General features: G+C 54.4%; 116 protein-coding genes, 5 tRNA genes and 2 pseudogenes (2 of these 123 only partly in view). 30 read left to right on the top strand and 93 right to left on the bottom strand.

Features of this window, described 5'->3' with window-relative positions:
* From lptC to hpf, 5 genes are all read left to right on the top strand, one after another.
* On the top strand, nucleotides 1-3 hold the 3' portion of the coding sequence (gene lptC / locus AC3CHX_RS25420) for an LPS export ABC transporter periplasmic protein LptC (RefSeq protein ID WP_488630743.1). The gene continues 597 nt to the left of window position 1, outside the view; only the last 3 of its 600 coding nucleotides appear in the window; its start codon lies beyond the left edge, outside the window; it ends in the stop codon at nucleotides 1-3.
* Between the two features lie 60 nt (nucleotides 4-63).
* A complete protein-coding gene (gene lptA, locus AC3CHX_RS25425; protein ID WP_488630744.1) occupies nucleotides 64-603 on the top strand; it encodes a lipopolysaccharide transport periplasmic protein LptA in 540 nt (179 codons plus the stop codon).
* 1 nt (nucleotide 604) lies between these two features.
* Nucleotides 605-1357, top strand: coding sequence for an LPS export ABC transporter ATP-binding protein (lptB, locus tag AC3CHX_RS25430; RefSeq protein WP_488630745.1), 753 nt, complete (start codon nucleotides 605-607; stop codon nucleotides 1355-1357).
* 17 nt (nucleotides 1358-1374) lie between these two features.
* Nucleotides 1375-2868: an RNA polymerase factor sigma-54 gene (locus AC3CHX_RS25435; RefSeq protein WP_488630746.1), complete on the top strand. Its 1494-nt coding sequence runs from the start codon at nucleotides 1375-1377 to the stop codon at nucleotides 2866-2868.
* A 107-nt stretch (nucleotides 2869-2975) separates the two neighbouring features.
* Nucleotides 2976-3329 (top strand): ribosome hibernation-promoting factor, HPF/YfiA family, encoded by a 354-nt coding sequence (gene hpf, locus AC3CHX_RS25440; protein ID WP_488630747.1) that lies wholly within the window; start codon nucleotides 2976-2978, stop codon nucleotides 3327-3329.
* A gap of 182 nt (nucleotides 3330-3511) precedes the next feature.
* On the opposite strand, the gene AC3CHX_RS25445 is transcribed toward hpf, so the two are convergent.
* From AC3CHX_RS25445 to AC3CHX_RS25480, 8 genes are all read right to left on the bottom strand, one after another.
* Nucleotides 3512-4210: a DUF4197 domain-containing protein gene (locus tag AC3CHX_RS25445; RefSeq protein WP_488630748.1), complete on the bottom strand. Its 699-nt coding sequence runs from the start codon at nucleotides 4208-4210 to the stop codon at nucleotides 3512-3514.
* Nucleotides 4211-4363: 153 nt separating this feature from the next.
* Complete coding sequence (locus tag AC3CHX_RS25450; protein ID WP_488630749.1) at nucleotides 4364-5527, bottom strand: deoxyguanosinetriphosphate triphosphohydrolase; 1164 nt, start codon at nucleotides 5525-5527, stop codon at nucleotides 4364-4366.
* Nucleotides 5524-7293 (bottom strand): bifunctional shikimate kinase/3-dehydroquinate synthase AroKB, encoded by a 1770-nt coding sequence (gene aroKB / locus AC3CHX_RS25455; protein ID WP_488630750.1) that lies wholly within the window; start codon nucleotides 7291-7293, stop codon nucleotides 5524-5526. Before aroKB ends, AC3CHX_RS25450 begins: the two co-directional genes overlap by 4 nt.
* Nucleotides 7294-7368: 75 nt before the next feature.
* Nucleotides 7369-9585 (bottom strand): type IV pilus secretin PilQ, encoded by a 2217-nt coding sequence (locus AC3CHX_RS25460; RefSeq protein ID WP_488630751.1) that lies wholly within the window; start codon nucleotides 9583-9585, stop codon nucleotides 7369-7371.
* Entirely contained in the window at nucleotides 9582-10130 is a 549-nt protein-coding gene (locus tag AC3CHX_RS25465; protein ID WP_488630752.1) for a pilus assembly protein PilP, read from the bottom strand. Before AC3CHX_RS25465 ends, AC3CHX_RS25460 begins: the two co-directional genes overlap by 4 nt.
* Nucleotides 10127-10786, bottom strand: a complete 660-nt coding sequence (locus tag AC3CHX_RS25470) for a type IV pilus inner membrane component PilO (protein WP_488630753.1) — start codon at nucleotides 10784-10786, stop codon at nucleotides 10127-10129. The genes AC3CHX_RS25465 and AC3CHX_RS25470 overlap by 4 nt, the downstream gene beginning before the upstream one ends.
* 31 nt (nucleotides 10787-10817) lie before the next feature.
* Nucleotides 10818-11462 carry a PilN domain-containing protein gene (locus AC3CHX_RS25475; RefSeq protein ID WP_488630754.1) on the bottom strand — a complete coding sequence of 215 codons (645 nt, stop codon included), beginning with the start codon at nucleotides 11460-11462 and terminating at the stop codon, nucleotides 10818-10820.
* A complete protein-coding gene (locus AC3CHX_RS25480) occupies nucleotides 11462-12541 on the bottom strand; it encodes a pilus assembly protein PilM (protein ID WP_488630755.1) in 1080 nt (359 codons plus the stop codon). Before AC3CHX_RS25480 ends, AC3CHX_RS25475 begins: the two co-directional genes overlap by 1 nt.
* 464 nt (nucleotides 12542-13005) lie before the next feature.
* Between AC3CHX_RS25480 and AC3CHX_RS25485 the strand changes: the two genes are divergently transcribed.
* On the top strand, nucleotides 13006-15321 hold the full coding sequence (locus tag AC3CHX_RS25485; protein ID WP_488630756.1) for a penicillin-binding protein 1A: 2316 nt from the start codon (nucleotides 13006-13008) through the stop codon (nucleotides 15319-15321).
* A gap of 73 nt (nucleotides 15322-15394) precedes the next feature.
* On the opposite strand, the gene cyaY is transcribed toward AC3CHX_RS25485, so the two are convergent.
* The gene (gene cyaY, locus AC3CHX_RS25490) at nucleotides 15395-15730 is read right to left on the bottom strand and encodes an iron donor protein CyaY (protein WP_488630757.1); all 336 of its coding nucleotides are present in this window, start codon (nucleotides 15728-15730) and stop codon (nucleotides 15395-15397) included.
* Between the two features lie 52 nt (nucleotides 15731-15782).
* On the opposite strand from cyaY, the pseudogene AC3CHX_RS25495 reads away from it, so the two are divergent.
* A pseudogene (locus AC3CHX_RS25495) lies at nucleotides 15783-15863 on the top strand (hypothetical protein); the annotation flags it as partial.
* Between the two features lie 14 nt (nucleotides 15864-15877).
* On the opposite strand, the gene AC3CHX_RS25500 reads toward AC3CHX_RS25495, so the two are convergent.
* A complete protein-coding gene (locus tag AC3CHX_RS25500) occupies nucleotides 15878-16018 on the bottom strand; it encodes a hypothetical protein (protein WP_488644975.1) in 141 nt (46 codons plus the stop codon).
* Nucleotides 16019-16033: 15 nt separating this feature from the next.
* On the opposite strand from AC3CHX_RS25500, the gene lysA reads away from it, so the two are divergent.
* A complete protein-coding gene (gene lysA, locus AC3CHX_RS25505) occupies nucleotides 16034-17323 on the top strand; it encodes a diaminopimelate decarboxylase (protein ID WP_488630758.1) in 1290 nt (429 codons plus the stop codon).
* Nucleotides 17324-17393: 70 nt separating this feature from the next.
* Here lysA and msrQ read toward each other — a convergent pair whose 3' ends face one another.
* From msrQ to AC3CHX_RS25535, 6 genes are all read right to left on the bottom strand, one after another.
* Nucleotides 17394-18056 (bottom strand): protein-methionine-sulfoxide reductase heme-binding subunit MsrQ, encoded by a 663-nt coding sequence (gene msrQ / locus AC3CHX_RS25510; RefSeq protein ID WP_488630759.1) that lies wholly within the window; start codon nucleotides 18054-18056, stop codon nucleotides 17394-17396.
* Nucleotides 18056-19036, bottom strand: coding sequence for a protein-methionine-sulfoxide reductase catalytic subunit MsrP (gene msrP, locus AC3CHX_RS25515; protein WP_488630760.1), 981 nt, complete (start codon nucleotides 19034-19036; stop codon nucleotides 18056-18058). The genes msrQ and msrP overlap by 1 nt, the downstream gene beginning before the upstream one ends.
* Before the next feature lie 214 nt (nucleotides 19037-19250).
* Nucleotides 19251-19940, bottom strand: coding sequence for an HAD family hydrolase (locus tag AC3CHX_RS25520; protein WP_488630761.1), 690 nt, complete (start codon nucleotides 19938-19940; stop codon nucleotides 19251-19253).
* Nucleotides 19941-19944: 4 nt separating this feature from the next.
* On the bottom strand, nucleotides 19945-21090 hold the full coding sequence (gene ccsB, locus AC3CHX_RS25525; protein WP_488644932.1) for a c-type cytochrome biogenesis protein CcsB: 1146 nt from the start codon (nucleotides 21088-21090) through the stop codon (nucleotides 19945-19947).
* Between the two features lie 116 nt (nucleotides 21091-21206).
* Nucleotides 21207-23360 carry a cytochrome c biogenesis protein ResB gene (locus tag AC3CHX_RS25530; RefSeq protein WP_488630762.1) on the bottom strand — a complete coding sequence of 718 codons (2154 nt, stop codon included), beginning with the start codon at nucleotides 23358-23360 and terminating at the stop codon, nucleotides 21207-21209.
* A gap of 76 nt (nucleotides 23361-23436) precedes the next feature.
* Nucleotides 23437-24102, bottom strand: a complete 666-nt coding sequence (locus tag AC3CHX_RS25535; RefSeq protein WP_488630763.1) for a c-type cytochrome — start codon at nucleotides 24100-24102, stop codon at nucleotides 23437-23439.
* A gap of 236 nt (nucleotides 24103-24338) precedes the next feature.
* On the opposite strand from AC3CHX_RS25535, the gene yihA reads away from it, so the two are divergent.
* The 3 genes from yihA to AC3CHX_RS25550 all read left to right on the top strand — a co-directional run bounded on the left by yihA (nucleotide 24339) and on the right by AC3CHX_RS25550 (nucleotide 27722).
* Nucleotides 24339-25064, top strand: coding sequence for a ribosome biogenesis GTP-binding protein YihA/YsxC (gene yihA / locus AC3CHX_RS25540; RefSeq protein WP_488630764.1), 726 nt, complete (start codon nucleotides 24339-24341; stop codon nucleotides 25062-25064).
* A gap of 272 nt (nucleotides 25065-25336) precedes the next feature.
* Nucleotides 25337-26362: a porphobilinogen synthase gene (gene hemB / locus AC3CHX_RS25545; protein WP_488630765.1), complete on the top strand. Its 1026-nt coding sequence runs from the start codon at nucleotides 25337-25339 to the stop codon at nucleotides 26360-26362.
* Nucleotides 26363-26576: 214 nt separating this feature from the next.
* Nucleotides 26577-27722, top strand: a complete 1146-nt coding sequence (locus tag AC3CHX_RS25550; protein WP_488630766.1) for a magnesium transporter CorA family protein — start codon at nucleotides 26577-26579, stop codon at nucleotides 27720-27722.
* 215 nt (nucleotides 27723-27937) lie between these two features.
* Here AC3CHX_RS25550 and dsbD read toward each other — a convergent pair whose 3' ends face one another.
* The 37 genes from dsbD to rpsL form a co-directional block, all read right to left on the bottom strand.
* The gene (dsbD, locus tag AC3CHX_RS25555) at nucleotides 27938-29785 is read right to left on the bottom strand and encodes a protein-disulfide reductase DsbD (protein ID WP_488630767.1); all 1848 of its coding nucleotides are present in this window, start codon (nucleotides 29783-29785) and stop codon (nucleotides 27938-27940) included.
* A complete protein-coding gene (gene cutA / locus AC3CHX_RS25560) occupies nucleotides 29778-30110 on the bottom strand; it encodes a divalent-cation tolerance protein CutA (protein ID WP_488630768.1) in 333 nt (110 codons plus the stop codon). The genes dsbD and cutA overlap by 8 nt, the downstream gene beginning before the upstream one ends.
* Before the next feature lie 22 nt (nucleotides 30111-30132).
* Complete coding sequence (locus AC3CHX_RS25565; protein WP_488630769.1) at nucleotides 30133-30909, bottom strand: ABC transporter permease; 777 nt, start codon at nucleotides 30907-30909, stop codon at nucleotides 30133-30135.
* Between the two features lies 1 nt (nucleotide 30910).
* Entirely contained in the window at nucleotides 30911-31843 is a 933-nt protein-coding gene (locus AC3CHX_RS25570) for an ATP-binding cassette domain-containing protein (RefSeq protein WP_488630770.1), read from the bottom strand.
* A gap of 206 nt (nucleotides 31844-32049) precedes the next feature.
* A complete protein-coding gene (gene rplQ / locus AC3CHX_RS25575) occupies nucleotides 32050-32445 on the bottom strand; it encodes a 50S ribosomal protein L17 (protein WP_488630771.1) in 396 nt (131 codons plus the stop codon).
* Between the two features lie 166 nt (nucleotides 32446-32611).
* Complete coding sequence (locus tag AC3CHX_RS25580; protein WP_488630772.1) at nucleotides 32612-33589, bottom strand: DNA-directed RNA polymerase subunit alpha; 978 nt, start codon at nucleotides 33587-33589, stop codon at nucleotides 32612-32614.
* A gap of 99 nt (nucleotides 33590-33688) precedes the next feature.
* Nucleotides 33689-34312 (bottom strand): 30S ribosomal protein S4, encoded by a 624-nt coding sequence (gene rpsD / locus AC3CHX_RS25585; protein WP_488630773.1) that lies wholly within the window; start codon nucleotides 34310-34312, stop codon nucleotides 33689-33691.
* A 172-nt stretch (nucleotides 34313-34484) separates the two neighbouring features.
* On the bottom strand, nucleotides 34485-34889 hold the full coding sequence (gene rpsK / locus AC3CHX_RS25590; RefSeq protein ID WP_322126053.1) for a 30S ribosomal protein S11: 405 nt from the start codon (nucleotides 34887-34889) through the stop codon (nucleotides 34485-34487).
* A gap of 42 nt (nucleotides 34890-34931) precedes the next feature.
* Nucleotides 34932-35297: a 30S ribosomal protein S13 gene (rpsM, locus tag AC3CHX_RS25595; RefSeq protein WP_488630774.1), complete on the bottom strand. Its 366-nt coding sequence runs from the start codon at nucleotides 35295-35297 to the stop codon at nucleotides 34932-34934.
* A 27-nt stretch (nucleotides 35298-35324) separates the two neighbouring features.
* The gene (gene rpmJ, locus AC3CHX_RS25600) at nucleotides 35325-35438 is read right to left on the bottom strand and encodes a 50S ribosomal protein L36 (protein ID WP_108441472.1); all 114 of its coding nucleotides are present in this window, start codon (nucleotides 35436-35438) and stop codon (nucleotides 35325-35327) included.
* A gap of 40 nt (nucleotides 35439-35478) precedes the next feature.
* Complete coding sequence (gene infA / locus AC3CHX_RS25605; RefSeq protein WP_014004414.1) at nucleotides 35479-35697, bottom strand: translation initiation factor IF-1; 219 nt, start codon at nucleotides 35695-35697, stop codon at nucleotides 35479-35481.
* Between the two features lie 35 nt (nucleotides 35698-35732).
* On the bottom strand, nucleotides 35733-37064 hold the full coding sequence (gene secY / locus AC3CHX_RS25610) for a preprotein translocase subunit SecY (RefSeq protein ID WP_488630775.1): 1332 nt from the start codon (nucleotides 37062-37064) through the stop codon (nucleotides 35733-35735).
* A 26-nt stretch (nucleotides 37065-37090) separates the two neighbouring features.
* A complete protein-coding gene (rplO, locus tag AC3CHX_RS25615; RefSeq protein WP_488630776.1) occupies nucleotides 37091-37522 on the bottom strand; it encodes a 50S ribosomal protein L15 in 432 nt (143 codons plus the stop codon).
* A 26-nt stretch (nucleotides 37523-37548) separates the two neighbouring features.
* On the bottom strand, nucleotides 37549-37728 hold the full coding sequence (gene rpmD, locus AC3CHX_RS25620; RefSeq protein WP_041742931.1) for a 50S ribosomal protein L30: 180 nt from the start codon (nucleotides 37726-37728) through the stop codon (nucleotides 37549-37551).
* A gap of 10 nt (nucleotides 37729-37738) precedes the next feature.
* Complete coding sequence (gene rpsE, locus AC3CHX_RS25625; RefSeq protein WP_488630777.1) at nucleotides 37739-38257, bottom strand: 30S ribosomal protein S5; 519 nt, start codon at nucleotides 38255-38257, stop codon at nucleotides 37739-37741.
* A 12-nt stretch (nucleotides 38258-38269) separates the two neighbouring features.
* Complete coding sequence (gene rplR / locus AC3CHX_RS25630) at nucleotides 38270-38632, bottom strand: 50S ribosomal protein L18 (RefSeq protein WP_488630778.1); 363 nt, start codon at nucleotides 38630-38632, stop codon at nucleotides 38270-38272.
* A gap of 12 nt (nucleotides 38633-38644) precedes the next feature.
* On the bottom strand, nucleotides 38645-39178 hold the full coding sequence (gene rplF, locus AC3CHX_RS25635; RefSeq protein WP_488630779.1) for a 50S ribosomal protein L6: 534 nt from the start codon (nucleotides 39176-39178) through the stop codon (nucleotides 38645-38647).
* Nucleotides 39179-39188: 10 nt separating this feature from the next.
* A complete protein-coding gene (gene rpsH / locus AC3CHX_RS25640; RefSeq protein WP_488630780.1) occupies nucleotides 39189-39584 on the bottom strand; it encodes a 30S ribosomal protein S8 in 396 nt (131 codons plus the stop codon).
* Between the two features lie 14 nt (nucleotides 39585-39598).
* Nucleotides 39599-39904 carry a 30S ribosomal protein S14 gene (gene rpsN / locus AC3CHX_RS25645; RefSeq protein WP_488630781.1) on the bottom strand — a complete coding sequence of 102 codons (306 nt, stop codon included), beginning with the start codon at nucleotides 39902-39904 and terminating at the stop codon, nucleotides 39599-39601.
* A 7-nt stretch (nucleotides 39905-39911) separates the two neighbouring features.
* Nucleotides 39912-40451, bottom strand: a complete 540-nt coding sequence (rplE, locus tag AC3CHX_RS25650; protein WP_488630782.1) for a 50S ribosomal protein L5 — start codon at nucleotides 40449-40451, stop codon at nucleotides 39912-39914.
* Between the two features lie 6 nt (nucleotides 40452-40457).
* Entirely contained in the window at nucleotides 40458-40772 is a 315-nt protein-coding gene (gene rplX, locus AC3CHX_RS25655; protein WP_488630783.1) for a 50S ribosomal protein L24, read from the bottom strand.
* A gap of 9 nt (nucleotides 40773-40781) precedes the next feature.
* Nucleotides 40782-41150: a 50S ribosomal protein L14 gene (gene rplN / locus AC3CHX_RS25660; RefSeq protein ID WP_108441483.1), complete on the bottom strand. Its 369-nt coding sequence runs from the start codon at nucleotides 41148-41150 to the stop codon at nucleotides 40782-40784.
* A gap of 226 nt (nucleotides 41151-41376) precedes the next feature.
* Nucleotides 41377-41649, bottom strand: coding sequence for a 30S ribosomal protein S17 (rpsQ, locus tag AC3CHX_RS25665; RefSeq protein ID WP_108441484.1), 273 nt, complete (start codon nucleotides 41647-41649; stop codon nucleotides 41377-41379).
* Nucleotides 41649-41840, bottom strand: a complete 192-nt coding sequence (gene rpmC, locus AC3CHX_RS25670) for a 50S ribosomal protein L29 (protein WP_488630784.1) — start codon at nucleotides 41838-41840, stop codon at nucleotides 41649-41651. Before rpmC ends, rpsQ begins: the two co-directional genes overlap by 1 nt.
* A 12-nt stretch (nucleotides 41841-41852) precedes the next feature.
* Nucleotides 41853-42272 carry a 50S ribosomal protein L16 gene (gene rplP, locus AC3CHX_RS25675; RefSeq protein ID WP_488630785.1) on the bottom strand — a complete coding sequence of 140 codons (420 nt, stop codon included), beginning with the start codon at nucleotides 42270-42272 and terminating at the stop codon, nucleotides 41853-41855.
* A 2-nt stretch (nucleotides 42273-42274) separates the two neighbouring features.
* On the bottom strand, nucleotides 42275-43111 hold the full coding sequence (gene rpsC, locus AC3CHX_RS25680; protein WP_488630786.1) for a 30S ribosomal protein S3: 837 nt from the start codon (nucleotides 43109-43111) through the stop codon (nucleotides 42275-42277).
* Between the two features lie 9 nt (nucleotides 43112-43120).
* Nucleotides 43121-43453 carry a 50S ribosomal protein L22 gene (gene rplV, locus AC3CHX_RS25685; protein WP_488630787.1) on the bottom strand — a complete coding sequence of 111 codons (333 nt, stop codon included), beginning with the start codon at nucleotides 43451-43453 and terminating at the stop codon, nucleotides 43121-43123.
* 6 nt (nucleotides 43454-43459) lie between these two features.
* A complete protein-coding gene (gene rpsS, locus AC3CHX_RS25690) occupies nucleotides 43460-43735 on the bottom strand; it encodes a 30S ribosomal protein S19 (protein WP_153236347.1) in 276 nt (91 codons plus the stop codon).
* Nucleotides 43736-43745: 10 nt separating this feature from the next.
* The gene (gene rplB / locus AC3CHX_RS25695; protein WP_488630788.1) at nucleotides 43746-44573 is read right to left on the bottom strand and encodes a 50S ribosomal protein L2; all 828 of its coding nucleotides are present in this window, start codon (nucleotides 44571-44573) and stop codon (nucleotides 43746-43748) included.
* Nucleotides 44573-44890 (bottom strand): 50S ribosomal protein L23, encoded by a 318-nt coding sequence (gene rplW, locus AC3CHX_RS25700; RefSeq protein ID WP_108441490.1) that lies wholly within the window; start codon nucleotides 44888-44890, stop codon nucleotides 44573-44575. Before rplW ends, rplB begins: the two co-directional genes overlap by 1 nt.
* On the bottom strand, nucleotides 44887-45507 hold the full coding sequence (rplD, locus tag AC3CHX_RS25705) for a 50S ribosomal protein L4 (RefSeq protein WP_488630789.1): 621 nt from the start codon (nucleotides 45505-45507) through the stop codon (nucleotides 44887-44889). The genes rplW and rplD overlap by 4 nt, the downstream gene beginning before the upstream one ends.
* A gap of 3 nt (nucleotides 45508-45510) precedes the next feature.
* Nucleotides 45511-46179 (bottom strand): 50S ribosomal protein L3, encoded by a 669-nt coding sequence (rplC, locus tag AC3CHX_RS25710; RefSeq protein ID WP_488630790.1) that lies wholly within the window; start codon nucleotides 46177-46179, stop codon nucleotides 45511-45513.
* A gap of 182 nt (nucleotides 46180-46361) precedes the next feature.
* The gene (rpsJ, locus tag AC3CHX_RS25715; protein WP_108441493.1) at nucleotides 46362-46679 is read right to left on the bottom strand and encodes a 30S ribosomal protein S10; all 318 of its coding nucleotides are present in this window, start codon (nucleotides 46677-46679) and stop codon (nucleotides 46362-46364) included.
* A 92-nt stretch (nucleotides 46680-46771) separates the two neighbouring features.
* Complete coding sequence (gene tuf / locus AC3CHX_RS25720; RefSeq protein WP_488630791.1) at nucleotides 46772-47968, bottom strand: elongation factor Tu; 1197 nt, start codon at nucleotides 47966-47968, stop codon at nucleotides 46772-46774.
* 93 nt (nucleotides 47969-48061) lie between these two features.
* Nucleotides 48062-50167 (bottom strand): elongation factor G, encoded by a 2106-nt coding sequence (gene fusA / locus AC3CHX_RS25725; RefSeq protein WP_488630792.1) that lies wholly within the window; start codon nucleotides 50165-50167, stop codon nucleotides 48062-48064.
* Nucleotides 50168-50293: 126 nt separating this feature from the next.
* The gene (gene rpsG / locus AC3CHX_RS25730; protein ID WP_488630793.1) at nucleotides 50294-50764 is read right to left on the bottom strand and encodes a 30S ribosomal protein S7; all 471 of its coding nucleotides are present in this window, start codon (nucleotides 50762-50764) and stop codon (nucleotides 50294-50296) included.
* Between the two features lie 137 nt (nucleotides 50765-50901).
* Nucleotides 50902-51285, bottom strand: coding sequence for a 30S ribosomal protein S12 (gene rpsL, locus AC3CHX_RS25735; protein ID WP_108441497.1), 384 nt, complete (start codon nucleotides 51283-51285; stop codon nucleotides 50902-50904).
* Between the two features lie 499 nt (nucleotides 51286-51784).
* Here rpsL and AC3CHX_RS25740 point away from each other — a divergent pair, with 499 nt between their 5' ends.
* Complete coding sequence (locus tag AC3CHX_RS25740; protein WP_488630794.1) at nucleotides 51785-53692, top strand: phosphoethanolamine transferase; 1908 nt, start codon at nucleotides 51785-51787, stop codon at nucleotides 53690-53692.
* Between the two features lie 149 nt (nucleotides 53693-53841).
* On the opposite strand, the gene rpoC is transcribed toward AC3CHX_RS25740, so the two are convergent.
* The 14 genes from rpoC to AC3CHX_RS25810 all read right to left on the bottom strand — a co-directional run bounded on the left by rpoC (nucleotide 53842) and on the right by AC3CHX_RS25810 (nucleotide 69541).
* Nucleotides 53842-58083: a DNA-directed RNA polymerase subunit beta' gene (rpoC, locus tag AC3CHX_RS25745; protein WP_488630795.1), complete on the bottom strand. Its 4242-nt coding sequence runs from the start codon at nucleotides 58081-58083 to the stop codon at nucleotides 53842-53844.
* A 197-nt stretch (nucleotides 58084-58280) separates the two neighbouring features.
* Nucleotides 58281-62387, bottom strand: a complete 4107-nt coding sequence (rpoB, locus tag AC3CHX_RS25750; protein WP_488630796.1) for a DNA-directed RNA polymerase subunit beta — start codon at nucleotides 62385-62387, stop codon at nucleotides 58281-58283.
* A 328-nt stretch (nucleotides 62388-62715) separates the two neighbouring features.
* Entirely contained in the window at nucleotides 62716-63090 is a 375-nt protein-coding gene (gene rplL, locus AC3CHX_RS25755; RefSeq protein WP_488630797.1) for a 50S ribosomal protein L7/L12, read from the bottom strand.
* 88 nt (nucleotides 63091-63178) lie between these two features.
* On the bottom strand, nucleotides 63179-63685 hold the full coding sequence (gene rplJ, locus AC3CHX_RS25760) for a 50S ribosomal protein L10 (RefSeq protein ID WP_488630798.1): 507 nt from the start codon (nucleotides 63683-63685) through the stop codon (nucleotides 63179-63181).
* A 361-nt stretch (nucleotides 63686-64046) separates the two neighbouring features.
* Nucleotides 64047-64742 carry a 50S ribosomal protein L1 gene (gene rplA, locus AC3CHX_RS25765; RefSeq protein ID WP_488630799.1) on the bottom strand — a complete coding sequence of 232 codons (696 nt, stop codon included), beginning with the start codon at nucleotides 64740-64742 and terminating at the stop codon, nucleotides 64047-64049.
* Nucleotides 64742-65173 carry a 50S ribosomal protein L11 gene (gene rplK / locus AC3CHX_RS25770; protein ID WP_488630800.1) on the bottom strand — a complete coding sequence of 144 codons (432 nt, stop codon included), beginning with the start codon at nucleotides 65171-65173 and terminating at the stop codon, nucleotides 64742-64744. The genes rplA and rplK overlap by 1 nt, the downstream gene beginning before the upstream one ends.
* Nucleotides 65174-65348: 175 nt before the next feature.
* Nucleotides 65349-65885, bottom strand: coding sequence for a transcription termination/antitermination protein NusG (nusG, locus tag AC3CHX_RS25775; protein ID WP_370446503.1), 537 nt, complete (start codon nucleotides 65883-65885; stop codon nucleotides 65349-65351).
* Between the two features lie 71 nt (nucleotides 65886-65956).
* Nucleotides 65957-66337 (bottom strand): preprotein translocase subunit SecE, encoded by a 381-nt coding sequence (gene secE / locus AC3CHX_RS25780; protein WP_488630801.1) that lies wholly within the window; start codon nucleotides 66335-66337, stop codon nucleotides 65957-65959.
* 37 nt (nucleotides 66338-66374) lie between these two features.
* Nucleotides 66375-66450 (bottom strand) — tRNA-Trp (locus tag AC3CHX_RS25785).
* 137 nt (nucleotides 66451-66587) lie between these two features.
* Entirely contained in the window at nucleotides 66588-67784 is a 1197-nt protein-coding gene (tuf, locus tag AC3CHX_RS25790) for an elongation factor Tu (protein WP_488630791.1), read from the bottom strand.
* A gap of 138 nt (nucleotides 67785-67922) precedes the next feature.
* A tRNA-Thr gene (locus AC3CHX_RS25795) sits at nucleotides 67923-67997 on the bottom strand.
* A 92-nt stretch (nucleotides 67998-68089) separates the two neighbouring features.
* Nucleotides 68090-68163, bottom strand: a tRNA-Gly gene (locus AC3CHX_RS25800).
* 51 nt (nucleotides 68164-68214) lie between these two features.
* Nucleotides 68215-68300: transfer RNA gene (locus tag AC3CHX_RS25805), tRNA-Tyr, on the bottom strand.
* Nucleotides 68301-68491: 191 nt separating this feature from the next.
* Nucleotides 68492-69541, bottom strand: a complete 1050-nt coding sequence (locus AC3CHX_RS25810; protein ID WP_488630802.1) for a gamma-glutamyl-gamma-aminobutyrate hydrolase family protein — start codon at nucleotides 69539-69541, stop codon at nucleotides 68492-68494.
* Between the two features lie 215 nt (nucleotides 69542-69756).
* Between AC3CHX_RS25810 and kefC the strand changes: the two genes are divergently transcribed.
* Nucleotides 69757-71565, top strand: a complete 1809-nt coding sequence (gene kefC, locus AC3CHX_RS25815; RefSeq protein ID WP_488630803.1) for a glutathione-regulated potassium-efflux system protein KefC — start codon at nucleotides 69757-69759, stop codon at nucleotides 71563-71565.
* Nucleotides 71566-71635: 70 nt separating this feature from the next.
* Here the strand turns inward: kefC and AC3CHX_RS25820 are convergent, their stop codons facing one another.
* Together AC3CHX_RS25820 and AC3CHX_RS25825 are read right to left on the bottom strand one after the other, a co-directional pair.
* Nucleotides 71636-71830, bottom strand: coding sequence for a DUF2905 domain-containing protein (locus AC3CHX_RS25820; RefSeq protein WP_488630804.1), 195 nt, complete (start codon nucleotides 71828-71830; stop codon nucleotides 71636-71638).
* A gap of 67 nt (nucleotides 71831-71897) precedes the next feature.
* Nucleotides 71898-73076: a class I SAM-dependent methyltransferase gene (locus AC3CHX_RS25825; RefSeq protein ID WP_488644933.1), complete on the bottom strand. Its 1179-nt coding sequence runs from the start codon at nucleotides 73074-73076 to the stop codon at nucleotides 71898-71900.
* Nucleotides 73077-73238: 162 nt separating this feature from the next.
* On the opposite strand from AC3CHX_RS25825, the gene AC3CHX_RS25830 reads away from it, so the two are divergent.
* The 5 genes from AC3CHX_RS25830 (at nucleotide 73239) to glmU (ending at nucleotide 77563) form a co-directional block, all read left to right on the top strand.
* The gene (locus AC3CHX_RS25830; RefSeq protein WP_488644934.1) at nucleotides 73239-74018 is read left to right on the top strand and encodes an SDR family NAD(P)-dependent oxidoreductase; all 780 of its coding nucleotides are present in this window, start codon (nucleotides 73239-73241) and stop codon (nucleotides 74016-74018) included.
* A 25-nt stretch (nucleotides 74019-74043) separates the two neighbouring features.
* Nucleotides 74044-74442, top strand: coding sequence for a dihydroneopterin aldolase (locus AC3CHX_RS25835; protein WP_488630805.1), 399 nt, complete (start codon nucleotides 74044-74046; stop codon nucleotides 74440-74442).
* A 17-nt stretch (nucleotides 74443-74459) separates the two neighbouring features.
* A complete protein-coding gene (gene ttcA / locus AC3CHX_RS25840) occupies nucleotides 74460-75458 on the top strand; it encodes a tRNA 2-thiocytidine(32) synthetase TtcA (protein ID WP_488630806.1) in 999 nt (332 codons plus the stop codon).
* A gap of 276 nt (nucleotides 75459-75734) precedes the next feature.
* On the top strand, nucleotides 75735-76067 hold the full coding sequence (locus tag AC3CHX_RS25845) for a YegP family protein (RefSeq protein WP_488630807.1): 333 nt from the start codon (nucleotides 75735-75737) through the stop codon (nucleotides 76065-76067).
* Nucleotides 76068-76204: 137 nt separating this feature from the next.
* Complete coding sequence (glmU, locus tag AC3CHX_RS25850; protein ID WP_488630808.1) at nucleotides 76205-77563, top strand: bifunctional UDP-N-acetylglucosamine diphosphorylase/glucosamine-1-phosphate N-acetyltransferase GlmU; 1359 nt, start codon at nucleotides 76205-76207, stop codon at nucleotides 77561-77563.
* Between the two features lie 36 nt (nucleotides 77564-77599).
* Here the strand turns inward: glmU and AC3CHX_RS25855 are convergent, their stop codons facing one another.
* Entirely contained in the window at nucleotides 77600-78064 is a 465-nt protein-coding gene (locus AC3CHX_RS25855; protein WP_488630809.1) for an Lrp/AsnC family transcriptional regulator, read from the bottom strand.
* A 163-nt stretch (nucleotides 78065-78227) separates the two neighbouring features.
* Here AC3CHX_RS25855 and glmS point away from each other — a divergent pair, with 163 nt between their 5' ends.
* Both glmS and AC3CHX_RS25865 read left to right on the top strand, forming a co-directional pair.
* Nucleotides 78228-80045 (top strand): glutamine--fructose-6-phosphate transaminase (isomerizing), encoded by a 1818-nt coding sequence (gene glmS / locus AC3CHX_RS25860; protein ID WP_488630810.1) that lies wholly within the window; start codon nucleotides 78228-78230, stop codon nucleotides 80043-80045.
* A 195-nt stretch (nucleotides 80046-80240) separates the two neighbouring features.
* Nucleotides 80241-80304 (top strand) — tRNA-Leu (locus tag AC3CHX_RS25865).
* A gap of 48 nt (nucleotides 80305-80352) precedes the next feature.
* Here AC3CHX_RS25865 and AC3CHX_RS25870 read toward each other — a convergent pair.
* The 7 genes from AC3CHX_RS25870 to AC3CHX_RS25900 all read right to left on the bottom strand — a co-directional run bounded on the left by AC3CHX_RS25870 (nucleotide 80353) and on the right by AC3CHX_RS25900 (nucleotide 87301).
* Nucleotides 80353-81147 (bottom strand): transporter substrate-binding domain-containing protein, encoded by a 795-nt coding sequence (locus tag AC3CHX_RS25870; protein WP_488630811.1) that lies wholly within the window; start codon nucleotides 81145-81147, stop codon nucleotides 80353-80355.
* 262 nt (nucleotides 81148-81409) lie between these two features.
* Nucleotides 81410-82645 (bottom strand): RtcB family protein, encoded by a 1236-nt coding sequence (locus AC3CHX_RS25875; protein ID WP_488644935.1) that lies wholly within the window; start codon nucleotides 82643-82645, stop codon nucleotides 81410-81412.
* A gap of 171 nt (nucleotides 82646-82816) precedes the next feature.
* Nucleotides 82817-84010: a M20 aminoacylase family protein gene (locus AC3CHX_RS25880; RefSeq protein WP_488630812.1), complete on the bottom strand. Its 1194-nt coding sequence runs from the start codon at nucleotides 84008-84010 to the stop codon at nucleotides 82817-82819.
* Nucleotides 84011-84125: 115 nt separating this feature from the next.
* On the bottom strand, nucleotides 84126-84890 hold the full coding sequence (locus AC3CHX_RS25885; protein ID WP_488630813.1) for an ABC transporter ATP-binding protein: 765 nt from the start codon (nucleotides 84888-84890) through the stop codon (nucleotides 84126-84128).
* A gap of 122 nt (nucleotides 84891-85012) precedes the next feature.
* Nucleotides 85013-85711: an ABC transporter permease gene (locus AC3CHX_RS25890; protein ID WP_488630814.1), complete on the bottom strand. Its 699-nt coding sequence runs from the start codon at nucleotides 85709-85711 to the stop codon at nucleotides 85013-85015.
* Complete coding sequence (locus AC3CHX_RS25895; RefSeq protein WP_488630815.1) at nucleotides 85708-86400, bottom strand: ABC transporter permease; 693 nt, start codon at nucleotides 86398-86400, stop codon at nucleotides 85708-85710. Before AC3CHX_RS25895 ends, AC3CHX_RS25890 begins: the two co-directional genes overlap by 4 nt.
* 94 nt (nucleotides 86401-86494) lie before the next feature.
* The gene (locus AC3CHX_RS25900; RefSeq protein ID WP_488630816.1) at nucleotides 86495-87301 is read right to left on the bottom strand and encodes an ABC transporter substrate-binding protein; all 807 of its coding nucleotides are present in this window, start codon (nucleotides 87299-87301) and stop codon (nucleotides 86495-86497) included.
* Nucleotides 87302-87477: 176 nt separating this feature from the next.
* Here AC3CHX_RS25900 and AC3CHX_RS25905 point away from each other — a divergent pair, with 176 nt between their 5' ends.
* Nucleotides 87478-88431: a LysR substrate-binding domain-containing protein gene (locus AC3CHX_RS25905; RefSeq protein WP_488630817.1), complete on the top strand. Its 954-nt coding sequence runs from the start codon at nucleotides 87478-87480 to the stop codon at nucleotides 88429-88431.
* A gap of 38 nt (nucleotides 88432-88469) precedes the next feature.
* On the opposite strand, the gene AC3CHX_RS25910 is transcribed toward AC3CHX_RS25905, so the two are convergent.
* Both AC3CHX_RS25910 and AC3CHX_RS25915 read right to left on the bottom strand, forming a co-directional pair.
* A complete protein-coding gene (locus tag AC3CHX_RS25910) occupies nucleotides 88470-89744 on the bottom strand; it encodes an aspartate aminotransferase type Ic (RefSeq protein ID WP_488630818.1) in 1275 nt (424 codons plus the stop codon).
* 68 nt (nucleotides 89745-89812) lie between these two features.
* On the bottom strand, nucleotides 89813-90445 hold the full coding sequence (locus AC3CHX_RS25915) for a LysE family translocator (protein WP_488630819.1): 633 nt from the start codon (nucleotides 90443-90445) through the stop codon (nucleotides 89813-89815).
* 100 nt (nucleotides 90446-90545) lie between these two features.
* Between AC3CHX_RS25915 and AC3CHX_RS25920 the strand changes: the two genes are divergently transcribed.
* The 3 genes and pseudogenes from AC3CHX_RS25920 (at nucleotide 90546) to AC3CHX_RS25930 (ending at nucleotide 92134) form a co-directional block, all read left to right on the top strand.
* The gene (locus AC3CHX_RS25920) at nucleotides 90546-91397 is read left to right on the top strand and encodes a LysR family transcriptional regulator (protein WP_488630820.1); all 852 of its coding nucleotides are present in this window, start codon (nucleotides 90546-90548) and stop codon (nucleotides 91395-91397) included.
* Between the two features lie 19 nt (nucleotides 91398-91416).
* Nucleotides 91417-91872, top strand: a pseudogene (locus AC3CHX_RS25925) (BrnT family toxin); the annotation flags it as partial.
* On the top strand, nucleotides 91841-92134 hold the full coding sequence (locus AC3CHX_RS25930; protein WP_488630821.1) for a BrnA antitoxin family protein: 294 nt from the start codon (nucleotides 91841-91843) through the stop codon (nucleotides 92132-92134). The pseudogene AC3CHX_RS25925 and the gene AC3CHX_RS25930, both read left to right, overlap by 32 nt.
* Before the next feature lie 59 nt (nucleotides 92135-92193).
* On the opposite strand, the gene AC3CHX_RS25935 is transcribed toward AC3CHX_RS25930, so the two are convergent.
* From AC3CHX_RS25935 to AC3CHX_RS25950, 4 genes are read right to left on the bottom strand one after another with little or no spacing between them, the layout of a single operon-like run.
* Nucleotides 92194-93288 carry a GlxA family transcriptional regulator gene (locus tag AC3CHX_RS25935; protein ID WP_488630822.1) on the bottom strand — a complete coding sequence of 365 codons (1095 nt, stop codon included), beginning with the start codon at nucleotides 93286-93288 and terminating at the stop codon, nucleotides 92194-92196.
* Between the two features lie 35 nt (nucleotides 93289-93323).
* Nucleotides 93324-94286 carry a PDR/VanB family oxidoreductase gene (locus AC3CHX_RS25940; protein WP_488630823.1) on the bottom strand — a complete coding sequence of 321 codons (963 nt, stop codon included), beginning with the start codon at nucleotides 94284-94286 and terminating at the stop codon, nucleotides 93324-93326.
* Between the two features lie 34 nt (nucleotides 94287-94320).
* A complete protein-coding gene (locus AC3CHX_RS25945; RefSeq protein WP_488630824.1) occupies nucleotides 94321-95994 on the bottom strand; it encodes a choline dehydrogenase in 1674 nt (557 codons plus the stop codon).
* 44 nt (nucleotides 95995-96038) lie between these two features.
* A complete protein-coding gene (locus AC3CHX_RS25950) occupies nucleotides 96039-97205 on the bottom strand; it encodes an aromatic ring-hydroxylating oxygenase subunit alpha (RefSeq protein ID WP_488630825.1) in 1167 nt (388 codons plus the stop codon).
* Between the two features lie 294 nt (nucleotides 97206-97499).
* On the opposite strand from AC3CHX_RS25950, the gene AC3CHX_RS25955 reads away from it, so the two are divergent.
* Nucleotides 97500-98249 (top strand): class II aldolase and adducin N-terminal domain-containing protein, encoded by a 750-nt coding sequence (locus AC3CHX_RS25955; protein ID WP_488630826.1) that lies wholly within the window; start codon nucleotides 97500-97502, stop codon nucleotides 98247-98249.
* Nucleotides 98250-98498: 249 nt separating this feature from the next.
* Here the strand turns inward: AC3CHX_RS25955 and AC3CHX_RS25960 are convergent, their stop codons facing one another.
* Nucleotides 98499-99638 (bottom strand): porin, encoded by a 1140-nt coding sequence (locus AC3CHX_RS25960; RefSeq protein ID WP_488630827.1) that lies wholly within the window; start codon nucleotides 99636-99638, stop codon nucleotides 98499-98501.
* 408 nt (nucleotides 99639-100046) lie between these two features.
* On the opposite strand from AC3CHX_RS25960, the gene AC3CHX_RS25965 reads away from it, so the two are divergent.
* The 5 genes from AC3CHX_RS25965 to AC3CHX_RS25985 all read left to right on the top strand — a co-directional run bounded on the left by AC3CHX_RS25965 (nucleotide 100047) and on the right by AC3CHX_RS25985 (nucleotide 105133).
* Nucleotides 100047-101072: an ABC transporter substrate-binding protein gene (locus AC3CHX_RS25965; protein WP_488630828.1), complete on the top strand. Its 1026-nt coding sequence runs from the start codon at nucleotides 100047-100049 to the stop codon at nucleotides 101070-101072.
* A 112-nt stretch (nucleotides 101073-101184) separates the two neighbouring features.
* A complete protein-coding gene (locus AC3CHX_RS25970; RefSeq protein ID WP_488644759.1) occupies nucleotides 101185-101943 on the top strand; it encodes an ABC transporter ATP-binding protein in 759 nt (252 codons plus the stop codon).
* A 69-nt stretch (nucleotides 101944-102012) separates the two neighbouring features.
* Entirely contained in the window at nucleotides 102013-102867 is an 855-nt protein-coding gene (locus AC3CHX_RS25975; RefSeq protein ID WP_488630829.1) for an ABC transporter permease, read from the top strand.
* A gap of 80 nt (nucleotides 102868-102947) precedes the next feature.
* The gene (locus tag AC3CHX_RS25980) at nucleotides 102948-103985 is read left to right on the top strand and encodes an isocitrate/isopropylmalate dehydrogenase family protein (protein ID WP_488630830.1); all 1038 of its coding nucleotides are present in this window, start codon (nucleotides 102948-102950) and stop codon (nucleotides 103983-103985) included.
* 32 nt (nucleotides 103986-104017) lie between these two features.
* A complete protein-coding gene (locus AC3CHX_RS25985) occupies nucleotides 104018-105133 on the top strand; it encodes an ABC transporter substrate-binding protein (RefSeq protein ID WP_488630831.1) in 1116 nt (371 codons plus the stop codon).
* 18 nt (nucleotides 105134-105151) lie between these two features.
* Here the strand turns inward: AC3CHX_RS25985 and AC3CHX_RS25990 are convergent, their stop codons facing one another.
* The 9 genes from AC3CHX_RS25990 to AC3CHX_RS26030 form a co-directional block, all read right to left on the bottom strand.
* Complete coding sequence (locus AC3CHX_RS25990) at nucleotides 105152-106381, bottom strand: ammonium transporter (RefSeq protein WP_488630832.1); 1230 nt, start codon at nucleotides 106379-106381, stop codon at nucleotides 105152-105154.
* Between the two features lie 40 nt (nucleotides 106382-106421).
* Nucleotides 106422-107132 (bottom strand): ABC transporter ATP-binding protein, encoded by a 711-nt coding sequence (locus AC3CHX_RS25995; RefSeq protein ID WP_488630833.1) that lies wholly within the window; start codon nucleotides 107130-107132, stop codon nucleotides 106422-106424.
* A 2-nt stretch (nucleotides 107133-107134) separates the two neighbouring features.
* Nucleotides 107135-107914, bottom strand: a complete 780-nt coding sequence (locus tag AC3CHX_RS26000) for an ABC transporter ATP-binding protein (RefSeq protein WP_488630834.1) — start codon at nucleotides 107912-107914, stop codon at nucleotides 107135-107137.
* Nucleotides 107911-108948 carry a branched-chain amino acid ABC transporter permease gene (locus tag AC3CHX_RS26005; RefSeq protein WP_488630835.1) on the bottom strand — a complete coding sequence of 346 codons (1038 nt, stop codon included), beginning with the start codon at nucleotides 108946-108948 and terminating at the stop codon, nucleotides 107911-107913. Before AC3CHX_RS26005 ends, AC3CHX_RS26000 begins: the two co-directional genes overlap by 4 nt.
* Before the next feature lie 29 nt (nucleotides 108949-108977).
* On the bottom strand, nucleotides 108978-109835 hold the full coding sequence (locus AC3CHX_RS26010; RefSeq protein ID WP_488630836.1) for a branched-chain amino acid ABC transporter permease: 858 nt from the start codon (nucleotides 109833-109835) through the stop codon (nucleotides 108978-108980).
* Nucleotides 109836-109990: 155 nt separating this feature from the next.
* Entirely contained in the window at nucleotides 109991-111193 is a 1203-nt protein-coding gene (locus AC3CHX_RS26015; protein ID WP_488630837.1) for an ABC transporter substrate-binding protein, read from the bottom strand.
* A 149-nt stretch (nucleotides 111194-111342) separates the two neighbouring features.
* Entirely contained in the window at nucleotides 111343-112422 is a 1080-nt protein-coding gene (locus AC3CHX_RS26020) for a porin (protein WP_488630838.1), read from the bottom strand.
* Between the two features lie 97 nt (nucleotides 112423-112519).
* A complete protein-coding gene (locus AC3CHX_RS26025; protein WP_488630839.1) occupies nucleotides 112520-114151 on the bottom strand; it encodes an HAL/PAL/TAL family ammonia-lyase in 1632 nt (543 codons plus the stop codon).
* Between the two features lie 47 nt (nucleotides 114152-114198).
* Nucleotides 114199-114416, bottom strand: partial view of an allantoate amidohydrolase gene (locus tag AC3CHX_RS26030; protein WP_488630840.1) — the final stretch only. 1036 nt of this gene lie beyond the right edge of the window; the window shows 218 of its 1254 coding nt (coding positions 1037-1254); its start codon lies off the right edge, out of view; the stop codon is at nucleotides 114199-114201.

Raw genomic sequence — 114416 nt, forward strand, 5'->3', positions numbered from 1 at the left:
TAAGCAAGCCGCTCGCATACCCAGATAATGCCTTGTGACGTTATCCTTTTTTCAGGACTTTTTATGAAACGTGTTCTTTTTTTATCGCTACTTGCATTGCAACTGATGTTGATGTCGGGTGCGCGCGCCGAGAAAGCCGATGCCGATAAACCGTCGAATGTAGAAGCGAATCAGTTCACCCTGGATGACGTCAAGCAGATCAAGATCTTTACCGGCAATGTCGTCTTGACGCGCGGCACACTGGTAATGAAAGCCAACAAGGTGGTCGTCACCACCGATCCATCCGGCTACCAGTTCGCCACCCTGTATGCGGCGCCAGGCGGTCTTGCCACCTTCCGCCAGAAGCGCGACGGCGGTCCTGACCTGTGGATCGACGGCGAAGCTGAACGTATCGAATACGATGACAAAACCGAAATCGTCAAATTATTTTCAAAGGCCCAGATGCGACGCCTGCAAGGCAGCAAGCCTACCGATGTCGTCAACGGCGAATTCATCTCGTACGATAGCCGGGCCGAGTTCTACTCGGTCAACAACGATGTTTCCGGCACCAGCCAGCCAGGATCCGGGCGCATCAAAGCCGTCATCCAACCGAAGGGGAAATGAGATGACCGCCGCTAGCTCCAGCACGCTGATCGTCACAGGGTTGCAAAAAAGTTATGGTGCGCGCCAGGTCGTGCATGACGTGTCGTTGAAGGTAAAAAATGGCGAAGTGGTCGGCCTGCTCGGCCCCAACGGCGCCGGCAAAACGACCTCGTTCTACATGATCGTCGGCCTGGTGCCATCGGATGGCGGAGCGATTGACCTGGATGGCATCGACATCTCGCGCTTGCCGATTCATCAACGCGCCGTGCTTGGTCTGTCCTACTTGCCGCAAGAGGCATCGGTATTCCGTAAACTGACGGTGGAAGATAATATCCGTGCGGTACTTGAACTGCAGCGCCCGAATGGCAGCGGCCTCACCAAAAAACAAATCTCGGACAAGCTGGAATCCCTGCTGCAGGAATTGCAAATTGATAAGCTGCGCGAAAGTCAGGCATTGTCGTTGTCCGGCGGTGAACGGCGGCGCGTCGAAATCGCCCGGGCGCTGGCGACTAATCCACGTTTCGTGCTGCTGGACGAACCATTCGCCGGGATCGATCCGATTGCCGTGATCGAAATTCAACGCATCGTCCGCTTCCTGAAAGAGCGCGGCATCGGCGTCCTGATCACCGACCATAACGTGCGCGAAACGCTCGGCATTTGCGATCGCGCCTACATCATCAACCAGGGCAGCGTGCTGGCCAGCGGCAGTCCGGACGACATCATCGCCAATGAATCAGTGCGACGGGTCTATCTGGGTGAACACTTCCGCATGTAACCGAGTCCCAGGCACCGATGAAACAGTCTCTCCAACTCCGCACCTCGCAACACCTGGCGCTGACCCCGCAACTGCAACAATCCATACGGTTGCTGCAGTTATCGACGCTGGAGCTGCACCAGGAACTGGAACAGATCCTCTCTGATAATCCGCTACTGGAACGCCTCGACGATCCGCTCGACAACTCGGTCCGGTTATTGGCCGACGGTGCCATCAGCGGCACCGCATCAACCATGGATGCGCCGACTGGCGACAGCGAAGTCAGCAGCTCGCCAACCGAACCGGAAGCTGGCGGCGAAGTTCAGGAAGCCGGCGAAAACAGTCAGGAAAACGTTGACGGCGGCGGTGATAGCGAATGGAGTTTTGACGACGTCGCCCGTAGCGCCAAGGCACCGGACGACGAGGATGCAAGGCCCCAACTGGAAGCACACGAATCGACTCTACGCGAGCATTTACTGGAGCAGATGCGTGAAGCGGTGGACCAGCAACGCGACCGTGCGCTCATTGAATTGATCATTGATGCACTTGACGAGAATGGCTATCTGGAGGAAACGCTGGAGGATATTTACGCGCGTCTGCCCGAGCAGTTGGAGATCGAAGTCGAAGAACTATTGACGGCATTGAAGATGGTCCAAAGCTTCGATCCGACCGGAGTCGGCGCCCGCGACGCCTCTGAATGTCTGGCACTGCAAATTAAGGCTTTTCCCAAGATCCCTTTTGTCACCCGCCGTCTGGCGCTGACAATTGTGCAAGATTATCTGACCTTATTTGCCCAGCGCGATTTCAATAAAATCAAGAAAGCGCTGGATTGCGATGACGAAGATTTGCGCGAAGCGCAGGTGGTGATCAAGCAATGCAATCCGCATCCAGGCGCTACCTTCGCCGGCAACACCTCGGACTACGTGGTGCCAGACGTGATTGTCAGACGGGCCAAGAATGGCTGGCAGGTGATGCTCAACAATGACGTTATGCCAAGACTGCGCGTCAACGCACTTTACGCCAACATCCTCAAACAAAGTAAGGGCGAAGGATCGCTCAATTCGCAATTGCAGGAGGCCAAATGGCTGATCAAGAACATGCGGCAGCGCTTCGATACAATTTTGCGTGTCGCCCAGGCAATTGTAGAACGCCAACGCAACTTTTTTTCGCATGGCGCAGTCGCCATGCGGCCTCTTGTGTTGCGCGAAATAGCTGATACACTAGGTTTACACGAGAGCACCATTTCTCGCGTAACCACTCAGAAATACATGCTCACCCCCCATGGGATGTTCGAATTAAAGTATTTCTTCGGTAGCCATGTTGCTACGGAGGCAGGTGGAGAGGCTTCCTCAACGGCGATACGGGCGTTAATCAAACAACTCATAGGAGCGGAAGATTCTAAAAGTCCTTTCTCTGACAGCAAGATTGCCGATATGCTCGCGGAACAAGGTATGGTTGTAGCTCGCCGTACTGTCGCAAAATATCGCGAAGCATTAAGAATTCCGCCGGTTAATTTGCGCAAATCTCTGTAGCTGTTTGCTTGTTTGCACAACCGTCGTTGTGTTCTGACTGATCGATTCAGCGTGAGTTGATCACCCGGAGTCCGAACCGCCAACGACACATTTGATAGGAGCGCTGTATGAACTTCACAATTAGTGGGCATCACCTCGACGTAACTCCCGCCATTCGCGAACACGTGCAAAACAAACTGGAGCGTATCAAACGCCACTTCGATCAGGTCATCGATATCAGTGTGATCCTGACAATCGACAAAATCACCGAGAAAGAAAAACGCCAAAAAGCTGAAATTAATCTGCGCGTTAAAGGCAAAGACCTGCATGCCGAGAGCATTGCGCATGACCTTTACGCTGCCATTGATTTACTGATCGACAAGCTCGATCGTCAAGTGATCAAATATAAGGACAAAATGCAAAACCACCAACACGACGCGATTAAGCATCTGCCCGAGGAATTACCGGTCGCAGCGACGTGATGGTAGCGGTTCTCTGAACCCGTCAACGCAAGAATCCGCTCAATAAACTGATTGAGAAAATTCTATACTGACAAATGAGCAAGGGCGCAGTCAATGCGCCCTTTGTTATTGGTGGAAGTCATTTGCGGGCGTAATGTTTGATGGTCCGATCAGCCCGACAAATATGGCCCCGATTCAGTCCATCATTGCTTCATCGCACCGAATACCTTGCCGATAATCGCACTGCCGGTACCAATCGGATCGCGACGAATCGCCTTTTCTTCCTCGCCTATCATGTAAAACAAGCCATCCAGCGCACGTTGCGTGACATAACCTTCAACCGTCGCAGCTTGTCCTGGCACCAGACCTGTTTTGCCAACCAATCCCATGGTCGCGTTGTATTGCGCCGAGACACCGTTACGATCGGTAATTTGCTTCACCATAGGCAGGAATTTCACACTCAATGGCGCAGCAGTTTTCTCTCTGAAAAAATCAGTGACCGACGTATCGCCGCCACTCAGAATATTTTTCGCATCCGTGACCGACATGGATTTCACCGCATTCAGCAATAATGGCTTGGCCAACGGCACAGCAGACTCTGCCGCGTGATTCATCGATACCACCAGATCGTCCAATTGCTGCCCCTTGCCCGTCATTCTCAAGAGTGGGCGAGCCTGCTCCAGCAGGCCTGGCAATTCAATTTTTACTTTGTCGTTATTCAGAAATCCATTTTCAACGCCGAGTTTGGAGACCGCGACGGTCGCGCCTTTCTCAAGCGCTGCTTTCAGTCCGGCACTGGCGTCCCGATTGCTCAAATCGGCCAGCGAAAAAGCCAACGCCGTGGACGCGGTCAATGAGATCGTCAGTCCCAGGCTCAGTGTAGGTTGAGAGAAAAATTTCATGACTGATCCTTTATAGAAAAAGTAGAGCGGATGAGCGTAGCGTCATCCACCATGTGACGTACGAAAATACGGGGCGGTATCAAATACCCACAGGCTTGCTTGGCCGCTGTATCTGAAGCGCCTGGCGCAAGCGGGTGCGGCGTTTCGAAGCAATTACAGATGACCTTCATCGACCAAAAACAGCCGTCGATGTTCGCGTATCGCATAGCGGTCTGTCATGCCGGCAATATAATCGGCGACCTGACGCGCTTGTAATTGCGCATGGGCCGCCTGCGCCGTACTGTCCTGCTGCGCCAATTGATAATCCGGTGGCAGCAGGCTCGGCTCGCCGACAAAACAGTCAAACAACTCGACTATAATGCGGCGCGCCTTGCTGGTCATCCGATTGACCAGATAGTGGCGATACAGATTCTCACGCAGAAAGCGCTTCAGCTCGGCCGCCTCGCGCGTCATCAGCTCCGAGAAAGCAATGAGTGGCGCGGCATCCCGCACGTCTTCGACGGTTTTCGGCTGCGCAGCCAGGATGCGTTGGCGCGACGTTTCGATCAGATCGTTGATCAATGCATTGATCATGCGCCGCACCGTTTCATTGATCGCACGACGACCACTCAGACCGGGAAAGATTGTTTCGACCTCACGGTTGTGACGTGCAAAGAAATCAATTTGCATCATCTGCTCCAGCGACAGCAGACCGGAACGCAAGCCATCGTCGATATCGTGATTGTTGTAGGCAATTTCATCGGCCAGATTGGCGACCTGCGCTTCCAGCGTCGGCTGCTTGCGCTGGATAAAACGCTGGCCGATATCACCGAGTCTTTTGGCGTTGGCCACAGAACAATGCTTGAGTATGCCCTCACGTGTTTCGAACATCAGATTCAAGCCGTCGAACGCGCCGTAGCGCTGCTCCAGCTTGTCGACCAGCCGCAGGCTTTGCAGATTATGTTCGAAACCACCGAAATGCATCATGCAGGCGTTCAAAGCATCCTGGCCGGCATGGCCGAACGGCGTGTGACCGAGATCGTGGGCTAGCGCAATCGCCTCCACCAGATCTTCATTCAATTGCAGATTGCGCGCGATCGAACGCGCGATTTGAGCGACTTCTATGCTGTGTGTAAGACGCGTGCGGAACAAATCGCCTTCGTGATTCACGAACACCTGGGTCTTGTATTCAAGTCGACGAAATGCGGTGCAATGCACGATGCGATCGCGGTCGCGCTGGAACTCTGTGCGCGTATTGGGTGCCGTCTCGCCGAACAAACGTCCTCGCGATGTCGCTGAGTGGGCAGCATACGGGGCGAGAGACGTTTCTGCATTCATCGTGGGGCAGGACCAGTAGCCAGGTGTTGTATCGTTGCCAGCACTGCTTCCTGGGGCGCCGTGGTGACCAGGGATGCTCCTAGCGGGTTCATCAAAATGAATTTGATTTGACCGTCTTCGTTTTTCTTGTCGATCTGCATCAACTCCAGCCAACGCGCAGCACCAAGATCCGGTGCGACAACCGGCAAGCCGGCGGCTTGTACCAGCGCGCTGACGCGTTCAAGCGCGACGGCATCAATGTAACCCAAACGATGCGACAGGTCAGCCGCCATGATCATGCCGCAACCAACCGCTTCGCCGTGCAGCCATACGCCATAGCCGAGGCCGGATTCGATTGCATGGCCGAACGTGTGACCAAAATTCAGAATGGCGCGCAAGCCGCCTTCGCGTTCATCCTGTCGCACCACATCCGCTTTGATTTCACATGAACGCTGAATCGCATATGCCAGCGCGGCGCTGTCACGCGCCATCAATTTGCCGATATTCGCTTCCAGCCAGTCGAAGAATGACGCGTCGATGACAGCGCCATATTTAATCACTTCTGCCAGGCCGGCAGACAATTCGCGCTCAGGTAGCGTTTGCAAAGTCATGGTATCGGCGATCACCGCCTGTGGCTGGTAGAACGCGCCGATCATGTTTTTGCCAAGCGGATGATTAATGCCGGTTTTACCCCCGACGGAAGAATCAACCTGCGCCAGCAAAGTCGTCGGAATTTGTACGAACGGCACGCCGCGCATATACGCTGACGCCGCATAACCGGTCAGATCGCCAATGACGCCGCCGCCGAGTGCGACCAAGGTGGTTTTGCGGTCGCATTTTTCTGCCAGCAAGCGGTCAAAAATCACCATCAGGCTGGCCCAGTTTTTTTCTTCCTCGCCATCCGGCAGAATGATTTCAGTCACCTTCTTGCCTGCTGCCAGCAGCGCTGCCCGCAAACCCGCAAGATACAGCGGCGCCACTACGGTATTCGTCACGATAGCGACTTGCTTGCCTTTGATCAGTCGCGCAATCCGATCGCCATCCGCCAGCAGCGCTTGCCCGATCTCGATCGGATAGCTGCGCTCACCCAGTTCGACCCGCAAGCTGATTGAGGGTGTGGAGGCGGCCGTGCCAGCTGACGAATTGAACGATTTTTGCTGAGTCATAGGAAATTCGATTGGAATGGTATTGCTGCTATCGGCAGAAGTAGCGCTGAGGTTGGCGGCGGTTTTTGCAAGATCCATTGCCGCATCAAGCGGCACATCGGCGTTGATACGCGTCATATCAAGCTGAGACAAAATGCTTTGCACCAGAAATTGTACGTTAGGCCGTCCTGTATCGATAATGATATCGGCAATTTCACGATACAGGGGATCGCGCTGACGCGACAGTTCTTCAAGCCGCCGGCGCGGGTCTGCCGTTTGCAACAAGGGGCGATTTTTATCGCGGCCGGTACGCTGCAGAATATGATGAACGCTGGTACGCAAGTAAATAACGGTGCCGCGGCTTTTCAGAAAAGCCCGGTTGTCCGGATCCAGGATGGCGCCGCCGCCTGTTGCCAGCACAATATTCTGACGTGCGGTGAGATCCCGGATCACTTCAGCTTCACGCTGGCGGAAACTCGCCTCCCCTTCAATTTCGAAAATCAACGGAATCGAAGCGCCGGTACGCGCCTCGATCTCATGGTCCGAATCGATGAACAGTTTATTGAGTTTCTTCGCCAGAGCACGGCCAACCGTGGTCTTGCCCGCGCCCATCAGGCCGACCAGAAAAATATTCCCTTTCATGTACACCGTACCATTTCACCACTTAACCTTTTGCGCAAATGCAGACACCGGCGTATAACCGGTGCCCCTGTGCAATTAATGCCCAGCGATCCGGTCAATGACGACTTTCGGTGTCAAGAAAATCAATAATTCAGTTCTTTTACTAACAACTGCCGTTTGTTTGAAAAGATAACCCAGAACCGGAATATCTCCAAGCAGTGGCACTTTATTAACATCATTTGAACTTGTCTGAGTATAAATACCGCCGATGACCACCGTTCCGCCATTTTCAACCTGAACCTGGGTTTGGACATGCTTGGTATTGATCGAAACACCGCCGGGAACGACCGCGCCAACGCTGTCATTCGTCACGTCGACCGTCAAGATAACGTTTCCGTCCGGTGTGATTTGCGGCGTTACCTCCAGCTTCAGATTTGCTTTCTTGAACTCAACCGAAGTCGCGCCGCTGCTAGTAGCGTTTTGATAAGGGATTTCCGTCCCCTGTTCAATCAAGGCTTTCTGTTGATCCGCCGTTACCACCCGCGGACTCGAGATAATCTTGCCTTGCCCATCCGCTTCCAGCGCCGACAATTCAAGACTGATGAATTTGGATGCTGCGGCATTGAACAGGGTCAACGCCACGGAACCTGCGGTACCAGTGCTAGGAGCCGCAGGCAAATTCACGGCACTCTGTCCGAGAGCGGGAATGGTTGCTGCTGTTCCTCCTGTCGATGTTGTCGTGGATGCCGCTTGCTGACCGCCAGCTGCGACATTCGCGCTACTAAAGCCAAACCCAAGCTTGGCGCCGAGGTTACGGCTGAAGCCGTCATTCGCCTCGACCATGCGTGCCTCGATCAAAACCTGGCGTGAAGCAATATCGATCTTCGTGACCAGACCACGAATATTTTCCAATACAGTCGGCGTATCGGTAATGAACAATTGGTTGGTCCGTGGATCGATTACGGCGCTGCCACGCTTGGACAAAATGCTGTTCTTTTTGTCGCCACCGCTACCGCCATCGTCACTGATGCCGAAAACTTTTTTGAACGCATCTGCCTTTTGATAGTTCAGTTGGAACGACTCGGTGCGCAGTGGCTCCAGATCGGCAATCTGGGCGCGTTGCTCGAGTTCCAGTTTCTCCTTGGTCAGCAACTCATCTCTCGGCGCGATCCAGATTACCGAGCCGTTCTTGCGCATGTCCAGTCCTTTGGATTGCATGACGATATCCAGCGCCTGATCCCATGGCACGTCTTTCAGGCGCAGTGTCAGATTGCCACTGACGGTATCGCTGGTAATGATGTTCAAACCGGTAAAATCAGCGATCACCTGTAATACCGCACGCAGTTCGACGTTCTGGAAATTCAGTGAAAGTTTGTCGCCACGATAATTCCGTACGCCCTGCCCTAATTTATTCGGTTGTTCCTTAATCGGTTTGACCTCAATCACCAGTTGGGAGTCACTTTGATAGGCGCTGTGTTCCCACAGGCCTTTCGGCTCGATTACCATGCGCACATTTTCACCCTGCGCCATGGTCGTGATAGTGCGTACCGGCGTGCCGAAATCACCGACATCCAGTTTGCGGCGCAATGCCGCGGGCAAACTTGTCTTGATGAAATCGACCACAATCGATTGACCTTGTTGTCGCACGTCAACCACCACTTGCTTGCTCGGCAGGTCGACCACAATGCGTCCTTCGCCAGTGCTGCCACGGCGGAAATCGATATCGCGCAACGCCGGTTTACCGTCTTGCATGGCGGCTGAAGGATATGCCACTGGCGTCGCTTTTGCCGGCGTTGAAGTCGACGCTAACACGGCGGCAGGGGCGATGGGCACACCGACCGAATTCACTGCCGTTGCGACCCCACCCGAGCCATCAATCGTCACGACGACTGCGCTCCCCTCCATTGCCAAGGCATAATTTAACGGCCGCTTGAGATTAAAGACCAGGCGCGCACGATCGTCACTCTGCGCAACAATCACATTGCGCACATCGCCCAAACTCACGTCCTGCACTGTCTTGCCGGTCGCATTCCCAACACCGGGGAAATCCAGCGCAATCCGGGCCGGACTGACAATCGCAAACCCCGTCGGTAGCGCGCTCAGCGGCTTTTTGAGATGAATCGTCACTATGGTGTTAGCACCTTGATGATTGGCGCTAATCGACGTAATCACGTTGTCGTCCGCCATCGCAGGACGTCCAAAAGCGACTAGCAAAACCAGTGCTGCCGCCATTAACGCTTTGTGACGAATCACATTCAGGCATGCGAATGGCGCCCTGACTATTCCCCTTGCTGCACCCGTTTCTGCACTCATTTTTTGCTCTCCTGCAAAGCTAACTTGGCTTCGCGCTCGACCCATTCGCCGGACGCATCTTGTACGATTTCTTTTAGATTTACTTCGGTCTCGCTGATGCGGGTAATCATGCCGAAATTCTGCCCGACATAGTTACCCACCTTGACCTGGAATACCGTCTTGTCAATTTGCAGCAATGCATAACTCAAACCAACTTTTTGTAAAGTGCCGACCATCGTGACAGTGTCCAGAGGATAACTTTCCAAAGCTTCCCGCCGACGCTCGAGATTTGGCTTCAAGCCATTCGAGTTAGCCTGCATTTTGGCCAACACCACCAGCAACTTGTTGGCATTGAATGGATCGATGCTGGTCTTGCCGGCATATACAAAAGGAATAAATTTTTTTGGTTCGGTCAGCTTGGAAATCAACACGTGCGTGTGTGCTTTGACATCCGTAATCCACTCCCTGACCTCTTGCACACCGCTATCACCGCACCCCGACAATGTCGACAGCAGCAAGAAAACGACCGGCACCCGGACCAAGCGGCCAATACGAAAGTCGATCATTTTTTGCCTTTCTGCTTGGTCGCATCGGAGACTTTGCGTTGCGCCGCCACTTCATCCGGATCCAGATAGCGGAAGGTCTTGGCGACGGCCTCCAATGTCAGCATGCCATCCTTGCCGGTGCTCAGACTCATATTATTAAGCGTGACGATACGCGGCAAATTGGCGATATCGCTGGTGAATGAACCAACGTCGTGATAGCCGCCAGTCACCTTGATATCAATCGGCAACTCGGCGTAATAATCTTTCACTACGACTTGCCCAGGCTTGAACAATTCGAACTGCAATCCTCTGCCCAAGCCTGCCTGGTTAATATCGGAGAGCAACGCGTCCATTTCGGCCTTGCTCGGCAATTGCTTTTCAAGCGTGACGACGTATTCAGCAACCTGCTTCTTTTGCTTGCGCAAACCTTCCAGATTAATTGCCTGCTGAATTTTGCTTTTGTATTCTTCTTTTAGCTTCAACTCTTGCTGTTCACCACTCGCGAGTTCATTCTGCTGATCGCTCCAATAGAAAAACCAGCCGAGCACCATCACCAGCAACAACACACCCGCTCCGCACAAGCTGCGCGGAACGATAGGCCACTGCCCTGGGTGACGTCCCTTCAGCCCGCGAAACTGGGCGCTGAGTGCAGCGTTCAATTCTTTCAAATCCGTCATCGTGCATCTCTCATATCAAGGCTGCTCTGCGCTACTTGGCGGCGGTTACTGGAGCGGCGACGCTTGTGCTGATCACTGCAGCGCCTGCATTTTTGGCTGCCGCACCGGGGGCACTGTCACTAGGTCGCTTAATACCGACATTGACGGTGAAATCGAACACCCGTTTGCTGTCCTTCCCGGTCCCAAGATTGGCGGAACGAATTTCAATCAAGTCGGGACGTTCCAGCCACGGCGAGTTATTGCTCAGATTGCGCAGCAATTCAGAAACCCGTTCATTGGATTGCGCGTAGCCGTTCAGAGCAACACGTTGGCCATCCTGCTTAAAACCACGCAGGTAAATACCTTCCGGTACCTGTTTGACCAACTCGTCCATCAAGTACACCGGTTGATTGCGATCGCTTTGCAAATCCTCAACCGCCTGTTGACGCGCCTTGAGAGAGTCGATCTCCTGCTTGAGGCTGGCGATTTCTGTGATTTCCCCATCCAGGCGCTTATTTTCTTGTGTGATGAACTGATTGCGTTGGTTTTGATTGGAAATGCTATTCGCAAAGAAAGCGCCGACAGCCAGCACCACGAGCAATCCGACAGTCGCTGACAGCGCCAGCATGGCAAAAAAAGCATTCTTGCGCTGCTTACGTTTTTCTTCACGATGGGGCAGCAGATTAATTTTAATCATCAGCCGAATCTCCGCATTGCTAAACCACACGCAACCAGATACGACGGCGCGTCAATCCGTAGCTGCTTTTCGCGCACGTTGGAGGCCAGTTGCATGCCTGTGAATGGACTGACTACCGAGGTTGAAATCTTGGCGCGCCCAGCCACCGCTTCCACCATGCCGGGAATGATGGCGCAACCACCGGCCAGGAATAGTTGGTCGATGCGCGTATACGGCGTTGACGTGAAAAAAAATTGAATCGCCCGGGTGAGCTCGACCGCCGCGCTCTCCAGAAACGGATTGAGTATCTCTTGCTGATAATTCTCAGGCAAATCACCGGTGCGTTTTTTGCTGTCGGCTTCCTCATAAGACAAACCATAAGCACGGATGATGTCCTGCGTCAGCTGATGACCGCCGAAGGGTTGTTCGCGTTCATAGATAAGTTGCCCGTCCAGCAGAGCGGAAACGTGGGTGGTTTGTGCGCCGATTTGAAATAGCCCGACAATCTGGCCCTGCCCAGCCTGGGGCAATTGCGCGATAATGCGATTGATGGCACCGCGCGCGGCATAAGATTCGATATCCATTACCATCGGCTTGAGGCCCGCAGCTTCCACAACCGCCACACGATCTTCGACTTTTTCCTTGCGAGTGGCCGCAAGCAACACTTCAACGTCATCAGGTGACTGTTGTGCCGGGCCAATCACGTCAAAATCAAGACTGACCTCGTCCAGCGCGAAAGGAATGTACTGATTGGCCTCTGACTCAACCTGTATTTCCAGTTCGTCCTCGCTCATACCGCCAGGCAAAATGATCTTTTTGGTAATCACCGATGCCGACGGCATTCCCAGCGCGACGTTCTTGGTGCTCGCACCGCTTTTTTTCCAGAGCCGCCGCACCACTTCCGATACCAGCTCGATATTTTCGATATTGCCGTCCACCACGGCGCCGCGCGGCAATGGCTCTGAGGCATATCGCTCAAGCTTTAACTGGTCCTTCCCTGCCTCCGATAACTCCACTAGCCTGACGCTCGAGGCACTGATATCAATACCCACTAACGGCGGGTTCTTTTTGCCAAATAATGATCCAAGATCTAATACCAAGAGCGCATCTCCGGTGAGAGTATTTTTTCGGGAACATTTCGCCAATCATTCAGTCCAATTGTCGTCTTTGCGGGCCTGATTTGTTGTTAAAATGTCCACAACCTCGTTTGCTATATTATTAGATATGAAATCGTAACAACAACCAGATCATGCTGTAAAGAAATTTACCTGTAAGCAATTGACTAAATGTTGCGCCACCAACATCCAATTTAATCCGCATCTATGGTAAATAGTCGTCAATGTGAATAGACGTTTATGCGACATATCTTGTGCGCTTTCTGTCTGGAATTAGCCACGAACATATAAATCAAAAAACATATTCACGGATTTGCAAGTTTTGAGCCTCAATCCGTGCCGCTATAATGCGAAGCATCATTATCGATACCTCAACACCTCGCATGACGCCTCCCGTTTCAGATTCGAACCCTAGCAATCCTCCGTCAGCGCCCACTCCGCGGCGGCGCATGCCATTGGCTTTAAGGCTGTTTTTCGGTTTTTTCGGCTTGCTCGCCGGTTTGCTGGTGATAGCTGCGCTGACATTCGGCTTCATGCTGGCAATGGCTTGGCCCAACTTGCCGGCACTCGATTCACTCACCGACTATCGCCCCAAGATCCCGCTTCGCATTTTTTCAGCAGATGGCGTTCTTATTGGCGAGTTTGGCGAAGAACGGCGTAGTTTGGTGCGCATTAACGACATTCCGGACGTCGTCAAAAAAGCGGTTCTGGCGATTGAAGATGACCGTTTTTATCAGCATGGCGGGGTCGACTATCAAGGCATCCTACGCGCGACGTTTTCTAATCTGACCGGCGGCGGCGGCGGCGCCAGCACCATCACGCAACAGGTTGCGCGCAACTTTTTCCTTACCAGCAACGAACCGACGTTCTTGCAAAAGGCCTCGCGTAAATTTCTCTACGAAATACCGTTAGCCTGGAAAATCGAACAGAATTTGACGAAAGATCAAATTCTCGAGGTCTACATGAACCAGATCTATCTGGGGCAGCGGGCCTACGGTTTTGCCTCAGCCGCGCAGGTTTATTTTGGCAAAAAACTGCAAGACCTCAGCATTGCCGAAGCCGCGATGCTGGCCGGCTTGCCGAAAGCACCGTCGGCCAACAATCCGATTGTCAATCCCAAGCGTGCTGTAGCGCGTCAACAGTATATTTTGTTGCGTATGCAACAATTGGGCTACATCACCAAAGAACAATACGAGCAAGCCAAAAACGAGCCTCTGCGCCTGAAAACCGGCGCAACCGAATTTGGCATTCATGCTGAATATGTCTCTGAAATGGCGCGTCAAATGGTCTACGACCAGTTTAAGGACGCTACTTATACCCGCGGCTTAAATGTCTTCACCACGATCACCAAGGCCGACCAGGATGCCGCTTATTTTGCGCTGCGACGCGGCGTCATGAACTACGATAAACGACGTGGCTACCGTGGTCCTGAGGGCTACATGACGATTCCGACCGGGTCGAAGGAACAAATGGATGACGCCATCGAAGTCGAACTGGCTGACCATCCCGACAGCGATGAAATCGTTGCTGCCGTGGTACTGGACGCCGGCCCTAAAAGCGTACGCGCGGTGCTGTCTTCCGGCGAGGAAATCACGATCACCGGCAGCGGCCTGAGCATTGCCACCAACCTGCTCAGCGACAAAGCGCCACCGCAACGCAAAGTCAAACCCGGTGCCATCATTCGCGTCATGCAAGAAGGAAAAACCTGGAACATCACGCAGATGCCGGCGGTCGAATCGGCGTTGGTGTCAACCAGCACCAGCGACGGCGCTATTCGTGCATTGATTGGCGGTTTTGATTTCAATCGCAACAAATTCAATCATGTGACACAGGCATGGCGCCAACCTGGCTCGTCATTCAAGCCATTCATTTATTCGGCATCGCTGGAAAAAGGCTTGTCGCCCGCGACCATCATCAACGATGCACCGATCAGTTTCGGCGGCGGTCAGACCGGTGGTCAAGTATGGCAGCCGAAAAACTATGGCGACAAATATGAAGGCCCGATGACGATGCGCAAAGCGCTGACCAAATCCAAGAACATGGTGTCGGTCCGCATTCTCGATAAGATTGGCGCACAGTACGGACAGGAATACGCCACCCGCTTCGGTTTCGATCCTGACAAGAATCCGCCTTATCTGACGCTGGCACTTGGCGCCGGTGCCGTCACACCTTTGCAACTGGCGGCGGGGTATGCAGTCTTTGCCAATGGCGGATATAAAACCAGCCCGTATCTGATCAGCAAGATCACGGATGCGAACGGCCAGGTGCTGGCGGAAGCACATCCCGCCAAAGCTGGCGAAGAAGACAGTCGCGTCATCGATCCACGCAACGCATTTTTGATGGACAGCATGTTGAGAGATGTTGTGCGTTACGGCACTGGCGTCAAAGCGATGGCGCTGAAGCGCACCGATCTGGCCGGCAAAACCGGTACCACCAATGACTCAATGGATGCCTGGTTCGCCGGCTATCAGCCAACTCTGGTGGCGGTCACCTGGATGGGTTACGATCAGCCGAAAAATATGGGTGACCGTGAGACTGGCGGCGGCCTGGCGTTGCCGATCTGGATCGAATATATGGAAAAAGCCTTGAAAGGGCTGCCGACCACCGAGCGCGAAGTGCCGGAAGGCCTGATCCACAGCGGCACTGAATATTATTACGCTGAATATCCACCCGGTACCGGCACGCAAAGTCTTGGCGGCGGTAGCAGCGACGCTCATCATGCAGAAGAAAAAGCACGGGACGAAGTCAAGAACGAATTGTTCTAGCCTAGCAAAAAAACATCTTGAGCAAGCGTTGAAAATATACTCCCGATATATTTTCAACCAGCCTGAAGTGCCCTTATCCCGCTTGCAGTTCCAGCTTGGCGCCCCCCTGTTCGCTGACCATCGTCGATAGCGCAGCAAAGAATTCTGAATCATCGCGTGTATTGCGCCATACGCCGCCTTGCAATTTGTAGTGAAAACCACCTGATTTGGCAGCAATCCATAGTTCCTGCATAGGGGCCTGGCTATTTACGATGATCTTCGAGCCGTTGTCGATGAACTCGATTTCCAGCACGTTGCCTTTACGACTACATTCGACGTCCAGTTCGTCATTGTCGTTGGCGCGCTCCAGTGCCGCCTCGAGCGCGCCCAAAGTAGCCTCGGCCGCAGCCAGGAATTCTGATTCTGTCATGCTAAACTCCAATCCATTCCATTTCGTTAAACTTACACAGTGATTCTAATCCGTGAAACCATCATTTGATTTGCCCCGCGTAGCAATAATTGGTAGCACGCTTGCATTCTCGCTCCTGCTGGCCGCCTGCGGTCAAAAAGGACCGCTTTACATGCCGAAAATACCGCCGCTGGCGACCAAACCCGCGGCTCCCGCATCGGTGCCGCCGAAAGCGACAAAAGATACAACCTCCGATACCACATCAGACTCGCCGGCAATGCCGAGCGTCCCGACACCACCTGCCAACAAATAATCAACTTCCTCATGTCCTATTTTTCGTATCAAAACGGTGTACTGCACGCCGAAAACACGCCACTGTCCAATATCGCTCAACAGTTTGGCACGCCGACCTACGTCTACTCCAAAGCGGCGCTGGTTGATCATTTTTCGGCATACGCCAACGCCTGCACCGCGGGTGGCCGCGACCAGGCTGATACGCTGGTTTGCTATTCGGTCAAATCCAACTCCAATCTGGCAGTATTGCAAGTACTGAACCAACTTGGCTCCGGCTTCGACATCGTCTCTGGCGGCGAATTGTTGCGCGTACTGGCCGCTGGCGGCGATCCACGCAAGGTGATCTTTTCAGGCGTCGGCAAAAGCCGCGACGAAATGCGTCTGGCGCTGTCGCACGACATTTTATGCTTTAACGTTGAATCGATCCCGGAACTGCATCGACTCAATCAGGTAGCCGGCGAGATGGGAAAGCGTGCGGCAATTTCGTTGCGCGTCAACCCGAATGTCGACGCTAAAACCCATCCGTACATTTCGACCGGCCTCAAGGACAACAAATTCGGTGTTGCCTATGAAGATGCGCTGTCCTGCTATCGTACCGCTGCCACGCTGCCGCACATCGAAGTGGCTGGCATAGACTGCCATATCGGCTCGCAATTGCTGGACGACGCGCCGTTGCTGGAGGCGCTGGACAAGGTGATCGAACTGATAGACCAATTGGCAAGCGAAGATATACATCTGCATCACCTGGACATTGGCGGCGGTATCGGCATCACCTACGATGACGAAAAGCCGGTCGCGGTGAGCGCCTATCTGCAGCGTTTATTCGCCCGCATCGACGCCTGGCGCCAGGAAAAATATCAAGGTGTGCCACTCAAAGTAATGTTTGAGCCAGGCCGCTCGATTGTCGGCAATGCCGGTATTCTGCTAACCGAAATTCAATATCTGAAATACGGCGCCAGCAAGAATTTTGCGGTAGTTGATGCGGCAATGAATGACTTGATGCGTCCGGCAATGTACGAGGCATGGCATGGCGTCCAGGCCGTTTTACAGCAGAACCCCGGTGCCAGCAGCCATACCTATGACGTGGTGGGGCCGATTTGCGAGTCCGGCGACTGGCTGGCACGTGCACGCACCCTCGCGGTCGAACCAGGCGACTTGCTGGCGTTCCTGTCGGCAGGTGCGTATGGCATGACCATGGCATCCAACTACAACACCCGCGGCCGTGCGGCCGAAGTGATGGTCGATGGCGACCGCGTGCACTTGATACGCAAACGTGAAGATGCGCGTGATTTGTTTGCACTGGAATCGACGTTGCCTTAAGCGCCAGCATACTGATATTGCTTCGGTAAAAATTGGGCACGGTAAGAATTCCGTGCCCAATTGCATTTCATTAGCTCGACGCCACCTGACGCTTTTGCATAGCTCCCGCCTGGAGTCCGCCCGCACTGCGTTTTTGCCTCAGGTACCAATACACCCGCACCAGCAGCAGCGCACCCACCAGCGTGCCGAACACTATCGGCTTTTCGAAGTTGTGCTTCCCTGCGCGCATCCACCAGAAATGTAGAATGCCGAGCATCGCAATCAAATACACAGTGCGATGGAGCCATTGCCAGCGCTTGCCGCCAAAACGTTTGATCATGCCGTTGGTACTCGTGGCCGCCAGCGGAATCAGCAGCACGAAGGCAATAAAGCCAACCGTAATGAATGGTCGTTTGTAGACGTCTTTCAGCATTTCTGCAACATCAAAGAAGTGGTCGAACCAGAGAAACGTGGTGAAGTGCAATGCGACGTAAAAAAAGGTAAACAAACCCAGCATGCGGCGTAATTTGATCAGCCAGTTCCACTTTGTGAATCGTCTTAGTGGTGTCACCGCCAGCGTGATGCACAAGAAGTAAAGCGTCCAGTCACCGGTGCTGCGAGTAATGAACTCGATCGGATTTGCGCCCAGTTGCGCGGTCAACGCACACACAGCCAGCCGGACAAAGGGAAGCAGGGCCAACACAAACAGCGTGGCTTTCAGAATACGGAATTGTTTGGGACTTGGATTAAACATCAGAAAAACTTCTTTAAGTCCATGCCGGTATATAACGAAGCAACGTCGTTGTAACCGTTGAACATCAAGGTCTTGCGCTTCTTGGTGAAAAAACCGTCCTCGCCAATACGGCGTTCAGTGGCCTGCGACCAACGTGGATGATCGACGCCCGGATTGACGTTGGAATAGAAGCCGTATTCGTTGGCCGCTGTCAGATTCCAGGCGGTCTTCGGTTGCTCCTTCAGGAAACGAATCCTGACGATAGACTTGGCCGATTTGAACCCATATTTCCAAGGCAACACCATGCGTACCGGTGCGCCGCTCTGGTTAGGCAGTACTTCACCATACATGCCGAACGTCAGCAGCGCCAGCGGGTGCATAGCCTCGTCCATGCGCAGGCCTTCAACATATGGCCACTCGAGCACCGGGCTGCGCAAGCCTGGCATTTGTTTCTTGTCGGCCAGCGTCGTGAATTCGACATATTTGGCGTTACCCGTCGGCTCGACTTTTTTGATCAGTGCCGATAGCGAATAGCCGATCCATGGAATCACCATCGACCAGCCTTCAACACAACGCAGTCGGTAAATCCGTTCTTCCAGCGGCGCCAATTTCATCAGGGTGTCGAGATCAAGGATCATCGGCTTCTTGACTTCCCCTTCAATCGACACGCTCCAGGGTTTGGTTTTGAGGCTGGCGGCGTTTTGCGCAGGATCAGACTTGTCGGTACCGAATTCGTAGTAATTGTTGTAGGTGGTGGCGTCTTTGTACGGTGTCGCCTTATCCATCACGACGAAGGCGGGATTGGCCTTGGCGGCCAGCTTTTGGGCAGCCGGGTTCTGCGCCAAAGCTTGATGCGTGCCCAGCTCCAGCATCGAACCGGTGGCAATCGAGCCAAGCGCCAGTTGTCGCATAAAACTGCGGCGCGATTCAAACACTGCGCGCGGCGTGATTTCAGAGGCATGGGGGAGATCAATGACGTTTTGGCTGCGGCGGATCAACAAGCGACTCTCCAGTGAAATTCGGTAAAACGTAGCATGTCAGGCTGCTACGGTGGTTGCGAACATATATGGCCGTTGGTCGCCCGACATCGTCAATCCTTACAACGCTTATTGCTTATACGCAAAAAATTACGCTACAGATGCGGGTCGGAGCGCAAAGGAACACCGAATTTCATGAAAGAAGAAAACAACTTATCCGCCAGAGCTGGCGCTCGGACTAATGACCAATGTGGTCGTGTAATTCTGCCAATCGTGTAATCACCGTTGCTTGCGTTGGCATGCCTGGCTCGACAGCGCCGGCCTGCAATGCAAACACACGCATTCCGGCAGCAACCCCGGCCAGAGCGCCGGGCACACTGTCTTCAACCACGGCGCAACGCGATGGCATCACGCCCATCCGCTCGGCAGCATGTAAAAACAAATCAGGCGCAGGCTTCCACATACCCAGTTCATAAGCGCTAAAAATCCGCCGATCGAAATACGGTAACAAACCGGTAACACCGAGACACAACTCGATTTTTTCACGCGGCCCATTCGAGGCCAGACAGAACGGTATTTTCAGGGCCCGCACCAGTTCCAGCGCACCCTCTATCGGCTGCAGTCGTTGCTGTAATAAAGCAGCCGTGCGTTCACGCAGAATCGGCACAAACGCATCTGGCAACGCGGCGCCGCGAAGCTGTTCGATGGCGGCGACCCAGTCGGCCATCTTGCCGCCCTTGAACCGCTCCATTGCCGCCAGCGCAGTAAGCTGCACACCGAATTCCGCGGCGTAATCGACCATCGCTTCGGCAGCCAGCAACTCACTATCGACCAAAGTACCGTCGGAGTCGAAAATGACCAGCTCAATTGCTGCGCTCTTCGATGGTTTAACCAGGGGCACTGCGCTAGCAGGCAACGGCGCAGACATCAAATCACAACTCTCCGTAGGAATGCAGACCGGACAGGAACATATTGACGCCGAGGAAAGCAAAGGTCGTCACCAGCAGGCCGATTAAAGCCCACCAGGCGGCAACTCGGCCACGCAGGCCTTTCATCAAACGCATGTGCAGCCAGGCGGCGTAATTCAGCCAGACGATCAGCGCCCAGGTTTCCTTCGGATCCCACGACCAGTAGCCGCCCCAAGCTTCAGCCGCCCACAGCGCCCCCAGAATCGTGGCGATGGTAAAGAAGGTGAAGCCGACGGCGATGGCCTTGTACATCACATCGTCCAGCACTTCCAACGACGGCAGACGATCAACCAGGTAGCCGTTCGATTTCAGCAGATACGCCATCGCCACCATGGCTGACATGGAGAAGGTACCGTAACCAATGAAGTTGGCAGGTACGTGAATTTTCATCCACCAGCTTTGCAAAGCCGGGACCAGCGGCTGAATTTCAGCGGCATCGCGCGCAACGGTGTACCACAGCAAAAAGCCGACCGCAGCCGAAATCACCAGCATGACAAACGCACCGAGTTGGCGTGTGCCATAGCGTTGTTCGTAATATAAATAGAACAGCGCGGTAATCAGACTGAACAGAATAAAGACTTCATACAGGTTGGAAATGGGGATATGACCGATATCCGCACCGATCAAATACGACTCGTACCAGCGCACCAGCATGCCGGTGAAACCCAATACCACCGCAGCCCAGCACAACTTGGAACCGATCGACGAACCGAAATCCGAACGGGCGATCAAGCCGCCCCAATAGAAAAACGTCGAGAGGAAAAACAGCGTGCCCATCCACAGAATCGCGGATTGGCTGGAAAGAATATATTTCAGGAAAAATTTCTTGTTCGCCATGTCCAGCACACCGCCGTACATCGCAATCGCCGACAGCGCCAACACCGCCAGCAATGGCATCAGCCAGCGCACCGCTTTCCAATTCCAGCCGACCAGGGCGAAGGTCGGTGCGGCCAGGAGCAGCACGCCTTTTTCGTAATAGTCCATATGCGCGCCGTAGCGCTCCAGCGCAAATAGCGAACCTGCCACCAGCGCAATGGCAAATAGCCAGTCCAGCACCGACCGCCGCTTGAAAAAGCCGCTTGGCGGTGAATAAGTTTGGGTCAATTCCATCATTCTCTCCGTATCGTTCCTGTCACTGCGCTGCGCGCGTGATTGAACCTATTGCGTTGACTCCCGCGCAAGCAGGGACGAATTCGCTCGTCGCCCATGCTACGCATGGCATCAACTTAAGCTTCCGATTGCATCAGTTGTGTTTTCATTACTTCGAATTCTTTTTCGAAGTCGAGCGTCTTGCGCTGCGTACTCATGGCCATTAACACATGCGACTGACTTTCGACTTTGCCGTCTGGCCGTATCCATACCCATAAGCGACGCTCGCGTACGTATAACATCGAAAACACCCCGAGAACCAGGAACAAGCAACCTAAATACACCACTTTCTTGCCGGGTGAGCGGGTCACCTGGAATACCGACGCCTTGATCTCGTCGAAGCCATTCAGCTGCAGGTATACCGGAGCATTATAGAAGGTTGCATCCGACAGCGCATTCGTACTCAATTGAAGGAAACGGGCATGTTTCTCATCGGCCGGCATATCTTTCAAACCGTCCTTTTCACGCGCCACCTGCAACAAATCCCACAGACTGCCGTTGAGGATTTTCATGAAAATATCCGCGGCCTTTTCCTGCTCCTGCGCTGGCACCTGCTCCAGGAATTTTGACACTGCCATATAGCCGGCCTGCTTGCCGTCGCCGGCAAATAATGACAAACCGCGCAGTGATGATTGCTGCAACTGCGCACGCAAGGTCGCAATCCCTTCGCGGTTTTCAGGAATGGCCCGTTGCGCATAACGCTGTGCTGCCAGGCTCCGCATTTCCGGGGTCATCAACGCCGCCCGTAATCGCATCCATTCTTCGACCGAATCATTCTCATCGGCAGGAATACGTAAATAACGGAACGGCTCATCCGGCACATCACGCACACCGGCCAGGAACACATAATCCTGATCAACCTTCACCGGCTGCATGTAATTGCTGAATTCGCGGGCCTGCCCGGTTTTGTCACGCAACTTGTACTGGACACTCGGACCAACGTTCTTTAACTCTTTGCTGTTGGCGCTTTTGGCGCCCGACCCCATATGCTTGCCGAGGTCGTCGGACAATGTCTGGTTAAAACTTTTCGGCTTCGAGACAGCCCGCAAATCCTGCCCCTGCTGCGCCATATTTTCCACGTTAAATGGACGGAAACCTGACCATTCAACCGTATATTCATTATTCGCGCCGGCATTCAACGGTGTCGTTCCGTTGACTTCGCCCGCCAGCGGAAAGGTTGCATCCTTGGCACCGACCATTGGGAAAGCGGTGAGCCTTAATTTACTGCCGCCATCTTCAAAGCTCGATTGATAAATCGCAATGCCCTTGTAAATTAGCGGCTGATTGACCTTGACGGTAGAAGTGATGGTTTCCCCAGTCTCGTTGTCGCGCAACACCACGTCGCTGGCGAACAGCTTCGGCATACCTGTGCTGTAGTAGTCAATGACGAAGCGCTTGAGCTGAAGCGTGAATGGCAAGTCTTGGATCAATACGCCATTTTGCTGCGGAATGATGGCCGTGCTGCTCGCCGCACCTTCAGGAATCAGCGTGTTGCCGCGGAAGGTTGGATTGCCCAAACCAAGCCGATGCTCCTGTGCGATATCCGCGATGACGCCATTGCCACTGAACGGTGTTTTGCCGAAGATCAATTTTTGTGCACGAATTGGCAAGTCGGAATCCAGCAGACCTCCAATACAGATAATCACAATCGCGCTATGCGCAAATATATAACCCCATTTATTCGCCGCGCCCTGTTTCGCCGTAATCAGCATGGCGTTATTTTTCTGGACGATTTTGGTCTTGTAACCCTTGGCAGCAATCCGCGCCAGCAGTTGCTGCGTTAATGCCGCCGGCGCAGCCGCCGAAGTCCACTCAGCTTTGTGATGAAAATTACGCAACGACTGCTCGCGGACATTTTCTTTCCAGCTACGCACGTCCTTCAACATTTTCGGACCATTGCGGCTGATACAGAGCGAGGTCGACACCACCAAAAAGCCCATGATCAGCAGGAACCACCACGTCGAGTAAACCGCGTACAAACCCAGTTTGGCGAAAACATCGAACCAGAACGGCCCGAACTGGTTAACGTAGTTCGGCATCGGTTCATTTTGCTTGAGTACCGTGCCTATGATGGAAGCAATCGCAATAAGTGTCAGCAAGCTGATGGCAAAACGCATCGACGACACTAACTCGACCGATTCGGCCAGCCAGCGGTGTTTGGTCCTCAGCTGGATGCCGCCGGTGCTGGTAGTTTCGTTGCTGCTGGTCATGGCTTTGTTACTGGTACGCATAAGTAATTTGCTCTTTTGAAAAGAAAAAGGGGCGGCCTTGGCCACCCCCCTGAATTCGCGAATTAACTATTTACTATTATTTCAAACCAGCGATGTAGTCTGCCACCGCTTTGATTTCGTCATCCGACATACGCTTGGCGATGGTGTCCATTTGGGGACTGTTCTTGCGAAACTCGCCACGGAAATTGGTGAGCTCAGTGATGGTGTAATCCTGATGCTGGCCGCCGATACGCGGGAATTGGTTCGGAATACCTGCGCCGTTAGGGCTGTGGCAACCAGCACAAGCCGGAACGTCCTTTTCTGCAATACCCCCGCGATATATCTTTTTGCCCAGATCAAGCGTATCTTTGTTCTTCGCCGCACCAGGCTTGACTTTTTGCGCATCCAGGTAAGCCGCGATGTTTTTCATTTCTTCGTCGGTCAGCGACTTGGCAAGCAGCGACATGATCGGGTTGTTACGGCTAGGGCCCTGGAAATCCTTCAGTTGCTTATAGATGTACGCAGCGTGCTGACCACCCAGTTTTGGGTTTTGGCTGATGGTGGAAGCACCGGCCGCACCGTGACAGGAAATACAGGCGGTGATGTTCCGCGCGGCATCGCCGTTGGTGAACAGTGCTTCACCCTTGGCAAGATCGACTTTAGGCGCCGCAGCTGCCGGTGCATCTGCAGCATACGCAACAGACGACAATGCCAGCATGGAGACAAACAAGGACTTTATAACTGATAGAAACGCACGGTTCATTAAACACCCTGAGACTAGATATTAAACTTGACAATAGATTCTGCCCTGACGGCGACCAATTATTGCTGCTTGCGACGTTACCGCTGCGCAGTTGTCATGCGACCAGAGTGTAAATGCGCCCCTGCCGGATTGCTCCGTCCCCATATCGACATACGTGATGCAGCAATACACAACCCCTTATTGTACAATAGCTTTCCGGCATTTTCGCCGCCTCTACTGCATTTTCTGCTCATTCCATGTCCCTACTCTGGCAAGCCCGTTTTTTTACTACGGTTAATCACCTCCGTGATTTGCCAAATACGCAAGTCCCTGAAATCGCCTTCGCTGGTCGCTCCAACGCTGGCAAATCCACCGCCATCAATCTGCTGTGCAATCAAAAAAAGCTCGCTTTTGCATCGAAGACACCGGGCCGCACGCAACACATCAATTATTTTTCGATCGGCGGCGCGCATGTCGGCCAACATCGCAAAGATGAAACCAAAGTCGACGAAATTCGCGCTTTGCTGGTCGACTTGCCCGGCTATGGCTACGCGCAGGTTTCGGGATCGGCCAAGTTGCACTGGCAGGAGTTGCTGGGTGACTATGTCCGCCGCCGCGAGCAATTGGCGGCACTGGTACTCATTGTTGATTCACGTCGGCCATTCACCGACCTCGACGTTCAAATGGTAGAGTGGTTCGCCCCGACCGGCAAACCTATCCATTGCATACTCAGCAAGGTTGATAAACTGAATCGCAACGAAGCCACCAATGCCTTGCGTCAGGCACACACTTTCCTGGGCAGTTATGTTGACGAAAATAACCAGCCGCTGCCATTTACGGCACAGTTGTTTTCCGCATTGAAACGCACCGGACTGGAAGAAGCCAATCAGCGCATTCTCGAATTGGCCGGACTGGCCGTTTCGAACGATGAAGAAAGCAACAGGGAAACTAGCGTTGATACGCAGAAAGACGGCGACAAATAATTTTTATTTCCGCACAATTAATCGTCCGGAAATAAAAAAGCCCTGGAGAAAGGGGAAGATCTCCAGGGCCGAACGCCTTATCACTAATAGCGACATGGCCCCGCTCAGGGAGGGAAGCGGGAGGTGAATAATGCACCTATCGCTATGAGGCGACTAAACTTGAAAAGTTCACGCGTTTTTGATTTTTTCTGAAATTTTTTTGATTTTTTTAGTCAGCGCCAAAGCAATCAACAAGGGTTTAACGAATCATTTATAAAGACCTCAGAGCCGATATGCAAAACACTCCTAAATCCAGCCAATTAGTTGCGCCGTTTCCAGCACTCCGCATGCGCCGTATGCGCAAGGATGCATTTTCCCGCGCCATGATGCGAGAAAACACGGTCACTGTCGCCGATCTGATTTATCCGGTATTTGTCGTCGAAGGCAACAATCATCGTGAGAAGATTGCCTCGATGCCCGGCATCGAACGCCTGTCAATCGACCTGCTATTGAACGTCGCCGAAGAATGCGAAGAATTAGGCATTCCCGTCATGGCCTTGTTTCCTGTGATCAATCCTTCTTTGAAAACCCCGGACGGTATCGAAGCTACCAATCCACAAGGCCTGATCCCGCGTGCTGTGCGCGCATTGAAACTACGCTTCCCTGAACTGGGTATTCTGACCGACGTTGCGCTGGATCCGTACACCAGCCACGGTCAGGATGGCGTGATGAACGCAGATGGTTACGTACTCAACGATGAAACTTGCGCCATCCTGGTGAAGCAGGCGCTTACTCAAGCCGGTGCTGGCGTTGATATCGTGGCGCCGTCAGACATGATGGACGGTCGCATTGGTGCGATCCGGACCGCGCTGGAAGCACATCAGCACATCCATACCCGCATCATGGCGTACTCGGCCAAATACGCGTCGGCATTTTATGGTCCGTTCCGCGATGCGGTCGGCTCGGCTGCCAATCTTGGCAAGAGCAGTAAAAACACCTACCAAATGGATCCGGCCAACAGCAACGAAGCACTGCGCGAAGTAGCACTCGACTTGGCCGAAGGTGCCGATATGGTGATGGTCAAACCGGGGATGCCGTATCTTGACATCGTTCGGCGCGTCAAAGACGAATTCAAAGTGCCGACCTTCGCCTATCAGGTCAGCGGCGAATACGCGATGATCAAAGCCGCCGCGCAAAACGGCTGGCTGGATCATGACAAAGCAATGATGGAAGCCATGATGGCATTCAAACGTGCTGGCGCCGATGGCGTACTGACTTACTTTGCGCTGGATATTGCCCGTCACTTGCATAAGAACTAATCGGACTGACGAAGTGCGGTTCATACGCTCAGCCGAAGTGAGCCGCACAGCGAATTCAACATGCCCAAGGCAATGACAGACCGCGCATATCGTCTTGCTCGAAGTCAACACCCGCTCCGGCTTCGACTCCGGCTTCGACTCCGATTCGGCGACAACTTTAGCGACAACCCCACAGCGGCGCGTCGTCCCTCAAGCGCCTCAGCGCAAACCACTCATGAATATTTTTCTAATCGGCGACAATCAGGTCACCCAGACCAGCACATTGCCGACCACAGTCCCGCCCTATGGATTTCTATGGATAGACACGACCCATGAAGAGGTCGCCGCCGATCCGGAAGGCTGGCGCGACGCGATCACCCACGCTACCGCCACCCATATTTATGATCCGCATTTAGTGGATGCCATTAATCCGGCTCACCCGTCGTATTTCGATTCGACTCAGGATTACGGCATGGTAGTGTTTCGCAAATTGTCGCTCCATGGCAATAGCAATGGCGACACTGCAGCCGTCACGGCAATCACTGAGCCGGCTAGCCTTGCAGCGAATGGCAGCCAACGCAAAGCGCCTCCTGCATTGAGCAATCTGACTACGCAGCCGATCACATTTTTCCTCCTCGGCAATGCGCTGGTAACAGTGCACGAACATCACAGTCGCACCATCAGTGCGGCACGTAGCCGCCTGCTGGAGTATGCCGGCAAAAGCAGCAACGCGCTGCACGTCAACCGGCTGCCGACCTCACCGGAAGACTTGATGTTGCGGCTGCTGAATGCGATGGTCGACAAGTATCTGGAACTGCGCCAGCCACTGACTTCGCAACTTGATCGCTGGCAACGTGCCTTGCTCGATCCGGCACGGCCGTTCAAGGATTGGCTGACATTGCTCGATGCCCGGATTGAATTGCGCAAACTGGAAAATCTGTGCGAAGAACAGCACGATGCGATGCAAGAACTGCGTGATTATTTTGTCGATATGGACAACGACGGCGATGGCATCACCATGAGCCGCACCAGGGACTTGCTGCTGGTGCGCATCCGTGACGTCATGGAGCACATCACCCGCGTGCTGAATCACGCTAGCCGCCTGGAATCCTCGATCGAATCCGCCGTGCAAATCCATTTCTCCGCCGTCGCACATCGGACCAATGAAGTCATGCGCACGCTGACCGTTATCACTGCACTATTCATGCCGCTGACACTGATTACCGGTATTTTTGGGATGAACTTTGTCGAGATGCCACTGCTACAAAACAAGACCGGATTTTGGCTAACGATGATCAGCATGGTGTTGATCGTGGTCGGTATGCTGGCGTACTTTCGCCGGCGTCGCTACCTGGAAAATCCGGCGCTGGAGCGACGTTAATTGCTTACCAAACAGGTACAAAGAAATGCCTCAAACAATGTGTTCGAGGCATTTTTTCCCAAGTGCTTTGTTTGTTCGGCTGCTGTGTCAGTCGCAATTATCAACTATCCAAATAACCTTAGCGCTACGTGGTGAACCATTAATTCCCCCACTGAAGCCTTCAGCAAGGCAGGGCTCCGCATCCCCCGCCCGGGCCTCTCAAAACGCCTACCGGATTATTTTGTCTTGCCCAACGCCGACAGCGATTGCACAAACTTATCGGCATTCTGGTAGCCAATCACTCTGCCACCGGCAATTTCCTTACCCTGGCGATCAAAAAGGATGATTCCTGGAGGGCCGAATAAATTGAAACGCTTGAGCATGGCCGCGTCGTCGGCATTATTCGCTGTCACATCAATTTGCAGCAGTACCATATCGGCGAAACGTGCTTGCACGCGTGGATCGGGAAAAGTGAATTTTTCCATCTCTTTGCACGAAACACACCAGTCGGCATAAAAATCCAGCAACGCCGCTTTGCCATTGGTTTGTGCCAGCGCTGCATCCAGCTCAGCGACCGATTTGACTTTCACAAACTCGGTATGGGCGACTTGTTTACCGGTCAGATGCGCCAGCGGCCTCAACACCTCGCGACCACCAGTCGCCACGCTCACCATCTGCAGCAAGCCGAATACCGCGAACACCAGACCGGCGGCTTTGGAGAGCCAGCCGGATGACTTGTGCCACAGGAGATAAGCACCATAGCCAATTCCCAGCGCAGCCCAGCCGAACATCTGCGCCGCCACTGGAATCACTGACGACACCATCCACAATGCGACGCCCAGCATCAGCACGCCGAAGAAGCGCTTGACTGACTCCATCCAGGCTCCCGCACGCGGCAACAAGGCACCGGCGGAAACTCCTACCAGCAACAGCGGCACGCTCATGCCGACGGCCATTGCGAACAAAGCACTGCCACCGATGAGCACGTCACGGGTCTGGCTGATATACACCAACGCACCCGCCAACGGCGCCGCTACACAAGGCCCAACGATCAACGCCGAAATCGCACCCATCGCAAATACGCCCGCGAGTTTGCCGGCCGACTGCTTATCGGATGCTTGCGACAACTTGGTTTGCATAGCTGCGGGCAACTGCAATTGATACACGCCAAACATCGACAGGGACATCAACACCATCAGCAGCGCAAACACCGACAACACCCACGCATTCTGCAAGGTAGCCGACAGCCCTTCGCCAGCGAGACCCGCTGCGATGCCGAGAGCCGTATAGACAATCGCCATTCCCAATGCATACGCGACCGACAATACAAACGCACGGCGACGCTTGACCTGCGTGCCTTCGCCAACAATAATCGATGACAGAATCGGCACCATCGGCAACACGCACGGAGTGAACGACAAGCCCAGCCCTAGTATCAAAAACAGTGGCATGATGACTAGCAGCTTGCCGCCCTTCAAAGAGGATTCGATTCGACCAATGTCGGAATCGCCAGCTGCGCTAGCTTTAAGAACTGCCGGATCCGCAAACGAGAAATTAGACGTAGCGGCGTCACCTGACTTGGGCGTGTCGATAGCCGCGTCAGCACCTTTGGCCGCCGCCAGCGCACCAAGTAGTCCACCACCGCTACCGGCTCCGTCAGGAGACAGGCTGACCCGCTGTTCCATCGGCGGATAGCACAAGCCCTGGTCCGCACAACCCTGACCGACAGCGATCAGCGTGAAAGCACTGGCCGCTTCGACTGGAATCCGGATCGTGACGTTGCGATGATAAGTCTCTACATTTTTCTTAAAGGTCTGATCATATTTGACGACACCGGCGGGAATTTGCGGTTCGCCCAGCGTTGCCCGTTCCGCCTTGAAATGAAACCGCTCGCGATACATGTAGTAACCATCTGCAATCGCATAGGTCACTTCGGCGGTTTTCGGGTCTGCCATGCGCGCCGAGAATTTAAATGCCACTTCTGGCGCCAGATAATCATCCTCGGCATGTGCCGAGGACATCAATAACGCCATCAGGCTAAGTGCGACAACGAGCATCGCTCCCGGTTTGAAACACTTAAACATTCAGATCCCTTTTTATTTCTGCGTCTATCCATTCGAGATAGGCAGGTAAGCCCCTGACAATCGGCAACGCAATGATTTCCGGCAGGTCATACGGATGCGCCGCTTGTATAGCAGCCTCAAGCTCGTCATATCGTTCCGTCGTGGTCTTGATCATCACTGTCACCTCGGTCGCTTGTTCTAATGCGCCTTGCCAGAGATACACCGAATGTACTGCAGGCAGGAGATTGACACAGGCAGCCAACTTACGTTCCACAAGTTGCTGCGCCAGTGTACTTGCAGCTGAAAAATCCGGCATATTGGTCAGTACCAGCAACGCTTCCGACATAGTCGTCTCCCGAGGCCTTTCCTTACAGCAAACGTCGACGGGTCAGCACCACCGCTGCGTAAAAGCCAACACAGCAATAGCCGAGCAAAATGGCCAAATCAGTCATCGGCGCCGACGGCCAACTTCCTAGCAACAACGGTCGCACCAGGTTAACCGCTGCGTTCAATGGCAACACATGGGCAATCACTTGCAACCATGACGGCATCTGTGCCGACGGATAATAAACGCCAGACAAAAAAATCATCGGCGTCAACACCAGAGTGAAATAGTAGGTAAAGAAATCATAGCCCTTGGCCAGCGCGTTGAAGACCAGGCCCAGCGAGCCGAAGGTCATGCCTATCAAGAATAATAACGGCAACACTAACAGCGTGTGCGGATGCAAGCCGATCCCCAGCCCAAACATCACCAACAGAATCGCAACCCCGGAAAAGATCGACTTGGTAGCAGCCCACAGCATTTCGGCCAGTACGACGTCGTCCAGCGCCAACGGCGCATTCAAAAGCGCATCCCAGGTTTTCTGCACATGCATGCGCGAAAATGCCGAATATAGCGCCTCAAATGAGGCCGCCCACATGATAGACATGCAGATCGAACCGGATGCCAGATAATGAATGTAGGGAATGCCATCGACTTCTTTTAGCAAACTGCCCAGACCATAGCCGAACGCCAGCAGCGTAATAAGCGGGTCGGCAATATTGCCGAGCACGCTGGCCACGGCCAGCTTCTTCCAGACCAGAAAATTGCGCTGCCAGATCGGCTGAAAGCGGGTCGAAAATTCAGGGAGTGCATAGATATTCATATCAATCCCGCATTTCACGGCCAGTGAGCTTCAGAAACAGATCTTCAAGATTGGCGGGACGATGAATATAGCGCACGCCTTGGGTCCCTTGCAGGTCACGTACCAGCGCTTGCGCGTCGTTGGTATAACAGAAAATGGTTTCACCGCTGATTTCGATCCGCGCCGACTTGTCGCTGCCATCAGCATTTAGCCACGCCCTGGCGTTATCGCCGTAGATCTCAACCACCTCGGACTCGATGTGTTGCGCGATCAATGCTCGCGGCGATCCTTCGGCGATCATTTTCCCATGATCGACTACCGCCAGGCGGTCGCACAGGCGCTCGGCTTCATCCATGAAGTGGGTCGTCAATAAAATCGTCTTGCCCTGGCTTAGCAGGGTCTTCAGGCGCTCCCAGATCATATGCCGCGCCTGTGGATCGAGACCGGTGGTCGGCTCATCCATGAAAATCAGATCGGGATCGTTGACCAGCGCCCGCGCCAGCGTCAAACGTCGGCGCATGCCACCCGATAATTCGCTAATGCGCGCATCCTGCTTAGCGCTCAGATTGGCAAATTCCAGCAACTTCGGAATCCTGGCGTTGATGACCGCATCAGGAATCCCGAAATAACGGCCGAACACCAACAGGTTCTCCGCCACCGTGAAGTCGGGATCAAGATTGTCCCCCTGCGGTACCACCCCAACCCGTTGCCGCGCTAGACGAGACTCGCCAGGTATTGGGTGACCAGCTAACCGGATCTCGCCGCTATCGGCCGCAGTCAAGCCGAGACACAAGCGCAAGGTGGTTGTCTTGCCGGCGCCGTTGGGGCCCAGCAAGCCATAGCACTCGCCGGCACGCAGTGCAAACGACAGACCATCGATGACCACGGTCTTGGTCCCGTTGCTGCCGTAGGATTTACGCAGGTCGGTAACGCTCAGGATAGTTGAATTGAACATCAGAAACATAACTGGGCACTTGAATTGTTGCGCTTATTTGGCGAACCACGTTTCTGAACGTGGTGAATCAACTTCATTATCACTCAACGTCAACGCGCAACAACAGGACGTAAAAAGCGCTCCAAAAGCATTTTTTCAAAAAATGATTAAAATGCAAAAAAGCCAGGCTATGCCTGGCTTTCGATTTTAACGCAGCTTGCTACGTATTAGTCTGCTGTCGGTACATCAGCCTCGTCGCTGACTTCCGGACGGTCGAGCAACTCAACGTAGGCCATAGGTGCGTTATCACCAACACGGAAACCCATTTTCAGGATGCGCAGGTAGCCGCCGTTACGATTTGCGTAACGTGGGCCGAATTCAGCAAATAGCTTCAGAACCATTTCGCGGTCGCGCAGGCGGTTGAATGCCAGACGCTTGTTTGCCAGTGTATCGGTCTTGCCCAATGTCAGGATCGGCTCGATCACGCGACGCAGTTCTTTTGCTTTTGGCAACGTGGTCTTGATTGCCTCATGACGCAGCAGCGAAACGGTCATGTTGCGCAACATGGCCAAACGATGGGAAGAGGTACGATTTAATTTACGTAGGCCGTGACGATGACGCATGGTAATTCCTTTCAGTTTTGAGTTTAAGTCCAGCTCTTCGATCGATTTCGGCAATCTTGCCTAATCGCGGGCCGGTTAAGACTAGTTAACAACAGCTTGGTCAAAATAACCAAAAAATTGCAACAGGGGCGAGATTCTACATCGCCCCCGCCGCTTACGGCAAATATTACTTTTCCAAACCGGCAGGTGGCCAGTTTTCCAGCTTCATACCCAGCGTCAGACCACGCGATGCCAATACTTCCTTGATTTCATTCAAGGACTTACGGCCCAGATTCGGTGTCTTCAACAGTTCATTTTCGCTACGCTGGATCAAGTCGCCAATGTAGTAAATGTTTTCTGCTTTCAGGCAGTTCGCTGAACGTACTGTCAGTTCCAGATCATCGACCGGACGCAACAGGATAGGATCAACCTGTGGTGCGCGCGATGGGGCTTCAGCGGCAGCTTCAGTGCCTTCCAGTGCTGCGAACACATTCAGTTGATCAACCAGTACGCGCGCCGATTGACGAATGGCTTCTTCTGGTGTGATCACGCCATTGGTTTCAATGTTGATGACCAGTTTGTCCAGATCGGTACGCTGTTCGACACGCGCCGACTCAACTGCGTACGACACGCGACGTACCGGCGAGAACGATGCATCCAGAATGATGCGACCGATAGTCTTGTTGGTATCTTCCGACAGGCGACGAACGTTACCTGGCACATAGCCACGGCCTTTTTCGACCTTGATCTGCATGTCCAGCTCACCGCCACCGGTCAGGTGCGCAATCACGTGCTCAGGATTCACCAGTTCAACGTCGTGCGGCAGATCGATGTCGGACGCCAATACCGCGCCTTCGCCGCCTTTTTTCAAGGTCAGTGTGACTTCATCGCGATTGTGCAGTTTGAATACAACACCCTTCAAGTTCAACAGGATATCAACAACGTCTTCTTGCACGCCGTCTAGCGACGAGTATTCGTGTACAACACCAGCGATAGTAACTTCAGTCGGTGCGTAGCCCACCATCGACGACAGCAGGACGCGACGCAACGCATTACCCAAAGTGTGGCCGTAACCACGTTCAAACGGTTCCATCACGACTTTGGCGTGACCGGCACCCAGTGCTTCTACTTCGATAATACGTGGCTTCAACAAACTGTTTTGCATGAAATGTCCTTTTCAATACCCTCGGCTCATTACACCGATAAGGCTGATGGCATTACGAAAAAAGCCCATCCGAGGATGGGCGAGGAAAATATTTACAGATTAACGCGAGTACAGTTCGACGATCAGCGATTCGTTGACGTCGGCGGCGATTTCGTTGCGATCTGGCAGGGACTTGAAAGTACCTTCCATTTTCTTCGCATCAACCGATACCCACGATGGCATGCCAATTTGCTCTGCCAGCGACAACGCTTCGACGATACGTACTTGCTTTTTCGCTTTTTCACGAACAGCAATCACGTCACCGGCTTTAACTTGATACGACGCGATGTTGACAACATTACCGTTGACGGTGAACGCTTTGTGCGAGACCAATTGACGGCCTTCAGCACGGGTCGAGCCGAATCCCATACGATATACAACGTTGTCCAGACGCGCTTCCAGCAATCTCAGCAGCGTTTCACCGGTGTTACCCTTGCGGCGATCCGCCTCAGTGAAGTAACGACGGAACTGACGTTCCAGAATACCGTACATGCGCTTGACTTTTTGCTTTTCGCGCAATTGGTTACCGTAGTCGGAAGTACGCGCGCCTGAAGTGCGGCCGTGTTGACCTGGCTTGGAATCCAGTTTGCACTTGGAGTCCAGCGAGCGACGTGCGCTCTTCAGGAACAGGTCCGTGCCTTCACGGCGTGAGAGTTTTGCTTTAGGTCCGATATAACGTGCCACGATGTTTCCTTTAGTGAGTGACGTCCGGGGCCATGACTGATGAGTGCCGGCTTGCCTGACGCTAGTCTGTTTTACCTACAAACAGACGGTGGGCTTAAGAACAAAACCCGCCAAGGTCATTGGCGGGTCACTTGCATGCTGCTAATTCGAAAAATAACAGCGCAACAAATACTTAGATACGACGACGCTTTGGTGGGCGGCAACCGTTATGTGGAACTGGTGTCACATCTTGAATCTGGGTGATTTTGATACCCAGGTTGTTCAATGCGCGAACTGCAGATTCGCGACCTGGGCCTGGACCCTTGATGCGAACTTCCAGATTCTTTACGCCACATTCGACAGCCACTTTACCGGCGGCTTCGGCTGCAACCTGCGCTGCAAATGGAGTCGACTTGCGGGAGCCTTTAAAGCCAGCACCACCAGATGTCGCCCATGACAACGCGTTACCTTGACGATCGGTAATCGTGATGATGGTGTTGTTAAAGGATGCGTGAATATGCGCGATACCTTCTGCAACGTTCTTTTTAACTTTTTTACGCACGCGTGCTGATGCGGCGTTATTGGGGGACTTTGCCATAATAATTTCCTTGAATCCGACTACAAATCAACGCGCGGTTAATTATTTCTTCAGCGATTGAGCGGCTTTACGCGGCCCCTTGCGGGTACGTGCATTGGTACGGGTGCGTTGACCACGGCAAGGCAGACCCTTGCGGTGACGCATACCACGGTAGCAACCCAGATCCATCAGACGCTTGATGTTCATCGACAGTTCGCGACGCAGATCGCCTTCGACGATGAATTTTGCAATTTCATCGCGCAGCTTTTCCAGTTCGCTATCGTCTAGATCTTTGACCTTTTTAGTGGTCGAAATACCCGTCGCGTCGCAAATCTTTTGCGAACGTGGGCGGCCAACACCATAAATGGCTGTCAAGCCAATAACAGTGTGTTGATGGTTTGGGATATTTACCCCTGCAATACGTGCCATTCGTTATTCCTCGATCAATAACGTTAATTAACCTTGGCGCTGTTTATGGCGCGGTTCTGTGCAAATGACGCGAAGAACGCCTTTGCGCTTAATGATCTTACAGTTGCGGCAAATCCGCTTAACTGATGCGAGCACTTTCATGGTGGCCCTCTTTCTTTCAGCTTAAGGTTCTAAATACTGTTTATTTGGTACGGAAAACAATCCGTGCCCGGCTTAAATCATAAGGTGTCAATTCGACCGTCACCTTATCTCCTGGAAGGATACGGATATAGTTCATTCGCATCTTGCCAGAAATATGACCGAGGACGATATGTCCGTTTTCCAACTTGACTCTAAATGTAGCATTGGGGAGATTCTCTAGAATCTCGCCTTGCATCTGGATAACGTCGTCTTTTGCCATTCGGTCTACTGGTTCCTCTGGGCGCTCAATCCAACTTAACGCGTAGGAATTCCGCCCTTGAAATTTGCTTTACGAAGCAGCGATTCATATTGCTGCGACATCACATAATTTTGTACTTGCGCCATGAAGTCCATGGTGACCACAACGATAATCAACAGCGACGTACCACCAAAATAAAACGGTACTTTCCAGCGTGCAATCAAGAACTCTGGCAACAAACACACCAGCGTAATATAAACCGCACCTGCCAGTGTCAAACGCATCAAGATCTTGTCGATATAACGTGCAGTCTGGTCACCTGGTCGAATCCCTGGAACAAACGCGCCGCTCTTCTTCAGGTTATCTGCAGTTTCCTTGCTGTTGAATACCAGTGCGGTATAAAAGAAGCAAAAGAATATAATCGCAACTGCATACAACAAAGCATGAATCGGTTCGCCTGGTGCCAGTGACGCTGCCAGATCCTTCAGGAAACGGACTACCGGATTGGTAGTATCGCCCGAAGTAAACCAACTGGTAATCGTTGCCGGGAACAAGATAATCGATGAAGCGAAAATCGGAGGAATAACACCCGCCATATTAAGCTTCAGTGGCAAATGACTGCTTTGACCACCGTAAATCTTATTACCAACCTGGCGCTTGGCGTAATTCACCAAGATCTTGCGTTGCCCACGCTCGATGAACACCACCACGAACGTTACAGCTGCAACAATCAGGCAGATCAGAATCGCTGACAGCGCAGCCATAGAACCGGTACGCACCAACTCAAACAAACTACCGACTGCATTCGGCAAACCTGCCGCAATACCAGCAAAGATGATGATCGAAATGCCGTTACCAAGACCACGCTCAGTAATTTGTTCACCCAACCACATCAAAAACATCGTTCCAGTTACGAGCGTTACAACCGTCGTGAAACGGAACGCCAAACCTGCGTCAAGCACCAGACCATGTTGCGATTCGAGCGCTACCGCGATACCCAACGCCTGGAATGTTGCCAACAGCAACGTACCGTAACGTGTATATTGCGTGATCTTGCGTCGTCCCGACTCGCCTTCCTTTTTCAGGGCTTCGAGCTGAGGTGACACGATCGACATCAGTTGCATGATGATCGACGCCGAGATATACGGCATGATACCCAGTGCAAAGACGGTAAAACGCGATAACGCACCACCGGAAAACATGTTAAACATACCCAGGATACCGCCCTGGTTCTGCTTAAACAACTGGGCCAGCTGCGTCGGGTCAATACCCGGCACAGGGATATGCGCGCCAATCCGGTAAACAACCAATGCTGCAAGCAAGAACCACAAGCGGCCCCAAGGGAAACCGCTAGCAGCGCTCTTTGCAAGTTGGGGAGTAGTCGCCAATTGTTGCTCCGAGTCAGGATACCAAATTAAGCAACAGAGCCGCCAGCGGCTTCAATCGCAGCTTTAGCACCTTTAGTGGCGATCAAGCCCTTCAATGTTACTTTTCTGGTCAGCTCGCCGGACAGGATTACCCGTACCACGCGTGCCAGCTCGCCGATAACGCCAGCTTGCTTCAGAACCAAAATATCAATCTCAGTAACAGGCAATTGTTCCAGTTCCGACAAGCGAACTTCTGCTTTGTACGGTGTTGCCATCGACTTAAAACCGCGCTTAGGCAAGCGCCGCTGCAAAGGCATTTGACCGCCTTCGAAGCCGACTTTATGGAAACCGCCCGAACGGGATTTTTGACCTTTGTGACCACGGCCGGCTGTTTTGCCAATGCCGGAGCCGATACCACGACCGACGCGACGCTTGTAATGCTTGGCGCCATCTGCGGGTTGAATAGTATTCAATTCCATAATTTGCTCCGTTCGTAAGCCTAAGCTTACGAAACTACTTTCACAAGATAGGACACTTTATTGATCATGCCGCGCACAGATGGCGTGTCTTGCAATTCGGAAACCGAATTAACACGACGCAGGCCCAAACCGCGAACTGTCGCACGATGAGTTTCGCGCGTGCCGATCAAACCCTTGATCAATTGTACTTTTACAGTCTTTGTCATCTTGATCACCTTAGCCCAGAATGTCTTCAACGGACTTGCCGCGCTTGGCAGCAATTTCCGACGCAGTGTTCATTTTTGCCAGGCCGTTCAAAGTAGCGCGAACCAGGTTGTAAGGATTGGTGGAACCGTTGGACTTAGCCACAACGTTAGTCACACCCATCACTTCAAAAATTGCGCGCATTGGACCACCGGCAATAACACCAGTACCGTCTTTAGCAGGAGCCATCAACACTGACGATGCGCCGTGCTTACCGGTCAACGTGTGTTGCAAAGTACCGTTTTTCAGCGTTACCTTGATCATCTTGCGACGGGCTTCTTCCATAGCCTTCTGCACTGCAACTGGCACTTCTTTCGACTTGCCCTTGCCCATGCCGATACGGCCATCGCCATCACCAACAACAGCCAATGCTGCGAAACCCATGATACGACCACCCTTAACCACTTTGGTTACACGGTTGACCGCGATCATTTTTTCGCGCATGCCATCATCCGGCTTATCGCTTTGCATTTTCGATTGCATTTTTGCCATGACGATTTTCCCTTAGAACTTCAGACCGGCTTCACGTGCGGCATCTGCCAACACCTTGACGCGGCCATGGTAACGGAAACCGGAGCGATCAAACGCAACTTCGGTAACCCCTGCTTGCAATGCCTTCTCAGCAACGCGCTTACCTACCAGCGACGCTGCAGAAGTATTGCCACCCTTGCCGGATTGACCAGCCAGCTCTTGGCGTACTTCCGCTTCCAGCGTCGAGGCCGAAGCCAGCACTTTTGCGTCAGGGCCGATGATGCTAGCGTAGATGTGCAAGTTGGTACGATGCACTGCCAGGCGGGTCACCTTTAACTCTGCGATCTTGGCACGCGTTTGGCGTGAGCGGCGCAGACGTGATTGTTTCTTATCCATCGTCAACCCCTATTACTTCTTCTTGGTTTCTTTAAGGATTACCACTTCGTCCGAGTAACGAACGCCCTTGCCCTTATATGGCTCAGGTTCGCGGTAAGCACGAACTTCTGCAGCAACCTGACCAACACGTTGCTTGTCGATACCCTTGATCAGGATCTCGGTTTGCGTCGGTGTTTCACACTTCACGCCAGCCGGCATTTGGTGAGCAACAGGATGCGAGAAACCGAGCGACAAATTCAACTTATCGCCTTGCGCTTGCGCACGAAAACCAACGCCTACCAGATTCAGCTTCTTTTCGAAGCCCTTGGTAACGCCGGTAACCATGTTGTTGACCAGAGCACGCAAGGTGCCTGACATCGCATTGGCTTCACGGCTGTCGTTAGCGGCAGCGAAATTCAGCGTGCCGTTGTTGTTTTCGATGGTCACCAGACCGTTTAGGGACTGGGACAGTGTGCCCAATGGGCCTTTTACTGTGATCTGCTCTGCAGAGATGGTCGCTTCCGCGCCAGCTGGCAGTGCAATCGGCATTTTACCTACACGTGACATGTTGGGCTCCTTAGGCGACGTAGCAAATAACTTCGCCACCGACACCGGTTGCGCGCGCTTTGCGGTCCGTCATGACACCTTGCGGTGTCGAAATAATTGCCACACCCAAGCCGTTCATCACATTTGGAATGTCATCTTTGCCCTTGTAGACACGCAACCCTGGACGGGATACGCGCTCAATGCGCTCGATAACTGGACGGCCGGCGTAATATTTCAAACCGATTTTCAATTCTGCTTTGCCACCTTCTTCGGCAACTGCGAAATCTTCAATGTAACCCTCGTCCTTAAGGACGTTGGCAATCGCAACCTTGACCTTCGACGATGGCATTGCCACGGCGGTCTTTTGCACTACTTGCGCATTGCGGATACGGGTCAGCATATCGGCGATAGGATCGCTCATACTCATTGCATATTCTCCTATTACCAGCTGGCTTTAGTCATACCCGGGATTTCACCACGCATGGCGATTTCACGGAGCTTAATACGGCCCAGACCGAACTTGCGGAAAGTGCCACGTGGACGACCAGTCAAGGCGCAACGATTACGTTGACGGGTCGGATTCGAGTTACGTGGCAACGCTTGCAATTTCAAGCGAGCTTCGTAGCGCTCTTCTTCCGACTTCGATTGGTCATCAATGATTGCCTTTAACTCGGCACGCTTACCGGCATATTTCTTTACCAGGTCAGCGCGCTTTTGTTCACGGTTAATCAGTGCCAGTTTTGCCATGGCAACCTCAGTTTCTGAACGGAAATTTAAATGCGGCGAGAAGCGCTTTTGCTTCGTCGTCGGTCTTTGCAGTCGTCGTGATGCTGATATTCAGACCACGCAACACATCAATCTTGTCGTATTCAATTTCGGGGAAAATGATCTGCTCTTTCACACCGATATTGTAGTTACCACGACCGTCAAATGCACGACCGGATACGCCACGGAAGTCACGAACGCGCGGCAGCGCGACAGTAACTAGACGATCCAGAAATTCGTACATATGAGCGCCACGCAGAGTGACCATACAACCAATTGGGTAGCCTTCACGGATTTTAAAACCCGCAATCGCTTTACGCGCCTTGGTCACAACTGGCTTTTGACCTGCAATCTTGGTCAAATCGCCAACAGCGTGCTCAATGATTTTCTTGTCCGCAATCGCTTCCGACAAACCCATGTTCAGGGTGATCTTCAGAATGCGCGGAACTTCCATTACCGACTTGTAAGCGTATTTCGCTGTCAGATCAGCAACGACTTTTTCTTTATAGAACTCTTGGAGACGGGCCATGATCTCTTAAACCTTAACAACTTCGCCGCTGGACTTGAACACGCGAACTTTCTTACCGTCCACGTCTTTAAAGCCAACGCGATCTGCCTTGCCAGTTGCCGCGTTGAACAACGCAACATTTGACACATGAATTGGCATCAGCTTATCAACGATGCCACCAGTTTCACCAGTCATCGGGTTTGGCTTGGTCGCTTTTTTAGCAACGTTAATACCATCAACGACAACAAAGTTAGCATCAACGCGCTGCTTAACAACACCACGCTTGCCCTTATCCTTACCAGCCAGGACGATTACCTCGTCACTTTTCCGAATCTTATCCATCTCGACTCCTTACAGCACTTCAGGCGCGAGTGACACAATCTTCATGAAGCGCTCAGTGCGCAATTCACGAGTGACTGGTCCAAAAATACGCGTACCAATTGGCTCCAGCTTTGCGTTCAGCAACACAGCTGCATTGCCATCGAACTTGACTAACGAACCATCCGGGCGACGCACACCTTTTGCAGTGCGGACAACCACGGCGTTGTAGATCTCGCCCTTTTTAACGCGACCACGCGGCGCAGCAACCTTAACGGTTACCTTGATTACATCGCCAATGCTGGCGTAACGACGCTTGGAACCACCCAGAACCTTGATGCACATGACTTCGCGCGCACCAGTGTTGTCGGCCACTTCGAGCCGGCTTTCCGTTTGAATCATAATATTTTCTTTCCCAACTTAACTCGCGGCCGCACTATGCGGGTTTACGGTCAGTCTTGGTCCTGTCAGAAACACCCTGATGGGCGCACTGCTTAGGTGGACGACTTCCAAAACTTCTTGCTAATACCAACTTTCAACTGCAGAGTGTTCATTTCGCTCTTATCGGGAACCAACAAGAGCGAAGCCAAGCATTATTACATCAAAATGCTTGGCTCGCAACAATTACTTATAGAACCTGTGCCACTTGTACCACACGTGTCACGCTCCAAGCTTTAGTCTTGGAGATAGGACGGCCTTCCTGGATCTCAACCACATCGCCTTCCTTAGCCTGGTTGGCTTCATCATGCGCATGGTACTTGTTAGTGCGTACGATGATTTTGCCGTACAGAGGATGCTTGACGTGGCGTTCGATCAGGACGGTAACTGTCTTATCCATTTTATCGGATACGACCTTACCAACCAGCGTGCGCTTCAGCGCTTGTTTCACTTGATCGTTCATTACAGGGCGCCCTTCGAATTGATGACGGTCTTTACCCGTGCGATATCGCGACGAACTTTCTTCAATTGCGACGTATTGTTCAATTGCTGGGTACCGATTTGCATACGAAGGCTAAACTGCGCCTTCAACAATTCGTTCAGCTCTTTAGTCAATGCCGCTTGATCTTTGTCGCGGAGTTCAGATGCTTTCATGATTCACTCCAATTATTGGCCGACTTGACGCACGACGAACGTGGTCAATAGCGGCAATTTAGCTGCAGCCAAACGGAATGCCTCACGCGCCAGTGACTCATCGACGCCATCCATCTCGTACAGCACTTTACCCGGCTGAATTTCAGCCACGTAGTACTCAGGATTACCCTTACCGTTACCCATACGGACTTCGGCAGGCTTTTGCGAAATTGGCTTGTCTGGGAAAATACGAATCCAGATCCGACCACCCCGTTTGATATGACGAGTCATTGCGCGACGAGCCGCTTCGATCTGACGCGCGGTGATACGACCCCGGCCAACCGCTTTCAGGCCAAATTCGCCAAACGACACGGCGGTACCGCGCGAATGCGAAATGCCCTTGTTGCGGCCTTTTTGCTCTTTACGATATTTTCTGCGTGCTGGTTGCAGCATGATTATTCTCCTGCTTTCTCAGCCGGTGCAGCAGCACCTTCAGCAGCGCCATCCGGCTTCTTGGCACGGGCTGGACGCGCAGCTGGCGCACCTGGACCTGCCGTTGTAGTTTTAGGACGTGGACGGCTAGATGGCTTGCCATCGTCACGACGTGGACCACGGCGCTTTTTGTCATCGTCATTAGGGATGTCGACTACCGGTGTTTCACCGTTAGGCAGACGATCGCCTTTGTAAACCCAGACTTTGATACCGATAATGCCGTATGTAGTTTCAGCTTCGCCGAAACCGTAATCGATGTCAGCGCGCAGGGTGTGCAGTGGCACACGACCTTCACGATACCATTCGGTACGAGCAATTTCGATACCATTCAGACGACCGGACGACATGATCTTGATACCTTGCGCGCCCAAACGCATTGCATTCTGCATGGCACGTTTCATCGCGCGGCGGAACATGATACGTTTTTCGAGCTGCTGAGCAATCGAATCAGCGATCAGTTGTGCATCAGTTTCAGGCTTACGAATTTCTTCGATATTAACGTGAACTGGAACACCCATCAGCTTGGTCAACGCAGACTTCAGTACTTCGATGTCTTCGCCTTTTTTACCGATAACAACACCTGGACGCGAGCTGAAAATTGTAATGCGTGCGTTCTTTGCAGGACGCTCAATAACAACACGACCGACGGAGGCGTTCTTCAGTTTTTTCTTGAGATAAGCGCGAACTTTCAGGTCTTCGTTCAGCATGGTGGCAAAATTACTATTGCCAGCATACCAGCGCGAACCCCAGTTACGCGTTACCGCAAGACGAAAACCGGTTGGATGAATCTTCTGTCCCATCGTGACTCCTTAGTTTCCGACAGTCACGTAAATGTGACAGGATTGCTTCGAGATACGATCACCACGGCCTTTTGCACGCGCTGTGAAGCGCTTCAGGACCGAACCTTTTTCGACATAAATCGTCGTGATTTTCAGTTCGTCGATATCTGCACCATCGTTGTGCTCGGCATTCGCAATTGCGGATTCCAGAACACGCTTGATGATAGCCGCACCCTTCTTCGGACTAAACGCCAGAATGTGAAGAGCTTGATCAACTTTTTTGCCGCGAATCAGATCGGCGACCAGACGGCCCTTTTGGGCCGACAGACGCACACCGCGGAGGGTAGCTTTAGTTTCCATCATCGGACCTTATCTCTTAGCCTTTTTATCAGCTGCGTGACCTTTGAACGTACGGGTCAATGCGAATTCGCCGAGCTTGTGACCGACCATATTTTCGGACACATAAACCGGGACGTGTTGTTTGCCGTTATGCACAGCAATCGTCAAACCGATAAAGTCCGGCATGATGGTCGACCGACGCGACCAAGTCTTAATTGGCTTTTTGTCTTTGGCTGCTTGAGCGGCCTCAACTTTTTTCACCAGATGGGCGTCGCAGAACGGCCCTTTTTTCAATGAACGTGTCATGTGTTACCCCTTATTTCTTGCCACGGCGCGAGACGATCATTGAAGTAGTACGCTTGTTACGGCGTGTCTTCTTCCCTTTTGTCTGCTGACCCCATGGCGAAACTGGATGACGACCAGCTGCAGTCTTACCTTCACCACCACCGTGAGGATGGTCAACCGGATTCATAACCACACCGCGGACGGTAGGACGAACACCGCGCCAACGCATTGCACCCGCTTTACCAATCTTGCGCAGACTGTGTTCCGCATTGCCGACTTCACCGACAGTTGCACGGCATTCAATATGCACACGACGGACTTCACCGGAACGCAGGCGAACCTGAGCATAGATTCCTTCGCGAGCCATCAACACTACGCCAGCACCAGCGGTACGCGCCATTTGAGCGCCTTTACCTGGAAGCATTTCAACGCAATGCATGATAGTACCGACAGGAATGTTGCGAATTGGAAGACAGTTGCCGGACTTGATCGTCGCTTGCGAACCATTCATCACTTGATCGCCAACCGCCATGCCTTTAGCTGCAATGATGTAATGACGCTCACCATCTGCGTAGCACAACAATGCGATATTCGCAGTACGGTTTGGATCGTATTCGATACGCTCCACTTTCGCTGGAATACCATCTTTGTTACGCTTAAAGTCAATAACGCGATAGTGTTGCTTATGACCACCACCGATATGACGGGTAGTGATATGACCGTTGTTATTACGACCCGCTGTTTTCGATTTCTTTTCGATCAGGGCAGCGAATGGACGGCCTTTGTACAGGTCGGAGTTAACGACCTTGACCATACCACGGCGACCCGGCGAGGTCGGTTTAACTTTAACGAGTGCCATTATTTAGCCTCCTCGGTGAAGTTGATCTCTTGACCCGGCTTCAAGCACACGAATGCGCGGCGGGTATGATTACGCCGACCATTGAATTTACCGGAGCGCTTTTGCTTACCAATGCGGTTGGCGACTTGCACCGACTCAACCTGCACCTTGAAGAGCAATTCGACAGCAGCCTTAACTTCCAGCTTGGTAGCGTCTGGTGCGATACGGAAAACGACTTGCTCGTTTTTTTCCGCAACAAACGTCGCCTTTTCGGAAATTACTGGCGCCAACAACACTTTCATCAAGCGCTCTTCGCTATGTTTCACTAATGCGTTCATGCCAGCATCTCCTCAATCTTGGCCAATGCCAGCTTGGTGATCAGGATCTTCTTGTAGAACACCAGAGAAACTGGATCAGCATGACGTGGCTCACATACCAGTACGCCTGGCAGGTTGCGCGACGCCAACAACAGGTTTTCTTCCAGATTATCGGTAATCACCAACACGGAATCCAGACCCATGCTTTTCAGCTTTTGCGACAGCAGCTTGGTCTTTGGCGCTTCTACCGAGAAATTCTCGACAACGGACAAACGGCCTTCGCGTGCCAACTGTGACAGAATCGAGCAGATACCTGCGCGATACATCTTCTTGTTGACTTTGTGCGAGAAATTTTCATCAGGCGAGTTCGGGAAAATCCGACCACCCCCACGCCACAAAGGCGACGACGACATACCAGCACGAGCGCGGCCCGTACCTTTTTGACGCCATGGCTTTTTAGTCGTGTGATGCACTTCTTCACGATCTTTTTGCTTACGGTTACCGCTACGAGCGTTAGCCTGGTAAGCAACTACGACTTGGTGAATCAGCGCTTCATTGTAGTCACGGCCGAAAATAGTATCCGGCGCAGCAACATTCGAAGCAGCTTGACCTTGGTCATTCAGGAGCTTGAGTTCCATGAATTAGGCTCCCTTCTTTGCTTTGACTTTAACAGCAGGCATCACGACAACTTGGCCGTTCTTTGCGCCTGGAACCGCACCCTTGACCAGCAACAGTTGGCGCTCAGCGTCAACACGTGCGATTTCAAGGTTTTGTGTGGTTACAGTAACGTCACCCATGTGACCGGTCATACGCTTACCAGGGAAAACGCGACCTGGATCCTGCGCCATACCGATGGAACCTGGAACATTATGCGAACGCGAGTTACCGTGGGTAGCACGACCAGAGGCGAAGTTGTAACGCTTGATGACACCAGCGTAACCCTTACCGATCGAAATACCCTGCACATCGACCTTTTGGCCAACTTCGAACAGGCTGGCAGCGACTACGTCGCCAGTCTTCAATTCGGAAGCTTTAGCAGAATCGATACGGAATTCTTTGAGGATGGTACCAGCCTCTACACCTGCTTTGGCGTAGTGACCGGCTGCAGCTTTATTCACGCGTGATGCGCGACGCTGACCGAATGCAACTTGAACAGCGGTATAACCGTCTGTTTCAGGCGTTTTGATTTGAGTCACACGGTTGTTCGATACGTCCACAACAGTGACAGGAATCGAATCCCCATCATCCGTAAAGATGCGCATCATACCAACCTTGCGACCAACAAGGCCTAGGCTCATTGTTTTCTCCATTCCCACCTACGATTGGGCGGGGCTGATGTTTGTACTACTAAAATACGCGCAATTGCGAAAGCCGCAATTGCACCGAAGCCGGTGAGTATAACCGGGTAAGTTTTTATTTGCAAGACCAACTTTGTCGTGGTATGTAAATGCGACTACCCGGTTTCACCATATTTACAACACTTACCTGCAAATTATTGCAGCTTGATTTCTACATCAACGCCAGCCGGCAGATCCAGCTTCATCAATGCATCAACAGTCTTGTCTGTTGGATCAACGATATCCATCAAACGTTGATGCGTACGGATTTCGAATTGATCGCGTGAAGTCTTGTTGACGTGCGGGGAACGCAAAACGTCAAAGCGCTGAATACGCGTTGGCAAAGGTACCGGACCCTTAACAACGGCACCAGTACGCTTCGCTGTATCGACGATTTCTTGTGCCGATTGATCGATCAGACGATAGTCAAACGCTTTCAGACGAATCCGGATTTTTTGATTTGGAGCAGACATGATTTTCCTTTAAAGAACGACCCTTGAATGAATAGCCATCCACGGTATATTTTGAATACAACCTGCCCGGCGAACCGGGCAGGCACTTCTAATTACGCGTCAGGCAGGATTTTAGCAACAACGCCTGCACCAACAGTACGGCCACCTTCACGGATAGCGAAGCGCAAGCCTTCTTCCATCGCGATCGGGTTGATCAGCATGACAGTGATCGACACGTTATCGCCTGGCATGACCATTTCCTTGCCTTCTGGCAATGCGATCGAACCCGTCACGTCCGTAGTACGGAAGTAGAACTGGGGACGATAGTTGTTGAAGAATGGTGTATGACGACCGCCTTCGTCTTTCGACAGAACGTAGATCTCGCCTGTGAAATGCTTGTGCGGCTTGATCGTGCCTGGCTTCGCCAGAACTTGACCGCGCTCGACGTCTTCACGCTTGGTTCCGCGCAACAGAACACCAACGTTATCGCCGGCTTGACCTTGGTCCAGCAGCTTACGGAACATTTCAACGCCAGTACATGTGGTCTTCTGGGTGTCGCGGATACCGATGATTTCCAGTTCTTCGCCGACTTTCACAATACCGCGCTCGATACGACCAGTCACCACAGTGCCGCGACCCGAGATCGAGAACACGTCTTCCACCGGCAACAGGAACGCACCGTCAACTGCGCGCTCCGGGGTTGGAATGTAGCTGTCCAGTGCTTCCGCCAGCGCCATGATGGCCTGCTCGCCCAGAGGACCAGTGTCGCCTTCGAGAGCCAGCTTCGCCGAACCCTTGATGATTGGCAGGTCGTCGCCTGGGAATTCGTACTTGCTCAGTAACTCACGCACTTCCATCTCAACCAGCTCGAGCAACTCTTCGTCGTCGACCATGTCAACCTTGTTCAGGAACACGATGATGTACGGAACACCAACTTGACGTGCCAGCAGGATGTGTTCACGCGTTTGCGGCATTGGGCCGTCAGCTGCCGAACATACCAGGATCGCACCGTCCATTTGCGCCGCGCCGGTGATCATGTTTTTAACATAGTCAGCATGGCCTGGGCAGTCAACGTGCGCGTAGTGGCGGTTCGCCGTTTCGTATTCTACGTGCGCTGTGTTAATCGTAATACCGCGGGCTTTTTCTTCCGGAGCAGCATCGATTTGCGCGTAGCCTTTTGCTTCGCCGCCAAATTTCTTCGACAGCACTGTCGCAATCGCTGCCGTCAGCGTGGTTTTGCCATGGTCAACGTGGCCAATCGTGCCCACATTCACGTGCGGCTTGGTCCGTTCAAATTTACTTTTTGCCATTTTATTCTTCCTTCAAAAAGAGCGATTATTCAACAATATACTGAAACTATTTAAGCGAATGCCCAGCTCTCGCGAGCTGGGCACAAAGCCATATTACTTGGTCTTCGACGTCACGATTGCATCGATAATGTTCTTCGGCGCTTCCGAGTAGTGCTTGAATTCCATCGAGTAAGTTGCACGACCTTGAGTGGCCGAACGCAACGAAGTCGAGTAACCAAACATTTCCGACAACGGCACTTCAGCTTTGATGATCTTGCCGCCACCGCCAGCAATTTCGTCCATGCCTTGCACCATACCGCGACGTGAGGACAAATCGCCCATTACTGTACCGGCGTAGTCTTCTGGCGTTTCTACTTCAACTGCCATCATTGGCTCCAGAATGACTGGGCTGGCCTTGCGGCAGCCGTCTTTGAACGCCATCGAAGCAGCCATGCGGAACGCATTTTCGTTCGAGTCAACGTCATGGTACGAACCGAAGAACAGCGTGACCTTGACGTCAACCACCGGATAACCGGCCAAAACGCCCGAAGTCAGTGTTTCGCGAACACCTTTTTCTACTGCAGGGATGTATTCGCGTGGCACGGTACCACCCTTGATCGCATCGACGAATTCGAAGCCCTTGCCCGGCTCTTGCGGCTCGATCTTCAGAACCACATGACCGTACTGACCGCGACCACCCGATTGCTTAACGAACTTACCTTCGATCTCTTCACAAGTTTTGCGAATCGTTTCACGATAAGCAACTTGTGGTTTACCAACGGTCGCTTCGACGTTAAATTCACGACGCATACGATCGACGATAATGTCCAGATGCAATTCGCCCATACCAGCGATAATTGTTTGACCTGATTCTTCGTCAGTACGCACGCGGAAAGACGGATCTTCAGCAGCCAGACGATTCAGTGCCAGGCCCATTTTTTCCTGGTCTTGCTTGGTCTTAGGCTCAACCGCCTGCGAAATCACCGGCTCAGGGAATATCATGCGTTCCAGCACGACAATAGCTTTATCGTCGCACAATGTATCGCCAGTAGTTGTATCTTTCAAACCAACTACCGCAGCGATATCACCAGCCAGCATTTCCTTGATTTCTTCGCGCTGATTCGCATGCATCTGCACGATACGGCCAATACGTTCTTTTTTCTCTTTAACAGAGTTGTAAACTGTATCGCCTGAATTCAACGTGCCTGAATAGCAACGAATAAAGCACAATTGACCAACAAACGGATCGGTTGCGATCTTAAATGCCAACGCCGAAAATTTTTCAGTGTCTTCGGCTTTGCGCACCACTGGCTCATCGTCTTCATCCATACCTGGAACAGGTGGAATGTCCACTGGCGATGGCAAGTACTCGATCACGCCATCCAGCATTGCCTGCACACCCTTGTTCTTAAAGGCTGTACCGCACATCATCGGCACGATTTCACTTGCAATAGTGCGTTGACGGATCGCAGCTTTGATTTCCGCCTCTGTCAAATCGCCTTCATCCAAATATTTATTCATCAGCTCTTCTGATGCTTCAGCAGCGGCCTCGACCATATTTTCGCGCCATTTTGCCGCTTCAGCTGCCAGATTTTCCGGGATCTCACGGTAATCAAACTTCATACCCTGGGTTGAATCGTCCCAGTAGATCGCCTTCATTTTTACCAGATCGATGACGCCTTCGAAATGCTCCTCTGCACCGATAGGCACTTGCATAGGAACAGGATTGGCCTTCAGGCGCGCGCGCATTTGGTCGTAAACTTTGAAAAAGTTCGCGCCGGTACGATCCATTTTGTTGACGAATGCCAAACGTGGAACCTTGTACTTGTTGGCTTGGCGCCATACTGTTTCAGATTGCGGCTGTACGCCACCCACTGCGCAGTAAACCATGCAAGCACCATCCAGTACACGCATCGAACGCTCGACTTCAATCGTGAAGTCAACGTGTCCCGGGGTATCAATGATGTTGATGTGATGTGGCGCGAAGTTACCCGCCATACCCTTCCAGAAACAGGTGGTAGCGGCAGAAGTAATCGTGATACCACGCTCTTGCTCTTGCTCCATCCAGTCCATGGTGGCGGCGCCATCATGCACTTCACCAATCTTGTGGTTCACACCGGTGTAAAACAGAACGCGCTCGGTGGTGGTGGTCTTACCGGCATCAATGTGAGCGGAAATACCGATATTGCGATAGCGCTCAATGGGGGTCTTGCGAGCCATGATTTATTCCTAAGTCTTTTAATGCACGAAACCGAGCGCTATTTTTCAATGAAAATATGCGCTCGGCTCGAACAAATTTCAGATGCGGACAGCTGGTTCCACACAGGGAATCAACTGACCAGTCTATTAGAAGCGGAAGTGCGAGAACGCCTTGTTCGCTTCTGCCATACGGTGCACTTCATCGCGCTTTTTCATTGCGCCGCCGCGACCTTCTGCGGCTTCCATCAACTCGCCGCCAAGGCGTTGTGGCATCGATTTTTCGCTGCGCTTGTTAGCTGCTTCACGCAACCAGCGCATTGACAACGCCATACGACGGATAGGACGGACTTCAACTGGCACCTGGTAGTTTGCACCACCAACGCGACGCGATTTAACTTCGACCAGTGGCTTGCAGTTGCCGATGGCCAATGCAAACACTTCCAGCGGATCTTTGCCGGATTTAGTCTGGATGTGCTCAAAAGCACCGTAAATAATGTTTTCAGCGACCGATTTCTTACCGGACAGCATCAAGACGTTGACGAACTTCGCAACATCAACGTTACCGAATTTAGGATCCGGCAATATATCCCGCTTGGGAACTTCACGACGACGTGGCATTTCGATTCCTTTCAATCTTCAGTTGAGCGTGTGGAGTCTTGCTCCTACAACCCTCGCGGACAGCCATCATAGCTACCCACTTACTCGGCCCATTGGGGACCGACACCTGTTTCGTTTGGCCTGAGCCTGGCGAAAAATTATTTCTTTGCAGCTTTAGCGCGCTTGGTACCGTACTTCGAGCGGGCTTGCTTACGATCCTTGACGCCTTGGGTATCCAATGCACCGCGAACCATGTGGTAACGCACACCCGGCAAATCCTTTACACGACCGCCGCGCAACAGCACGACGCTATGCTCTTGCAGGTTATGGCCTTCACCGCCGATGTACGAAATAACTTCGAAACCGTTGGTCAAGCGTACCTTGGCAACTTTACGCAGAGCCGAGTTTGGCTTCTTTGGAGTTGTCGTGTAAACACGGGTACATACTCCGCGTTTTTGTGGGCTGTTTTCCAGCGCCGGCGATTTGCTTTTAACAACAGCAGAGACGCGTGGCTGGCGAATCAATTGATTGATGGTTGGCATCGTTTTCTATCCAACAAAATTACGACGTTAATAACAACAATCCCGAAATCGGTTGTCCGGGATTGGACAGATACTTGCACGAAAATCCCGCGCAGTTCGATTTGGCAATAAAGGAGGAAACGCACCGCAGCAAGCGAAAGCAGACTAAAGAACGTTCGAGACCAGTAAAACTTAGAATCGAGAACCCGCGAGTATATCCTCATGACTGCTTCGGGTCAACTTAACCGACAATATATGCACGAGTGTCCAATACTTGCAACACTTTCTCTAATCCGCCCTTCGAGAGCGGAGCTGGCGCGGGTTTCCAATCCATATGTCTGCTGGCGCGCCTGTCACGTGGCGCTGCGTTGGCCTTGATCGCTGCGGCGTGTCATGACATTAAATCTGTTCCCGAAATAACATCCGCGCTTGGCGGCCTTCTACACTTTATCTCGCGCACAGGTGCCCAAGCCTGTACCGTTACGGGATAATGCCTCCACTCCTATTTCGCTAGATGATAATGTCTTACTTGCTGCGCAGAAACAATCTGTTCGTACTGCTTTCCTATCTGATCCTCTCGCTGGTACCGTTTGCGCCCTTGCTATTTGGTCAAAGCGTTGACCGACCAGGCCGTATTATCGCCATGGAGTTTATTGCCTGGCTCGCCGTCTGGTCGCTATTCAAACGGCCAGCCCGATTTCATTGGTTATTGCTGCCAGCATTTATCGCGTTGCCGACCGAGCTGTATCTGCGCAAATTTTACGGGCAAGGGATATCCACCCATCACCTTGGCATCATCGCCGAGACTACGCCGGCAGAAGCAATAGAATTTTTAGGCGATAAAATCTGGCTGCTGGCGCTTATCCTCGTGTGCATCATCCTGTGGTGGGCACTCAGCTGGTTTGCCGCGGCCCGCACCCGCGACCTCGACTGGCGCGGCGGTTCGCGTTGGCTGATTTGCTTACTGATGATAGGCGCGTTCGGGCTCTGGCTCTACGGCGAGGAAGTTGGCATCAAGCCGGCGCCAAGTTCGACAGTTATCTCCATGCCTGAGGCCACTAAACCCATCAAGCATGCCATCCCGGCGGCAAATGCGGCGTCAGTCGTCAGTTCTTCTGCAAGCACTGCTGCCCTCCCCTTGCCCAATCCCGCTGCCGCATCGACAATTACCTCAAGCATTGCATCAATGAAACTTGGCAAGCTTCCTAGCTGGGCCGACATTCCATTCGAAGCTGAGCCGTTTGGACGCACCTGGCCGTTCGGCCTTGCGGTACGTGGTTACGATTTCTGGAAAGAGCGTAAATATCTGGACGATTTGCAGCGCAAGAATCGCAGCTTCGCGTTTGGCGCCCATCAGGCCAGCCACCACGATACGCCGCAAATTGTCGTCATGGTGATTGGGGAATCAGCCCGCTATGATCGCTGGAGCCTGAATGGCTATCAGCGCGAAACGAATCCATTGTTGAAGCAGGAACCTAATCTGGTCAGCTTTTCGGACGTGCTTACGGGGGTTGCAGCCACCCGTTTGTCGGTTCCGGTAATGCTCTCGCGCAAGCCGATCACGGAAAGTCTCAGCGCCGGGTTTTCAGAGAAATCCTTCATCACAGCGTACAAGGAAGCAGGCTTCAAAACCTACTGGATTTCAAACCAGATGTCGTTCGGTAAATTCGACACCCCAATTTCGGTGTTTGCGAATGAGGCCGATGTCACGCAATTCCTGAATCTGGGTGGTTTTACAGACACCTCAAGCTATGATCAGGCGCTGCTGGCGCCATTAAAAGCGGCCATGGATGATCCGAACCCGAAGAAGCTGATTGTGCTGCATAGCCTGGGCAATCACTGGAACTACAGCCATCGATATCCGCAGGAATTCGACAAATGGCAACCGTCGCTATTCGGCGTTGCCGATCCTGCGTACACCAATCTGGCGAACAAGCCGGCGCTGAATAATAGCTACGACAATTCCGTACTCTACACCGACTGGTTCCTGGAACAGGTCATCAAGACACTCAAATCGTCCAATCAACTCAGCGCCATGATGTACTTTTCAGATCATGGCGAGACCTTGTATGACGGTAGCTGCAAAATTGCTTTCCATGGCCACAATACGCAATTCGAATTTCATATCCCCGCTTTGATGTGGTACTCCGATTTGTATAAGGTCGCCTACCCGGAAAAGGTCGAACAGTTAATCCGCCATAAGCGCGCGCCCATCAACACCGAAAATGTGTTCCATTCACTATTGGATCTGGCGGATATACGCTATCCGGATGAACGGTTGGAGAGGAGCTTCCTAAGCCGCAAGCTGCGTCCGCATAAGCGCTATGTCGACAGCCATGGCTGGACCGACTACGACAATTCGACCTTTAAAGGTGATTGTCGTGAGGTGATAGATAACGGCAAACCGCTAGCCCAATTGAAAGATTGAAATCGCAACATGACATGGGCACCATTCTTGAGGTGCTCATGCAATGCTGATGCATGCGTTGCCAAAGCTTGATTAGTTGGCGTCGCACAAACAAAAACGGCACCGGAGAATTTCCCAGTGCCGTTTTTTATTGGAACAACTCTGACGAATTAAGCTTCGCCGTCTGTCGTTCCCAGGGTTTCAGTCGATTGCACTTCTGCTTCGGCCTGGAGGTTACGCGCCTGTTGCTCGGATTGCAGCAACGCAGTACGTTCTTCCGCTTCCCACGTGTCTTTTTCCTTACGTGCCCGGTGGAATGCCAGACCAGTACCAGCTGGAATCAGGCGGCCGACAATGACGTTTTCCTTCAGACCGCGCAGACCATCACGTTTGCCCATGATCGCAGCTTCAGTCAGGACCCGCGTGGTTTCCTGGAACGATGCTGCCGAGATGAACGAGTCGGTCGACAGCGATGCCTTGGTAATACCCAGCAACACGTTTTCGTATGTTGCCGGGATCTTGCCCGCAGCGACCACGCGATCGTTTTCGTCCAGCAACTCGGAACGCTCAACCTGTTCACCGGTGATGTAGTTGGCATCGCCGGCATCAACGATTTGTACCCGACGCAACATCTGACGGACGATCACTTCAATGTGCTTGTCATTGATCTTCACACCTTGCAGGCGATATACGTCCTGCACTTCGTCAACGATGTAACGTGCCAAAGCCTCGATACCCAACAGGCGCAGAATGTCTTGCGGATCGGCCGGGCCGTCAACAATCATTTCACCCTTGTTCACCACTTGGCCGTCATGTACCAGCACTTGCTTGTCCTTGGTAATCAGGAACTCGTGCTTGTTGCCGTCCATGTCCGTGATTTCCAGACGTTGTTTACCCTTGGTTTCCTTACCAAAGGCAACGGTACCGGTAACCTCCGCCAACATACCGGCATCCTTCGGCGAACGCGCTTCAAACAACTCGGCCACACGCGGCAGACCACCGGTAATGTCACGGGTTTTTTGCGATTCGGTCGGGATACGCGCCAGCACTTCACCAACGTGGACTTGCTGACCGTCTTTCACGGTAATCAGCGCACCAACCTGGAAACCAATCGTCACAGCGTGTTCAGTGCCGGAGATCTTGACTTCCTGACCTTGTTCGTTCAACAGTTTGACCTGCGGACGGACAATCTTGGTCACAGAGCCACGACGCTTGGCATCGATAACCACCAGTGTCGACAGACCGGTCACTTCATCGATCTGACGGGCAACGGTCGAACCTTCTTCAACGTTTTCGAACTTCACCGTACCGGTGTACTCGGTAATGATAGGACGCGTCAGCGGATCCCATGTGGCCAATGTTGCGCCAGCCTTGATCGTCAGACCATCGTTGACGATCATGGTCGCACCGTACGGCACCTTATGGCGCTCACGCTCACGACCGTGGTCATCGGTAATCAGTACTTCACCTGAACGGGAAATAACGATCAGCTCGCCCTTGCCGTTGGTGACGTAACGCATGGTTGCTGTAAAGCGCACCACACCGTTCGACTTGGCTTCAACACTCGACGCCACTGCTGCACGCGACGCCGCACCACCAATGTGGAAGGTACGCATGGTGAGCTGGGTACCCGGCTCACCAATCGACTGCGCAGCGATCACGCCGACTGCTTCACCGGCGTTAACCAGGGAGCCACGCCCCAGATCGCGACCGTAACATTGTGCGCACAGGCCGTAGCGTGTGTCACAAGTCAGCGGTGTGCGGACCTTTACTTCGTCAATGCCCAGGCGTTCGATTTCTTCGACGCCATCTTCGTCCAGCAAGGTGCCGGCTTCGTACAACGTGGCCTGGGTTTCCGGATTGACGATATCGTTAGCCGCTACACGACCCAGGATACGGTCACGCAATGCTTCGATAACTTCACCGCCTTCAACCATCGCCTTCATGACAGCACCGTTCGATGTGCCGCAATCATCTTCGATCACGACCAAATCCTGGGTAACGTCAACCAGACGACGTGTCAGGTAACCTGAGTTGGCCGTCTTCAACGCGGTATCTGCCAGACCTTTACGCGCACCGTGGGTGGAAATAAAGTACTGCAAAACGTTCAGACCTTCGCGGAAGTTCGCGGTAATCGGCGTTTCGATAATCGAACCATCCGGTTTCGCCATCAGACCGCGCATACCGGCGAGCTGACGAATCTGTGCTGCGGAACCGCGCGCACCGGAGTCGGCCATCATGTAAATCGCGTTGAACGATTCCTGTGTGCCCTTAGTGCCGTCGCGGCGTACCACGTCTTCAACCTTGAGCTGTTCCATCATGGCCTTGCCGACGTCATCACCGGCCTTGCCCCAGATATCAACCACTTTGTTATAACGTTCGCCGGCAGTCACCAGACCGGACGAGTATTGCTGTTCGATCTGCTTCACTTCTTGTTCTGCAGTGGCGATGATGGTGACCTTTTGTGGCGGCACCAGCATGTCGTCGACGCAGATCGAGATACCGGCGCGGGTCGCCAAACGGAAACCGGACTGCATCAATTGATCGGCGAAAACAACTGTCGCACGCAGACCGCACTTGCGGAACGAAGTGTTGATCAGCTTCGAAATTTCCTTTTTCTTCAACGCACGATTGAGTACGGTGAACGGCAGGCCCTTAGGCAGAATTTCCGACAGGATCGCACGACCGACGGTGGTTTCGTAACGCTTGATGGTCTTGACGAATTCGCCGGTGACAGCATCCTTTGGATACTCGGTAATACGCACTGTGACACGGGTTGTCAGTTCGACTTCCTTGTTGTCATACGCACGGATTGCTTCCGATACATCCGGGAACATCATGCCTTCGTTCTTGCCGTTGATCTGTTCGCGCGTGGCGTAGTACAGACCCAGCACGATATCTTGCGAAGGTACGATCGATGGTTCGCCGTTCGATGGGAACAGGATGTTGTTCGAGGCCAGCATCAGCGTACGTGCTTCCATCTGCGCTTCGATCGACAGTGGAACGTGGACCGCCATCTGGTCACCGTCAAAGTCGGCGTTAAATGCGGCGCAGACCAATGGGTGCAACTGAATCGCCTTACCTTCGATCAGGACCGGCTCAAACGCCTGGATACCCAAACGATGCAATGTCGGCGCACGGTTCAGCATGACCGGATGTTCACGGATCACTTCTTCCAGAATGTCCCACACCACGGAGGTCTGATTTTCAACTTCCTTCTTGGCAGCCTTGATGGTGCTGGCGATACCCATCACTTCGAGCTTGTTGAAAATGAATGGCTTGAACAATTCCAGCGCCATCAATTTCGGCAAACCGCATTGATGCAATTTCAGTTGCGGACCCACCACGATCACCGAACGACCGGAGTAGTCGACGCGCTTACCCAGCAAGTTTTGACGGAAACGACCGCCCTTACCCTTGATCATCTCAGCCAGCGACTTCAGCGGACGCTTGTTGGCACCAGTCATTGCCTTGCCGCGACGGCCGTTGTCCAGCAACGAGTCAACCGCTTCCTGCAACATCCGCTTTTCGTTGCGGGTGATGATTTCCGGCGCGCGCAATTCCATCAGGCGCTTCAGACGGTTGTTACGGTTGATGACGCGACGATACAGATCGTTCAGATCGGAGGTAGCGAAACGGCCACCATCCAGCGGTACCAGCGGACGCAATTCCGGCGGCAGCACTGGCAACACTTCCATGATCATCCAGTCCGGCTTGATGCCTGAACGCTGGAACGCTTCCAGCACTTTCAGGCGCTTGGAGTATTTCTTGATCTTGGCTTCGGACTTCGAGTCTTTCAAGTCTTGACGCAAGGTTTCCGCTTCGCGGTCGATGTCGATCGCGCGCAGCAGTTCACGGATACCTTCAGCGCCCATGAATGCGGTGAAGTCATCGCCGTATTCTTCGTACTTGGCAGCATAGTCGTCTTCCGACATGATCTGGCAACGCTTCAGCGGCGTCATGCCTGGATCAGTGATGACGTAGGCTTCGAAGTAAAGAACGCGTTCGATATCCCGCAAAGTCATGTCGAGGACCATACCCAGACGCGACGGCAGCGATTTCAGGAACCAGATATGCGCGGTCGGCGATGCCAACTCGATGTGGCCCATGCGCTCACGACGCACTTTGGCCAGTGTGACTTCAACGCCGCACTTTTCGCAGATTACACCGCGATGCTTCAAACGCTTGTACTTACCGCACAGGCATTCGTAGTCTTTGATAGGGCCAAAAATCTTGGCGCAAAACAGGCCATCGCGCTCAGGCTTGAAGGTACGATAGTTGATGGTCTCCGGCTTCTTGACTTCGCCATAAGACCACGAACGGATTTTATCTGGCGACGCGAGGCCAATCTTGATCGCGTCGAACTGTTCATTTTGCTGAACTTGCTTGAATAAATCGAGCAGTGCTTTCATGTATCACTCCAGGTTGGCGTGAAAAAACTAAATTCTTTTGTTAGTGCAGTGAGATGTTTCGCTAATCATTCACCAATTGCGAAACAACTTTCACCGACCTTTTAACTGCTAGCTGAATCAGTTGTGGGACAGCGTCATTCGGCACCCTTCGGAGCCGCATAAACGCTGTCCCACAATGGATCGACATCGAAACCGCGTTAGTCGCGGTCCAGATCCATATCAATACCCAGCGAACGGATTTCTTTCAACAGCACGTTGAAGGATTCCGGCATGCCGGCTTCGATAACATGATCGCCTTTGACCAGGTTTTCATAAACCTTGGTACGACCATTCACGTCATCTGATTTGACTGTCAGCATTTCCTGCAGCACATACGATGCACCGTACGCTTCCAATGCCCAGACTTCCATCTCACCGAAGCGCTGACCACCGAATTGCGCCTTACCACCCAACGGTTGCTGAGTTACCAGCGAGTACGGACCGGTGGAACGTGCATGCATCTTGTCATCGACCAGATGGTGCAGTTTCAGGTAATGCATATAGCCAACCGTGACACTCCGCTCGAACGCTTCGCCGGTACGTCCGTCATACATCGTGACCTGGTTCTTCGATGGCGTCATGCCGAGTTGCTTGGCAATCGGATCCGGGTAAGCCAGATTCAGCATGCGGTTGATTTCCGACTCATGCGCACCGTCAAATACCGGCGTCGCAAATGTCACACCTTTTTTCAGGTTGGTCGCCAAACGCATGATTTCATCGTCGCTCAGGTTGTCCAGATCCTCGGTCTTGCCCGATTCGTTATAAATCGTGTTCAGGAACTGACGCAACTCGGCAATCTTGGTTTGCGCCTTCAGCATTTCGCCGATACGCAGACCCAGACCCTTGGCAGCCCAGCCCAAATGGACTTCCAGAACCTGACCGATGTTCATCCGCGATGGAACGCCCAATGGGTTCAATACGATGTCAGCCGGCGTACCGTCAGCCATGTGCGGCATGTCTTCGATCGGCAGAATGCGTGAAACCACACCCTTGTTACCGTGACGACCCGCCATCTTGTCGCCAGGTTGCAGACGACGCTTGACGGCCAGGTAAACCTTGACCATTTTTTGCACGCCAGGCTGCAGTTCATCGCCTTGTGTCAGCTTCTTGCGCTTTTCTTCAAACGCCAGGTCGAACTGGTGACGCTTCTCGGCGATCGATTCCTTGATGGCTTCCAGAGCGATTGCGGTCGGATCATCGGATGGACGAATATCGAACCAGTGGTATTTGTCCAGGTCGGCCAAGTATTCCTTGGTCAACTTGGCACCCTTGGCCAGCTTCTTCGGACCGCCGTTGACAACCTTGCCGATCAACATCCGCTCCAGACGTTCAAAGGCATCGCCTTCAACAATCCGCAACTGATCGTTCAGGTCGAGACGATAACGCTTCAGTTCGTCATCGATAATTTGTTGCGCACGTTTGTCGCGCACAATACCTTCGCGCGTAAACACTTGCACATCGATCACCGTACCGACCATGCCCGATGGCACGCGCAGCGACGTATCTTTAACGTCCGATGCTTTTTCACCGAAAATCGCGCGCAGCAGTTTTTCTTCTGGTGTCAGTTGGGTTTCGCCCTTGGGAGTAACCTTACCGACCAGCGTATCGCCGGCTTCAACTTCGGCACCGATATACACGATACCGGCTTCATCGAGACGCGCCAGCTGATTTTCCGCGAGGTTCGAGATATCGCGGGTGATTTCTTCGGCACCCAGCTTGGTGTCACGTGCAACCACCGACAACTCTTCGATATGAATCGAGGTATACCGGTCATCCGCAACGACTTTTTCGGAGATCAGAATCGAATCTTCGAAGTTGTAGCCGTTCCATGGCATAAACGCCACCAGCATGTTTTGACCCAGCGCCAATTCGCCCAGGTCGGTCGATGCGCCGTCAGCGATCACGTCGAGTTTCGCGACACGGTCACCCACTTGCACGATAGGCCGTTGATTGATGTTGGTGTTCTGGTTCGAACGGGTGTACTTGATCAGGTTGTAAATATCCACCCCGACTTCGCCGGCCAACGCTTCTTCATCGTTGACGCGAATCACCACACGGCCGGCATCGACGTAGTCAACGATACCGCCGCGCAATGCCTGCACAGTAGTACCGGAGTCAATCGCGACCGTACGTTCGATACCGGTACCAACCAATGCCGTCTCCGGACGCAGGCAGGGAACTGCCTGACGTTGCATGTTGGCACCCATCAATGCACGGTTCGCATCATCGTGTTCAAGGAACGGAATCAACGATGCCGCTACCGAAACCACCTGGCCAGTCGCCACGTCCATGTACTGGACACGTTCTGGCGATACCAGAATTGTTTCACCCGCTTCACGCGCCGAAACCAGTTCATCCGACAGCTTGCCCGACTTGTCGATGGTCGCATTCGCCTGAGCGATGATGTAACGACCTTCTTCAATCGCGGACAGGAAATCGACCTGTTCAGTGATCTTGCTATCGACAACCTTGCGGTATGGTGTTTCCAGGAAACCGTACTCGTTCAGACGCGCATACAGCGCCAGCGAGTTGATCAGTCCGATGTTTGGACCTTCCGGTGTTTCAATCGGGCACACACGGCCATAGTGAGTTGGATGCACGTCACGCACTTCAAAACCAGCACGTTCACGGGTCAAACCACCAGGTCCCAGTGCCGAAATACGGCGCTTGTGGGTGATTTCCGACAACGGATTGGTTTGGTCCATAAACTGCGACAACTGCGACGAACCGAAGAACTCACGAATAGCGGCCGAAATCGGCTTGGAGTTGATCAGGTCATGCGGCATCAGGTTATCGGCTTCAGCTTGGCCCAGACGTTCCTTGACCGCGCGCTCGACCCGCACCAGACCGGCTCGGAATTGATTTTCCGCCAGTTCACCGACGCAACGGACACGACGATTACCCAAGTGATCGATGTCATCGACTTCGCCGCGACCATTACGCAACTCAACCAGAATCTTGATGACAGCCAGTACGTCTTCGTTCGACAACGTCATCGCGCCGGTCAGCTCGTCGCGACCGATACGACGGTTGAATTTCATACGACCGACAGCCGACAGATCGTAGCGATCTTCGTTGTAGAACAGTCCGTTGAACAAAGCCTCAACCGAATCTTCGGTTGGCGGTTCGCCTGGGCGCATCATGCGATAGATCGCAACCTTGGCCGCCATCTGATCGTTGGTGTCGTCGCTGCGCAGCGTTTGCGAAATGTAACCGCCTTGATCCAGATCATTGGTGTACAGAGTCTGAATATCAGTAACATCTGCCTCACGCAATTTAGCCAGCAATTCTTCTGTCAACTCGTCGTTCGCGTTGGCAACCACTTCGCCGGTGTCTTCATCGACAATGTTGCGCGCCAGTACGCGGCCCAACAGGTAGTCTTCCGGTACCGAAATGTGCTTGATGCCGGCCGCTTCGATGTCACGCACGTGCTTGGAATTGATCCGCTTGTCTTTGGCGACCAATACCTTGCCCGACTTGTCGGAGATGTCAAAACGCGCGACTTCACCGCGCAGGCGCTCAGCGACGAATTCCATCTCCGCGCCTTCGTTGCGCAAGGCGAAATTGTCGAATACGAAGAAGTTGGCCAGAATCTGCTCGACCGACATACCGATCGCTTTCAGCAAAATCGTGACAGGCATCTTGCGACGACGGTCGACACGGAAGAACAGGATGTCTTTCGGGTCAAATTCAAAGTCGAGCCATGAACCACGGTAAGGAATGATACGTGCCGAGAACAGCAATTTACCGGACGAATGCGTCTTGCCGCGGTCATGTTCAAAGAACACGCCAGGCGAACGGTGCAACTGCGACACGATAACGCGCTCAGTACCGTTGATCACGAACGAGCCGGTAGTGGTCATCAAAGGCAGTTCGCCCATGTAGACTTCTTGCTCTTTCATTTCTTTAACGACCGGCTTGGTTGGCGACTCTTTATCAAGAATAACCAGACGCACCTTGGCACGCAGAGGCGACGCGAACGTCAATCCACGTTGTTGACATTCCTTGACGTCGAACGGTGGATCGCCGAGGACATAGGACAGAAATTCGAGACGCGCAAAACCATTGTGCGAAACGATAGGGAAGATGGACGAGAAGGCAGACTGCAAGCCCTCATTTTTGCGTTGAGACGGTACTTTGTCCGCTTGCAAAAAGCCCAGATACGACTCGAGCTGGGTCGCCAGCAGGAACGGAACTTGATGAACGTTAGCACGTTTCGCGAAAGATTTGCGAATGCGCTTTTTCTCAGTAAATGAGTAGTGCATGGACACTCCGTGAGTGACAGGAAGGATAGAGAATTCAGGATTCGATAAGTAATACAGCCACTCAAAACAACTAACCAAAACAGTCAGCTAATCAGATAAACTATAAAACCCAACAGCTACGAAACCTCAAGTCTCAGCCCTTCAAGCTTGGCTGCGAAAGGAACTCTGTAACCCGGTCAAGAATCAACCAGATTGAAACGAAATACACCTGCAACAACAATAAAATCGAAAACGACAAAGGAGCCAAAGCCGAATTCCCACTTTCGGGGGATTCTGCACTTTGACTCCTGCGCCTGACCTTGCGGAAAGGCGCACTGGTAAACCAGAATTACTTGATGTCCGCTTTCGCGCCAGCTTCTACCAACTTCTTCTGGGCTGCTTCAGCGTCTGCTTTCGAAACACCTTCTTTAACTGCTTTCGGTGCACCGTCAACCAGGTCTTTAGCTTCTTTCAAGCCCAGACCAGTGATTTCGCGAACAGCCTTAATCACGCCAACTTTGTTCGCGCCGAATTCGGTCAGAACAACTGTGAACTCGGTTTGCTCTTCAGCAGCAGCAGCGCCGCCAGCAGCACCACCACCAGCAACAGCAACTGCTGCAGCGGATACGCCAAATTTCTCTTCGAATGCCTTAACCAGGTCATTCAATTCCAAAACGGTCAGGGCGCCAACTGCGTCCAGGATTGCGTCTTTGTCAAGTGCCATGTGAAACTCCTAAATTTATTTGATATTTACATCTAATTGGTACTAACGCTGAAAAAAGCGCCAAAACAGTGCCTGAACTTATTTAAAGTTAAGCAGCGACTTCGACTTCGGCTTCTTTTTTCGCTGCCAGAGCAGCCAAACCACGCACAAATCCTGAGATCGGAGCTTGCATCATGCCCACAACTTGGGCCAGCAGAACTTCACGGCTAGGAATGTTTGCCAACGCTACAACAGCCGCTTTATCAAGCGTCTTGCCAGCGTAGTTACCTGCTTTGAGGACCAGTTTGTCGTTGGTTTTTGCAAAGTCAGCGAGGACTTTAGCAGCAGCAACGGCGTCATCCGAGATCGAATAGATCAACGGACCGGTCATTTCACTAGCGAGGTCAGCAAAAGCGGTACCTTCAACAGCGCGACGAGCTAATGTATTTTTCAATACACGCAGGTACACACCTTGGGTACGCGCATTGGCGCGCAGTTGCGTCAAGTGACCAACCTGGATGCCACGGTATTCGGCCAGAACGATAGTCTGCGCAGCTTTCACTTTTGCAGAAACTTCGGCTACAACGGCCTTTTTGTCATTCAGATTGAGACTCAAGATCAACCTCCATAAATGATGCTCGGTAACGACATAGCCGCAAGTGGCTACTCACCTCACATCGGTTCGAACACGGCGTCCGAAGTTAGGAGTTCAGTACCAGCGCGTTGTTATTCAAAACGCAGCAGTGTTGAGACTACAAAACTTGCTCGGGTACACCATCTGCGTTGGGCACCAACATGATTTCTCACCTGGCATTTAACTTTGTGCACCAACTGGCATGCACGCCGCCCAACGGTCTTTGATTGTCTGAACCAGCATGATGTTGATTATGCCGATCCAGCCCAAAGATTCGCCTGATATCGCCAACACCTGTACATACTTGTACGGGTTGCGGCGCCATCAGGACTTGATTCAAATATTAAGCAACCAGGCTAGCTTGCTCAACGCGGATACCAGCACCCATCGTTGAAGACAGCGAAACCTTGCGCAGGTAAACACCCTTGCTGGTTGCCGGCTTAGCTTTGCTCAGCGCATCAATCAGTGCCAACAGGTTCGATTTCAATTCAGCATCGCTGAACGATTTACGACCGATAGTTGCGTGAATGATACCTGCCTTGTCAGTACGGTATTGCACTTGACCAGCTTTTGCATTTTTAACTGCAGTAGCGACGTCAGGAGTAACAGTACCAACCTTCGGGTTAGGCATCAGGCCACGTGGGCCGAGGATTTGACCCAGGGTACCAACGATACGCATAGTGTCTGGCGATGCGATAACGATATCGAAAGGCATGTTACCGGCTTTGATTTGCTCAGCCAGGTCTTCCATACCAACAATATCAGCGCCTGCAGCTTTAGCTTGTTCCGCTTTTTCGCCAGATGCGAAAACTGCAACACGAACGGTCTTGCCTGTACCAGCCGGCAATACCACTGAACCACGCACAACCTGATCCGACTTCTTCGCGTCTACGCCCAATTGGACGGACACGTCGATCGATTCGTTGAACTTGGCTGTTGCGCATTCCTTGATCAACGCAATAGCGTTATCAAATGGATAGGCCTTGGTACGATCAACTTTTGCTTTAAATGCTTTTACGCGTTTTGTTAACTTAGCCATTACAGACCCTCCACCGTGATGCCCATTGAACGAGCGGAACCGGCGATGGTACGCACGGCAGCTTCCAGATCAGCACCAGTCAGGTCGGGCTTCTTCTGGGTAGCGATGTCTTCTGCTTGTTTACGCGTGATCGAGCCAACCTTGTCGGTATGCGGCTTAGCGGAACCCTTGGTGATGCCGGCAGCTTTCTTGATCAGAATAGTTGCAGGAGGAGTCTTCATCACGAAAGTGAAAGACTTATCCGCAAATGCAGTGATCACAACTGGAATTGGCAGACCTGGCTCAACACCTTGAGTCTGGGCGTTAAACGCCTTGCAGAATTCCATGATGTTCAGGCCGCGCTGACCCAGTGCTGGACCGATCGGAGGGGATGGGTTTGCTTTACCAGCTGGAACTTGCAGCTTGATAAAACCAATGATTTTCTTTGCCATGATGGCTCCTACGTTGATTGAGTGTTAGCGCCTGTTCGCTCAGCTTGCTGAGCTAATTGGGCTCCTCTCTTACTAATAACAGCGGATTTGTGAGTCTTGAGGACTTACTGCGCTCCGCCGGGCGCACTTATTACCAACTCTTGCGATGTGTGAATACGGTCTAAATAACCGGGAATCAGACTTTTTCAACCTGGCCGAATTCCAGCTCAACCGGTGTCGCACGACCGAAGATGGTGACCGTCACGCGCACGCGCGATTTTTCGTAGTTCACTTCTTCGACGTTGCCGTTGAAATCAGTGAAAGGACCATCTTTGATACGTACCAGCTCGCCCACTTCATACAACACTTTCGGACGCGGCTTCTCGACGCCATCTTGCATTTGCTGCATGATCTTGTCGACTTCGTGCTGCGGAATCGGCGTAGGCTTATTCGACTTGCCGCCGATAAAACCGGTTACCTTGTTGGTATTCTTGACCAGATGCCATGTTTCATCAGTCATTTCCATTTCAACCAGAACATAGCCCGGGAAGAAACGACGTTCAGTTACAGACTTCTGACCATTTTTGACTTCAATCACTTCTTCAGTCGGCACCAGAATCTGGCCGAACTGGTCTTGCATACCGGCACGTTCCGCACGCTCAGTGAGTGCACGCATCACGCTTTTTTCCATACCAGAATAAGCATGCACCACATACCAGCGCTTCTTGCCCATAGGCGCAGACGCCGGTGTCGTTACTTCGACCGGCGTTGCTTGTGCGTCGTCTTGTGTGCTTTCGCTCATTATTATTTCCAACCCAAAATCACGTCGTACAACAGAACCTCGAGGAGCTTATCGGTGCCCCACAGGAAAATCGCCATTACCAGCACAAAGACAAAAACGATCGCAGTAATCTGCATCGCTTCTTTGCGGGTGGGCCAGACAACCTTTTTAGTTTCGCGTATGGCTTCCTTGGCGAAGCCCAGAAATTCACGACCTTGAGTCGAGGTCCATGCAAATGCAATCGCAACGATCAAACCGGCGACTAGCACACCCGCACGTACCAAGCCTGACTTGTCCGACAAAAAATAAAAGCCGACTATGCCGGCAACGACAGCTAAAACTGCCAATACTACTTTGAGCTTGTCGCCTGATGGGCTGACAGTTTGCACAGGGTGGTTAGACATACGTGGATTTACTTTCAGTACCCTACACCTGAATCGGTGGCAGGGGCGGAGGGCATCGAACCCCCAACCTCCGGTTTTGGAGACCGGCGCTCTGCCAATTGAGCTACACCCCTAACGCTTAACACTTAACACTTGATTGAGTTACTTGGCTTATTTAACTCACACTACACTTTTGCTTGACTACTGCTTGCTGAGACATCAACGCCGCGAGACGGATATATCCAGAATCGCGGCGTCTACAACCGATAAATTACGCGTCAGGCAGGATTTTAGCAACAACACCTGCACCAACAGTACGACCACCTTCACGGATAGCAAAGCGCAAGCCTTCTTCCATCGCGATCGGGTTGATCAGCATGACAGTGATCGACACGTTATCGCCTGGCATGACCATTTCCTTGCCTTCTGGCAATGCGATCGAACCCGTCACGTCCGTAGTACGGAAGTAGAACTGGGGACGATAGTTGTTGAAGAATGGTGTATGACGACCGCCTTCGTCTTTCGACAGAACGTAGATCTCGCCTGTGAAATGCTTGTGCGGCTTGATCGTGCCTGGCTTCGCCAGAACTTGACCGCGCTCGACGTCTTCACGCTTGGTTCCGCGCAACAGAACACCAACGTTATCGCCGGCTTGACCTTGGTCCAGCAGCTTACGGAACATTTCAACGCCAGTACATGTGGTCTTCTGGGTGTCGCGGATACCGATGATTTCCAGTTCTTCGCCGACTTTCACAATACCGCGCTCGATACGACCAGTCACCACAGTGCCGCGACCCGAGATCGAGAACACGTCTTCCACCGGCAACAGGAACGCACCGTCAACTGCGCGCTCCGGGGTTGGAATGTAGCTGTCCAGTGCTTCCGCCAGCGCCATGATGGCCTGCTCGCCCAGAGGACCAGTGTCGCCTTCGAGAGCCAGCTTCGCCGAACCCTTGATGATTGGCAGGTCGTCGCCTGGGAATTCGTACTTGCTCAGTAACTCACGCACTTCCATCTCAACCAGCTCGAGCAACTCTTCGTCGTCGACCATGTCAACCTTGTTCAGGAACACAATGATGTACGGAACACCAACTTGACGTGCCAGCAGGATGTGTTCACGGGTTTGCGGCATTGGGCCGTCAGCTGCCGAACATACCAGGATCGCACCGTCCATTTGCGCCGCGCCGGTGATCATGTTTTTAACATAGTCAGCATGGCCTGGGCAGTCAACGTGCGCGTAGTGGCGGTTCGCCGTTTCGTATTCTACGTGCGCTGTGTTAATCGTAATACCGCGGGCTTTTTCTTCCGGAGCAGCATCGATTTGCGCGTAGCCTTTTGCTTCGCCGCCAAATTTCTTCGACAGCACTGTCGCAATCGCTGCCGTCAGCGTCGTTTTGCCATGATCAACGTGGCCAATCGTGCCCACATTCACGTGCGGCTTGGTCCGCTCAAATTTGCTCTTTGCCATCTTGGAACTCCTAAAGATTTGATGAGAATGTTCAGGCACGCGCCCGACTGCATTACATTGAAAACTACAGATTGACTAATCAAGAAAATACAGCGCCGGCACCGCACCAAATCGGGCACTGCAAACAAACTGAATACTTGGTGCCCTTGACGTGGATCGAACACGTGGCCTCTCCCTTACCAAGGGAGTGCTCTACCACTGAGCTACAAGGGCTGTGCTGCTCGTGCGCCGACAAAATCCAGCGACACGCTCAACTTTATAAACTTGCAAAAACATTTTCACTTGCAACTCATGTGCAACTAAACTGGAGCGGGTGAAGGGAATCGAACCCTCGTCATAAGCTTGGAAGGCTTCAGCTCTACCATTGAGCTACACCCGCGAGATCATTTCTTCATCCACAACGATTTACTGCCTACACTACTTCCGATAATGGTGGAGAGGGCTGGATTCGAACCAGCGTACTCGTAAGAGGGCAGATTTACAGTCTGCTGCCATTAACCACTCGGCCACCTCTCCGCACGGAACCCAAAACTATAGTGAAAGACCTTGAGCTTGTCAATCATAACCGATGATTTTTCTGAAAATAATTTCGAGAATCGATCAAACAGCATTGTTGGTGAAGCCAAGCCCGACAGTATACAACGAAGATTTTCAAATAGACAAGCGCTTACGCGAAATTTAATCTAAAAACTTTCCGGCCGCTTGATTTAGAAACGTGTTTCGCGCGCAGCCCGTAAAAATCCATCGAGTATCGGGGTGCAATCCAGCAGTTGCGGGCCCCCGGCGCGATGAAATTCCGGATGCCATTGCAAACCCATGACAAATGGCGCTTTTCGATAACGAATTGCCTCAATGATATTGTCGGTGCCGGAAACCGCCTCCACCGACAGATCGCGACCGAGATCCTTGACTGCCTGGTGGTGTATCGAATTCACCAACCACTCCTTCCGGGCATCGCTATGGGAAGTAAATAGTCCAGCCAAGGACGACCCCGGCGGAAATTGGATCGCGTGATGCAGGCTGTCATATTCTTCGTTGACATGCGTGATCGAGGTCGGCACATCCGTCGCGATGTCCTGATACAAGGTCCCGCCCAGGGCAACGTTAATCAACTGGCAGCCGCGGCAGATGCCGAGCACCGGCTTGCCCGCCTCAATGAACTCGTGCAACAGTTCCAGCTCATACATGTCGCGGACCCGGTCACCCCCCCACTCCGGCCGGGTCGCGGCTTCCGCATAGCTTTGCGGCGAGACGTCCGCCCCACCTTGTAATACCAGGCCATCTAAATGCTTGGCATAGTCACGCAAGCGGATGCTGCTCGGATGGACCAAGCCGTTGGTGTTGACCGTCGGGATCATGAATACCAGTACGTCGCGCGACATCACCCACTGCGCAATCGATTCTTCGAGGTATTGCAAAGTACGTCCGCGCAAGCCTTTGGCCCCCTCTTCCGGATGAAAAATACGCGCCGAGATACCGATTTTCAGGGTCCGCTGCATCATCCGGCGTCCCGCCTTGTCCGACATCGCCCTGAAGCGGGCGGCAATCAGCTTCCAGGTCTGCGCCCAAGGCGCTTCATCTGCCCCCAAGCTGCCGGACTGGCCAATGCTGGTGTAGACCGTGGGCTGTTCTGGCGGTTTGATTGGCTGCGGTGCAGGAGCGGCGGGCGGAATAACGGATTCAGGTGACTGTGCGGAAGTGGTATCGGGACCAGTGGAGGGAGTAGGGACAGGATCGGAATTTTTAATATCGGCCATGATGTCGAAAATTTAAGAAGGAATGTAGGTAGACTGTTGTCATCGTAAAACTATCCGCAACAACGGAAATTCGCCAATCATCGTCATTGAATAATGCCGCCAGCCATCCGTTTTCACTAAAGTTGTTGGTTGAATTTACTTCATATGGATAAAAATTTTCTTGCCAAAGTATAGGCCTAGTTAGTTTAATTTAGCGCCGCTCTCTTTAAGCACATATGGAAAAGAACCTGCTATTCAACGCATTAATCTATCTGGCGGCAGCGGTCGCTGCGGTACCGATTGCGAAACGGCTGGGACTGGGCGCAGTGCTTGGCTACCTGCTGGCCGGCATGGCCATCGGACCCTGGGGCTTGCGGCTGATCGACGGCGTTGAGGACATTTTGCATTTCTCTGAATTCGGCGTGGTACTGCTACTATTTTTGATCGGACTGGAACTCGATCCGAAGCGTCTATGGTCATTAAGGCGGCCCATTTTCGGCTGGGGAAGCGCTCAGGTCGGGGCCGTCACGCTGGCGCTATTCGGTGCAGCCATCGGCTTTGGCGTCGACTGGAAAACCGCACTCATTGCCGCGTTGGGGATGTCGTTGTCATCCACCGCGATCGTCATGGCGACGCTGGGTGAACGCAAGCTGACCGCCACGCCGGCAGGCTCGGCCGGCTTTGCCATTTTACTGTTCCAGGATATCGCTGCGATTCCCATGATTGCGATTGTGCCGTTGCTGGGCGTGGCTGCAGCGCAAGGCAGCGGCGCCGGCTGGCTCCACGCCGGCAAGGCCGTGGCGGTCATCGCAATGCTGATTTTTGGCGGTCGTTTTCTGATCCGGCCATTGATGCGCATCATCGCCAAAACCGAACTGCGCGAAATCTTTACCGCGTTTGCATTGTTGCTGGTGATTGCTACCGGCTTGCTGATGGCGTGGGTTGGCATGTCGATGGCATTAGGCGCATTTTTAGCCGGTGTGCTGCTGGCCGATTCCGAATATCGCCACGCTCTGGAGACCGATCTGGAACCGTTCAAAGGTTTGCTGCTGGGCTTGTTCTTTATTGCGGTCGGGATGTCGGTTGACTTCGGCGTATTTCTGGCATATCCGTGGCGAATTCTGGCATTGGTTGCTGCCTTCCTGCTCATCAAAATCGGCGTGTTGTACGTTCTCGGCAAACCGTTCAAGATTGCCCGTGCGCAACAATTCTTGTTCGCGCTGCTGTTATCGCAGGGCGGCGAATTCGCTTTTGTGGTGTTTGGTGCGGCGGCCACCGCCAAGATCTTCACTCAGGAAACTTCTTCGATATTGGTGGTCGTGGTGGCGCTGTCGATGGTCGCCACACCGTTGCTGCTGATTTTTTATGACAAGCTGGTGGCCCCGTATTTCGCCGCGGCGCGCAAGCGTCCCGATGACAAAATCGACGACAACGAGAATCCGGTCATCATCGCCGGCTTTGGACGCTTCGGCCAGATTATCGGCCGTTTGCTGCATGCCAACAAAATAGGCTTGACGGTGCTCGATCACGATCCGGATCAGATCGACATGCTGCGCAAGTTCGGCTTCAAAGTATTTTATGGCGATGCCACCCGTATCGATTTATTACGGACCGCGGGCGTGGCCAAAGCGCGTCTGCTGGTGGTCGCCATTGACGATGTCGAAGGCAGCCTTAGGCTGATCGCGGCCGTGCGGCATGCCTATCCGCTGCTGCCAATTGCGGCGCGCGCACGTAACATCTCGCACTACTACGACCTGATGGATTTAGGCGTCACCGTGCTCGAACGCGAAACCTTCGACTCGGCCTTGCAACTGGGCCGACAGGCATTGCAGCAACTCGGCTTCGGCACGCATCGTGCGCATCAGGCAGCGCTGAAATTTCGCGTCCACAATGTGCAAACCGTGCACGATGTCTATCCGCACCATAAGGATCAGCAAAAAATGGTGTCGCTGGCAAAACAGGCACGCGAAGAGCTGGAAGAGATGTTTGCACATGACCAGATGCTGCGCGATGATGAACCGGCCGACGGCTGGGACGGCGCGTAATCTTATAGGCTGAAATTGCCTTCAGCTGTCGGCATCAGCCAGCTTTGGCGCACACCATGTGACTACCGCATTAGAGGAAACGGGCGATCAGAAACACCACGGTCGAGATCAATATCGTCGAGGCGAACGGTAGCGAGAACAACTTACCGAACAACGTGAAACGGATGTCGCCGGGCAGACGCCCGATGCCCAGCTTTTCCAGCCATGGCAAGGCGCTGGAAAATACGATTACGGCAAGAAAAATCACTAAAACCCAACGTATCATTAAGTGCTTTCAATTGAACAAAGACGTTTGCAAAGACGCTAGCACTTCGAATCGGCTTACAGCCGAATTACAGGCGATGACAACGGTCGTTACGCGCGAAGCGTTCTGGCAAAGTCGCCTGATTCCCCACCACCAACACCTTGAACAGCTCACCCATCTCGGCCGGCGATACCAATTTCTGCACGGCATTGGCTTGCGGCAGGTATGCCAAGACGTTTTCCGGCGGCGTTCGCAGCAACAGTTCTGCTATGCCGGCATCCAGCAAAAACGCCGCCTGACAGGTGTATCCCAACACTTCCAGACCGCCATTGACGGCGGCAAGCGCCATCGCAGTGAAGTCCACATGCGCGGTCACATCCTGCAAACCCGGCCAATAAAATGGATCGCTATGCGCGTGGTGGCGATAGTGACACATCAGCGTACCCTGATCGCGTTGCTCCAAATAATATTCAGAGGCTGGGAAACCATAATCAAATAACAACGCCGCACCACCGGTTCCCGCCTTCAGCATCGCTGCCAGCGAGTGCATGAAACCAATCGCTACCGGATGTACCTCAGTCAGGTAACCAACGGCCAACTGGTCAGCCTCCGGGATTTGCACCACCAGCGCTTGGTCTGCGGGTCGGTCGACATACACAAACCGTGGCTCAGCGTCTGGCTGAGAAGGTTCCGCCAGCCCGACCCCGCGCTGTAGCCAGTCCTGTTCGTCACGCACCACCAGCTCAACCGGCATCGCATCCAGCACTTCATTACCGATCACCACGCCGGAAAAAGCCGCCGGCAAACGATCCAGCCACTGCACTTGAGGAAAGCCGCGCAGCTTTTGTTCTTGCCGGGCGCGCAATTCGGCCGACAGCTCCACGATGTAATACGCCTCCAATACGGTGCCGCTGGCGTGCAATTCTGTCAGGATGTCAAACGCCAGCTGGCCGGTGCCTGCACCGAATTCCAGCATGCGCGATACCAACGGCGCATCCGGCGCGGCGATTAACTCGGTTGCCAATTGAGCGAGTGTTGCGCCAAAAAGCGGCGTAATCTCGGGCGCGGTTGTAAAATCACCGTCTTTGCCCAGTTTTGCCGCGCCGCCGCTGTAATAACCGAGGTCCGGCGCATACAGCACCAACTCCATATAACGCGCGAACGAGATCCAGCCATGGTGTTGACGGATCTCGGCAGTGATGAGATTGTGCAGCAAGCGCGAGGCGTGCTGCGCTTCGATGGAAGCTTCAGGTAGTTGCAGTTGCATGGCGATATTGTAGGAGATATCGCCGTTCCAATTAGCGATCTCGGTGCAATTCATGAAGTAAATCACGCGTTATCGCGCCAATCAGCGACAATCGCAGCAAAAATCGCCACGAAAGTTGCGACCAGGAAATACAACCGCACAACGAATACTAAGTTTATGAGCATGCCCTCCAACCGCCCGTCACCTGTTGCGCAAGTAGCGCTGGTCACCGATGCCGCCAGTTCGCTCGGCCGCATCATCGCACGCGCGCTGGCACAGCAAGGCTGGGATCTTGCGCTGCATTATCAGCAAGCCGAAGCCCCGACGCTGGCACTGGTCAAAGAGTGTGAAGCCATCGGTCGCCGGGCGCTGGCAATCCCGGCCAGTCTCAGCGACGAAGCCCAGGTCAGGTCGCTGGTGCCAAGGGTGATCGCGGCCCTCGGCAGCTTGTCGTGCGTGGTCAACAATGCGACCCGGGTCGAGCAAGATAGCGCCGCCGATTTTTCAGCAGCGCAACTTGCGCAGCATATGCGCAGCAACCTGGCGGCACCGATTCTGCTGGCGCAGGCGCTGCACGCCGCCACGCCCGAAGGTGCGCAAGCGGCGGTCATCAATCTGCTGGATCAGAAACTGTTCAGTCCACAGCCGGATTTTTTGTCCTACACGCTGTCCAAAGCGGCGCTGCACAGCGCCACCCAGTTGTTGGCCCTAGCCTTGGCGCCACGTTTACGGGTGGTCGGCATTGCGCCAACTCTCGACCTGAGCCAGCCCGGCATCAGCCCCGTATTAAGCGTTGCGGCCAGCGCCGACGACCTGGCGGCCAGCATCTGCTTTATCGCCGCCTCGTCCGCCATTACCGGCACCACATTGCTGGTCGATGGCGGCCAGCATCTACGCACTCGCCCTGGCAATCAGGTTGCTGTCGAGGCCGCCGGCAACGGCGGCCACCACCACCAACCATAACCCTATTCTCTTACTGACCGAAACCATGCTCTCCGCACTCATCCACCCCGACCTTAGCGATTGCCGCCGCCTGTTTCTGCGCAACTATGAAGTGCAGATCAATATCGGCGTCTATGAATTTGAGAAAAAAGGCGAACAGCGGGCGCTGATCAACGTCGACCTGTTCATCCCGCTGGCACTCTCCACTCCCAGTCACGATCAGATGGATGAAGTCGTGGATTACGACTTCATGCGCAATACCGTCGCCAGACGCATGGAACAAGGCCATATTCATCTGCAGGAAACCCTGTGCGATGATCTCGTCAGCGCATTGCTGGCCCATCCGAAAGTACGCGCAGTGCGCGTCACTACCGAAAAACCGGATGCTTATAATGACTGTGATTCGGTCGGCGTCGAAGTATTTCGGATCAAACCGAAAGCATAATAATTGTTGGAGTTAGCATGAATACCGTATTAAGAACCTTTCTCGACCCGAACTTGCTTGATCTGACGCCGCCAGCCGCGCATTCCGCCAGCCCGGCCAGCCAGGAGCCAGCCGCACCGAGCCTGAAACAAGCCGAAAAGATCGCCTACGAAAACAACAAGCTGCACAAGCGCTTGTGTCGTCAAGTCGGCCAGGCCATCGGCGATTTCAACATGATTGAAGACGGCGACAAGATCATGGTGTGTGTATCGGGCGGCAAGGACAGTTACGCGCTACTGGATATTTTGATCACGCTGCGCGAACGCGCACCGATCAATTTCGACATCATCGCGGTCAATCTGGATCAGAAGCAGCCGAATTTTCCCGCGCATATCTTGCCGGAATACCTGACCAAGCTGGGCGTCGCGTTCCATATCGAAAATCAGGACACCTACAGCATCGTCAAGCGCGTGATCCCGGAAGGCAAAACCACTTGCTCGCTGTGCTCACGCCTGCGGCGCGGCATCCTGTACCGCGTCGCCACGGAACTGGGGGCAACCAAAGTCGCACTCGGCCATCACCGCGATGACATCATGGAAACCTTCTTCCTGAATATGTTCTTTGGCGGCAAGCTAAAGAGCATGCCGGCCAAATTGCAATCGGACGATGGCAAGCAAATCGTCATTCGTCCATTGGCCTATGTCAAAGAAGCCGACCTGAGCCGCTACGCCGAGGTGAAACAATTCCCTATCATTCCTTGCGATCTGTGCGGCAGCCAGGAAAATCTGCAACGCAAGCAGATCAAGGGCATGTTGCGCGAATGGGAAAAGAAACATCCGGGGCGCGTCGATAACATCTTCGCATCGCTGTCAACGGCGGCGCCGTCGCACTTGATGGATCGCAAGCTGTTCGACTTCGTCGGACTGAAAGCGACCGGCATTGCCGATCCTGACGGCGATATCGCCTTTGATGATGAACCCTGTGCGGTGCCGACCGCCACCGTCTCCAGCATCATCCCGCTGCAGGTTGCGGATTAGGCGCCTGAAGTTGTCATGCCGCAGACGTAAAAAGGGACGCTTGAAGCGTCCCTTTTTACGTCTGCAGGGCAAGGTTTTTTAATTGTAAGCGATTACATAACGCATCCACGCCACATGTAAATTTTCAATTGAAGATGTCAGATCGAACTATATAATCAAAATCTCCACCTGACGGTTGTCCCGTGTCAGCGCTGATGTTGGGTTGGTTTAACGGGTGCGTATTTTGCTCTATTTTTGCTCTATTCTCGCTCTATAGATAATCAGGAAAAGAAACATATGCCCGCTTCCTACACCCTCAAAAGGGACGATGATGGAGAATTTTATTTCGTGTTGTACGCTGCCGACGGCGAAGTCGTCTTGACCAGTGAAACTTACGCAGCAAAAGCGTCCGCAGAAATCGGTATCGCCTCGGTGCAAACCAACAGCTCGCAAGATGATCGCTATAGCCGCAAGCAAGCGGCCAATGGCAAGTTTTACTTCAACCTGAAAGCCGCCAATCATCAGGTTATCGGCCACAGCCAGATGTACACCACCACCGTCGCCCGCGATGTCGGCATCGCCTCAGTCAAGAAAAATGGCCCAACCAGCACTGTCATCAATGAAACTTGATTGATCCGGCGGCATAACCAGCCCCTTAAAAATGCGGAAGATTGGCGAAAAAACAAGCAAAACGCAACGTTAGCGCTCGGACAACGCCAAACCGCGTGCTAAAATTTTGCACCTCTTTTCTACGCAAAGTGCTGTCTATGAACGTTGTCATCCTCGCCGCCGGTCTGGGCAAACGCATGCAATCGGCGCTGCCGAAAGTCCTCCATCCACTCGCCGGAAAATCTCTGCTCGCGCATGTCATCGACACCGCACGCAGCTTGTCGCCCACCAGATTATGCGTAATTTACGGGCACGGCGGCGATGCCGTTCTGAACCGCTTCACTGACAGCGACTTAGTGTTCGCCAAACAGGAACCGCAACTCGGCACTGGCCACGCCGTCATGCAGGCGCTGCCGCAACTGGACGATTCCGTGCCGACGCTGGTGCTGTATGGCGATGTCCCGCTGACTTCCTGCGCCTCGCTGCAACGTCTGGTGAATGCTGCCGGCAATGACAAGCTGGCGATCCTGAGCGTGCAACTTGACGATCCGACCGGCTACGGCCGCATTGTCCGCGAAGGCGGCGAGATCGTCCGCATCGTCGAACAAAAAGACGCCAGCGCAACCGAACGCGCGATCACCGAATGCAACACCGGCATCATGGTCGTGCCCACCGCCCAACTGAAGCAATGGCTGACCGGCTTGTCCAACAACAATGCGCAAGGCGAATACTATCTGACCGACATCGTCGCCAGCGCCGTTGCAGCTGGCACGCCGGTGGTCTCGGCGCAGCCCGACGCCGTCTGGGAAACGCTGGGCGTCAATAGCAAAGTGCAACTGGCTGAACTGGAACGCATCCACCAGCGCAGCATCGCCCATCGTCTGCTGGAACAAGGCGTGACGCTACTCGACCCTGCCCGGCTGGATGTGCGCGGCACGCTGACCTGCGGCCGCGATGTGACGATCGATGTCGGTTGCGTCTTTGAAGGCCACGTTACGCTGGAAGACGGCGTCACCATCGGCGCCAACTGCGTCATCAAAGACGCCCGCATCGGCCGCACAGCCAGCATCAAACCGTTTTGCCATATCGAAGACGCAACCGTCGGCGCAGCCTCGCAAATCGGTCCCTATGCGCGCCTGCGCCCCGGCACAACGCTGGGCGAAGACGTCCACATCGGCAACTTCGTCGAAGTCAAAAACAGTCAGGTCGCCGCGCACAGCAAAGCGAATCATTTGGCCTACGTCGGCGACGCCACCGTCGGCGCGCGCGTCAACATCGGTGCGGGCACGATTACCTGCAACTACGACGGCGCAAATAAATTCCGTACCGTGATTGAAGACGATGCATTTATCGGTAGCGACAGTCAGCTGGTTGCGCCGGTGACTGTTGGCAAAGGCGCGACGCTGGGCGCAGGGACGACCTTGACCAAGGATGCCCCGGCAGGCAAGCTGACCGTGTCGCGGAGTCGGCAGGTAACGATCGACGGCTGGCTGCGGCCGGTAAAGATAAAGAAATAAAGGCTGGCGTACGGTGCGCAAGGCGCATCGTACGCATCAAACCGCGATGCCAGTCTCAAACTTGCTCCGCAAAATCGAAAAATAAGCCTTCACATTGCGCACGTTTTTCTGTGCCGCGAACAACTGATGCGCCAACGCGTGATACGCCGGCATATCCGCAACCTGCACCACCAGCACAAAATCCGGGCCCGGCGAGACCCGGTAGCATTGCAGCACCGGCGCCACATTCGCCACCAGCGCTTCGAACTCAAGCTGGCGCTCGTCACCCTGATGATCCAGCGTCACTTCCACCAGCGCCGTTAATCCGGCGCCGACCTTTTCCGGCGCCACGATCGCGACTTGGCGCACGATCACGCCAAGATCCGTCAAACGCTTGACTCGCCGCAAGCAAGTTGGCGCGGAGGCGTGGACTTGCTCCGCCAACTGTTGATTGGTTTGCGAAGCATCCGCTTGCAGCGCGTTCAGGATACGTCGATCCAGCTCATCAAGAATAATATCCATTGACTCAAGTTGAAATAACTAGTTAATAATCACTTATAAATGAATTTATATTTCACACAAAAACAAAAAAGAAATAATACCTCAAATATACATATATTTAGACAATTTATTTCATCAACATCAGTCTAAGATACACTTATCTAAATTTCAACCAGAGGCCATCATGTGCGGTATCGTCGGCGCAGTTGCGCAAAACAATGTCACTCCTATCTTGCTCGAAGGCTTAAAACGTCTCGAATATCGTGGCTATGACTCCTGCGGCGTAGCGCTGCACGTTGATGGCAAGTTGCAGCGTGCGCGCAGCACTTCCCGTGTCGCCGACCTGGAAAAACAAATCGCCAATTCGGGATTAGCTGGCTTCACCGGCATTGCCCACACGCGCTGGGCTACCCATGGCGCACCGGCCACGCACAACGCGCATCCCCACTTTTCCGGTGACCGCATCGCGCTGGTCCACAACGGCATCGTCGAAAATCACGACGAACTGCGGATTGAATTGCAAGCCGCCGGTTATGTGTTCGCCAGCCAGACCGATACCGAAGTCATCGCCCATCTGATCAATCACATGTACACCGGCGACTTGTTCGAAACCGTACAACATGCCGTCAAGCGCCTGACCGGCGCCTACGCGATTGCCGTGTTCAGCGTTGACGAACCACATCGCGTCGTCGCCGCGCGCCAAGGCTCACCGCTGGTCGTTGGCGTAGGCGACGGGCAGAACTTCGTCGCATCCGACGCGATGGCGATCGCGGGGACTACCGACCAGATTATCTATCTTGAAGATGGCGATGTGGTCGATCTGCAATTGCAACGCGTCTGGATCGTCGACGCTCTCGGCAAGTCGGTCGAGCGTGAAGTCAAAACCGCGCACGCCTACAGCAGCACGGTAGAACTCGGCCCGTATCAACACTACATGCAAAAGGAAATTTTCGAGCAGCCACGCGCGATTGCCGACACGTTGGGAGGCGTCGCCAGCATCATGCCGGAACTGTTCGGCGACAAGGCATTCGGCATTTTCCAGCAAATTGACTCAGTCCTGATTCTGGCGTGCGGCACCAGTTATTACGCTGGCCTGACAGCCAAGTACTGGATCGAATCAGTTGCCAAAATCCCGGTCAATGTCGAGATCGCCAGCGAATATCGCTACCGCGACAGCGTACCGAATCCAAACGCGCTGGTCGTCACCATTTCGCAAAGCGGCGAAACCGCCGACACACTGGCTGCACTCAAACACGCGCGCGCGCAAGGCATGCTGCACACGCTCACCATCTGCAACGTCGCCACCAGCGCCATGGTGCGTGAATGCGTACTCGCCTACATCACCCGCGCCGGCGTCGAAGTCGGCGTGGCCTCGACCAAAGCCTTCACCACACAATTGGTCGCCCTGTTCCTGCTGACGCTGGCACTGGCACAGATCAAAGGCCGGCTCAGCGACGAGCAGGAGCTGGCACACCTGAAAGCACTCCGCCACCTTCCGTCTGCGCTGCAAAGTGTGCTGGCGCTGGAACCGCACATCATCGCCTGGGCCGAGACCTTCACCCGTAAAGAAAACGCGCTGTTCCTCGGCCGCGGCCTGCACTACCCAATCGCGCTCGAAGGTGCTTTGAAGCTGAAAGAAATCACCTACATCCACGCCGAAGCCTACGCCGCCGGCGAACTCAAGCATGGTCCGCTAGCGCTGGTAACCGAAGAGATGCCGGTCGTCACCGTCGCGCCCAACGACGCGCTCATCGAAAAACTCAAATCCAACATGCAGGAAGTCCGCGCCCGCGGCGGTCAATTGTACGTATTCGCCGACGCCGATTCCCGCATCAACTCCAGCGAAGGCGTCCACGTGATTCGCCTGCCGGAAAACTACGGTCTGCTGTCGCCGATTTTGCATGTGGTTCCGCTGCAACTGCTTGCATATCACACCGCGCTGGCGCGCGGAACAGATGTGGATAAACCTCGGAATCTGGCAAAATCCGTGACAGTTGAATGAGCGGTAACGCTTGATGAACTGTTGATCACAAACAATAAAGTCTGTCGGGTGGTAATAAAGTCAGTCGGGCGTATGCCGCTGACCAAAATTGAGGCAGGTGCGCGAGCGAACAATATCACTCGGCGTTTTTTCGAAATCAAGTTCGTAGGTGGGGCTCTTTCCGAATAAGGTTCGGAACACTGATCTATTAAAGACAGCCATCTTGGCAAGCGGAGGATTGAGAATCCTTGTGGCGGCGGTTCAATTCCGCCCCGGGCCACTAAGAATCTCAAGCGTTAGCGCCGAAGCAGGGGTAGTTCGACTCTGTTTACTCAAATTGCATTGCCATTTTCCCAGGCAACGGCACCTTCAGCCATTTTTGCACGATCGCGTTCAATTCGTTGTTCTTCTTCGCTTGTGTTAGCGCAGTATTCACCTTCGTCATCAGTGCCGGCTCTTCTTTGAGCAAGCCGACGTAGCATGCAGATTCTTGAATGATGTATTTCATTTGCGGTTTGTTGCTGACTGCTTTTTCGGCCAGTGCAACGGCAACGAAATCACCGGTGCCGACCAGTTGCACCTGACCCGACAGATACGCCGAGATCATGCCGTTGTTGTCCTCATAGCGTTTAATAACGGCGCTGGGTGGTGCAGTTTCGGTCAACTGGCTGTCCTGAAACGTTCCGCGTGCGACACCGATGGTTTTTCCAGCCAGGTCTACAGGACCTGAGACTTTCAAACTGGCAGGGCCAAAGACGCTGTTGTTATAGGGTGAATACGGTTGCGAAAAGGCGATGACTTTTTCGCGTTCGGCATTCTTGCCCAATGTGGAAATCGCAAGATCGGCCTTGTGTGTTTGCAGATAGGCGATGCGGTTGGCGCTCGTGACCGGCACCAGCTCCAGTTTCAGCCCAATGCTCTTGGCAATCAGCGTTGCGACGTCGATGTCCAGTCCCTGCAGTTTCATGTCCGCGGTGACGGATCCGAACGGCGCAAAATCCTGTGGCACAGCAATACGCAGGATGCCGCGTTTCTGGATATCAGTCAGGGCATCGGCCTGCGCATTTTGCGCTGCCATGATGCACAGATTGACGGACAGCAGCAAGAGTTTTGCAAATCTCATCAGATCACCTGGACGAAGATGTTTATGTAAGGGCTATCTCGGTGCGTTATACATCGAAATTAGCGGACATGCTTTTTTACGCAATAAATATGCCATGGTGTGAAGTAAAACCTGATGCATCGCCAAGCGGAAGACATGGCCGAGACAGCATTCTCGGCGGCGCTCATCTCGTTATTCCTGTCCGCTTTGTTTTTATCGTAGTGATTCCGGCCGGAACCGGAATCACTGCATGCCATAAGTGAAACGGCGCATCATCCCCGCATTATCCCTTTACGCACACCACCTGTTTCAAGGTATGCACTACTTCCACCAGGTCGCGCTGCGCTTCCATCACCGCATCGATATCCTTGTATGCCATCGGGATTTCATCGATCACATCGGCATCCTTGCGACATTCCACACCGCGCGTTGCGTTGATTTGATCGGCAATCGTAAAGCGCTTCTTCGCCTCGGTCCGGCTCATCGACCGTCCGGCGCCGTGGCTGCAGCTATGGAAACTTTCCGGGTTGCCTTTTCCGCGCACGATGTAGCTCTTGGCGCCCATTGACCCGGGAATGATGCCAAGCTCTCCTTCACGCGCCGATAGCGCACCCTTGCGCGTGACCAGCACATCCTTGCCGAAGTGCGTTTCTTTCTGCACGTAGTTGTGGTGACAGTTCACTGCTTCCACGTGCGTCTCGAACGGTTTTGTAATTACGGTACGTACTGCCGCAATCAAATTCTGCATCATCACTTCACGATTCATGCGAGCGAATTTCTGCGCCCAGCTCACCGCTTCGACATAATCGTCGTAATGCTGCGTGCCTTCCGGCAGATAAGCCAGATCCTGATCCGGCAAGTGGATGAAATGGGTCCGCATATCCTGCTTGGCCAACTCGATGAAATGCGAACCGATCGCGTTACCCACGCCGCGCGAACCCGAGTGCAACATGAACCATACGCAGTTGGCTTCATCGAGACACACTTCAATGAAGTGATTGCCCGATCCCAGCGTCCCCAGATGGCGATAGTTATTCGTGTTCTTCAGCTTGGGCGTCTTCAGACAGAGCACATCGAATGCATCCTTCAACTGCGCCCACACCGCATCAACCTGCGCCGGCGGCGTTTCCCACGACCCTTTATCCCGGCCCTTGACACCACGCGTCTTGGGCGACATGCCGTGCGGGATGGCTTTCTCGATCGCGCTACGCAACGGTCGCAGGTTATCCGGAAGGTCGCTGGCACTCAATGTGGTTTTCGCCGCCATCATTCCACAACCGATATCCACCCCAACCGCAGCAGGAATGATTGCTCCCAATGTCGGGATCACGCTGCCGATGGTCGAGCCTTTACCGACGTGCACGTCCGGCATCACGGCGATATGCTTGTAGATGAATGGCATCTTTGCAGTATTGCTCAACTGGCGCCTGGCGCCGTCTTCCACAGGTACGCCTCTGGTCCACATCTTGATATGGCTTCCGCCTTCCACGTTCAGTACGTCGTATTCTTCGTGCTTCATCATCTTCTCTTCATAAAATCGGGTGATGATAAATTGTCGACCGCCTCCGCATTCATATTGCGCTCAAGATTTGCTCTTCCCGCGCTGATCACCCGGTTCATCATATCCCCCTGAATAACACGCTGTGAAGTCTTGCTCTTTGCTAGAACAACCCAACTAAGACAGATCCGCTTATGCCTTATCCAGATATGCCTCGGCCAAGCGCACCCAGTAAGTGGCCCCTATCGGCAGCAAGTCGTCATTGAAGTCATAGCTTGGATTGTGCAGATTGCACGGCCCGAGCCCGTGACCCATGTCGCGATGGTCGCCCTCACCGTTGCCGATGAGGACATAACAGCCCGGTTTTTCCTGCAGCATGTAGGCGAAGTCCTCTCCTGCCATGGACGGCTCCACCTGCGCATTGACGTTCTGTGCACCGACAATCGATTGCATCACGTCGAGCGCAACCGCCGTTTCCCCGGCATGATTGATAAGTGGCGGATAGCCATAATCGAAACGAAATTCAACCGTCGCACCGAACGCAGCCGCCATGTGCTGTGCAATGTCGCGCATGCCCTGCTCAATCAGGTCCCGCACCTCAAGGCTAAAGGTGCGCACCGTCCCTTTCAGGGTTGCTTCATCCGGGATCACATTGGTCGCGCTGCCGGCATGGATTTGCGTGACCGACAGCACGCCTGCATCGATCGGGTTCTTGTTGCGTGCGATGATGGCTTGCCAGCTTTGTGCAATCTGCACTGCGATCATAATCGGATCGATACTTTTATGTGGCTGCGCGGCATGCGCACCTTTGCCTTTGACGACTACTTCAAACTCGCTGGAGGATGCCATCATCGCCCCTGGCCTCACGCCAAAACACCCTGCCGCCATACCCGGAAAGTTGTGCATGCCGAACACTGCCTGCATCGGGCATTTCTCGAACAAGCCATCATCCATCATCCGTTTCGCACCGGCCCCACCCTCTTCCGCCGGTTGGAAAATCAGATATACGGTCCCGTCAAAATTGCGATGCAAAGACAGGTAATAGGCTGCTCCCAACAGCATCGCGGTATGACCGTCGTGGCCACAAGCGTGCATCCTGCCCGCATTCCTGGAGCTATGCGGAAAACTGTTCAGTTCCTGCATTGGCAGCGCATCGAGGTCGGCGCGCAAACCGAGCGCACGTTCGCTGCTGCCGCTTTTGACAATACCGACTACGCCGGTCACACCCAAACCACGCAAAATCGGGATACCCCACTCCGTCAGCTTTTGCGCAACTAGCTCGGCAGTATATTTTTCTTCGTAGCAGAGTTCTGGATGCGCGTGAAGGTCGCGCCGAATTTGCTGTAATTCGGCATGGAACCGAATAATGGGGTCGATCAGCTTCAAGATAAGCTCCTTTAATTTTCGTGTTTTTTCTACACATTTCAACGGCAAAATCTTTGGCCGAAGCGACTGAGGCTGCTCGCTTGCGCATCTATCAACACCGACACGCAAGTTGCACTCACTTCAATGAGCCGGAAAGAAATTGCTTCAAACGGGGACTTGCGGGATGGTTCAGCACAATCCGCGGATCGCCCTGCTCTTCGATTTTTCCCTGGTGCAGGAAGATCACTTTGTTCGAGACATTGCGCGCAAAGCCGATTTCATGCGTCACGACGATCATCGTGCGTCCCTCTTTTGCCAGCGCCTGCATGACACGCAATACCTCTGTGACCAGCTCAGGATCAAGTGCCGAGGTCGGCTCATCAAACAACATCAGGTCGGGTTCCATTGCCAGCGCACGGGCAATCGCGACACGCTGCTGCTGACCGCCGGACAAGTGGGCCGGATAATACGCATCACGCTCCACTACGCCGACTTTGCCGAGATAATGACGGGCACGCTCGCATGCTTCTTTTTTGGAAAGACCCAAAACGTGGATAGGTGCCTCCATGACGTTTTCAAGGACGGTCATATGCGACCACAAATTGAAATTCTGGAACACCATCGCCAGCCTGGAACGCAGTTGCTGCAACCGTTTTGTGTTGGCGCAATCCAGATCGCCATCTTTTTTTCGCGTCAGGATCAATTTTTCATCGTTCACGAAAATGTCGCCCTCAGTCGGCTTTTCCAGCAAATTGATACAGCGCAAGAACGTGCTTTTTCCAGAACCCGAAGCCCCTATCATGCTGATGACATCACCTTTCCCGGCTTCTATCGAGACGCCTTTCAGCACCGCGTTCTGGCCATAAGCCTTATGCAGGTTTTCAACTTTCAACTGTGCCATAACATCCTTTACACGCTCTTCAAGCGCAATCGTCTATCAACACGGCCGACCTGCCGTGCTGCTGTCATTTAATTGATGGGGGAAATCTCGGGGCGCTAACAAATCACCTTAGCGCGCATGACTCATATCCGCCGTGGACGTCGATACGCCAGGTAGTGGCTTTCTGCGCCGCGAAACAGGCGCACGATGCCATAAGTCATTGCCATGTAGATCACAGCTGCAACCATGAAAGCCTCAAACGGCAAGTAATATCGTGCATAGATCTCATTCGCAGCACCGGTCAGATCGAGCAGCGTGATGGTGGTTGCCAGCGATGTACTGTGCAACAAGAAGATGACTTCATTGCAATACGCTGGCAAACTGCTGCGCAAGGCGGACGGCAGGATGATCCGGCGCAGGATGGTGAAGCGCCCCATCCCGTAGGCATAAGCTGCCTCGATTTCTCCATAGGGAAGTCCTCGGATTGCGCCGGCGAAAATCTCTGTCGTATATGCCAGCTCGTTGAGCGTAAACGCTAACAATGCACAGAACAAAGGACTCGACAAGGCAAACCACGCGGCACTCTCCCGTATGGTTTGAAACTGCCCCAGGCCGTAATAAATCAGATATAACTGCAGCAGCAAAGGTGTTCCGCGCACGACGTAGGTAAAACTCCAGACCGCGTTCTTCAACAGTTTGATGCGCGAATTACGTGCTATGGCCAGAGGAATAGCCAAAACAAAGCTAAGGAAAATACTGCCGAACAAGAGTTTGACGGTCAGCCACAGCCCGTTCAGATAGAGCTGCTGCGTGTCAGGATCGAGCATGAACTCAAAACTCATACGTGGCTCCCATACCGCACGCCGGCAGAATATTTGCGCTCGACGCGGCGCAGTATATACAGCGACAAACTCGTGATCAAAAGATACATGGCACCGGTGAATAGCAGCCAGGTGAAGGGCTCACGCGATGCAGCACCGGTCTGTTTCGCCCGATACATCATGTCTTGCAGGCCGATGACCGAAACCAGCGCAGTCGCCTTGGACACCACCAGCCAGTTATTGGTAAATCCGGGCAATGCAAAACGCACCATTTGCGGAAACAATATGCGCGTATTTATTTTGAAACCGGACATGCCAAGCGCATGTGCGGCCTCAGCCTGTCCCGGAGGAATCGCCAATAGCGCGCCACGAAATGTTTCCATGAAATAGGCACCGTAAATAATGCCTAGCGTGAGAACGCCTGCGGTGAACTGATTCAGTTCTATCGTGATGTCGAGGCCGGACCATGCAATCGCGTTATTCAAGGCGATTTGACCGCCAAAAAACAGCATCATCATCAGCAGCAAGTCAGGAATGCCACGCATCACACTGGAATAGCACCCTGTCAGTTTGCGCAACAAAGGGTTCCCGGAAATGGCCATCAATGCTGCACAAAACCCGATTAACGCCGCCATGATCAAAGAACTCAGCGCGATGTCGAGCGTGGTCACCAACCCGGCAAGTATTTGTCCGGAATATCCATTAAACATCTTGATCAAACCACGTTAGGTTGTTGAAACTGAACGCGATACCCAGCCGGCTCGCTGACATCAGAGACCAGGTATCGTACCGACTTTTGACTACTTATTTTCCGTAGCCATCAAAGTCAAAATACTTATCGTTGATCTTTTTATATACCCCGTTGGCGCGGATAGCTTTGATCGCAGCGTTAAGCTGATCTTTGAGTTTGGTATCTTGCTTGCGTAGCGCTATACCGGCACCGACGCCGAAAATGGTCGGATCATCGAAATCCGCTCCCACCAATTTAAATGCTTTGCCGGCTGGCTTGTCCAGCAACCCGAGCTTCACCTCGGGCACGCTGGCAACCACTGCATCGACACGGCCGGCTGTTATATCCAGGTAGGATTCCTGCGTGGTGTCATATCCGACAATGATGGCGCCTGCCTTTTCATAGACTTTCTTCGCATAAGCTTCTTGCGTCGAGCCCTTGACGACACCAATTCTTTTGCCCGCCAGAGAGGCAACGGAGCCGTCGATACCGCTGCCACTTTTGGCAACGACACGATTTGGCGCGCTCGAATACTTGTCAGTAAAAAGGACTACCTTTTTCCGATCTTCATTGATCGACAATGAAGAAATGATGACGTCAAATTTTTTCGACATCAAGGATGGGATAATCCCGGCCCAGGATTGCTCGACAAAAACACAGCGTCTTTTTATCTCGGCGCACATTGCATTCGCGAAATCCACATCAAACCCGACCAGCTTTCCATCAGGCAATTTGTATTCATAGGGCTCGAAGGTTGGGTCCATGCCGACCTTTAGCTCCTGTAAATCCGCCGCATGGGCCGTTGATGCCAACACAATGCCTAGTATTGCCAGGGAATGTCTGAATTTCATGCTGTCTCCTATTGGAAAATGGCATGCCAAGACTGCGTGGCAGCCTGGCAATTTTTGTTATAAGTGTGGATTGTTTGTCTTGACGTATTGCCGCACCGTCGGCTTCGGTACAATCAGTCAGTGCAATGATCTTAGCGTGCCTGACTTTAATTGAGCAGACGCAATTCCGTTATGCTGACAACCGGTAGTTGTCGCCCAGAATATTCATGAAAATACATCAGCTACAAGCACTCGTCACAATCGCAGAGACCGGCAGCATCCGCGCCGCAGCACGCATCCTTGGCCTTTCGCAGGCCGCCGTTACCAAAGCCTTGCGTGAACTGGAAACCGAGCAACAACTACCGCTGGTAATGCGCAATGCAAGTGGAATCAGCTTTACCGGATACGGTAAAACACTTCTGACCCACGCCCGGATCGTGGTCAGTCAGTTGCAGCGCGCGCAAACTGAGCTGGCGCAATGTCGCGGACAAGGAAAAATCCGGTTAAACATAGGCATTACGCCGTGGCTCATACAGACTTTTTTACCGGAAGTTGTGCTGCGATTTCGCCAGCAGAGGCCAGACGTCCAGCTAGAAATCTTCGAAGGTCTGATGGGTGTTTCACAAGCACGTTTGCGTGACGGCGACATGGACTTTGTGATCGGTCCGCATTTGCATGGCATGATGGCGCAAGAATTTTCCAGTGAAGAGATACTCAGCTATCAGGTGCGGGTGGCAGTCCGGCGTGGTCATCCGCTTCAGAACTGCAGCTCGATTCATGAGCTGCTTGAGCATGACTGGGTAGTAAATTATGCGGCAGACGGTCGTGACGCCTTCATGCATAACCTGTTCTGGCAACACGGCGCGCACATCGACGAAAACCGGCTCATCCTTGCGCACTCCGTCGGACTTCTTCAAACCCTGGTGGAGCAAGCTGGAATGATCAGTCATTACCCAGGCCCGCTGCTTGTTACGCTGCCGCTGCGCGAACGTATGGCAGTGCTCCCGCTAAAAGAGCAGTTTCAGCCGGCCAGACTTGGCATTATCACGCGTCGCAGTAACACACTCAGTAGTGCTGCACAGTGCTTTATTGACTGCCTGATAGCCGTCATTCGTCAGCATTCGCGCTCTGCAAGTAGCGAAGATCGCTTACTTTTCGACACGCTGGAGTTGCTGATCTGAAGCGGCGAACACTTATTTCGCCGCATCCGCAGAATGGTTCAAGCGATTTCGGCTGCCGCCAATTGCGCGCAAAGCGCGATCCCCGCAGCGGCCTTGGCGAGCGTATCGAGATCGACGTAGCTTGGCGAGATGCGAATGTTTGCGTCGCCGGGGTCGCGCCCGCCAGGATACGGGGCGCCGGCTGGCGTGAGTGCGATGCCTGCCTGCTGCGCGAGTCCTACCATGCGTTTGGCGCAAGCGGGCGTAACGTCGAGACTGATGAAATAACCGCCGGCGGGCCGTGTCCAGCGGGCGGCTCCCGCGTCACCGAATGCTTGCGCGAAGGTGCGATCGACACACGCGAATTTCGGTGCGAGCACGGCGCGATGGGCGCACATGTGCTGCGTAATCCCCTCGGGATCGCCGAAGAATTGCAGATGACGCAACTGGTTGACCTTGTCCGGACCGATGGTGCGATATTTGCGCCGCTCAAGCCACCATGCCAGATTTTCGGGCGATGAACCAAAGAGCGCCAGCCCGGCGCCCGGCAATACGATTTTAGAGGTCGACGCGAACAGAAAAGCGCGATTGGGATGCCCGGCGCACATGCTAAGACCGGTGATGTCCTGGTTTGCCGGACTGGCCTCGGTCAGGTGATGCACCGCATAGGCATTGTCCCAGAAGAGCCTGAAATCGGGTGCCGCGGCGGGCATCGCGGCCAACCTTTCGACGGTCGCGTCAGCATAGGTGACGCCGCTCGGATTACTGTATTTTGGCACGCACCACATTCCCTTGATGCCGGGGTCGGCGGCAACGAGTGCCTCCACTACAGCCATGTCCGGTCCGGTGTCCAGCATCGGAACCGGCAGCATTTCGATCCCGAACTCGTCGCAAATCGAGAAGTGCCGGTCATATCCCGGCACCGGGCAAATGAACTTGACGACAGGTTCCTGCGACCAGGGCCGATCGCCACCCGGGACGCCGCGCCGGAACGCGTGGCCGCATGCTTCGTGCATCAAGGCAAGGCTCGAATTTTCGCCGATGGCGACGCAATCGGCGGGGAGACCCAGCAGCGCTTCCGAAAATAACTCGCGTACTTCAGGCATGCCTTGCAGGCCCCCGTAATTGCGCCAGTCGATATTATCGCGCGAGACGAAATGCGAATCGCCGGGCAGGGAAAGAAAGCGCTTGGACAAGGCCAATTGCTCGGGCGACGGTACCCCTCGCGTCATATTGATCTTCAGACCTTGAGCGCATAGCTCGGCATAACGTGATGCGAGTTCGGCGCGCGACGCAAAGGCTGGCGGGCTTTCGATCTGAACAGGTGTATTCATATTTGAGGTCTCAGTGGAGGTAAAAAAGAAAATGCGTGCGTTCTTGGCGGGTCCGGCACCCATACGGTCTAGCGCCATGCCTGGAGCGCCATCCCTATGCCCAGCGTCAACAAAGTAGTTCCCATCAGCCAGCGCTGAACAAATAGCAGGCCGGGTCGGCGGGAAAGAAATTCCGCTACGCTGCCGGATGACACCGCCATGAAACCATTGACAGACGCAAACAGCACAATCAATGCCGAGCCGAGCACAAGCGATTGTTCAAGTACGCTGCCTTTTCCGTGGTCAATGAATTGCGGCAAAAGCGACAGGAAGATCATCGCCAGCTTCGGATTCAACAGGCTTGTCGCCGCTCCCATCACGAACAGCCTGCCTGGCCGTTCTGCAGGCAAATCGCGCATTTGCAATGGAGACCGGCCGCCGGGTTTCAATGCCTGCCAAGCCATGAAGAGAAGATAGGCTGCGCCACCCGCGCTCAGGACGCGAGTAGCGTAGGGCACGGTCAGAAAGAAAGCAGTGATGCCAAAGGCGGCTCCAAACATATAAAAAAGGTAGCCGAGCATCACGCCGGCGAGGGAGATCAGACCTGCCCTGCGCCCTTGCGCGATGGAGCGCGACATCACATAGACCATGTTGGGGCCGGGCGTTACAGCAAGCATCCCGCCGACTGCCAGAAATCCATAAAGCGATACAGGATCACGCATTGTTAGGCTTTCCATAAGTTAGTCGCTTTATTATCGAGTAGTGACATCCTTGAGTAAAACGCATTAAACTGAATCTATTATTCAGATTTTCTGAAAAGAAATGGGAAAACTCGATCTGGACGTGCTTGCCATGCTGGTCGCTGTCGCCGACGCTGGCAGCTTTGTACGCGGCGCCGAGCTGGTACACCGGTCTCAATCTGCCGTGAGCATGCAGATAAAGGCCCTGGAAACATCGCTTGGAAAGCCGCTTTTTATTCGCAACACGCGCAATCTGGCATTGACCCCCGAGGGGCAAACGCTGGTGGGCTATGCGCGCCGCATGCTGGTGTTGCGCGACGAGGCCTGGGCCTCGGTCGTCCACCCCGAGGTGACGGGACGCGTCACGATAGGCGTCCCCGACGACTACGCTTCTTCACTATTGCCGCCGGTTCTCAGAAAATTTTCTGCAACTTACCCGCGTGTCGAGATTCAAGTGATTGGCCTGCCGAGCATTGCGCTTGCGCCCCTGCTCAAAAACAACACGATCGATCTGGCGTGCATCACGCGAACCAAGGGGGTCGGGGGAGAGTTCATCCGATTCGAGCCGATGATTTGGGCCGGGTCGGCTGCGAGCCGGCAAGTGTGGAAGGAACGTCCGCTTCCGATTGCCGTTTTCTCAGACGGCAGTGTCGCGCGAGCCCACGCTATCAGCGCCCTTCAACGCGCAAATATTCCATATCGGATGTCTTACGAAAGCCCAAGTTTGCTGGGCCTGATCAGCATGGTCGACGCGGGGCTGGCGATTGCGCCTCTGGCGCGGTGCGGCGTGCCGGAGCGCCTGATTCAACTGGGGCAGGGTGAAGGCTTGCCGCGACTTGCGGAGCTTGAGGTAGTCCTGGCTCGCAGTTCACGATCCGCGCGACCGCCTTGTGATTTTCTCGCCGAACAGATTTTGGTTGAATTGAGGATTTGACCGGTGAGCAGAGGATTGCCTTACCTTGCATGGCTTGCGCCGTTCGTTTGGCTCGCTGGCAGAATGGACCGAGACACCGACTGGTGTGGTTGCTCAAATCATCGGACACAAAGCCAGCGCCATAGCTGAAAAGCATTACCGCCGCCGCCCTCGTGATGTAAACTATCTTTTAAATACACACAAATATACATATAATGAGCCTATGCGATACAGCTATGACCGATTGAAAAAGGCAGCTAATTTGAAAAAGCATGGCCTCGACTTCGATGATGCGCGACAAGTAATAGAGAGCGCGCAAACTGTCACGTTTGAAGATAACCGCTTTGAATATGATGAGCCGCGATTCATTACGATGGGAATGTTGAACGGCGCGGTAGTCGTTATCGTTACAACAGAATCGAATACAGAAATCCGCATTATTTCTATGCGAAGGGCAGAAAAAAATGAGCAAAAAATCTACTTCGGCAACCTTTGATGAAGATATGCCGATTAACCAGTCCGACATCAAAAGCGGCAAGCTGGTTTTGCGCAAGCGTGGCGCGACTGGGGCGATATTGCCCAACAAGCAGCGCGTCAATATCTACCTGGACAGCGCCATCGTTGAGCACTTCAAAGCAAAGGCGGGGGAGCGCGGCTATCAGACCTTGATTAATGACGCGCTCAAGCAGGCATTGCAAGCGGAAAGCATCGAGACAACGATTAAGAAAACGATTCGGGAAGAGTTGCGGAGGCATTAAAGGTTCAAAGCGCCAGATGCGACGGCACGACAAAAGCAACGATTAATCAAGCCACGAAGCTAGACGCGACTGTTTTTCGCACGCGTCCTGCCCGATCCTGCCGGGGTCGGCTGTCGCATCACCGGCGCGTCCCAGGATTGCAGCCGGTCTGCGCTGGGCGGGCAACCGAACTTGATCTTGTACACCCGGGCAAAATGTTCGAACGAATCGAAGCCGGTTGCCGCGGCCACCTGGGACACGCTCAGTTCGGTTTGCTGCAGCAGCTTGTGCGCCATGGCGAGGCGCAGGCTGACGTAGTAGCGGAGCGGGGAAATCGCGGTGAATTGTTTGAACTTGCGTTCCAGTTGCCGCCGCGAAAGGCTGACGGCGCCGGCTAACTCTTCGCAAGACATTGGCGCGGCGACGGACGCGTGCATGAGGCGGATCACTTCCCGGATCTGCGCATTCATCGGGGCCGCATCGAGTGCGGTCGGCGTGAGCTGGACTTCGTGGGTGCCGCGCTGACGTGCATGCAGCAGGTGCTGGGCGATCTCGGTTGCCAGATCTTCCCCCGCCTGCTGGCCGATCCACTCGAACATCATGTCGATGATGGCGGTGCCGCCCGCGCAGGTGATTAGCTGAGGTCCGATCGTGTACAGTTGCTGCGTGGCCTTGACGGCCGGGTAGGCCTCCTGGAAGCCCTCCAGATTGTCCCAGTGGACGGCCGCCGGCTGGCCATTCAGCAGTGCAGCGGCGGCCAGGATTTCCGTGCCGGTCTCGATGCCCCCGATCTGGGTGCCGAAATATCTCTCGCGTTGCAGCCAGGCGCTGACCTTGCGGTTTTTCGCATGCTTCTTCGCCTCGAAGCTGGCGATGACGAAGAGTGTCGAGAACGTGCCCGCTTCCGTGGGCAGGGCTGCGGCCGGCGTGGTCATGCCGTTGGTGGCCGCCACCGGCTGCCCGTCCATGGACAGCAGCGTCCATTCAAACAGCTTGCGTTTGCTCAGCCAGTTGGCAATCGCCATCGGTTCGATGATCATCCCGAGCCCGAGGTTGGAATACTGCGGCATCAGCAGGATGCCGATCCTGCGTGACGCATCGGCCGATCTGGCTCCCCTGTTGGTCGCTTGTGTAGCCCGGCCGGGTAGCGCTGTGGTTTCGGTTGGTATGCTCATTGCGTCATCCGCTTATCCGCTCGCTGCGCAGCTTATCAAAGGTCCAGCACGATCCGTTCCGAGCGGGCGCGCGATACGCAAACATAAATGGTCTGATTCTGTGTTTTTTCGTCATCGGTCTGAACGGCATCCCGATGGTCGACCTCTCCCGCCAGCAGGGTGACCGCGCAAGTGCCGCAGATGCCCTCACGACACACAGACGCGATACGCACCCCTTCCTTGCGCAGCACCTGGAGGATGGATTGGTCCGGCGCCACGCTCAGAACCTTCCCTGATCTTGCCAGTTCGACCTCGAACGCGGAGGGGCCCGCGACGCCATTTGCCGGTGCCGCGAATCGTTCGAAACGCACCGCGCCTGCCGGCCAATCCTGCGTGGCGTCGAGGATACCATCAATCAGTTTTCCGGGACCGCAGACGTATGCGTGCACGCCGTGCCGCCGCTTGCCCAGCATGGAATGCAGATCTGCCGCGCCGTGCTGGTCGCTGAAGTGGAGCTGGACCCGGCCCTTCAGTGGGCCACGTTCGATCACATCCAGCAAGGCCGCTCGATCACGCGAGCGGGCGAGGTAGTGGAAAGCAAACGGTTTGCCGATCGCAGCCAGCCGCCTGGCCATTGGCAGGATCGGGGTAATGCCGATGCCGCCTGCCACCAGGATGTACTCGCCGCTGCCTTCGTCCAGGGTAAAGTTGTTCCTTGGTCCGGACAACTGCAGCCGTGCGCCTTTCTGCAACTGATCGACGATGAACGCCGAACCGCCGCGCGAACCGGGCGCGCGCAGGACCGCGATCTGGTAGGACGCGCCGTCAGACCCGGTTTCGATCACCGAGTACTGCCGCGCGCTGCCGTCCGCCAGCCACAGGTCGATGTGCGAACCCGGGCCCGCCGGCGGGAGGACGCTGTGGTCAAGCGCGGCAAGCCGGATGCCTTTGATATCGGTAGCGATCATCGCCGCGTCGCTCACGACGACGTCGATTTTGTGTACTGGTCCGTTCGACATTGATTCCCTCCAGGTTGATGCTCGTTGTCCGCCGCTAGCGTTGTTGCGTGCGCCAGCCAGCATGCATCCAGACCGCTGCGCGGGACATCGGCAAAGGCTGTTTCCCCAGGACCAGGTCACTGCCTTTCTCCCCGATCATGATGGTTGGCGCATTCGTGTTGCCGCTGACGATGACCGGCATGATCGAGGCGTCGATCACGCGCAGCGCGTCCAGGCCGTGCACGCGCAGGTCCGGCCCGACCACCGCTTCCGGATCGCTCTCCGGACCCATCTTGCAGGTGCCGGCCGCGTGATAGCCGGTCTCCGTCACCGCGCGCGCCCAGGCGTCGAGCGCGGCGTCGTCGGTCAGCGCCGGACCGGGCGAAAGCTCCCTGCCGGCCAGTTCCCGAAACGGCTTTTGCGCGATGATTTCCCGCACCAGGCGGGCGCCGGCCCGCATGTCGGCGCGGTCGCGCTCGGTCTGGAGATAGTTGAACAGGATCCTCGGCGCTCTGCGCGGATCGTTCGATTTGAGCGTGACTGCGCCCAGGCTGGTCGGCCGCATCAGGTCGATGTGCACCTGAAAGGCGTGGGCCGGCACGCTGTCGATGCTGCCCGGCTGGACCGCCAGCGGCATGAAGGTCAGTTGCAGGTCCGGATGTTCAACGCCCGGTCGCGAACGGATGAAGGCACCGGCCTCGAAATGATTGCTCGCCGCCAGCCCCGACCTGCGCATGAACCATTGCGCACCCACCAGCCATTTGCGCGGAGCGACCGTCCACGGATAGATCGAGACCGGTTTCTTGCAGAGGTACTGGACGACGGTGTCGGGATGGTCGGACAGGCGCCGTCCGACGCCCGGAAGGTCGTGCAGCGGCGTAACGCCGACCGCGCGCAGTTCGTCGGCCGGCCCGACGCCGGACAACAGCAGCAGTTGGGGAGTATTGATCGCGCCGGCGGACAGCAGCACTTCACTCTCGGCATAGGCTTGGAAGACGCGCTCCCCCTCGGCGTACTCGACGCCGACGGCCCGACGGCCATCAAACAATACACGCAGAACCAGCGCCCCGGTGACAACGGTCAGGTTGGCGCGCACACCGGCCGCGGCGAGATAGCCGCGTGCCGTGCTCCAGCGCCGGCCGCGCCAGGTGGTGCGGTCGACTCGGCCAAAGCCTTCCTGCCGATGACCGTTGAAATCGTCGGTACGCCCGTAACCGGCCGCCACACCGGCCTCGAAAAAGGCACGGGTCAGCACGCTGTCGGTCTTTCCGGCAGTCACATGGAGCGGGCCTTGGCTGCCGTGATAGGCATCCTCCCCGAGTTCGTGCGCTTCCGCCCGGATGAAATAGGGCAGCACCTCGCGGTAGCTCCAGCCGACGCACCCCTGCTCCGCCCAGGCGTCGTAATCGCGCGCATGGCCGCGGATATACACCATGCCGTTGATCGACGAAGATCCGCCCAGCACCCGCCCGCGCGGCGTACCGATGCGGCGGTCGTTGAGATAGGGCTCCGGCTCGGACCGGTAGGACCAGTTGTAACGGTGGCCGCCCACCAGGATGCCCATCGCAGACGGCATGTCGATGGACCAGCTGCGGTCTTCCGGTCCGGCTTCTATCAGCAGGATGCGCAACTGCGGATCCGCGCTGAGGCGGTGCGCGAGCACGCAACCTGCCGAGCCGGCTCCGACAATGATGTAGTCGTAGTGATTACTGGACTTGCCATTCGACATGAGTCGCTCCCCAAGCCTGCTTCGGCCTACATAGATCGGCGCGGTCATGCGCCGTGAATGCCGTTGTGAACCAGGCTATGGAAGTGATGCACGAGGTGCTCGCTTTCGTTGCTGCGCTGTGCGTCGATCACGTAGCGCCCCTGGTTGTAGCCCATCGAGTGCAGTCCCTTCTGGACCGAAATGTTCAGACGGATGTCTTCCGGCCCCAAGTCGGTGTTCATCCAATTCATGCAGGCCTTGGTGACGTCCGATAGTGCGTCGCGGGTAGAGTAATACCCGAAACGGAGCAAGGTTTTTTCGGCTTCCAGCGGGATGATCAGAAAAGTCGCCAGGAAATCCGAATAGGGAAAGGTATAAAAGGTGTTATGCGGCCATATCCCGATATTGAAGAAACATTCATCGGGATTGCGCTCCTCCGAGAGCGGAACGCCATACGCGCTGTCGACCTGTTGATTGGCAGGGGCAATATATGTCCACCATTTGTCGCGCTGGGTGAGCTTATAGCCGTCAAAGTCAATCAGATCGGCGAGATCAACGTGACAAGGGCCGGACAGTGAAAAGTGATAACCCTCAATGGAGTTATCCATGATCACTTTCCAGTTGGCCGGCACGATCACATCTTTTTCTTCGAACAGTTTGTAGTCTCCCAGGCGCGGGAAGACGCGCTGCATTTCCGCATCGGCGCCGGGAAACAGTTCCGCCATCGATGCTGCATTCGGGTCCAGATTGAAGTAATAGAATCCGCCGAGTTCTTCTACCCTGATAGACGGGATATTGTAATTTTGCGCATTGAAATTCACGACCCGTTCGCTGCGCGGGGCACTCCGCAGGTTGCCGTCGAGCCCATAGCACCAGGAATGATAGGCGCAGCGGAACACACCCTTCTGCAGGCCGCGCCGCTCTTCGACCAGCCGGTTGCCGCGGTGCTGGCAGACATTGTGGAAGGCATGCACCTTGCCGTCCTTGCCGCAGGTGGCAATCACGCTCTGGTCGAAGATATCGGTCATCACGAAGCGGCCCGGTTCGCTCAGTTCGCTTTTGTGCCCGATCACATGCCAGGCGGACATGAAGATGCGGTCCCGCTCCGATTGGAAGATGGCAGCGTCGTAGTAATAACGGGAAGGCAGCGTCAGCGCTTCCTCCGGCGCTTGTTCCTGCCATTGATCCGGTTTGATGACATCCTTCTTTTGCCAGAATTCGACAGTGTTCATAGGTGCTTCTCCTCGCGCTGGGTAGTGGTCGTTGGTCGCCGGCAATCCGGAGGTGAATTGCTTGCGTCTGTAGCTCACTTTAGCGGCGGCAAAACCAGGAGACTTGATGGAATGCGTCGTGTTGATGTCGTATTTAATTGATGCGGCAGAAAGGGGGAGCTTGATATTTTGCGTCGCCGATACGTCGCGTTTCATCATGTTTCATCGGATTTGCAGCGTTACATTGGACCGCGTGTACTCATGGGCTGGTTCTGACCGCCTGGAAACGACCAATCAAAAAAAGGAGCGCCTGCCATGTTGCAACCTGCTGTTACCGAGATGGACCATCGTCAGGCCCGGATCGATCTCGCGTGTGCGTTCCGCTGGACGGCGCGTCTGGGAATGCATGAATCGATCGCCAACCATTTCAGCCTGGCCGTATCAGAGGATGGCAGCCGGTTCCTGATCAATCCCAACGGCCGCCACTTCTCGCGGATCAAGGCTAGTGACCTGATCCTGGTCGATGCGCACGACCTGCGGACGATCGACCGGCCGGATGCGCCGGACATCACTGCCTGGGCATTGCACTCCGAGATGCACAAACGCTCTCCGAACGCGCGCTGCGTACTGCATGTGCACGCCAAATTTGCGACGGTGCTGGCTTGCCTGCAAGATTCGGTGTTGCCGCCGCTCGACCAGAATTGCATGCGTTTTTTTGAGCGCGTGGCCATCGACACCGGCTTCGACGGCATGGGTTTAGGGGACGAGGCCGAACGGGTAAGCCGCTGCCTGGACGGTAAGCCGGTGCTGCTGATGGGCAACCACGGCGTGATGACGGTAGGCCGCTCCGTGGCGCAAGCGTTCGACGATCTCTACTATTTCGAGCGTGCGTGCGAAACCTACCTCACGGCACTCATGACGGGGCGGCCGCTTCGGATCGCATCGGCGGAGGTCGCCAGGAAAACCGCGGGGCAATGGATGGCGGACTACGCGGGTGTTGCCGATCGGCATCTGTCAGCGCTGAAGGGCATTCTGGATGAGGAGGAGCCCGGTTACGCACGTTAGGAGCCTGCGCTACTTGTCTTTGACTTCTTTAAAATCCGCATCCACCACATCGTCATCTCAAGCGCGTTTTTTTGTTTCTTGATCGATATCAACACCGCGCGTCGCTCAGTTTGAGTGGGACCCGCATTCGGCTGAATGCGTATACACGTCACTAACGCGACAAGGCAAAAAAAAATCGATGCGGCAGAAGTTGCCGCATCGACCCAGAATCCCATCAGCAAGATGGTGGTCACATCATAAAATTACAGGTCAGAAACGGGTACGCATGCCTACCGCGAGCTCGGTCTGGTTCTTGAAACCGTTGGTCGAGGCCACACGATAGTCATCGGTGAGTTTCATGTAATCGGCAGCCACATAAACCTCAGTGCGCTTGGACAAGTGATAGAAGGCCGAGCCGAACAGGGTGGCTTTCTTGCCGCTTCCGGTGGCGGTTGAAAAGCTGGCATTCGAGTACGCGTTCAGGGTACTGGTGCCAGCCACGTTGAAAGCGGCATTCGTGGCCTTCATGACCTGATAGCCGATTTCATAATCCATCGGACCTTGCGGCGTGAACTTGGCCGATACGGTATAGGCATTGTCCTTACGCTTGCCGAGTGCGCCCTGTTCTGCCGTGTAATGGAAATAGCCGGTGTTCAAGCGCACCAGGCTGTTCAGGAAATAGCTGCCGCCCAGCGAGTAGGACTTGTTCTTTTCGGTCGACTTGTCGAGCGAGTTGCCGACATCGGCTTCGTTATAGAAGCTGGCAACCGTGAAATTGCTGCCGTTGTAGCCGAGCGCGGCAGACTTGGTGGTGTTATTCGAAAACGCACCGGCGACTTCGCCAAACTGATAACCGAGGCCGGCCACGAGACCATTGTCGAATACTTTCTTCCAGACCACGCCATTGTCGTAGCGCGTGCCGGTAGCGCTGCCGGCGTAGAAAATCATTTGCTTGAAGTTGTTATTGTTGGTGAAGCCGCCTTCTTCCAGGCCGAGTTTTTCGGTGCCATACGCATCGCCGTAGACTTGCGCAAAATCGCGCGCCAGCGTGTTTTGGCGACCCAGTGTCACTCTGCCCAGGCCGTCGCTTTGCATGCCGACCCAGGCATCGCGGTTAAACAAGACGCCCGGGGTGTCCATTTCACCGGTGCCGACTACGAATTCGGCTTCCAGTTTGAACATGGCCTTGAGTCCGCTGCCGAGATCTTCCTGCCCCTTGAATCCGATGCGGTTGCCGCTGAACCAGGCGACTGGAATGCTGGTCAGGCGGTCGCCGTTGCTGTCGGCATGGTTGACCGTGCTGATGGTGGCGTCGATCAAACCATAGATCGTTACATTCGACTGCGCAAACGCAGTGCCGGTGCATCCTAGTGCGGCCAGACTAGCTAGCGCGAGTACTGTTTTTTTCAAAATTGTCTCCTGGTGGCGAAAGTTATTTTGCTTATTGCGCCGACCGATGTGCCCGATCGACGGTGTGCCGAGTATAGAAGCGCGAAGCTTTCTTCCAGCTTTCATCACTGCAAGTTTTGTGTTGTTTTGTGCAGTTACGCAACAGTTTTAAAGTCGGAGCACTGGACTGTGTGCGGGTGCGGCCGGGATCGTGCTGCAAACGGAATTGACCGAAGGGGGAAGAAGATTTTACGCAAGCGATACACAGTGTTTTATGTTGCACTGCAAACTAAAAAACGCAAAATTGGTAAGCTGGATGAAAGATACGCACGCCTAGAATACATCTGCGTTGATAAGTAATAAAGGAAGATCGCAGCCGTTATATGATTTGCTGCAGATCATAATCCCAAAACAATGGAGACATAAATAATGCGTAAGTTTATCCGCGGTTCAATGAACGCGACTGCACTATCGACCGTCATGCTGGCGGCACTGGCTGCCCCGACGCAGGCCATGGCTGCCGACTCCGCAAAAATCACCATCATGGTGGGCGGCATCACCAAGATGATCTATTTGCCGGCCAAACTGACTGAGCAGCTGGGTTATTTCAAGGACGAAGGACTGGACGTTGAGCTGCAATCGCAGCCGGCCGGGGTGGATGCCGAAAACGAACTGCTGGCGGGTGCGGTGCAGGCCGTGGTCGGGTTCTATGACCATTCGATCGATCTGCAAACCAAGGGCAAGGAAGTGACGGCGATCGTGGTGTTCGGCCAAGTCCCGGGCGAAGTCGAACTGGTGTCGGCCAAGGCCGCCGGCACGCTCAAGAGCATGGCCGATGTCAAGGGCAAAACCCTGGGCGTGACCGGCCTCGGTTCGTCGACCAACTTCCTGACGCAGTATCTGGCGGCGAAGCATGGCATCACGTCCAGTCAATATTCGGTGCTGCCGGTCGGCGCCGACAATTCCTTCATCGCGGCGATCAAGCAGGGGCGGATCGACGCCGGCATGACCACCGAACCTACCGTTTCGCAGCTGCTGAAAACCGGTGAGGCGCAGGTGCTGGTCGACATGCGCACGGTCGATGGCACGGTGAAGGCGCTCGGCGGCCTGTATCCGGCCTCCAGCCTGTATGTGCAGCGGGCGTGGCTCGATACCCACAAGGCCGAGGCCGGCAAACTGGCACGCGCATTCGGCAAGACGCTGAAGTTCATCAAGACCCATAGCGCGACCGAGATCGCTGCCAAGATGCCGAAGGATTACCAGGGCAATGACAAGGCCTTGTATGTCCAGGCGCTGCAAAATTCCCTGCCGATGTTTTCACCCGATGGCAGGATGCCTGCCGGCGGTCCGGAAACCGTATTGCAAGTGCTGTCGGGATTTAATCCGAACGTCAAGGGCAAGCACATCGATTTGTCCAAAACCTATACCAATGAGTTCATCGCCCAGGGCAAGTAATGCACTGCTTCAAACGAAAGAAATTTTAATGACACACTCCTCAAACAGCGCCGTCATTTCTGCCACGGCGGCGCCGACTGCACCGATTGCCCGCGATACGCCGGCGATCGAAATGCGCAACGTCTCCCTCCGCTTCATTTCACCGGACGGCACGGCGACGGTGGCATTGCGCGATTTCACGATGAGCGTGGCGCGTGGCGAGTTTTGCGCCATCGTCGGGCCGACCGGCTGCGGCAAGTCGACCACGCTTGGCCTGATTACCGGACTGCTCAAGCCGACGGTCGGCGAAGTCCGGATCATGGGCGAGGTGGTCAACGGCATCGACCCGCGCATCGGTTTCGTATTCCAGAGCGATGCCGTGTTCCCGTGGCGCAGCGTGCTCGACAACGTCGCCGCCGGTCCGCTGTTCCGCGGCAAACCGAAAGACCAGTCCTATGCGCTGGCAGAGCAATGGATACGCCGGGTTGGCCTCAACAAGTTCAGCAATCATTATCCGCACCAACTCTCCGGCGGCATGCGCAAGCGTGTCGCACTCGCGCAAACCTTTATCAACAGCCCGGAAATTCTGTTGATGGACGAGCCCTTCAGCGCGCTGGACATGCAGACCCGGACCTTGATGCAGGACGAGTTGCTGCAGCTATGGTCTGCCCAGTCCGGTTCGGTCGTGTTCGTGACCCATGACCTGGAAGAGGCGATTGCGCTGGCCGACAAGGTCTATGTGCTGACGGCGCGCCCGGCGACAATGAAGAGCGTCTACCACATCGACTTGCCGCGCCCGCGCGTGATGTCCGAGGTGCGCTATGAACCCGGGTTCATCGATATTTCGCGCAAGATATGGGCGGATTTGCGGGAAGAAGTACAAATCAGCTGAAGGCAGCTCCGCACACCGGGCTCTCGCGCAACACTATTCACACGTGGAAGATACACACAAGGTAATGAAATGAATCAAGCACACTCCCTCGACCAGCTTAACGCCGCCAGCCTGGCCACGGTCGAACAGGCGGCCAAACGGAAAATCAAGCTGCGCTATTGGCTGGTGATGTTCTTGCGCGTCGCGATTCTGGTATTCGTCCTCGGCGGTTGGGAGCTGGGCGCGCGATTGCACTGGATCGATCCGTTTTTCTTTTCCCAGCCGTCCCTGATCGTGATCCAGATCTATGACTGGATCGTCGACGGGACCTCGCAAGGGCCGCTGTGGGTGCAGGTCATGGTCACGCTGGAAGAAACGGTGATCGGCTTTTTGATCGGCGCGGCAGGCGGTGTCATTTGCGGTATTTTGCTGGGCCGCAACAAGCTGTTGTCCGACGTGTTCAGTATTTACATCCAGATCGCCAACTCGATTCCCCGGGTGGTGCTGGGATCGATTTTTGTGATCTCGCTAGGTCTCGGCATGGCATCGAAAGTGGCGCTGGCAGTGGTGATGGTGTTCTTTGTGGTGTTTGCGAATGCCTTCCAGGGGGTACGCGAGGCGGATCGCTACATGATTGCGAATGCGCAAATCCTGGGCGCCTCACGGCGTCAGGTAACGATGTCGGTGGTGATTCCCTCCGCGCTGAGCTGGATTCTGGCCAGCCTGCATGTCAGCTTCGGCTTTGCGCTCGTGGGCGCGGTGGTGGGCGAGTTCCTCGGTTCCAAGCAGGGGATCGGCTTGCTGATCTCGACGGCGCAAGGCGCTTTCAACGCCAGCGGCGTGTTCGCCGCGATGATCGTGCTGGCAGTGGTTGCATTGGCGGCGGATTATCTGCTGCTGAGAGTCGAGAAGCGCTTGCTGAAATGGCGTCCGGCTGCATTCTGAGTTGTTCTGCTTTAAGGGTTTGCGGCGCATTTCGGTGCGCCGTTTTTTTTAGCTATTTCAGAGTCCTGAAGGAAGACCACATGAAAAACACAATATTCCCCCAAATTCCCGCAACCCTGATCCCCGGAGACGGTATCGGTCCGGAAGTGGTCGAGGCCACGGTCCAGGTGCTGGACGCTTTGGGATCGCCCTTCTCCTGGGACGTTCAACAGGCGGGAATGGCCGGCGTCAACAGTTGTGGCGACCCGTTGCCGGCGGCAACACTCGCAAGCATTCGCAAGAACAAACTGGCTCTCAAGGGACCTTTGACCACGCCGGTTGGCGAAGGCTTCCGGTCCTCGAACGTGCGGCTGCGTGAAGAGTTTCAACTGTATGCCAACGTCAGGCCCGCACTGACTATTGTTCCCGACCGTTACGAGAATATCGACCTGGTGCTGGTGCGGGAAAACCTGGGCGGATTTTATGTGGCGCACGAATACTATGTTCCGGTCGGCGACGATCCACGCGCGGTCGCTGTCGCTACCGGCGTGAATACGCGCGATGGCTGTAAGCGGATTGCGCGATTCGCCTTTGAATATGCCGTAAAGAATGGCCGCAAGAAAATCACCATTGTGCACAAGGCCAACATCCTGAAGGCGCTGACCGGCATCTTCCTGGAAGCGGCCAGAGAAGTAGCGCGCGAATACGAGAATCAGGTGCAGATGAATGACATGATCGTCGATGCCTGTGCCATGCAGCTGGTGCTTAACCCCTGGCAGTTCGACATGCTGTTATGCACAAATCTGTTCGGCGACATTCTTTCGGATCAGTTGGCAGGCCTGGTTGGCGGGCTTGGCATGGCGCCCGGTGCGAATGTCGGTGACGACACGGCGATATTCGAGGCGGTGCACGGCTCCGCGCCGGACATTGCCGGCAAGGGCATCGCCAATCCCATTTCCCTGATGCTCGCTGCAGGTCTGATGCTTGAGCATGTCGGTCGGCATGACCTGGCCCAGCGACTGCGCACTGCGATCACTGCAACGCTGAACACGGACCAGGTTCGCACCGGCGATCTGAAGGGCACGGCATCCACTCGGCAGTTTGCCGATGCGATTGTGCGCCGGCTTGCGATGATCTAATTGTTACTCAAAAAAACCATCAGGAGATAACTGTGCTGCGCTTTTTACCCTTGCTATTGAGCCTTAGTCTGAGCAGTCTGAGCGCATTTGCCGCTACAGACAACAAGATCGTCATCGGTCAGTCGGTGGAATTATCCGGGCAGGCAACGGGTCGGGAAAACATGCTCGGCGCCCAGCTGTATTTCAACCGGATCAATGCCCAGGGCGGGATTTATGGCCGGCAAATCGCACTGATCAGTTACGACGACCAACGCGATCCGCTGAAAACCAAAGAAAACACGTTGAAGCTGATCAACGAGAACCATGCGCTGGCGCTGTTCGGCTATCGCAGCACGCCCACGGTGGAGGCGATCTTGCCGCTGCTGGAACAGAACAAGATCCCCTTGATCGCCCCTTTTTCCGGCGCGCAATCTCTGTACAAGCCACTCCATCCCTATGTTTTCAACCTGCGTGCCAGCTATCAGGAGGAAGCGGCAAAAATGGTGGAGTCGCTGGCCACCCTGCAGATCAAAAAAGTCGCCATCCTGCATCAGGACGACACCTTCGGCAAGGATGGCCTGGCCGGATTTGAAAAAAATCTTGCAGCGCGGCAGCTGAAACCGGTCGTCATCGCCGCCTACAGCCGCAAGGATTTAAACGTCGCTGCGGCAGTCGCCAGTATCGCCGCCGCCAATCCGCAAGCCGTGCTGATGGCTTGCACGCCGAGCGCCTGCGCCGATTTCATCAAGAAAATGCGGGCATCCGGTCATTCACCGCAATTCATGATGCTCTCGAACGTCAATTCGGAAGAGTTCTTTGCCTCCCTTGGCAAGGATGGGCGCGGCATCGGTGTCATGCAAGTCACGCCATCGCCGAACAACGTCGGTGTGACTGTCGTGCACGAGTTCCAGCGTGCGCTGAAGTCAGCAAATCATCCGCCACCCGCCACCGATGCCGTGGAGGAAGGGTTTATCGCCGCCAAACTGTTGGCCGAAGGCCTGCGCCGGGCCGGCGCCAATCCCAGCGCGGAAAAACTGGTGACTGCGCTCGAAGCCATGCACGATGTCGATCTCGGGGGCGTGCACGTCAACTATAGCGCCGGCAACCATGACGGTTCGCATTTTGTGGAGTTGAGCATTGTCGGCCAACATGGCAGGCTGATCAGGTAGTACCTCGCTGCAAATTGCTTAACCAAGCGTGGATTCGTAAGCATCTTCGCCATGCAGCTCTTCGTCCATGCGATCTTCCAGCGCGGGATCGACGCGCACCGGCGTAAACAGATTGATCAGCCACAGCATGCCGTAGGTGAAGGCAAACGCCCAGATACCGGAAATGATCACGGCGGCACATTGCGTGAAGAAGAAGGAGCTATTCCCCAGCAACAGTCCGTCGGCCCCGCCGGCGTTCCAGGCCTTGGACGCAAACACGCCCAACAGGATGGTGCCGGTAAGGCCGCCGACCCCGTGCACACCCCAGACATCGAGTGCGTCATCCCAGCCCAGGCGGTTTTTAAGCGCAACCGCGTAGAAGCAAATCAAGCCAGCCAACATGCCGATCAACGCGGCCGAACCGAGCGACACATAACCGGCCGCCGGGGTGATGGTGGCAAGACCTGCCACGCCACCTGTCAGCAGGCCGACAAATTTAGGTTTCTTATGATAGAACCATTCGATAAACAGCCAGGTAATCGCGCCAAAGGAAGCGGCGATGTCAGTGTTCAGGAAGGCCGAAGCAGTGACCGCATCCACCCGGAACTCGGAGCCGGCATTGAAGCCGTACCAGCCGAACCAGAGCAGACCCGATCCCAGTGCGATCAGCGGTACGTTGTGCGGCTTGAGTTCGACTTTTTTGCGGCGACCGACGTACAGCACCGAAGCCAGCGCGGCAAAACCGGCGGTGTTGTGGACGACGATACCGCCCGCATAGTCCAGCACGCCCCACTTGGCAAACAAGCCGTCAGGACTCCACACCATGTGGACAAACGGGAAGTACACGAAGATCAGCCAGCCGGTCAAAAACAGGAAGTAGGATTTAAAGGTCACGCGATTGGCAAATGCGCCGGTGATCAGTGCGGGCGTGATGATGGCGAACATCATCTGGTAAGCCACATGCACGATGAGGGGAATACCGGCATCGTTGCCGGTGTACATGGTCTCCAGCGTGATGCCGCGCAGAAAGGCATAGTAAGTCGGGTCGCCGATGATGCCGTGCCAGCTGGGGCCGAAGCTCATCGAATAGCCGAACGCAAACCAGAGTACCGTGGTCCAGCCCAGCGAGATAAAGCTCTGCATCATGATGGCCAGCACATTCTTGCGCCCCACCAATCCGCCGTAAAAGAATGCGAGCCCGGGGGTCATCAGCATCACCAGACTCGAACAGAGGAGCATGAATGCCGTGTTGCCAATATTAAGTGTCATGGTAAGGTCTCAGTATGTTGTTTTTCAGAAATATTATTGGCTAGCCGCCAAGATAGAGCTTGCGAATGTGGTCGTTGTGCATGAGTTCGGCGGACGGGCCTTCCAGCCCGACTTTACCGGTCTCGAGCACGTAGGCGTACTTCGAGATCTTGAGCGCCATACGCGAGTTCTGCTCGACGATGATGACGCTGACTTTTTCTTCGCGATTGACGTCGACCACCGCCTGGGCGATCTGGCGGATCATCATCGGGGCCAGCCCCAGCGAGGGCTCGTCGAGCAGCAAAAGCCGGGGGCGGGCCATCAATGCGCGGCCCATCACCACCATCTGCTGTTCACCGCCGCTCAGACTGCCGCCCAGTTGATTGAGCCGTTCCTTAACGCGCGGGAAGCGGCCATACAGCTTGTCCAGGTCGTCGCGGATGCCCTGGGTATCGCGGCGCAGATAGGCGCCCATCAGCAAGTTGTCCTTGACGCTCATGTGCGGATAAATGTGGCGCCCCTCCGGTACCATCGAAATCCCGAGTTTCACCACAGCATCCGGCGTCAAGCCATCGATGCGTTTTCCATCGAACCAGATTTCCCCTTTCTTGATCCTGGTCAGCCCGGTAATGGCGCGCATCGTGCTGGTCTTGCCTGCCCCGTTTGCGCCGATCAGCGCGATGGTGTCTCCCTGTTCGAGCTTGAGCGACACCCCCTTGAGGGCCGAGACCTTGTCGTAGTCGACTTCGACGTTGCGAAACTCGAGGTACATGATCAGACTCCCAGTTCTTCATCCTCGCGACCCAGATAGGCCTCGATGACGGCTTCATTGTGTTGGATTTCGGCAGGCGTGCCCTCCGCAATCTTGCTGCCGAAGCTGACCACCACGATCCGGTCGCTGATACGCATGACGGCGGACATGTCGTGTTCGACCAGGACGATGGTGATGCCCTGCTGGACGATCTTGCGCGTCATTTCCACAGCGGCGTCGGTCTCCTCCGGGTTCATTCCGGCATACGGCTCGTCGAGCAGCAGCACGGTCGGATTGGCGGCCATGCCCATCGCGATACCGAGCGCCCGCAGATAGCCGTGCGGCAGGCTGCCGGCCTGCTCATCCATGACCTTTCCCAAACCCAGGAATTCGAGGATCGCGGCGGCATTCTCGCGGAAGCGCAATTCATCCTCGCGGGCACGGCGGCTGCCAAAAAATACGCCCCAGTTGGTGGCATGGCATTGCAACTGGTGCGCCACCACCACGTTCTGCAATGCGGTCATTTCCTTGAAGATGGTGGTCTCCTGAAACGTCCGCACGATGCCACGCTCGGCAACCACGTGGGGCGGCAGTCCGGTAATGTCTTCCTCCTCGAACAGGACCTTGCCGGCGGTCGGCTTGACGAAGCCCGCAATCAGCTTGAACAGAGTGCTCTTGCCGGCGCCGTTAGGGCCGATGATGCTCAGAATCTCTCCCTTGTTCAGGTCGAAGCTGATGTCGTTGTTGGCGACCAGGCCACCATAGCGTTTGGTCAGATTTTGCACGCTCAACAGGCTGCTCATGTTAACTTCTCCCCCGTTTTGTCAGCTTCGGCAGCCGCTGCGAGCGTGCCCTTCCTTTGACCGGAGGTCCCGAACAAGCGCTCCCACACGGGCAGGCTGAGGATGCCGTTGGGGAGCCATAGCATGAATGCGATCATCAATATCGCGTAGATGATCGGTTGAAATTTCTGCAGCGGCTGCAGGGCCTCGAAGCTCACCACCAGAAGGAAGGCGCCGACTACCGGCCCCGCGATATAGTCCAAGCCACCGAGAAAGCAGTACAGCATCGATGCCATGGAGTCGTTCACGGTATAGGTGGCCGGGTAGATATTTTGCTGGAAGGCAGCAAAGAAAGCGCCGCCGACGCCGCCGATGAAACAACAGATACTGAAGGCAATGACCCGGTACTTCGCTACGTTCACACCGATACTCGCGGCGAGGTCCTCGTTCACGCGCATCGAGCGAAACGTCCAGCCGAGGCGGCTGTTGGCGATCCGCCACAAGGACAGCAGCGTCAGTATCAGCAACGACATCGCCAGGTAATAAAAGGGGAACGGCGACGCTCCGTCAAACGCTGGAATCAAGGTCATGCCGAACAGCGACAATGCATCCGGGCGCGCGACGTTGATGATGCCGCTGGCGCCGTGGGTGAAGTCACCGCCATTCAAGATGGCAAGCCGGACCGCTTCCGTGACGCTGAGCGTGATCATCGAAAAATACACACCCTTGAGTTTCAGAATTGCCCAGCCGATCACCACCCCGACCACGCTCGCTGCGATGCCCGCCAACGGCAGGCACAGCCAGAATGAGACGCCATAGCGCGTCGACAGGATGGCGGCGGTATAGCCGCCGATCATCGCGAAAGCGCCTTGCGCGATGTTGGTGCGGCCGATGGCGAACGTCACCCAGACCCCGGAAGCGATGACGCTGAGCGTGGCTGCGTTGGTCAGTACCTGGATCAAATAGGGAGAGTTCCTGAAAAGCAATGGAATCGCTCCCAGAAAAACCACCAGCAGGAGGACAAAGCCCGTCAGCCTGAATGCCTTTTGGTTCATCGAACACCTCGTCTTTGCGTGCTATGTGGTTAGGACGATCTGCCCATGATTCCCTGCGGCCGGATAACCAGGAAAATGATGATGCCGATGAATATCAGCAGATACGTGAGCGAACCCGGGAACACCTCGTAGCCGATCGCCTCTGCGAAACCAAGCGCAAATGCCCCGAGGATTGCGCCCGCGGTCACGCCGGCACCGCCGATCATCACCATCAAGAAAGCTTTCACTGAAACCGCCGTGCCGACCCCGGCATTCACCGCAAAAATCGTCACCAGCAGCCCGCCTGCCGCGCCCGCCAGCGCGGCGCCCAGACCAAACCCGAGCATGGATATCCGCGTCACGTTGACGCCCTGCAGAAAAGTGACCTCTTTATCCTGCGCCACGGCGCGCATGGCCCGTCCCGGACGTGTGTATTGGACGAACAGCAGCAACGCCACGATCAGCAGTGCGGCCAGCCCCATCACCAGCAATCGGCTCATCGGCAAGAAGGCATCGCCGATTTCCAGCACGCCGCTGACCACCTCCGGCACGCCCCGCTGTTTTTCGCCGAAGGTGACCAGCGCGCCATTTTCCAGCAGGAGCGCAGTGCCCATCGCGAGCAGCATTGAGTTTTCCTCTCTTTTCGCGATACGCAACACACGGCGGAACAGAAATACCTCGAACAGGACCCCGATCGCACCAACGCCGACAATCGCGGCCAGCAACGCCAGGAAGTAGTTCACCCCAAACACAACGGTAAGGTAGTAGACGATGAATCCCCCCAGCATGTACATCTGCCCGTGCGCAAAGTTGACGACACGCATAATGCTGAAAATCAATGTCAGGCCAAGCGCGATCAGCGCGTAGATTGTGCCGAGGACCAGGCCGTTAAGAAGCATCTGAGACATGATTCGACCCCGCTGCAAGTTGGTGCGCCACCTGCTCCGGCCGGTGACGCGCAGAAAAACTGAAAAATGCGGCGGCGAACGCGCACCGCCTCGCAGCAGGGGCTAGGAGCCTGTCGGACTTAGGGAGAATTCGATTCTGTAAGTCCGACAGGCTCCTAGTCTGCGACCGTACCGACAAACAGTGTCTGGAAACCGCCATTCCGGTATTCGGTGACCACCACGGGCACGCCGATCTGGCGCGGCTGGCTGAAATATTTCTTGCCGACATATTTCAGGACCGTTTTGTTTTTCAGGAACGGATTCGGCATGGTGAAGTCGGGGATGGCCTTCTTGAACTCGTTGACGTCGTTGATGGCCTTCGGGTTCTTCTGCAGCGTCGCGAGGATGATCTCGAGTGCGTATGCCTTGGTCCCCGCTTCGTCATTCCATTCACCGGCGATCTTCGTGTAGCGCTTGATGAAGTCCTCCATATAGGCGCTGCGGATCTCCGGCGTACTGGCGCCACCGACCGAAACAAAGCCATCGGCCCGGTTTCCTGCGACTTCGCGCAACACCTTTGCATCCTGTGCGGTTTCGGTACTGATCTGACCCTTGTAGCCAAGTTCACGCGCCGACTTGATCAGCAAAGGCGCGTCAGCCGGAGCGACACCGGCCAGCACGATCAGGTCGGCCTTACTCTTGACCACGCGCGACATCACCGGGAAGAAGTCTGTTGTGCCCGGCTCGTAGGTATCGTTGGAGGAGACAATCTGCAGGCCGGCTTCCTTCGCCGCCTTCAGGTCCTCTACGCGCTGGTTCAGGGGGTCGGCTTCGTTACGGGTCACGAAGCTTACTGTCTTCACCCCTTTCTTATCCTTCATGTACTTAAAAATCAAAGGTGCTGCCTGGTAGGAGGCCACCATGCCGAGGATCGAGTTGCCGGCCGGCGGCGTGTAGAGTTCCTTGGAGAATGCGTAGGGGAAATTAATCGCGCCCGTAGCCTCCATGACCGGCCTGATACTGGCGGCCGAGGTGTCGACGTTAGGCCCGATGATGTACTTGATGCCTTCCTGGCGGGTCAGCCGCTCTGCACCGGATACCGCGAGTTTGGGGTCGGCTTTCTCGTCGATGCTGACGAGCTGGATCTTGTAGGTATCGTTGCCGATCTTTACGCCACCCTTTTCGTTATACATCTGGGCCGTTGTTTCAGCCGAATACTTGTTGACCAGGCCCCACGAAGCACTCGGTCCGCTCATCACCCCGAGCACGCCTATCTTGAGAACCTTATCCGCAGCCCCCGCCGTGTCTGCCATCAGCCCGCCGGCCAGCACCGCAGCGACGGTGAATATGCGTAGTACCGCCTTTGTCGTTGTCGTCATGTTCAGTCTCCTTACTTTTTGTTTTAGGACAAATTATCGTTTAGGCATAGCCCTTAAGATAATTAACTGTTGATCACTGCCGAAGGCTTTCCGACAGAGGGGAAAAGATCCCCCATTTCCCCGGCAGCGAAGACTATGCGTAGCCTCAGTTAGAACACGTGACGAATGCCTAGTGCAACACTGGTTTGACTTTGGTTTGCAAAGCCGCCGCCCACCGCAGTCGAGTCTGTATTCACCAATGTCTCCGAGGCGCCATCTGCATTCTTCAGATATGCGACGTTGGCGATCAGACTGGTACGCTTGGACAGACTATAGACACCGAGCAAACGATAGACCTTGGTGTTATTCGCAAGTGTCGTGTTCTTGCGGTACAGGGCGTCGGCAGAGGCCGTAAAGGCAGGCGTCACGGTATAGTCAAGGCCGAGTTCGTAGGCATTGGCCTTTCTCGCGCCAAGGCTGGCAATTGACTGGAACGTACCGGGACCGCCGATATTGCTGTTGGCATAGCCCAGCCTTACGCGCGCGGGACCGAAGGTGTAGCTGCCGCCCAGCGTTGTCAGTTTGTAGGCATTGCCAGTGTTACCGATCGCTGCGCCATCCTTTTCATGGTCATAGCTTGCCGCAAAGAAGAATGGGCCGTGCGAGTACTGAACAGCGATGTCATACACACTGCCGGCGGAAGTATTGCCGGCAACTTCGCCCACCGAATACATCAAGCCGCCTTGCAACCCTCCGACTGCCGGCGTCACATATTTGATGGTGTTGTTATAGATTTCGCTGACCGCATCGAACTCGGAGAACTTGAAGATCGCCCCGGAGTTAAACCCGCCCTCGAACACATTGCCAACCAGCCAATCGTCATTGAAGTTCCATTGCTTGCCCACAGTCAAGGTACCGAAACCGCCGCCCAGGCCCACGTAGGCGTTACGTGAAAAAAGCTGGCCTGTGGCAGACTGCGTGCCGTTGGTAGGATTAAAGCCCGCTTGCAGGTTAAAGATCGCATTCAGGCCACTGCCCAGGTCTTCTTTGCCTTTGACGCCGATATTGGAAACACCCAAAATGCTGTTCACCGCGGACAGCTTCGATTGCGTGCCGTCACCGACATGGTTAACGGAACTCAGCCCGGTATCGATGACGCCAGACACCGTCACGCTCGTCTGCGCCATTGCCGGGTGGATAGCAATACCAAATAGTGCTGCCGCCATACTGCATTTGCATATTATTTTCATGTCTCGCTCCTTGGATTTATTATTAAAATACAACGTCCTGCTTTTGAGTTTTTATGTGGTCCGTCAGGTAGTCTCTAATTTATTGGGAGTCTCCTCATCAGACAAATTTGCCGATTTTTTCCACCACGGCATCCCGCACCGAACCGCTGACCACAAACGACTGCGCCATCAGGATGTCGTCATGGAACCAACGGTCGCCGTCCAGGCAAGCCGGAATCTGGCGCCGGATTTCCCGGTAAGCCGCTTGCGTGCCCTGACCCAGCACGAAGCCTGGCAGCAAGTCTTCGGTCATGGTCAGCGCCTGGGCCGCCAGCAACATTTCCACGCCGATGATGTATTGCGTGTTGGCCACCACGGTGGCGGCCTTGCGTGCGCACCAGGTCGAGTTGGACACGTGGTCTTCGCTGTTGCCCTTGGCCGGAATGCTGTCGACGCTGCCCGGCATGCACAGCGTGCGGTTTTCCATCACCAGCGAACTCAGCGAACATTGCACCACCGGATAGCCGGTATTCACCCCGCGCACACCGCTCATCAGGTTGCGCGGCAAGCCCCAGGACAAGGTCGGATCGATCAGGCGCGCGACGCGCCGTTCGCAGATGCTGCCCAGATCGGTGATCGCCATCGCCATCAGATCCATGGCCTGGGCCAGGTATTGACCGTGGAAATTGCCGCCGGAGATGATTTCGAAGCCGCCGCCTTCCTTGTCGAAGATCAGCGGATTGTCGGTGGCCGAATTGATTTCCTTGTCGACGATGTTGTCGATGTAGTCCAGCGCATCGAATACCGGGCCATACACTTGCGGCGCGCAGCGCAGCGAGTAGACGTCCTGGATCCGTGCGCTGTAGGGAATATCGGTGCGGCGCGACTCTTCCGGGAACTGCACCGCGCGTGCGACGTGCGTGGTGCGGGTCGAACCTTTGAGCAGGGTGCGCACCACTGCGGCGGTCTTGATTTGACCGGCGTGCGGGCGCGCTTGCTGGATGCGCGGATCGAAGGCGGCCATCTCGGCGCGCATCGCTTCCAGCGTCAGCCCCAGCGACAGGCAGGCGTCGGTCAGCAGATTGCGGGCATCGTGCGCCACCAGGACCGCGACCGCCAGCGAGGCGGTGCAGCCGTTGATCAGGGCCGACGCATCTTTGGCTTTCAGGTCGAACTTGACCGGGCCGATCCCGGCCTGGGTGATGGCTTGCGGCGCGCTCATGCGCTGACCTTGATACATCACTTCGGCTTCGTCGAAACCGGCAATCGCCGCGGCCAGGTAGGACAGCGGGGCCAGATCGCCGGAGGCGCCGACCGAGCCTTTTTGCGGCATGAGCGGATGGATCCCGGCGTTCAGGAAGGCCAGCAGGCGATCGACCACTTCGACCCGCGGCGCCGAGTAATTACTGGCGAAAGCATTGGCGCGCAGCAACATGGTGGCGCGGCTGACTTCTTCCGAAAACGGTTCGCCGATCCCGGCGCAATGGGCCTTGATCAGCTGGGTCTGGAACAGTTCGATGTGTTCGACCTTGATGCGGGTGTCTTTCAGCAGGCCGACGCCGGTGTTGAAGCTGTACATCATCGGCGCTGCGTCGTGCATCCAGGTCGATTCGATGTAATCGCGGCTTTCTTTCAACGCGGCGCGGGAAGACTGCGCCAGCGTCACCGGCAAATGGGGCGCGCGGGCCACGCTGACGACTTGGGCTGCGCTGAGGTTGAAGCCGTCGATGGTGATGGTTGTGTTCGTCATGTTTTTTCAATTCGGAAGTTGAGTGGCGGCAGTATTGAGCGCAACCGTCATTTTTTAAAATTCTCTACGAAAGCGGTAAAGACACGGGCAGCAGCTTCTGCATCCTGGGCGGTCATAGTCTCTAACGGATGGTGCGAGATGCCGCCGTTGCCGCAGCGGACAAACAGCATCGCGACATCGGCAATCGCAGCCATCGCCATCGCGTCATGCCCTGCGCCGGAAGGAAGGTGGCGCACCGGCAATGCGGTGGAGGCAATTGCCGTCG

The sequence above is a fragment of the Glaciimonas sp. OK215 genome, from assembly GCF_057787885.1.

Coding starts and splice junctions, on each gene's coding strand:
- lptA (WP_488630744.1), top strand. CDS start 64: ATGAAACGTGTTCTTTTTTTATCGCTACTTGCATTGCAACTGATGTTG.
- lptB (WP_488630745.1), top strand. CDS start 605: ATGACCGCCGCTAGCTCCAGCACGCTGATCGTCACAGGGTTGCAAAAA.
- AC3CHX_RS25435 (WP_488630746.1), top strand. CDS start 1,375: ATGAAACAGTCTCTCCAACTCCGCACCTCGCAACACCTGGCGCTGACC.
- hpf (WP_488630747.1), top strand. CDS start 2,976: ATGAACTTCACAATTAGTGGGCATCACCTCGACGTAACTCCCGCCATT.
- AC3CHX_RS25445 (WP_488630748.1), bottom strand. CDS start 4,210: ATGAAATTTTTCTCTCAACCTACACTGAGCCTGGGACTGACGATCTCA.
- AC3CHX_RS25450 (WP_488630749.1), bottom strand. CDS start 5,527: ATGAATGCAGAAACGTCTCTCGCCCCGTATGCTGCCCACTCAGCGACA.
- aroKB (WP_488630750.1), bottom strand. CDS start 7,293: ATGAAAGGGAATATTTTTCTGGTCGGCCTGATGGGCGCGGGCAAGACC.
- AC3CHX_RS25460 (WP_488630751.1), bottom strand. CDS start 9,585: ATGAGTGCAGAAACGGGTGCAGCAAGGGGAATAGTCAGGGCGCCATTC.
- AC3CHX_RS25465 (WP_488630752.1), bottom strand. CDS start 10,130: ATGATCGACTTTCGTATTGGCCGCTTGGTCCGGGTGCCGGTCGTTTTC.
- AC3CHX_RS25470 (WP_488630753.1), bottom strand. CDS start 10,786: ATGACGGATTTGAAAGAATTGAACGCTGCACTCAGCGCCCAGTTTCGC.
- AC3CHX_RS25475 (WP_488630754.1), bottom strand. CDS start 11,462: ATGATTAAAATTAATCTGCTGCCCCATCGTGAAGAAAAACGTAAGCAG.
- AC3CHX_RS25485 (WP_488630756.1), top strand. CDS start 13,006: ATGCCATTGGCTTTAAGGCTGTTTTTCGGTTTTTTCGGCTTGCTCGCC.
- cyaY (WP_488630757.1), bottom strand. CDS start 15,730: ATGACAGAATCAGAATTCCTGGCTGCGGCCGAGGCTACTTTGGGCGCG.
- lysA (WP_488630758.1), top strand. CDS start 16,034: ATGTCCTATTTTTCGTATCAAAACGGTGTACTGCACGCCGAAAACACG.
- msrQ (WP_488630759.1), bottom strand. CDS start 18,056: ATGTTTAATCCAAGTCCCAAACAATTCCGTATTCTGAAAGCCACGCTG.
- AC3CHX_RS25520 (WP_488630761.1), bottom strand. CDS start 19,940: ATGTCTGCGCCGTTGCCTGCTAGCGCAGTGCCCCTGGTTAAACCATCG.
- ccsB (WP_488644932.1), bottom strand. CDS start 21,090: ATGGAATTGACCCAAACTTATTCACCGCCAAGCGGCTTTTTCAAGCGG.
- AC3CHX_RS25530 (WP_488630762.1), bottom strand. CDS start 23,360: ATGCGTACCAGTAACAAAGCCATGACCAGCAGCAACGAAACTACCAGC.
- AC3CHX_RS25535 (WP_488630763.1), bottom strand. CDS start 24,102: ATGAACCGTGCGTTTCTATCAGTTATAAAGTCCTTGTTTGTCTCCATG.
- yihA (WP_488630764.1), top strand. CDS start 24,339: ATGTCCCTACTCTGGCAAGCCCGTTTTTTTACTACGGTTAATCACCTC.
- hemB (WP_488630765.1), top strand. CDS start 25,337: ATGCAAAACACTCCTAAATCCAGCCAATTAGTTGCGCCGTTTCCAGCA.
- AC3CHX_RS25550 (WP_488630766.1), top strand. CDS start 26,577: ATGAATATTTTTCTAATCGGCGACAATCAGGTCACCCAGACCAGCACA.
- dsbD (WP_488630767.1), bottom strand. CDS start 29,785: ATGTTTAAGTGTTTCAAACCGGGAGCGATGCTCGTTGTCGCACTTAGC.
- cutA (WP_488630768.1), bottom strand. CDS start 30,110: ATGTCGGAAGCGTTGCTGGTACTGACCAATATGCCGGATTTTTCAGCT.
- AC3CHX_RS25565 (WP_488630769.1), bottom strand. CDS start 30,909: ATGAATATCTATGCACTCCCTGAATTTTCGACCCGCTTTCAGCCGATC.
- AC3CHX_RS25570 (WP_488630770.1), bottom strand. CDS start 31,843: ATGTTCAATTCAACTATCCTGAGCGTTACCGACCTGCGTAAATCCTAC.
- rplQ (WP_488630771.1), bottom strand. CDS start 32,445: ATGCGTCATCGTCACGGCCTACGTAAATTAAATCGTACCTCTTCCCAT.
- AC3CHX_RS25580 (WP_488630772.1), bottom strand. CDS start 33,589: ATGCAAAACAGTTTGTTGAAGCCACGTATTATCGAAGTAGAAGCACTG.
- rpsK (WP_322126053.1), bottom strand. CDS start 34,889: ATGGCAAAGTCCCCCAATAACGCCGCATCAGCACGCGTGCGTAAAAAA.
- rpsM (WP_488630774.1), bottom strand. CDS start 35,297: ATGGCACGTATTGCAGGGGTAAATATCCCAAACCATCAACACACTGTT.
- rpmJ (WP_108441472.1), bottom strand. CDS start 35,438: ATGAAAGTGCTCGCATCAGTTAAGCGGATTTGCCGCAACTGTAAGATC.
- infA (WP_014004414.1), bottom strand. CDS start 35,697: ATGGCAAAAGACGACGTTATCCAGATGCAAGGCGAGATTCTAGAGAAT.
- rplO (WP_488630776.1), bottom strand. CDS start 37,522: ATGGAATTGAATACTATTCAACCCGCAGATGGCGCCAAGCATTACAAG.
- rpmD (WP_041742931.1), bottom strand. CDS start 37,728: ATGACAAAGACTGTAAAAGTACAATTGATCAAGGGTTTGATCGGCACG.
- rpsE (WP_488630777.1), bottom strand. CDS start 38,257: ATGGCAAAAATGCAATCGAAAATGCAAAGCGATAAGCCGGATGATGGC.
- rplR (WP_488630778.1), bottom strand. CDS start 38,632: ATGGATAAGAAACAATCACGTCTGCGCCGCTCACGCCAAACGCGTGCC.
- rplF (WP_488630779.1), bottom strand. CDS start 39,178: ATGTCACGTGTAGGTAAAATGCCGATTGCACTGCCAGCTGGCGCGGAA.
- rpsH (WP_488630780.1), bottom strand. CDS start 39,584: ATGAGTATGAGCGATCCTATCGCCGATATGCTGACCCGTATCCGCAAT.
- rpsN (WP_488630781.1), bottom strand. CDS start 39,904: ATGGCAAAACTGGCACTGATTAACCGTGAACAAAAGCGCGCTGACCTG.
- rplE (WP_488630782.1), bottom strand. CDS start 40,451: ATGGCCCGTCTCCAAGAGTTCTATAAAGAAAAAGTCGTTGCTGATCTG.
- rplX (WP_488630783.1), bottom strand. CDS start 40,772: ATGGATAAGATTCGGAAAAGTGACGAGGTAATCGTCCTGGCTGGTAAG.
- rplN (WP_108441483.1), bottom strand. CDS start 41,150: ATGATTCAAACGGAAAGCCGGCTCGAAGTGGCCGACAACACTGGTGCG.
- rpsQ (WP_108441484.1), bottom strand. CDS start 41,649: ATGAACGATCAAGTGAAACAAGCGCTGAAGCGCACGCTGGTTGGTAAG.
- rpmC (WP_488630784.1), bottom strand. CDS start 41,840: ATGAAAGCATCTGAACTCCGCGACAAAGATCAAGCGGCATTGACTAAA.
- rplP (WP_488630785.1), bottom strand. CDS start 42,272: ATGCTGCAACCAGCACGCAGAAAATATCGTAAAGAGCAAAAAGGCCGC.
- rpsC (WP_488630786.1), bottom strand. CDS start 43,111: ATGGGACAGAAGATTCATCCAACCGGTTTTCGTCTTGCGGTAACGCGT.
- rplV (WP_488630787.1), bottom strand. CDS start 43,453: ATGATGGAAACTAAAGCTACCCTCCGCGGTGTGCGTCTGTCGGCCCAA.
- rpsS (WP_153236347.1), bottom strand. CDS start 43,735: ATGACACGTTCATTGAAAAAAGGGCCGTTCTGCGACGCCCATCTGGTG.
- rplB (WP_488630788.1), bottom strand. CDS start 44,573: ATGGCACTCGTTAAAGTTAAACCGACCTCGCCGGGTCGCCGTGGTATG.
- rplW (WP_108441490.1), bottom strand. CDS start 44,890: ATGAACGCATTAGTGAAACATAGCGAAGAGCGCTTGATGAAAGTGTTG.
- rplD (WP_488630789.1), bottom strand. CDS start 45,507: ATGGAACTCAAGCTCCTGAATGACCAAGGTCAAGCTGCTTCGAATGTT.
- rplC (WP_488630790.1), bottom strand. CDS start 46,179: ATGGAGAAAACAATGAGCCTAGGCCTTGTTGGTCGCAAGGTTGGTATG.
- rpsJ (WP_108441493.1), bottom strand. CDS start 46,679: ATGTCTGCTCCAAATCAAAAAATCCGGATTCGTCTGAAAGCGTTTGAC.
- tuf (WP_488630791.1), bottom strand. CDS start 47,968: ATGGCAAAAAGTAAATTTGAACGGACCAAGCCGCACGTGAATGTGGGC.
- fusA (WP_488630792.1), bottom strand. CDS start 50,167: ATGGCTCGCAAGACCCCCATTGAGCGCTATCGCAATATCGGTATTTCC.
- rpsG (WP_488630793.1), bottom strand. CDS start 50,764: ATGCCACGTCGTCGTGAAGTTCCCAAGCGGGATATATTGCCGGATCCT.
- rpsL (WP_108441497.1), bottom strand. CDS start 51,285: ATGCCAACCATCAATCAATTGATTCGCCAGCCACGCGTCTCTGCTGTT.
- AC3CHX_RS25740 (WP_488630794.1), top strand. CDS start 51,785: ATGTCTTACTTGCTGCGCAGAAACAATCTGTTCGTACTGCTTTCCTAT.
- rpoC (WP_488630795.1), bottom strand. CDS start 58,083: ATGAAAGCACTGCTCGATTTATTCAAGCAAGTTCAGCAAAATGAACAG.
- rpoB (WP_488630796.1), bottom strand. CDS start 62,387: ATGCACTACTCATTTACTGAGAAAAAGCGCATTCGCAAATCTTTCGCG.
- rplL (WP_488630797.1), bottom strand. CDS start 63,090: ATGGCACTTGACAAAGACGCAATCCTGGACGCAGTTGGCGCCCTGACC.
- rplA (WP_488630799.1), bottom strand. CDS start 64,742: ATGGCTAAGTTAACAAAACGCGTAAAAGCATTTAAAGCAAAAGTTGAT.
- rplK (WP_488630800.1), bottom strand. CDS start 65,173: ATGGCAAAGAAAATCATTGGTTTTATCAAGCTGCAAGTTCCAGCTGGT.
- nusG (WP_370446503.1), bottom strand. CDS start 65,885: ATGGGCAAGAAGCGCTGGTATGTGGTGCATGCTTATTCTGGTATGGAA.
- secE (WP_488630801.1), bottom strand. CDS start 66,337: ATGTCTAACCACCCTGTGCAAACTGTCAGCCCATCAGGCGACAAGCTC.
- tuf (WP_488630791.1), bottom strand. CDS start 67,784: ATGGCAAAGAGCAAATTTGAGCGGACCAAGCCGCACGTGAATGTGGGC.
- AC3CHX_RS25810 (WP_488630802.1), bottom strand. CDS start 69,541: ATGGCCGATATTAAAAATTCCGATCCTGTCCCTACTCCCTCCACTGGT.
- kefC (WP_488630803.1), top strand. CDS start 69,757: ATGGAAAAGAACCTGCTATTCAACGCATTAATCTATCTGGCGGCAGCG.
- AC3CHX_RS25820 (WP_488630804.1), bottom strand. CDS start 71,830: ATGATACGTTGGGTTTTAGTGATTTTTCTTGCCGTAATCGTATTTTCC.
- AC3CHX_RS25825 (WP_488644933.1), bottom strand. CDS start 73,076: ATGCAACTGCAACTACCTGAAGCTTCCATCGAAGCGCAGCACGCCTCG.
- AC3CHX_RS25830 (WP_488644934.1), top strand. CDS start 73,239: ATGCCCTCCAACCGCCCGTCACCTGTTGCGCAAGTAGCGCTGGTCACC.
- AC3CHX_RS25835 (WP_488630805.1), top strand. CDS start 74,044: ATGCTCTCCGCACTCATCCACCCCGACCTTAGCGATTGCCGCCGCCTG.
- ttcA (WP_488630806.1), top strand. CDS start 74,460: ATGAATACCGTATTAAGAACCTTTCTCGACCCGAACTTGCTTGATCTG.
- AC3CHX_RS25845 (WP_488630807.1), top strand. CDS start 75,735: ATGCCCGCTTCCTACACCCTCAAAAGGGACGATGATGGAGAATTTTAT.
- glmU (WP_488630808.1), top strand. CDS start 76,205: ATGAACGTTGTCATCCTCGCCGCCGGTCTGGGCAAACGCATGCAATCG.
- AC3CHX_RS25855 (WP_488630809.1), bottom strand. CDS start 78,064: ATGGATATTATTCTTGATGAGCTGGATCGACGTATCCTGAACGCGCTG.
- glmS (WP_488630810.1), top strand. CDS start 78,228: ATGTGCGGTATCGTCGGCGCAGTTGCGCAAAACAATGTCACTCCTATC.
- AC3CHX_RS25870 (WP_488630811.1), bottom strand. CDS start 81,147: ATGAGATTTGCAAAACTCTTGCTGCTGTCCGTCAATCTGTGCATCATG.
- AC3CHX_RS25875 (WP_488644935.1), bottom strand. CDS start 82,645: ATGAAGCACGAAGAATACGACGTACTGAACGTGGAAGGCGGAAGCCAT.
- AC3CHX_RS25885 (WP_488630813.1), bottom strand. CDS start 84,890: ATGGCACAGTTGAAAGTTGAAAACCTGCATAAGGCTTATGGCCAGAAC.
- AC3CHX_RS25890 (WP_488630814.1), bottom strand. CDS start 85,711: ATGAGTTTTGAGTTCATGCTCGATCCTGACACGCAGCAGCTCTATCTG.
- AC3CHX_RS25895 (WP_488630815.1), bottom strand. CDS start 86,400: ATGTTTAATGGATATTCCGGACAAATACTTGCCGGGTTGGTGACCACG.
- AC3CHX_RS25905 (WP_488630817.1), top strand. CDS start 87,478: ATGAAAATACATCAGCTACAAGCACTCGTCACAATCGCAGAGACCGGC.
- AC3CHX_RS25910 (WP_488630818.1), bottom strand. CDS start 89,744: ATGAATACACCTGTTCAGATCGAAAGCCCGCCAGCCTTTGCGTCGCGC.
- AC3CHX_RS25915 (WP_488630819.1), bottom strand. CDS start 90,445: ATGCGTGATCCTGTATCGCTTTATGGATTTCTGGCAGTCGGCGGGATG.
- AC3CHX_RS25920 (WP_488630820.1), top strand. CDS start 90,546: ATGGGAAAACTCGATCTGGACGTGCTTGCCATGCTGGTCGCTGTCGCC.
- AC3CHX_RS25930 (WP_488630821.1), top strand. CDS start 91,841: ATGAGCAAAAAATCTACTTCGGCAACCTTTGATGAAGATATGCCGATT.
- AC3CHX_RS25935 (WP_488630822.1), bottom strand. CDS start 93,288: ATGAGCATACCAACCGAAACCACAGCGCTACCCGGCCGGGCTACACAA.
- AC3CHX_RS25940 (WP_488630823.1), bottom strand. CDS start 94,286: ATGTCGAACGGACCAGTACACAAAATCGACGTCGTCGTGAGCGACGCG.
- AC3CHX_RS25945 (WP_488630824.1), bottom strand. CDS start 95,994: ATGTCGAATGGCAAGTCCAGTAATCACTACGACTACATCATTGTCGGA.
- AC3CHX_RS25950 (WP_488630825.1), bottom strand. CDS start 97,205: ATGAACACTGTCGAATTCTGGCAAAAGAAGGATGTCATCAAACCGGAT.
- AC3CHX_RS25955 (WP_488630826.1), top strand. CDS start 97,500: ATGTTGCAACCTGCTGTTACCGAGATGGACCATCGTCAGGCCCGGATC.
- AC3CHX_RS25965 (WP_488630828.1), top strand. CDS start 100,047: ATGCGTAAGTTTATCCGCGGTTCAATGAACGCGACTGCACTATCGACC.
- AC3CHX_RS25970 (WP_488644759.1), top strand. CDS start 101,185: ATGCGCAACGTCTCCCTCCGCTTCATTTCACCGGACGGCACGGCGACG.
- AC3CHX_RS25975 (WP_488630829.1), top strand. CDS start 102,013: ATGAATCAAGCACACTCCCTCGACCAGCTTAACGCCGCCAGCCTGGCC.
- AC3CHX_RS25980 (WP_488630830.1), top strand. CDS start 102,948: ATGAAAAACACAATATTCCCCCAAATTCCCGCAACCCTGATCCCCGGA.
- AC3CHX_RS25990 (WP_488630832.1), bottom strand. CDS start 106,381: ATGACACTTAATATTGGCAACACGGCATTCATGCTCCTCTGTTCGAGT.
- AC3CHX_RS25995 (WP_488630833.1), bottom strand. CDS start 107,132: ATGTACCTCGAGTTTCGCAACGTCGAAGTCGACTACGACAAGGTCTCG.
- AC3CHX_RS26000 (WP_488630834.1), bottom strand. CDS start 107,914: ATGAGCAGCCTGTTGAGCGTGCAAAATCTGACCAAACGCTATGGTGGC.
- AC3CHX_RS26005 (WP_488630835.1), bottom strand. CDS start 108,948: ATGAACCAAAAGGCATTCAGGCTGACGGGCTTTGTCCTCCTGCTGGTG.
- AC3CHX_RS26010 (WP_488630836.1), bottom strand. CDS start 109,835: ATGTCTCAGATGCTTCTTAACGGCCTGGTCCTCGGCACAATCTACGCG.
- AC3CHX_RS26015 (WP_488630837.1), bottom strand. CDS start 111,193: ATGACGACAACGACAAAGGCGGTACTACGCATATTCACCGTCGCTGCG.
- AC3CHX_RS26020 (WP_488630838.1), bottom strand. CDS start 112,422: ATGAAAATAATATGCAAATGCAGTATGGCGGCAGCACTATTTGGTATT.
- AC3CHX_RS26025 (WP_488630839.1), bottom strand. CDS start 114,151: ATGACGAACACAACCATCACCATCGACGGCTTCAACCTCAGCGCAGCC.